This window comes from Streptomyces sp. H27-H1 (genome assembly GCF_026627445.1).
Classification (GTDB): Bacteria; Actinomycetota; Actinomycetes; order Streptomycetales; family Streptomycetaceae; genus Streptomyces.
The window spans coordinates 227,722-320,254 of the sequence record NZ_JAPNLJ010000004.1; the positions used below are offsets into that span (position 1 = coordinate 227,722).

Here is a 92,533-nt window from a genome sequence, read left to right on the forward strand (position 1 = left end):
CCGCCCCCGCCGTCGGGGCGCTGCTCGGCAGCCTGTTCTCCGGCTGGCAGGGCCGGATCCGCCGGCACGGGGTGGCGATCCTGCTCTCCGTCGCCGCGTGGGGGCTGGCCATCGCCGCGTTCGGGCTGACCCGCAACCTGTGGCTCGGGCTGTTCTTCCTGGCCCTGGCCGGGTGCGCCGACAGCGTCTCGATGGTGTTCCGCACCACCATGCTGCAGGCCGCGACCCCGGACGACATGCGGGGCCGCCTGCAGGGCGTCTTCATCGTGGTCGTCGCCGGCGGGCCCCGGCTCGGGGACTTCCTCGCCGGGGCCACCGCCGACCTCACCTCCCCGGCCGTCGCTATCACGGGCGGGGGGCTCGGCTGTGTGCTCGTACTGGTGCTGCTGGCCGCGCGGTGGCGGGGGTTCGCCCGGTACGACGCGCGATCGCCGCAGGCCTGAGGCGGGGTCGGGGCTGGGGCTGGGGCCGGGCCGGGGGCGCCGGGGGTTACGCCTCCACCGGCTCCCGGGTGCGGTCGCTGACCTCCCCGCCGGTGTTGGCGGTGCCGGCGGGCTCGAACATCAGGATCGCCGTCTCCCCGTCGGCCTGCGGGCAGTGCTCGACCCCGCGCGGGACCACGTAGATCTCCCCGGGGTTCAGTACGACGTCCCCGGCGTGCAGCCGGATCGTCAGCGTGCCGCTCACGACGAGGAAGAGCTCGTCGGTGTCCTCGTGGGTGTGCCAGATGAACTCGCCCTGGATCTTGGCGATCTTGACCTCGTAGTCGTTGACCCGGGCGATCCGGTGCGGGGCCCACTGCTCGGTGAAGCCGGCCAGCTTCTCCGCGATGTTCACCACGCCCGCCGTGCCGGTGCCCGGCGCGGTCCGGCTGTTCTCGTACGTGTTCTCCTGCGTGCTGGGTGTCGTCATAGGGGCAGGGTGCCGGTGCGCGCACCGGCCGGTCTTGTACGTTCCTGACATGGCCGCGATACGCCCGCGCAGTACGGTCTCCGCCTGGCAGCCGCCGGTACCGGGCATCGCCGAGGTGTTCCGCGCCCGGTTCACCGACCACGCCTACCCCGCCCACGTCCACGACACGTGGACGCTGATGATCCTCGACGGCGGCCGCGTCGACTTCGGGCTCGACCGAGAACGGCACGGAGTCGGCACCTCGGACACGGTGGTCCTCCTGCCGCCCGGCGTGACCCACGACGGGCGGACCGTCACGGAGGCGGGCTTCCGCAAACGCGTGCTGTACCTCGACGCCGCGGTGCTTCCTCAGTCGCTGACCGGGGCCGCCGTCGACGCCCCGCTGCTGCTCGACGCCGCCCTCCGCGACCGCGTCCACGGTCTGCACGGTGCGCTCGGCGCACCCGAGTTGCCGGCCGGCGCGGTCGAGCTGCTGGAGGCGCAGTCGCGGCTCGCCTTCGTCCAGGAGCGGCTGCGCGAGTGGCTGGAGGGACGCCAGGTGGTCGCGTACGGGGCTCCGGGCCCTGATACGGCCGTACGACTGCGCGAGCTCCTCGACGCCCGGGTCCTCGGCGGGATCACCCTGGAGGAGGCTTCCGCGCTTCTGGGACACGCCCATCCCACCCACCTGATCCGCAGCTTCCGGAAGGCGTTCGGGCTGCCTCCGCACGCCTACCTCACCGGTCTGCGGGTCGCGAAGGCGCGGCGGCTGCTGCTGGCGGGGATGCGGCCGGCCGAGGCCGCGCTGGCGGCGGGCTTCTACGACCAGGCGCACCTGACACGGCACTTCGGGCGGCACGTGGGGACCAGTCCGGCGCGATTCGCCCGATCCGGGCGGGTGTGAAGGGAAGTTGGCGGCTTCGTTGCCATTGCGTTGCCGGGCCCTCCGGATTTTTCCCTCGACAAGGCCCTCATCGACGGGAAGCCGGTCGGCGGGCTCTCCGGGCTCGCGGTGGACCGGGACGGCACGATCGCCGCGATCTCCGACAAGTCGGCCCTGTACAAGCTGAACGCGGGAGCTGCCGACACGGAGCTGGGGCCGCTAGTGCCGTGACCGGCGAACCTTCCCGGTCACGGCACTGGCACTGGTCGCTACGGCGTGTCCTTGGCGGGGGAGACGATGCCGCGGGCGACGCCGAGGGCGACCAGGTCCTGGGGGCGGACGCGCAGTTGGTCCGCCGTGGCCGGGGCCGACTCCGGGGGACGCTTGAGGATGGCCGCCGCCAATTCGGGGGCGATCACCGAGAAATAGCTGTCCGGGGTGACCCAGGTGTTGCCCGGCGCGGCCAGGGCGAGCGCGCCGCCCGAGCCGCCCTCGCCGATGAGGAGGGTGGTGACGGGGACCCCGGCCGAGGCGAGCGCCGCGAAGACGTCGGCGATGGCCGCGCCCGCGCCCGCGTGCTCGGCGGCTGCGTCGTTGGCCGCGCCAGGAGTGTCCACGAGGGTGAGCACCGGGATGCCGAGCCGGTCAGCGAGCCGGATCACACGGGCCGCCGTACGGTATCCGGCCGGGCGGGTGGCGGTGCCGCACTGGGCGGCGTAGGCCACGGCCCGGCCCTCGCGGAGCCCGAATCCGCACAGCATCCCGGGGTCGGTGCCGCCCGCCCGGTCCCCCGAGAGGGTGAGGCGCAGCTCGAAGTACGCGTCCAGGTACCGCCCCGCGCGCGGCCGGCCGGGGTCACGGGCCTGCCGGACGGCGTCCCATCCCGTCGGCGGCAGCGCTACGTCGGCCAGCGCGGCGGGAGGCTCGAGGGGCTCGGCGCAGCGGGGCGCGGCGAGCACCCGGAGCCAGGCCGCCAGCGTCGTGGGCAGCTGCGAGGCGGGCACGACGGCGTCCACGTGCCCGGCGGCGTACTGGGCCTCGGCGGTGTAGGCGGCCGGATCCGCGTCCGCCGGCCGTACCCGGGACCCGGCGAACCCGACCTGCGCCCCGGGCAGCGCGAGGATCACATCGGCCCCCGCCCCCAGGGTGGCCCAGCCGCCGCCCGTAGTGGGGTCGCGCAACACGGCGATCTGAGGGAGGCCGGCGGCGCGGGTCAGGGCGGACTGGCGTGCCACACGCTGCAGTTGGGTCAGCGCGAGCATGCCCTCCTGCATACGGGAGCCGCCCGTGGCGATGAGGGAGACCAGGGGGAGGCGGTGGGTGCGGGCGTGAGTGTAGGCCGCCTCCAGGCGGTCGCCGGTGCGGTGGCCGAGGGAACCGCCGAGGAAGCCGAACTCGAAGGCGATCAGGATGGCTTGGTGGCCGCCGATGAGGGCGGTGCCGGTGACCACGGACTCGTCCTCGCCGGTCCGCTGCGCGGCGCGGGCGCGGGAGTCGTCGTAGCCGGCCCAGCCCAGGGGGCCGTTCGGGGCGGAGTCCCCTGGCGGAGGCGGGAGTTCGGCGAAGCTGCCGGGGTCGGTGGCGGAGGCGATGGCGGCGCGGGCCGAGGGGCGGGTCGTCACGCCGCTACCCTAAGGCCCGGCGTTTGGGCTCCGCGTGGGGGTGGTGTCCCCTCCCCGCCCTTCCACCGTTCCCATGGCCGGCCCTGGCCCGGTCCTCAAACGCCGGACGGGCTGGGAGGGCCCTCGGGCTCCGCCCCGGACCCCGCGCCTCGAACTCCCTCAGCCACCGCTGGGACATACACCCCTGGCGGGGCTGGGTATGCCGCGGGACCACGCACGCTTGGCTTTCGAACTGCCGCAGCAACCTGTGTGGTCGTCTGCGGCAGCACTGGGGCCTGACCATGCACGTTTGTGCGGCACACCCGCTCGCCACGGCGCGCGCGTACGGGCCGGCGCCGGCCCAATCCAGCCCCGCCGGCGTTTGAGGCGATCCCCCCAGCCCCGCCTGGGGCCTCCCCGCGGGGGCTGGGGGAGTTGAGGCGGATCCGCAGCCCGGCCGACGGGGGTTACAGGGGGGCTTCCCAGGTCAGGGTGGTGCCTCGGGTGGCTGAGTCCGTGCGGCCGTCGTCGGAGACGGTGAGGCGGACTCGGGTGGGGATCGCGTCGACTTCAACTTCGATGGAGGTGACTTCCGAGCGGCGGTGCGCGGCGGCCAGTGCGCCGCGCAGGGCCGCGAGCAGGTCGCCCGCCACCGGATCCGGGAGCAGTGCGTCCACCGTGCCCGCGAAGTGGACCGACGGCTGGAAGCCCAGCAGGACCGCCGCCCCGCCGGTCTCCCGCAGGACCCGGCCCCGGAAGGTGGTCGGGGCGTCCGTCGGCGGCTGCTGGAGGGCGAAGATGGCCGTGCGGACCTCCTGGATGGTGGAGTCGAGCTCGTCCACGGCCCGGCTCAGTTCCTCGCCGATGGTGTCCCCGGTGGGTGCCTTGGAGGAGCGGCGCCGGGTGCTCTCCAGCATCATCTCCGTCGCGAACAGCCGCTGGACGACGAGGTCGTGGAGGTCGCGGGCGATACGGTCGCGGTCCTCGTAGACGGCCAGTTGCTCGCGGTCGTGCTGGGCGTCCGCCAGGACGAGGGCCAGCGCCGCCTGGGAGGCGAACTGCGAGGCCAGCAGCCGGTCGACCGCGTCGTACGGGGGGCCGCCGCGGACGCGCGGCAGGGCGAGCGTGCCGATCAGCTGGCCGCCGCTCTGGAGGGGCAGCATCATGCTGGGGCCGAAGCGCACCCGTACGTGCGTGGTCATGCGGGGGTCCGTCGCGGAGTCCTCTATGAAGACCGGCTCACCGCCCAGGAGTTGTTCCAGGACGGCCGAGCCCGGAGCGATGGCCGTGCCCAGCAGGTCTCCGGGGTCCCCGTGCGTGGAGGCGGCCACGATCTCCATGCCGCCTTCGGGGGTCGGCTGGAGGACGATCCCGGCAGCCGCGTCGGCGAGCAGCCTGGCCCGTTCGGCCACGCACATCAGCGCGTCCGCCGCGGGCCGGCCCGCCAGCAGGGCGGTGGTCACGGCGGCGGCGCCCTCGATCCAGCGCTCCCGACGGCGCGCGGTCTCGTACAGCCGGGCGTTGCCGATTGCTATTCCCGCCTGCGAGGCCAGGACGCGCAGCAGTGCGAGGTCGTCGTCCGTGAACGGGCCGCCGCCCTGTTTGTCGGTGAGGTAGAGGTTCCCGAAGATCTCCGTGTGGACCCGGATCGGGACGCCGAGGAAACCCGTCATCGGGGGGTGTCCCGGCGGGAAGCCCACCACCCGGGGGTCCTGTGTCAGGTCCTCCAGCACGAGCGGGCGCGGGTCGGTGATGAGGGCGCCGAACAGGCCGGAATGCCCGTCCGGCATCCGGCCGATCGCGGCCTTCTCGGCCTCGGTCATGCCGCAGGTGAACAGCCCGGTCAGCCGGACGCGCTCGGGGTCGACGACCCCGAGCGCTCCGTACCGCGCCGTGCACAGCTCGGTCGCCGAGTCCACGATGTGCTGGAGGGTGCTCCGCAGTTCGAGGTCGGAACCGACGTTGAGGACTGCCTCCAGGAGGACGGGCAGGCTCGCGACCTGGCGGGCGGCGATGCCTTCCCGGTCCCCGGGGGATACCGGGGAGGACTCGTCGTGGGTCATTCGGCCAGGGGGTTCAGAACCATGGGGGCGATCTTCCCTTCGAGCATCATGCCGAGGCCCAGTACCGCGCAGACGTCGGGTCGTTCCGCGATGGCCACGGGCATTCCGGTGGCGTCGCGGAGCATCTGGTCCAGGCCCGGCAGCAGGGCGCTGCCGCCCACCATCATGATCCCTCGGTCGGTCAGGTCGGCCACCAGGTCCGGCGGGCAGTCGCGCAGCACCTTGCCGATGCCGTCGAGTACGGCGGTCAACGGGGTGTGGATGGCGTCCCGGACGGCCGCGGTGTCCACGTGGACGGAGCGGGCGAGTCCGGTGGCCACGTCGCGGCCGTGGATGAGGGTGGAGGCCGGGCCTTCGGCGGTGATGCCGTTGCCGTGCAGGGCCAGTTGGAGCGGGCGGACGGCCTGGCTGGGCAGCATCAGCTCGTGGGCGTGGCGCAGGTGCTGGACGATGGCGTGGTCGATGGCCTCACCGCCTACCGGGATCCGCTGGGCGGTGACGATCGAGCCGAGGGAGAGGACGGCGACCTGGGTGGCGGCGGCCCCGCACACCATGATCATCGTCGCGGTCGGCTGTTCCACGGGCAGTCCGCAGCCGACGGCCGCCGCGATCAGGGTGTCGACGAGTTCGACGCGCCGGGCGCCGAGTCCGACCATCGTCTCCACCGCCGCGCGCTGGGCGAGCGGGTCGGCGTCGTGCGGGGTGCAGGCGGCGGCCCGCAGCCGGGGCTTGCGGCGCAGGGCGCGCCGCAGCTTTTCGCCGAGGAGGTGGCGCAGCATGCGCTGGGCCATCTCGATGTCCACGACGGTGCCGCCGGAGACGGGGCGTACGACCCGGATGTAGTCGGGCGTGCGGCCGGTCATCCGCTCGGCGAAGGTGCCGACGGCGATGAGTGCGCCGGTCCGCGTGTTCACGGCGGCGACGCTGGGCTCGTCCACGACCAGGCCGAGGCCTTTGACGTACACGCGGGTCCTGGCCGCTCCGAGGTCGACGGCCACGTGGCAGCGGCGCAACTGCTCAAGACTGACGGTCACGGCAGATCCTCCCGAGAGCGCTGACGCAAGAAGACCGGCGGATGCCGGCCACACTCCATATCTTCTCGGGTGAATTGACCATATTGCCCGATTTGATGCTCCGGGTGGGGGGTCCCGTGGGATACGGGAGGGTCACGAGGGGTGCCAGTGAGTGCTGCACGGGGGTGGAATTCTGCGACGCCAGGCGCGACCATGCCCGCACCGATCCTGCTACTCGTGCGTAACAAGGTAAAGGGGACTCGATGCTGACGGTCCGCCAGCGAATGCTCGCGATGCTGACGCTCTGCCTGGCCCTGCTCGTGGCGCCCGCACTCCCGGCCCAGGCCTCGGGCCCGCCTTCCGGCGCGCCTTCCGGCGTGACCTCCGGTCCGGTCCAGGCCCAGGCCTCCGGCCAGGCCGCCGCGCGCAATCCGGTGGTCTTCGTACACGGCTACAACGCCGACCCCGGCGTCTGGGGCTCCCTGCGCGAGGACCTGCGCGCCGACGGATACGCCGACTCCGAGCTCTTCTCCTTCGGCTACGACACCCACCAGTCGGTCAACGAGGTCCTCGCCGGACGGCTCGCCGGCTACGTGGACGAGGTCCGCCGGCAGACCGGCGCCGCCCGCGTGGACCTCGTGGCCCACTCCTTCGGCTCGCTCGTCAGCCGCTGGTACGTGAAGTTCGGCGGCGGCGGCGCCTACGTCGACCGCTGGGTCTCCCTCGCCGGCCCCAACCACGGCACCTCCACCGCCTGGGCCTGCGCCCTGTGGGACCAGGGCTGCCGAGACATGACCCCCGGCTCCTACGTGGTGAAGAACCTGAACTCCGGCGACGAGACCCCCGGCACGGTGCGGTACGCCACCTTCTGGTCCAACTGCGACGAGGTCATCAACCCCGACGACAGCGTCCCGCTCGCCGGGGCCGCCAACACCCCCGTCGGCTGCCTCAAGCACAACGACCTGCTCGGGGACGACCCCACCTCGGCGGGCGTACGGGCCTTCCTGCGGTCCTGATCAGGCCTCACCCGGCTGGGTCCGGCCCGATACGGCCCGGTCCGGCCGGGGCCGACCGGGGTCAGCCCGGTCCGGCCCCGATCAGGCCTGATCGGGTCGGGCTCCCAAAGGCGCGCCCGGGTCCGCCTCTGCGGAGACGGTGACCTCCTGGAGCAGGCCGTACGTGAACTCCGCGACGCAGGCCCGCCCCGACGCGGTGAACGCCAGCCGCCACCGCGTCGGCGCGGTGCCCTCCATCGGCCGGACCGGGGCGAAGGCCCGCGCCACCTCGTCGACCGTCGCCGACCAGGGCCGCAGATCCTGCGGCGACTCCAGTAAGGGACCGGGCGCGCCCGGGGCCCGGACCAGCCACTCGTTCCAGACGGACCCGTCCGGCGCGGCGAGCACCTCGAAACGCAGGCCGGGCCAGAGCGGCACGGGCCACAGCAGGGCCTCGCAGCTCAGATCGCCGATCGCGCGGGAGGAGACGGCCTCCGGCGGGCCGAGCACCGAGCGGTAGCGGGCCAGGGCGCCCCGGGAGCGCGCGGGGGATCTGACCATGGCCTGCCAGCGCTTGTTGGCCTCCCGCTGCTCCGCGAGGGTGGCGCCGAGCTGCCGACGGGCCTCCTCGGCGAGCCCCGGCTGGAAGTCCGCCATCCGGCGCAGCAGCACCAGTTGGAAGCCGGCCGGGCCGAGAGGGCCCGGGGTGAGCGGCGGTGTGCCCGGGGTCCTTGTCATGGACTCCACCCTTCCACACAAGATCCTCACGATCCCGGTATCCGGCCGTTGCACGCGAGCGCGTAGCCTGCGGGTCGCCATGGACTACTGCATCGCCTGCCGCAGGTACCTCAACGGCGCGCTGGCGTGCGCCGGATGCGGCACCCCGGCCGAGTACCTGATATCCGCCGCGCCCGCCGCGCCCGCCGCCGCTGCCTTCGGGAGCGATCCGACCGTGCTCGCCGACGTGTACGCCGACTCCCTCGTCGTGCTGTCCGGGGACCGGGGGCAGGGCCGCGCCGCCGGCCGCCGCCGCGCCGTGCACCGGCGCCGCCGCCGGACCGCGCTCACGGCCGGGCTCGGGCTGCTGCTCGCCGCCGGAGCCTCCCTGGGCCTGGCCCGGCTGGCGACCGACGGGGAACGCGCCGACCGGGCGGCGACGGTAGAGCTGACCGACGACGCGGGTCCCAGGGAGCCGGATCCGCTTCCCGGCCTGACGGGGGCTCCGGCCGCGCCGTCGGGGAAGGCTTCGGCGAAGGGGCCGGCCGCCCGCTCCGCGAAGGCCTCGGCCGGGGGTACGAAGCAGGGTGGGGCCGGCTCCGCCGCCGGGGGGGCCGGGGCCTCCGCCGCCGGGCCGTCGGCCCCGAGCTCCGGAGCGGCAGGGCCGTCGCGGAGCGCCGCCGGGGTGGGGGGTGGCGTGCTTCCCTTGCCCGTGCCTCCGGTCGCGCCGACGTCCCGAGGCGCCGCGACTCCCGGCGGGACCCCGACCTCGAAGGGGCCCAAGCCGAATCCGACACCCAAGCCGGCCCCGACCCCGAGCCCGGAGCCCACCCCGGAATGCTCGTTGTGGGACTGGCTGTGCTGGTGAGCGGGGAGCTCAGCCCAGCATCCGCCTGAGCAGGTCCCGTAGGACCGCGCGCTCGGCCGTGGAGAGACCGGCCAGCGGTTCCCGGGCGAAGTCCAGCGACTCGCGCAGCCGCTCGGCGGTCTGCAGGCCGTCCTCGGTGGGCGCGGCCAGCTTCACCCGGCGGTCGGCCGGGTCGGGGCGGCGCTCGACCAGCCCACGGGTCTCCAGCCGGTCCACGATGCCGGTGACGTTCGAGGGCTCGCACCGGAGCTTCAGCGCGATCTTGCGCATCGGCATCGGCTCCAGGGAGAGCAGGTTCAGTACCCGGGCCTGGGCGCCGGTGAGCTGGTGGCTGGAGGCCGCGTGCTCGTACTCCTGGTGGTAGCGGGCCACGACGTCGCCGATGAGCTCGACGACTTCGAGGGTCAGAGGATCTGCGCGACGACTGGGCATGGATCCAGGGTACCCATTTACTTGACAACATGAAATATCCAGGCGCATGGTTGTTTCACGTCCTGAAGCATTTTGCACTTCTCCCACCCATCCAGGAGTGACGCATGTCCAAGATCCCCGCCGTCAGCCGTGAGTGGCACCTCGTCCGCCGCCCGCAGGGCTGGCCCGTCGCCGAGGACTTCGCCCTGCGCGAGGTCCCCGTGAACGCCGAGCCCGCCGCCGGCCGGATTCTGGTGCGCAACCTCCACATGTCCGTGGACCCCTACATGCGCGGCCGGATGAACGACGTGAAGTCCTACATCCCGCCCTTCCAGCTCGACAAGCCCATGGACGGCGGTGCGGTCGGCGAGGTCGTGGCCTCGGCCGACGAGCGCTTCGCGGTCGGCGACCACGTGCTGCACGGCCTGGGCTGGCGCGAGTACGCGGAGCTGGACGCCAAGCACGCCACCCCGGTGGACGCCTCGCTCGCCCCCCTCTCCGCCTACCTCGGCGTCCTCGGCATGCCGGGCCTGACCGCCTACGCCGGGCTCTTCGAGGTCGCCTCCTTCAAGGAGGGCGACTCCGTCTTCGTCTCCGGCGCCGCCGGCGCGGTCGGCAGCCTCGTCGGCCAGTTCGCGAAGATCAAGGGCGCCTCCCGGGTGATCGGCTCCGCCGGCTCCGACGAGAAGGTGACTCTCCTCACGGAGAAGTACGGTTTCGACACCGCCTTCAACTACAAGAACGGCCCCGTCGGCCAGCAGCTGAAGGAGGCCGCGCCCGAGGGCATCGACGTCTACTTCGACAACGTCGGCGGGGACCACCTCGAGGCGGCCATCTCCTCCCTGAACGTCCACGGCCGGGCCACCCTGTGCGGGGCGATCGCCCAGTACAACGCCACCGAGCCCGTGCCCGGCCCGCGCAACCTGGCCCTCGTCATCGGCAAGCGGCTGCGCCTGCAGGGCGTGCTGGTCGGCGACCACGCGGGACTCCAGCCGCAGTTCGTCCAGGACGTGGCCGGCTGGCTGCGCTCCGGGCAGCTCGTCGCCGACGAGACGGTCGTGCGGGGAGTGGAGAACGCCACCGACGCCTTCCTCGGAATGCTCCGCGGCGAGAACACCGGAAAGATGATCGTTTCTTTCACCGGTTAGGCTCACTGCTACACCGCCGGGGCGCGTGGGCGCGAGTCCCGGCGATTTACCAGGAGGATTTCCTTACATGTCCATCCAGCAGTCCGACGTCGCGTACACCGCTGTTGCCACCGCCGAGAACGGCCGTGACGGTCGCGTCGCCACCAACGACGGTCGCCTCGACGTCGTCGTGAACCCGCCGAAGGAGCTCGGTGGCAGCGGCGAGGGCACCAACCCCGAGCAGCTGTTCGCCGCCGGCTACAGCGCCTGCTTCCAGGGTGCGCTCGGTGTCGTCGCCCGCAACGAGAACGCCGACATCTCCGGCTCCATCGTCACCGCCGAGGTCGGCATCGGCAAGAACGACGACGGCTTCGGCATCATCGTCAAGATCTCGGCCTCCATCCCGAACGTGGACGTCGCCACCGCCAAGGACCTCATCGAGAAGGCCCACCAGGTCTGCCCGTACTCCAAGGCGACCCGCGGCAACATCACCGTCGAGCTCGCGGTCTGATCCGGACCCCGCTCGACTGGTTCGTCCGGTCCGTCGAAGGCCGCACCCCGGCACCGGGGTGCGGCCTTCGTCATGCCCGGCGTCCCGGGCCCGGGAGCCCCGCCTAAACTGGAACCATGCGTGATCTTGCGGGGGGATTCGGCTATCTGCTGGCCGGACAGCGATGGGTACTGCGGCACGGACGGTGGCTGGGGTTCGGGCTGCTGCCCGGGCTCGTCTCCCTGGTGCTGTACGCCGGCGCGCTCATCGGCCTCGGCTTCGGCGCCGACGACCTGACCGCCTGGGCGACCCCCTTCGCCGACGGCTGGTCCTCCCCGTGGCTCGGGCTCTTCCGGGGCTTCCTGACCGCCCTGGTCTTCTGCCTCGGACTCTTCCTCGCGGTGATCACCTTCACCGCCGTGACGCTGCTCGTGGGCCAGCCCTTCTACGAGTCCCTCTCGGAGCAGGTCGACCGCACCGAGGGCGGCGAAGTCCCGGAGTCGGGGCTCACGCTCCCGCAGGAGCTGTGGATCTCCGCCCGGGACAGCCTGCGGATCCTCGGCCGGGTCCTGCTCTTCGGGATCCTGCTCTTCGGGCTCGGCTTCGTCCCGGTCATCGGGCAGACCGTGGTCCCGGTCGTCGGCTTCTGCGTCTCCGGCTTCTTCATCGCCCAGGAGCTCACCTCCGTCGCCCTGATGCGCCGCCGGGTGCAGCTCACCGAGCAGCTCGCGCTGCTGCGAGGCCGGCGGATGCTGGCCCTCGGCTTCGGGGTACCGCTCGTGCTGGCCTTCCTGGTGCCGTTCGTCGCCGTGTTCCTGATGCCGGGCGCGGTGGCCGGGGCGACGCTCATGGTCCGGGACCTGGTGGGCGAGGACACGGAGCAGGAGCAGGGGCGGGAACCGGGGCAGGAGCCGGGGGAGCCGAGGACCGGCCGGCCCGGACATGGCGGCCGGGGCGAAGGCGGCGCCGGGAGCTCGGGCAAGGCCCCGGCCGGCAGTTTCGGCCCACCGCCCACGTACTAGGAGGGCTCGACTCCGCGGGGCTCGGACCCACCCGGTTCAGCGCTTCAGCAGGGTGATCGCCCCGGCGGTGTCCTCGCCTCCGTGGGACGCCGGGTCGGCCGTCAGCCGCTCCCGCATCAGGTCCAGGTACGGGCTGATCAGCTCCGTGCTGACCCCCTGCTCCGCGGCCGTCCGCAGCAGGGTGGCGCTCGCCGTGACCTGCATGGCCAGGTTGGACTCGACGCCCGTGGTGAAGTCCCCCGAGACCAGCCGGTCGGCGGCGGCGCCCGCGAAGAAGCCCATCGCCCCCAGCCACTCGGCCAGCAGCGGAGCCAGGTCCTTCGGGGAGATGTCCTCGCCCTCGATCAGTGCGTAGGCGTGTGAGATCCCGGCGAAGAGTCCGGTCATCGCGCTCAGCAGGGCGACGTCGTGCAGGGCCGCGTGCCCGGGGTCCGTCCCGACGAAACGAACGGCCGCCGGGACCCCCAGAGTGCTGCGGTGCGCCTCGAAAAGGGCGGCGGAGCCACTGTAGAAGACGTACCCCCCGGCCTCCGGGACGCCGATCATCGAGGGGGTGGCCATGATCCCGCCGTCCAGGAAGCGGGCTCCGCGCTCCTCGGCCCACGTGGCCCGGGCGCGGCCGTCGGCGGGGGTGCCGGTGGTCAGGTCGACCAGGTCCTTGCCGGTGAGGTCCAGGCCCGCCAGGGCCGAGTCCACGCTGGAGTCGTCCAGCAGGCAGAGCACGACCAGGCCGTTCGCGGCCACTGCCTCGGCAGGGCTCGCGGCGACGACGGCGCCTTCGGCCACGAGGGCATAGGCCTTGGCGGGAGTGCGGTTCCAGACGGTGAGGGGGTGGCCCGCGGCGAGCCAGGTGCGGGCGAGGGCGGTGCCCATCGAGCCGAGTCCGAGGAGGGTGAGCGGGGTCTTCGTGCTGGTGTCGGTCATGCCGTTTAGCCTGGTGGCAGGCTGACACGTGCTCAAGTACGCACTTCGGAGTGGGTGGTTACCCCGAGGTGAGCGAACAGGTGGGGAGGGGTGTGCGATGGCGGTGACAGGGCGGCCGGGCGCGGATCACTGCGGGATCGCCGCGGCGATGTCCGTGATCGACGGCAAATGGAAGGTCTCGGTCCTGTGGGAGCTGGAGCAGCGCCCGCGCCGCTTCGGCGAACTGCGACGACTGGTCCCGGGGGTCTCGGAGAAGGTGCTCGCGGCCCAACTGCGCGAGCTGGAAACGGACGGCATCGTCCACCGCGAGGTCTACGACGAGGTCCCGCCGCGCGTCGAGTACTCGCTGACCACGCTGGGCCAGGACCTGAACGAGGCCCTGGCCCCCCTCGGCGCGTGGGGCGGCAAGCACCTGCTCCCCGAGGGGCCGGGGCGCCCCGGCTGAAGGCGCTGCGGACGTCCCCGCAGTACGTCACTCCGGGCGGGTACGGCACTCCGGGCGGCGGAACAGCGCCGTCCAGAGAAACTCCTCGCCGAAGGAACCGGAGGACGCGGGCTCGTCGTTCATCCGGCGCAGCTCGACCTCGGTGAGGCCGGCGAAGACCCACCGCAGTGACTCCGGGGTGTAGGCGAGACCGCCTTCGAGGCGGGCCCGGCCGTAGAAGTCCGCATCGGGCAGCTCGGAGCCCATCGCGCCCGAGGCGAAGCAGGTGAGGGCGAAGCGGCCGCCGGGCGCCAGGAGCCGCTCCAGCAGGGCCAGGTAGCTGACCCTGCGGTGCGGCGGCAGGTGGTGGAAGCAGCCCGAGTCGTAGATCAGGTCGTACGGGCCCACGAGCTCGGCGCCGGCCGCGCCGAAGGCGTCCCCGTGGTGGAAGCGGACCCGGGCCCCCGCGGCCCGGGCGCGCTCCTCGGCCCAGGCCAGGGCCGTCGGGGAGAGGTCGACGGCGTCCACCTCGAAGCCCCGCGAGGCGAGGTGCAGGGCGTTGCGGCCGGGACCGCAGCCCAGGTCGAGGGCGCGGCCTCCCTCGGGGATCAGACCGCGGTCCAGGCAGGAGACGAGGTTCTCGTCGGGCTTCGCCGTGAAGAACGGGACCGGTCGGTCGCGGTCCGCGTAGAAGCCGTCCCACCAGGAGGAGCCGCCGGTCGTCCAGCGGTCGGCCTCCGGTGCGAAAAGGCTGTCCATGAGGGCGAGTACGTCGTCGACACTGCGTATGTTCCGGTCCATCCGAACCCCTTTCGGCTGTCCCCGATTTTATCTCCGAACAGAGGAAAAGCCCAGGTCAGGGCGGGTGTTGAGGGTGGTTTCCGGGCCTTCTGGCGGCCTGTCCGGACCGGCCGGTCCCCGCCCCCGGCGGGTGGGGGAGCGGGGCGGCCACGGGCCCCGCCCAGGGCCGCCGCGAGCCCTTTCACGGCCGATCAGGGCTCTGTTTCCGTACGGGTTCCGTAGCCGTAGCCGTAGCCGTAGCCGTAGCCGGGCACTTCCTGTGCTCCTGAGCCGCGACGCCGAGTCCGCCGGCCCGGGCCTGACGGACGTGTGCCCGGACGTCCCGTCAGGCCCGGTTCCGCGCAGGGTTGTCCGCCGGCGCCTCGCCCATGGCCTCCGCCGCCACCTCCGCCACGGCGACCGACGGCGTGTGTGCGTCGGCCTCGGCCAGCAGGGTCCCGCCCGGAGCCCATACGGCCGCGCCCCCGCATCCGGTCCACGGCCCGGCGGGTCCGACGTGGTTGGCGAGGACCACGTACATCCCGTGGTCCCGGGCGGTCCCCGGGTGGATCGCCGCCCGCTCGCCGACGCCGTCACCCGTGCCGTAGAGGGAGCTCGCCAGGTGGACCCGGCAGCCGGCCGCGGCGCCCGTGCCGGGCACGTCCGCGAAGTGGTTGTCGTAGCAGATCCCCAGCGAGAAGCGGATCCCGCCGAGTTCGAAGCGGCCGGGTGCCGTCCCCGCCGCGAAGACCTCCTGCTCGTGCCGGTAGAGGTGCTGCTTGGCGTACGTGGTCACGTGTGCGCCGTCCGCGTCGTGGACCAGGGTCGCGATGACGGGCCGGGGGCCGTCCGCGCGCAGCGCGACGTTGACGGCGGTGGCGATCCCGGTGGAGCGGACGGGGTCCAGCCGGGGATCCTCGGCGTCGGCCAGCCAGAGTCCGGGGTCGGCGGCTATCGCGGACAGCTCGTAGCCGGTCAGCACGAGCTCCGGGAACACCACCAGCCCGGCGCCCTCCTCCCGGGCCCGCACGGCGAGGGCGGCCGCCCGTACGGCATTGGCGGACACGTCGGCGGGGGCGCAGCTCAACTGCGCGGCGGCGATCTTCACGAGGTTCAGCCTGCCAGCCCGCCGGCCGCCCGGACCAGGCCGTCCGCAACAGGCCGTCCGCAACAGGTATCCGGACCCGGCCTCGGGCGGTCAGGCGGTCAGGCCCGGGCCCCGGGCCCCCTGGATCAGGTCGAGGAAGGTACGGAAGGCGCCGGGCATGTCCACGGATTCCGGGGCGAGCAGCCACTGGTACTGGAGGCCGTCCATCACGGCGGCCAGCAGCGGGGCCGCCTGCTCGGGGGTGAGGCCCGAGGGGAGCCGGTCTCCGAACTCGGCGCGCAGGACCTCCGCCATCGAGCCGCGCACCTGCGCGTACCGCTCGGCGAAGAACTCCCGAGCCGGGTGGCCGTCGGTGACGCTCTCGCCGAGCAGCGCCGAGAAGGTCTGGACGATGCCCGGGCGCATGGCGTTGTACTCCACCAGGGAGGCCAGCAGGTCCGGACGCCAGGCGTCGGCCATCGCCCGGGCGCCGCCGCCGGTGTCCCAGCGGTCGCGCTCCTCCAGGACCGCGACCAGCAGCGCCTCCTTGGTCGGGAAGTAGTGCAGCAGTCCCTGCTGGGTCAGGCCCACGCGCTCCGCGACCGTGCTCAGGGCGGCGCCCCGGTAGCCGCGCTCGGCGATCACCTTGAGGGCCGCGCGGACGATCTCCACGCGCCGTTCCTCACTTCTCGTCCTGACCATCGCCCCGCCCCTTCCGTTCCGCACCTGCAAGCAGGACCGTACGGCATTGAAATGTCACGAACGGATCACAAACCCTACCGCTCTACAGGCAACGGGTCCACCATGGGGTCACGCACCGCACCGCGTACCCGCACCCAACGAGGAGGCATGGCCGTGACCGATGCCGATCAGGTCCGCAACGACGCCGTAGAGACGGCCCTGGGCAAGCTGGACCTCGACACCAAGGCCCGGCTCCTGGCCGGCCAGGACATGTGGTCCCTGCCCGCCGTCCCCGAGATCGGGCTGAAGTCCCTGGTCATGTCCGACGGCCCCATCGGTGTGCGCGGAGTGCGCTGGACCGCCGACGACCCGTCGATCGCCCTGCCCTCCCCGACCGCGCTCGCCGCCGCGTGGGACCCCGAGCTCGCCCGCCGGGCCGGCCGCCTCCTCGCCCAGGAGGCCCGCCGCAAGGGCGTCCACGTCCTCCTCGCACCCACCGTCAACCTGCACCGCTCCCCGCTCGGCGGCCGGCACTTCGAGTGCTACTCCGAGGACCCCTACCTCACCGGCGCGATCGGCAGCGGCTACGTGAACGGCGTCCAGGACGGCGGTGTCGGCACCACCGTCAAGCACTTCGTCGGCAACGACGCCGAGACCGACCGGTTCACCGTCAACAGCGTCATCGCCCCGCGCCCGCTGCGCGAGCTCTACCTGGCGCCCTTCGAGGCCATCGTCGCGGGCGCCCACCCGTGGGGCATCATGACCGCCTACAACGAGGTCAACGGCACGACCATGACCGAGCACCGGTACCTCGTCAACGAGGTCCTGCGCGGCGAATGGGGCTTCGACGGCTACAACGTCTCCGACTGGATGGCCGCCCGTTCCACCGCCGGCGACATCCTCGGCGGCATGGACGTGGCCATGCCCGGTCCCGTCACCGTCTACGGAGCGCCGCTCGCCGACGCCGTCCGCGCCGGCGAGGTCCCCGAGTCCGCCGTCGACGACGCCGTCCGCAACGTCCTGCGCCTCGCCGCCCGGGTCGGCATCCTGGAGGGCGCCCCCGCCGCGGTCGGCGAGGTCCCGGCTCCCATCGACGGCCAGGCGCTGGCCCGCGAGCTGGCCGCCCGCGGTTTCGTCCTCGTACGCAACGAGTCCGCCATCGAGGAGTCCGCGTTCGGGGAGTCCGCGTCCGGGGAGTCCGCGTCCGAGGGGAAGCGCGCACTGCCCCTCGACACCACCCCCGGCCGCACCGTCGCCCTCATCGGCGCCGCCGCCCGCGACGCCCGGGTCCTCGGCGGCGGCAGCGCCACCGTCTTCCCCGAGCGGATCGTCTCCCCGCTGGACGGACTGACCGCGGCCCTTCCCGAAGGCTCCCTGACCTTCGCGGTCGGCGCCGACCCCAGCGACGAACTGATCCCCGCCGACAAGGGCTTCGAGCTCCGCGCGATCTGCCGGGACGCCTCCGGAGCCGTCATCGGGACGGGATCGCTGCCCACCGGCCAGGTCCAGTGGATCGGCGACGACCTGCCCGAGGGCGTCGGCTACGAGACGATGGCGAGCATCGAGGTCACCGGTACGTTCGTGGCGCGCGACAGCGGCGAGCACGCCTTCGGCACCCGCGGACTCGGCGCCTTCACCCTCGCGCTGGGCGGCGAGGTCCGCTGGGAGGGTGTCCAGCCGATGGGCAGCGAGGCCGACCCGTTCGAGGCCTTCTTCGGCGCCCCCAACGAGCGGGCCCGCCTCACCCTCACCGAGGGCGAGGCCGTCGAGGTCTCACTGACCTACCAGGTCCCCGACATGACGACCCTGCCGCTCAAGGCGATCATGTTCTCCTTCCTCCACCTCGGCCCGCAGCGCTCCGCCGACGAGCTCATCGCCGAGGCCGTGGAGGCGGCGCGCGCCGCGGACACCGCCGTCGTGGTCGTCGCCACCACCGAGCGGGTGGAGTCCGAGGGCTTCGACCGCAAGGACCTCACGCTCCCGGGCCGGCAGAACGATCTGGTGCGCGCCGTCGCCGCCGTCAACCCGAACACCGTGGTCGTCGTCAACGCGGGCTCCCCGGTGGAGCTCCCGTGGCGGGAGGAGGTCGCCGCAGTCCTGCTGACCTGGTTCCCCGGGCAGGAGGGCGGGGCCGCGCTGGCCGACGTACTCCTCGGCGAGGCGGAGCCGGGCGGGCGGCTGCCCACCACCTGGCCCGCCGAGTTCGCCGACGCGCCGGTCACCGAGGTCGTACCCACCGAGGGGCGCCTGGAGTACCGCGAGGGGCTCTTCATCGGCTACCGGGCCTACGAGAAGCACGGGATCGCCCCGGCCTTCCCCTTCGGACACGGCCTCGGCTACACGGACTGGGCCTACGAGTCCCTGGAGGTCGCCCCCGGCCTGGCGACGGTCCGCGTCACCAACACCGGCGCCCGGCCGGGCCGCGAGACCGTACAGGTCTACCTGGCTCCCGTAGCGGACAGCGTCGAGCGTCCGGCGAGCTGGCTGGCCGGCTTCGCGAGCGTGACCGCCGGCCCCGGCGAGAGCGTCGACGTGGAGATCGTCCTGCCCGAGCGCGCTTTCGAGATCTGGGACCAGCCCTCCCGTTCCTGGCAGCGGATCGGCGGCAGCTACGAGGTCCGAGCGAGCCGTTCGCACGGCGACACCCGGCTTACGGCGGCTCTCGACCTGTAATGGCCTGAAATCACCCGTGCTGTGTCGATTGAAAGCCGTGGTGATCGCAAAAGCTGGACCGGGGGCGGGCCCTGACACCCGCCCCCGGTCCGATCCAATCCAGCTAGGGCGTCAACGCGGAGGCTCGGCGGAGGTCACCTGTCGGTGCGCCAGTTCCGCGAGCCGCGCCTGCCCGCCCTTGCCCGGATGGAACCAGTCCCAGCGGCTCAACTGCTCCGCCGAGAAGGGGTACTGGAACACCGCGCCGCCGTCGTACCGGCACAGCTCGTCCTTCGCACAGACCTCGCGCAGCGCCTCGTTGTACTCGACCACGCGCGCCCGGACCTTCTCCCGCCGGGCCGTCGCACCGGCGGCCGCCGAGGTCGGATCGGCGAGCATCGACTGACAGATGCCCAGCTTCCACACCTGCCGCACCATCGGGTCGTCCTTGCCCTGTTCCCACAGCCGCTGGAGGTCCGGGACGCTGGATACGTACACCTGCGAGGCGGGCGAGGCCGCCCTCAAGTCGGCCAGCGCCTTCTCGAATCCGGACCGGAAGGCGGCCACCGGAGTCATCGACGAAGCCGACGGCCGGCAGGCGTCGTTCGAGCCCACCATCACCGTGACCAGGCCGGGCTTGTGTTCGGCGGCCAGGGCCAGCTGCCCCGGCAGGTTCGCCATCCGGGATCCGGTCACCGCGTAGTTCCAGCTGCGCGCGGGCGCTTCGGCCTCGCCGAGCAGCCGGGCCGCCAGTGAGCGCACCTCGGGGTCGGCGCCGGTGGACCAGGAGGCCTCCGGACAGTCGGCCAGCACCGAACAGGCGTCGAAACCGCGCGTGATGGAGTCGCCCACCGCGGCGACCGAGGCCGGCGCGGTGTTCCACCGCGCGGCCGCCTGCGCCCCGCGTTCGCCCCCGGCCTTCGCCCCGTCCGCCGAACACCCCGTCAGCGCGCCCGCCGCGAAGAGCAGCAGGGCCAGCGCCGCACCCGCACCCGCACCCGCGGAGGTCCGACGCGCGCGGCGGCGTGGGGCGGTGGTGCGCATGCGGAAGGTCCCTCCTTCGTCGCCCCGCATCATTCGGGGGCGTCCTGCTGAGTGAATGCTCTGTGTTTTACGGCCCTCGGAGCGACCGTACGTCACACCATGACCCCCGGCGCACGGTAGCTTTTTCCCGTGGCGTTTCGGCCGCAAGTCCCGCAACGCAATGTCAAATAATTTCCGTTACATTACATCACGTCACATACTGTCCGTTTTCTGGAGTTTATTCCCGACCTCGTCCCACACTGGAGGTCCCGGTGACGACACGTGGAGTCCTGTACGTGCACTCCGCACCGCGCGCGCTCTGTCCGCACGTGGAATGGGCTGTTGCGGGGGTGCTCGGGGTGCGGGTGAACCTCGACTGGATCCGTCAGCCCGCCTCCCCGGGCACCTGGAGAGCCGAGTTCTCCTGGCAGGCCGAGGCCGGTACCGCCTCGAAACTCGCCTCCGCACTGCGCGGCTGGCACCTGCTCCGCTTCGAAGTGACCGCGGACCCCTGTCCGACCGCCGAGGGCGAGCGCTACAGCTCCACCCCGCAGCTGGGCATCTTCCACGCCGTCACCGGCATGCACGGCGACATCCTGATCCCCGAGGACCGGCTGCGCGCCGCCCTCGCCCGGTCCGCGCACGGTGAGACGGACCTGGAGGCGGAGATCGCCAAACTGCTCGGCAAACCCTGGGACGACGAGCTCGAGCCCTTCCGCTACGCGGGCGAGGGCGCCCCGGTCCGCTGGCTCCACCAGGTGGTCTGAGTACGGCCGAACGCAGAGGGCCCACCCGGATGATTCCGGGTGGGCCCTCTGCGTGAGCGGAACTCAGATGCTGCGGAACGCCAGGGTGACGTTGTGGCCACCGAAGCCGAAGGAGTTGTTGATCGCGGAGATCGGGCCCTCCGCCGGGAGCTTGCGGGGCTCGCCGCGCACGATGTCCGCGTCGATGTCGTCATCGATGTCGTCGAGGTTGATGGTCGGCGGGGCGAGGCGGTGGTACAGCGCCAGCACCGTGGCGACGCTCTCGATACCGCCGGCACCACCCAGGAGGTGACCGGTCATCGACTTCGTCGCCGAGATCGCGATGTGGTCGAGGTCGTCGCCCAGCACCTTGCGCAGGGCCTTCAGCTCGGCCGTGTCACCCTGCGGGGTGGACGTGGCGTGCGCGTTCAGGTGGACCAGCTCGGCCGGGTCGAGACCCGTGTTGTCGAGCAGGTTCTGCACGGCGGCCGCGACACCGCGGCCGGTGGGCTCCGGCTGCGCGATGTGGTGGCTGTCCGCGGACAGGCCCTGGCCCAGCACCTCGCAGTAGACCCGGGCGCCGCGCGCGGCGGCGTGCTCGGCGGACTCCAGGACCACGACGCCCGCGCCCTCGCCGAGGACGAAGCCGTCGCGGGCCTTGTCGTACGGGCGGGAGGCCGTCTCGGGGTTCTCGTTGTTCTTGGACATCGCCATCATGTTGGCGAACGCGGCGATCGGCAGCGGGTGGATGGCCGCCTCGGTGCCGCCGGCGACGACCACGTCGGCACGGCCGGTGCGGATCATCTCGACGGCGTAGCCGATGGCCTCGGCGCCCGACGCGCAGGCGCTGACCGGAGTGTGCACGCCCGCACGGGCGTTGATCTCCAGGCCGACGTTGGCGGACGGGCCGTTGGGCATGAGCATGGGGACGGTGTGCGGGGAGACCCGGCGCACGCCTTTTTCCTTCAGTACGTCGTACTGGTCGAGCAGGGTGGTCACGCCGCCGATGCCGGAGGCGATGACGGTGCCCAGGCGCTCGGGCGCGATGGCGGCATCCTCGCCCGCCGGGGCGGTGTAACCGGCGTCGGCCCACGCCTCACGGGCGGCGATGATCGCGAACTGGGCCGAGCGGTCCAGCTTGCGGGCCAGCGGCCGGGGGAGGACCTCACTGGGGTCCACGGCGGCCGTCGCGGCGATCCGGACCGGGAGTTCGGCGAAGCGCTCACCTTCGAGAGGCTTTACGCCGGAACGGCCGGCAAGCAGACCTTCCCAGGTCGAAGCGCTGTCGCCACCCAGCGGAGTGGTTGCGCCGATACCGGTGACGACCACGGTGCGATTGGTCGGGCTCACAGGAATTCTTTCTCCACGTTTCAGGGGGTGAATTGTCACGGCGCCACCGCGGGGTGGCGACAAACGCTCGTCAGGCTCAGGCCTGGTGCTTCAGGATGTAGCTCGCCGCGTCACCGACGGTCTTGAGACCCTTGACGTCCTCGTCCGGGATCTTCACCTCGAAGCGCTCTTCAGCGGCGACGACGACCTCGACCATGGACAGCGAGTCGACGTCCAGGTCGTCGGTGAAGGACTTCTCGAGCTGAACGTCCTCGTTCGGGATGCCGGCGATCTCGTTGACGATCTCCGCGAGACCTTCGACGATTTCTTCCTGGGTGAAGGCCATGTTGGCGCTCCTTCTATAGCTAGCTGGGTGTCGAACGGAGCCCGGGATGTGGATCCCGGGCCCTAGGGGAGGGTAACGACCGTCGCGGCGTAGACGAGTCCCGCCCCGAAGCCGATGACGAGCGCGGTGTCGCCGCTCTTCGCCGCTCCGGTCGCCAGGAGCCGCTCCATTGCGAGCGGGATCGAGGCGGCGGAGGTGTTGCCGGTGGTTTCGATGTCACGGGCGACCGTGACGTGCTCCGGCAGCTTCAGAGTCTTCACCATCGAGTCGATGATCCGCATGTTTGCCTGGTGCGGGATGAAGACGTCCAGGTCGTCAGCGGTGATCCCGGCTGCGTCGAGCGCCTGCTGGGCCACCTTGGCCATCTCGAAGACGGCCCAGCGGAAGACCGCCTGACCCTCCTGCGTAATGGCCGGGAACTTGTCGCCGCCGTCCTTGCCGAGGTACTCGTCCCACGGCACGGTCTGCTTGATGGTCTCCGACTTGTCGCCTTCCGAACCCCACACGGTGGGGCCGATGGCAGGCTCGTCCGAGGGTCCGACGACCACGGCGCCCGCACCGTCACCGAACAGGAAGGCCGTCGCGCGGTCCTCCAGGTCGGTCAGGTCCGAGAGCCGCTCCACGCCGATGACCAGAACGTATTCGGCCGAGCCCTCGACGACGAGCCCCTTGGCCAGGGTGAGGCCGTAGCCGAACCCGGCGCAGCCGGCGGAGATGTCGAAGGCGGCGGGCTTGCCCGCGCCGATGCGGTGCGCGATCTCGGTCGCCACGGCCGGGGTCTGCTTGAAGTGCGACACCGTCGAGACGATCACGGCGCCGATCTTCTCCGGAGCGATCCCGGCGTCGGCCAGGGCCTTGCCCGAGGCCTCCACCGACATCGCGGCGACGGTCTCCTCGGGTGAGGCCCAGTGCCGCGTCGCGATCCCGGAACGGGAGCGGATCCACTCGTCGGAGGAGTCGATGGTTTCGAGGATGACCTCGTTCGGCACCACGCGGATCGGACGGTAGCCGCCGACGCCGAGGATGCGGGCGTACGGGGAGCCCTTGGCAGGCTTGATCTTCGACATGCTGAGTGGGCTCCTTCTCTCAGACCGCGTGCTCGGACACGAGCGCCGCGGCCTTTTCGAGATCGTCCGGGGTCTTCAGGGCCACGCTCGGTACGCCCTTCAGCGCGCGCTTGGCCAGACCCGTCAGGGTGCCGCCGGGGGACAGCTCGACGATCCCGGTGACGCCCAGTGCGGCGAACGTCTCCATGCACAGGTCCCAGCGGACCGGGTTGGCCACCTGGCCCACCAGCCGGGCGACGACATCGGCGCCCGTGGTCACGACCTGACCGTCCTTGTTCGATACGTACTTCAGCGCCGGGTCGGCCGGGGAAAGGGCCGACGCGGCCTTCTCCAGACCGGCGACCGCCGGAGCCATGTGGTGCGTGTGGAAGGCGCCCGCGACCTTGAGGGCGACGACCTTCATGGATCCCTCGGGCTTCTCGGCCTCCAGGGCCGCGATCTGCTCCAGGGTTCCCGCGGCGACGATCTGGCCGGCGCCGTTGACGTTCGCCGGGGTCAGACCCAGCTTCTCCAGGTGTGCGATGACCACGTCCGGCTGCCCGCCGAGGATCGCGGCCATACCCGTCGCGGTGGTCGCCGCGGCCTCTGCCATGGCGAGACCCCGGGTACGCACGAGGGACAGCGCGTCCGTGTCGGACAGTACGCCGGCGTACGCGGCGGCGGTGATCTCGCCGACGCTGTGGCCCGCCACGGCGCCGAAGGCGGTGCGGCCGACCTGGGGGAGCGCGGTCAGCTCGGCAGCGGCGAGCAGTCCAGCGGCCACCAGCAGGGGCTGTGCGACGGCCGTGTCGCGGATTTCGTCCGCGTCGGCCTTCGTGCCGTAGTGGGCAAGGTCGAGCCCGATGGCGTCCGACCAGCCGGCGACGCGGTCAGCGGCGCCGGGCAGTTCGAGCCAGGGAGTCAGGAAGCCGGGCGTCTGTGCGCCTTGGCCGGGAGCGACGAGTACGAGCACCCTCACACTCTCTCTTGTGTTCGGCCCCCGCCGCCCGTGGGGACAGGGACGAAGAACCGTCGGGGTAATTGTTGATGTCCGACAAAAGCTTAGGACTGAGGATCGCTGTCGGCCAGACGTCCGAGGATCAGGGCGATCCGCAGAGTGAACGCGGAACGGACATCGGAGGGCGACCAGCCGGTGACGTCTGTCACACGTCGGAGCCGGTAGCGCACGGTGTTCGGGTGTACGAACAACATCCGAGCTGCGCCTTCGAGACTGCTCGCCTGCTCCAGATAGACACTCAGCGTCTCCAAAAGGGCAGAGCCGGCCTCTTCGAGCGGTCTGTAGATCTCCTCCACCAACTGCTCGCGTGCCGCAGGGTCCGAGGCGATCGCGCGTTCGGGCAGGAGATCGTCCGCGAGCACCGGCCGCGGAGCGTCCTGCCACGCCGTGCAGGCCTTGAGCCCGGCCGCGGCCGCCTGCGCCGATTTCGTGGCGTTCAACAGGTCCGGGACCACCGGTCCGGCGACCACCGCACCCGCGGCGAACGGCCCGATGAGCGACTTCGCCACCTGCATCGGATTGTCGCTGCCGCCCGCGATGACCACGAGCCGGTCGCCCAGCACACCCGTGAGCACCTGAAGCTTGTGGTGGCGGGCCGCCCGCCGGATCGCCTCGACCGTCAGCTCGCTGTCGCCCTCGGGAGCCGTGCCCAGCACGACGCACACGTACTCGGGGGAGTTCCAGCCGAGGGCCGCGGCCCGCGACAGCGCGCCCTCGTCCGCCTCTCCGGACAGCACCGCGTTGACCACCAGGGACTCCAGCCGGGCGTCCCACGCCCCCCGCGCCTCGGCGGCCTGGGCGTACACCTGGGCGGTCGCGAAGGCGATCTCCCGGGCGTACACGAGCAGTGCCTCGCGCAGGATCGACTCGTCGCCGGGCGCCGCGACCTCGTCGATCGCGGTCTCCATGACCTCGATCGTGGTGCGCACCATCTCGACGGTCTGGCGCAGGGTGATCGCCCGGGTCAGCTCGCGCGGAGCCGTCCCGAAGACATCGGTGGAGATCGCCTGCGGGGTCTCCGGATGCCGGAACCACTCGGTGAACGCCGCGATACCGGCCTGGGCGACCAGGCCGATCCAGGAGCGGTTCTCCGGCGGCATGGCCCGGTACCACGACAGCGTCTCGTCCATGCGCGCGATGGCGTTGGCGGCTAGCCGGCCGGAGGACTTCTCCAGTCGTCGCAGCGTCGCCGAGTGCGGATGGGGGGGAGCCGGATGTGTGGGGTGGACCGCGGGTGAATGCTCACGTTCGGGTTGGGGCACGGGACAAGACTGCCTTATCGGGACGGGTGCGCGGCGTCCGGTCCCACTCCGGGCCGCGCCCCGGGGCTACCGTGGCCCCCATGATTGATGTACGCCGAGGCTCCGACCGGTACGAGGGCGGCGGCCCTGACGGTGCCGGCGCCGGGATCACCACCCGGCACGCCTTCTCCTTCGGCTCGCACTACGACCCGGACAACCTGCGGTTCGGCCCGGTCCTGGCGTGCAACGAGGAGAGTCTCGCCCCCGGCGCCGGTTTCGACGAGCATCCCCACAGCCACACCGAGATCGTGACGTGGGTGGCCGAGGGCGAGCTCACCCACCGGGACGCCACGGGCGCCACCACCCTGGTGCGGCCCGGCGACCTGCAGCACCTCGGGGCCGCGTCCGGTACGCGGCACGTGGAGCGCAACGACGCGCCCGGGCCGCTGCGCTTCGTCCAGATGTGGCTCGAGCCCCTCGATCCGGCCGGGAAGCCCTCGTACACGCTGGTCAGGGGGATCGCGGAGAGTACGCCCTACGCGGTGCCCGCGGCCGGCGCCGTACTGCACGTACGGCGTCCGGGCGCGGGCGAGCGGGTCGCCGTACCGGCCGCCGGGCGGGTGTACCTGCACGTCGTACGGGGAGACCTGCGCCTGGACGGGCAGGAGCTCAGCGCGGGCGACTCGGCGCGGATCACCGGCGAGCCGGAGCTCGAGCTGGTCGCCGGGTCGCCGGCCGAGGTGCTGGTCTGGGAGTTCCAGTAGGCGCTGGCCCGGGGGCCTCAGCGGGTCCTGAGCTCGGCGAGCACCGCGTCGGTGAACGGGGGCCAGGCCTCCACGGCCCACGGCCCGAAGGCGCGGTCCGTCAGCGCCACGCAGGCGGCGCCGGCGTCCGGGTCCACCCACAGGAAGGTCCCGGCCTGCCCGAAGTGCCCGAAGGTGCGCGGTGAGGAACCGGTGCCCGTCCAGTGCGGGGCCTTCCCGTCACGGATCTCCAGGCCGAGCCCCCAGTCGTTGGGGGACTGGTGGCCGTAGCCGGGCAGGACGCCCTTGAGTCCGGGGTGGACCACGGAGGTGGCCTCGGCGACGGTACGGACGTCCAGCAGCCGGGGCTGCTGGAGCTCGGCGGCGAAGCGCAGGAGGTCGGAGACGGTGGAGACGCCGTCCTTGGCGGGAGAGCCCTCCAGGCTGCTCGACGCCATGCCCAGCGGCTCGAAGACCGCCTCGTACAGGTACGAGGCGAAGGGGATGCCGGTGGCCTTCGCGATGTGGTCGCCGAGCACCTCGAAACCGGCGTTCGAGTACAGCCGGCGCTGTCCGGGCGGGGCCGTCACCCGGTGCTCGTCGAAGGCCAGGCCGCTGGTGTGGGCGAGCAGGTGGCGCACCGTGGAGCCCTCGGGCCCGGCCGGCTCGTCCAGCTCGATCGCGCCCTCCTCGTAGGCGACGAGGGCGGCGTAGGCGGCGAGGGGCTTGGTGACGGAGGCCAGCGGGAAGCGGTGGTCCACCGGGCCGTGGGCGCCGAGCACCGTCCCGTCGGCGTGGACGACGGCCGCGGCGGCGGTCGGGACCGGCCAGTTCTCGATGATGCGCAGACTCTGCAAGCTCTCCATGCCGCGAGCGTACTTGCTTGGAGTGCACTCCAAGGATTTAGCGTGGAGCCATGAGCCTGACCCAGATGCAGACGCAAGTGCAGACGCAGAGGCGGTACACGATCAGCGAGGTCGAGGCCCGGACCGGACTGACCCAGCACACCTTGCGCTGGTACGAGCGGATCGGCCTGATGCCGCACGTGGACCGCTCCCACTCGGGTCAGCGGCGCTTCACCGACAAGGACCTCGACTGGCTGGCCTTCGTCGGCAAGTTGCGCACCACGGGGATGTCGGTGGCGGACATGGTCCGGTACGCCGAACTCGTCCGTGAGGGCCCGCAGACCGCCGGCGACCGGCGCGAACTGCTGGAGCGGACGCGGGACGAGGTACGGACGCGGATCGCGGAACTGACGGACGCGCTCGCCGTCCTGGACTACAAGATCGATACGTATGCGATGTGCGCCGACGTCGCGGAAAAGGCGGACCGGACATGAAGACCGAACAGATCAAGAAGGTCGAACTGGGCGAGGGCGGCCCGCTGGTGGGCGTCCAGGGGCTCGGCTGCATGGGGATGAGCGAGTTCTACGGGGACACGGACGAGGCGGCCGCCCGGCAGACGCTGGAGGCGGCGCTGGCCGCCGGGGTCACCCTCTACGACACCGCGGACGCCTACGGGCGGGGCGCCAACGAGGAGTTCCTCGCGCCGTTCGCGGCCGCGCACCGGGACCGGATCACCCTCGCCACGAAGTTCGCCATCGAGCGGACGGACGACCCGGCGTACCGGGGGATCCGCAACGACCGCGCCTACATCCGCCGGGCGGTGGAGGGCAGTCTGCGCAGGCTCGGCACCGAGGTGATCGACCTGTACTACATGCACCGGCGCGATCCGGCCGTGCCGTTCGCCGAGTCGGTGGGCGCGATGGCGGAGCTGGTGCGGGAGGGGAAGGTGCGTCACCTGGGGCTCAGCGAGGTCACCGGCGCGGAGCTGCGCGAGGCGCACGCGGTGCACCCGATCGCGGCGCTCCAGTCGGAGTGGTCGCTGTTCAGCCGGGACGTGGAGCTCAGCGCCGTGGGCGTCGCGGCGGAGCTGGGCGTGGCCGTCGCGGCGTACTCCCCGCTCGGGCGGGGCTTCCTGACCGGGGCGTTCGCGGACGCGTCGGCGGAGCTGACGCCCGGTGACTTCCGCCGGCACCAGCCCCGGTTCACGGGCGACAACGCGAAGGCGAACGCGGCGCTGCTGGCGCCGGTACGGGCGATCGCTGCGGCACGCGGGGCCACGCCCGGGCAGATCGCGCTGGCGTGGGTCCAGCAGCGGTCGGCGGTGCACGGCCTGACGGTCGTCCCGATCCCGGGCACCCGCAAGCCCTCCCGCCTCGCGGAGAACACGGCGGCGACCCGCATCACACTGACGGCAGAGGAACTGGCCCTACTGGACCCCCTGGCCGACCGGGTGGCGGGCGACCGCTACCCGGACATGAGCTCCACCGCGGCGGCACGGGAGGCGTAGCCCCCGCAGGGGCGGCCCGTCACCCCCCGGCCGCGAGCCGGTCCCGCAGCGCCGCGTACTCCGACTCGGTGAGCAGACCGACACCGTGCAGCTCACTCAGATGCTGCAGCCGATCGGCCGTCCGGGGCCCCGGAACGGCAGCGACCGGCATCCGCCCGCGCACTCCCACCAACACCGCCGCCGCGAACGGCAGCGACTCGTGCACGCTCCCGTGTCCCACCCCGAACACGGCCGAGGCCAGATCGTGGTCCGCCCGGGGATCACCCGCGGCGTTGCGGACCGACAGCCGAAGGTGTCCCCCCGGGCGCTCCGGCGAGTGCCAGGAGACGCCGGTCAGGTCGGCCACGGGATACCGCTGGTCGCCCGCCTTCCACTTGGTGCTCGTGGCTCCGGTCCGGGACCAGCGGAAGGTGACGGCCCCGCCGTCGAAGGAGAGCCGGGCGTCGGACGCCTTCAGGCCGGTGGGCGGCTCCGGGACGGAGACCAGGAAGCGTTCGGCCGGCCCGGGCGGCCCCAGCCGCTCGCGCAGGGCCTCTACGAAGGCCGCCGCCCGGTCGCCGCCGGCTCGCGGCAGCACCAGCCGGTACGGATCGCAGGCTTCCCTCAGCTGTCCCGCCGCGGCCTCCATCAGGGGGTCCGCGCCGTCCCGCGCCCGGGCGTGCAGGACCACGGTGTCCCGCCGTCCCACGGTCAGGCTCACCCCGGACAACGCTTCGAGGGGGATCCGCCGTTCTCCCAGGGCTTGCCAGAGCCTGGGTGTTCGCATCCCCCGTGCGAAGCGGATGATCACCGAGTTCGTGGTGTGGTCGAACTCCCAGATGGCATGGTTTCCGGCCAGTACGTCACCCATGTGGCACATCGTAAAGGGACGCACCCCCGTGCGTCCCCCCGCTGTGAGGTCCGATTTCGGGTCGGCCGGGTGGGTCAGGGACCGTCCGTCCGGGATGTTCCGCGTTGGCACGTGTCGTCCGGGGTGGCGCACACCGTGGAACCGAACGCACCGGTTCCGATTTTGGCGAAGTTGTCCAGAGATTCGGTTCCTGGCTCGAAGTAGCCGGTGTGGCTCTTGGCTCCGGCCGCCGAAAGGACCCGTGCACCGAACTCCGCGGAGACCGGATCCGCGCCGTGGCCGAGCCCCCCGAACTCCAGGTGCGGTACGTCGGCGATCCAGTCGCCGGAGTCCCGCATCGCCCACACCCGCGCCGAGGTGTCCAGCTCGGCGGCGGTACCGGCACGCATTCCGGGGCTGCCCGCCACCACGATGTCCGTGACCCGGTCCGGCAGTTCGTGCGCGGCCAGCCCGCACACCACCGACCCGTAGCTGTGGCAGAACAGCGCCACGCTCGCCCGCCCGGGCAGCCCGGAGGCCAGCGAGCGCAGCCTGACCGCGCCGTCCACGGCGAGCCGCCCGGTCGCCGCGTCCATGCCGACACCGGTCGGGGCGATGTAGCCGGCCCAGGCGATGACCGCGGTCCGGCCGCCCGGGGCGGCCGCCCGCTCGGCCCCGTACAGGGACTCCGCCATGCCGACGGGGGCGGTCAGGCGGCGCTCGGTGCGCTCGAAGGTGAGCGCGTCGGTGTCGACGCCGGGGACGATCACCGAGATCCGGCGGGCCTCGCCGAGGTCGCCGAAGACCTCGGCGACGAGGGCGCCGCCGGTGGGGTCGAAGGTGAGGATCTGCCGGCCGGGCTCGGCGAGGGACTCGAAGCGGTGGGCGCGCCGGGCGGCGGTGACCCGGTCGGCCGGGGCCAGCGTGACGTCGTGCGCGCGGGCCTCCTCGGACCGCGCGGCCTGCTGCAGGGCCATTCGGTTGGCCCGGTAGCGGACGGTGGGCGGCACACCGTCGAGATTGCCGACCACCAGGGGGTGGCCCTCGGCGAGCCGGGCGCGCTGGGCGCCGTCGAGGGCCGCGAAGAAACGTGCCACCGTCGCCGCCGGCGCAGCGGCGGCGGGCAGGGCCCGGCCGGCGAAGCTCGATCCGGCCCAGGAGGCGAAGGCCGCCTCGCGCGGGGACGCCTCGCCCGAGGGCCGGTAGACGGCGGTCCACCCCGTGGTCGTGAGCATCAGGAAGACCACCGCCAGCGCGAGCAGGGCGCGCAGGGCGGCCGGGCGCGCGGGGGCGTCGGGAGAGTGGGTGTGGAGGCCGGGCAGGTTCACTGCGCCCAGCCTAAAAGACCTCCACCGGTCGTTGCGCGCCGGGTGACCGGAGTCACCGCCGACCGTGGGACGCCTGTGGTTTCGTACGGGACCTCCGCGCGCGGGCGACCCTGCCCGTACGCGGTCCTCGCCCGGCCGGACCGGAACGGCGCCGCTCAGGCGGGGCGGCGCCAGTCGGCGGCCAGCGCCGGGCCGATCTGGTCGAGGTAGACCTCGGTCATCCGGCGGATCGCGGCCACGCTGGTGTCCTCGCCCTGCCCCCAGAGCCGGCCGGTGACGCGCATCACGCCCGTGAACGCGGCGACGGCCACCCGCGGCCGTGCGTCGGCGTCCACGTCCAGGCCCTCGCGCTCGGCGATCAGCCGGGCGGTCTGTTCCTCCAGCTCGGTGGAGCGGCGCAGGTGCACGGCGAGCAGGGCCGGGGTGGACTCGATCAGCCGGTAGCTGCGCATGTACAGGTCGAGGGGGACCAGTTCCGAGATGGCCTCGTCGATGGTGTCCCAGGCGTCCAGGACGGCCGAGCGCATCGCCTCGAAGGGGCCCTCGGCGGGCGGGCGGGAGCGCAGCGCCGCGACGAAGTGCGATTCGACCAGGTCCTGGACGGCGAAGGCGACCTCTTCCTTGTTGGCGAAGTACCGGAAGAAGGTGCGCTGGGAGACCTCAACGGCGTCGGTGATCTCGTCGACGGTCGTCTCCTCGTACCCCTGCGCGATGAAGAGGAGGAGGGCGGCGCGCAGGAGCGCGTCGCGCGTGCGCCGCTTCTTGCGCTCGCGCAGGCCGGCGCCCGGTGCGGGCGCGGGCCGCTGATCGGTCATCACGGCCGTCAGGGTACCTGTGACCGACCTGACAGTGACTGTCCCGCGAAGTGGTCTGTGAAGTGTCAGTCGCTGTCACTAGCCTGTTCGCATGACTAGTCAGACCACCGTCGACGGCGGGGACGCACTCTCGCTCTCCAAGGAACCGGGCCCCTCCCCGGTCCGTACGGGCCTTCGGGGCCATCCGTGGCTCACCCTCTTCGCCGTCGCGATCGGCGTCATGATGGTCACCCTCGACGGCACGATCGTCGCCGTCGCGAACCCGGCCATCCAAAAGGACCTCGGCGCCTCGCTCGCCGACGTCCAGTGGATCACCAACGGCTACCTGCTCGCCCTCGCGGTCTCCCTCATCACCGCGGGCAAGCTCGGCGACCGCTTCGGCCACCGCCAGACCTTCCTCATAGGCATCGCCGGCTTTGCCGTCTCCTCGGCGGCCATCGGCCTCTCCGACGGCGTCGAGTTCGTCATCGGCTTCCGCGTCGCGCAGGGCGTCTTCGGAGCACTGCTGATGCCCGCCGCGCTCGGCCTGCTGCGCGCGACGTTCCCGGCCGAGAAGCTCAACATGGCCATCGGCATCTGGGGCATGGTCATCGGCGCCTCGACCGCCGCCGGGCCGATCGTCGGCGGCCTGCTCGTCGAGAACGTCAGCTGGCAGTCCGTCTTCTTCATCAACGTGCCCGTCGGCATCCTCGCGCTCGCCTTCGGCCTGTTCATCCTGGTCGACCACCGGGCCGAGAACGCCCCCCGCTCCTTCGACCTGCTCGGCATCCTGCTGCTGTCGGCCGGGATGTTCTCGCTGATCTGGGCGCTGATCAAGGCCTCCGAATGGGGCTGGGGCGATACGAAGACCCTGGCCTTCCTCGGCGGGTCCGCGCTGTGCTTCGTGGCCTTCGCCGTCTGGGAGACCATCGTCTCCGAGCCGCTGATCCCGCTCGGGATGTTCCGCTCGCTACCGCTGTCCGCGGGCACGGTCCTGATGGTCCTGATGGCCTTCGCCTTCATGGGCGGGCTGTTCTTCGTCACCTTCTACCTGCAGAACGTCCACGGCATGAGCCCCGTCGACAGCGGCCTGCACCTGCTGCCGCTTACCGGCATGATGATCGTCGGATCGCCGCTGGCCGGCCTCGCCATCACCAAGGTCGGCCCGCGGCTGCCGCTCGTCGCGGGCATGGTCGCCACCGCCGCCGCCTGCTTCGGGATGGCCCGGCTGACCCCGGACACCTCCACCCTCACCATGTCGTTCTGGTTCGCCCTGATGGGCCTCGGGCTCGCGCCCGTCATGGTCGGAGCCACCGAGGTCATCGTCGGCAACGCCCCGCTGGAGCTCTCGGGCGTGGCCGGCGGACTCCAGCAGGCCGCCATGCAGGTCGGCGGCAGCCTGGGCACCGCCGTGCTCGGCGCGGTCATGGCCAGCAAGGTCGGCAGCGTCTTCGAGGACAACTGGGCCGGGGCCGGGCTGCCGCCGCTCACCCCGGAGCAGGCGGACCTCGCGGAGAAGGGGATCCAGGTCGGCATCGCCCCGATCCCGCCGGGCGCTGCGGAGCAGCTCGCGGGGACCATCACGAGGGTCGCGCAGGACACGTTCGTGTCAGGGATGAGCACCGCCTTCACCGTCGCGGGCGTGGTCGCGGTACTCGCCGCGGTCGTGGCGGGCTTCACGAAGCGCGGCGAGAACGCCGCCGCGGGGGCGGGCGCGGCCCACATCTAGGGCGCCCTGCCCGCGGGCGCCCTGGGCGTCAACTCCGAGGCCGTCACAGCCCCGTCCGGCGGTTCCGGCGGGGCTGTCGCCTATCAGGGTGGACCCGCTCGCGGCCCCTTCCGCCGGGACGTCCGCGCAGGTCAGCGTGGTGTCGACGGAGCTCCGGAAACGGTCCGGAGCCCGTTCGTCCACCAGGAGTTGACCCGTCATGCGTACGTGGAGCACCACTTGTTCCGGGCGCACCGCCGCCTCGGCCGTCGTTCTCACCGCCACCCTGCTGATCCCCGGCACCGCCGAATCCGCCCGTGCGGCGGGCCACGCCCCGGGCCGTACACCGGCGCAGGCCCAAGCGCATGGTCCGGCCCAGGCGAGGGTCCAGACACCGGTCCAGGCGCCGGTCCAGCCCCGGGGTCAGACCTCGGCCCGGGGCCAGACCTCGGCCCGGACCGACGCTCCGGCACCGGCGCGGGCCTCCGGGCGGACCCGGGGACGGGCCGCCGGGCCGCCGGCGCTCGGGGCCTGCGCCACCGGGCAGCTGTGCCTGTGGGCGAAGCCGGAGTTCAAGGGCGCCCGCACGACCCACGAGCTCAGCACCCTCGACATCAACAGCTGCACCGCCCTGCCCGCCGGGACCACCGCCCAGTCCCTCACGAACCGGACCGGCCGCCCGGTCACCACCTACCAGTCGGCCGAGTGCGCCGAGACGGGTGAGTTCCAGACCTACCCGGGCGACGGGGTGTGGCTGCCCCAGTCGCCCTACCAGGTCAGGGCGTTCAAGGTGTGGGAGCGCTGACGGCGCCCCCGCTCGCCGGAACGAACGCGTCCGCCGGAACGAATCCGCCCGGCAGAGCGGCTGCGCCCGTCCCGGCGGGAGCCGCTGCGCCGAGGCGGGCGACCTCGGCACGCAGCGCCCGTACCTCCGCCGCCAGTTCGGAGATCGCCGCCGTCTGGGCGCGGTCCGCCTGGTCGTCGCGTTCGAAGCGGGAGATGAACCAGGCCGCGATGTTGGCGGTCACCACACCCAGCAGTGCGATCCCGGACAGCATCAGCCCCACCGCCAGCAGCCGCCCGAGTCCGGTGGTGGGGGAGTGGTCCCCGTACCCGACCGTCGTCATCGTGGTCACCGACCACCACAGGGCGTCCCCGAGGGTCTTGATGTTGCCGTCGGGGGCGTCGCGCTCCACGCTCAGCACGGCGAGCGAGCCGAACATCAGCAGCCCGACCACCGCGCCCGCCACGTAGGTGGTCAGCCGGATCTGCGGGGCCATCCGGGCCCGCCGGCCGACGAGCATCAGGGTGGAGACCAGGCGCAGCAGCCGCAGAGGCTGGATCATCGGCAGCAGTACCGCCGCCAGGTCCATCCAGTGGGTCCGGACGAAGGCCCTCTTCGACTGCGCGAGGCCCAGCCGCACCAGATAGTCGCCCGCGAAGGCGCCCCACACCGCCCACTCGGCGAACTTGCAGGTGAGGTGGACGGCCGGTTTCGCGTCGGGCACGACGATGGGCACGGCGTAGGCGACGGCGAATCCCAGGGCGAGCACCAGCAGCGGAGTCTGCGTACGGCGCTCCCACTTCGCCTGGCGGGAGGGTTGCTTCATGCCGAGCATCGTAAGGAACGCATAAAGCGGAGCGGAACCCGCCCTGCGACGCGGGGCGGGGCCCGGCCGGCGCCGTGGCCGGACGGCAGTGGGCCGGGTCCGCCTCGGCGGCCCGGCCCACTGTCCTCACGTCACCCGCACGGCCCGCGGAGCGGTCAGGCGTCGCCGCCCGCCGCGCCCGGGTCGGCCGCCCGGACGTCCAGCAGCTGGTACCGGTCGATCGCCTGCTTCAGCGCCGACCGGTCGATCTTGCCCTGCTTGGCCAGCTCGGTCAGCACCGAGAGGACCACCGACTGCGCGTCGATGTGGAAGAAGCGCCGGGCCGCGCCCCGCGTGTCCGCGAAGCCGAAGCCGTCCGCGCCCAGCGAGGTGTACGCACCGGGCACCCAGCGCGAGATCTGGTCCGGGACGGCCCGCATCCAGTCGGAGACCGCCACGAACGGACCCTCCGCGCCGGACAGCTTGGTCGTCACGTACGGGACGCGCTGCTCCTCCTCCGGGTGGAGCAGGTTGTGCTCCTCCACGGCGACGGCCTCGCGGCGCAGCTCGTTCCATGAGGTCGCCGACCAGACGTCCGCCCGGACGTTCCACTCGGCGGCCAGGATCCGCTGGGCCTCCAGCGCCCACGGCACCGCCACGCCCGAGGCCATGATCTGGGCCCCGACGGATCCGGAGGTGCCCTCGGAGATCCGGTGGATACCGTGCAGGATGCCGTCCACGTCCACGCCGGCCGGCTCGGCCGGGTGCTGGATGGGCTCGTTGTAGACCGTCAGGTAGTAGAAGACGTCCTCGGCGTCGGGGCCGTACATCCGCCGCAGACCGTCCTTGACGATGTGCGCGATCTCGTACCCGTACGCCGGGTCGTACGCCACACAGCCCGGGTTGGTCGAGGCCAGCAGCTGCGAGTGGCCGTCGGCGTGCTGCAGGCCCTCACCCGTCAGGGTGGTCCGGCCGGCGGTCGCACCGAGGACGAAACCGCGCGCCAGCTGGTCGGCCATCTGCCAGAACTGGTCACCCGTGCGCTGGAAACCGAACATCGAGTAGAAGACGTAGACCGGGATCAGCGGCTCGCCGTGCGTCGCGTACGCCGAACCCGCGGCGATCAGCGAAGCCGTGCAGCCCGCCTCCGAGATGCCGTCGTGCAGCATCTGCCCGGTCGGGGACTCCTTGTACGCGAGGAGCAGGTCGCGGTCGACCGCCTCGTACTGCTGGCCCAGCGGGTTGTAGATCTTGGCGCTCGGGAAGAACGCGTCCATGCCGAAGGTGCGGTACTCGTCGGGGGCGATCAGCACGAAGCGCCGGCCGATCTCCTTGTCCCGCATGAGGTCCTTCAGGATGCGGACGAAGGCCATGGTGGTGGCGATCGACTGCTGGCCCGAGCCCTTCTTGGCGGCCGCGTACGTCGCGTCGCCCGGCAGCTGCAGCGGCTTCGCGCGCACCACGCGGGTCGGTACGTAGCCGCCGAGCGCGCTGCGGCGGTCGTGCATGTACTGGATCTCGGGGGAGTTGCGGCCCGGGTGGTAGTACGGCGGCGCGCCGTCCTCCAGCTGGGAGTCCGTGATCGGGATGTGCAGACGGTCGCGGAAACGCTTGAGGTCGTCGGCCGTCAGCTTCTTCATCTGGTGGGTCGCGTTGCGGCCCTCGAAGTTCGGGCCGAGGGTCCAGCCCTTGACCGTCTGCGCCAGGATCACCGTCGGCTGGCCCTTGTGGGCCTTGGCCGCCGCGTAGGCCGCGTAGACCTTCTTGTGGTCGTGGCCGCCGCGTCCCAGGTGCTGGATCTGCTGGTCGGTCATGTTCTCGACCATCGCGCGCAGCCGGTGGTCGCCGCCGAAGAAGTGGTCGCGGATGTACCCGCCGGACTCCGTGGCGTACGTCTGGAACTGGCCGTCCGGGGTGGTGTTCATCTTGTTGACCAGGATGCCGTCGCGGTCCTGCGCCAGCAGCGGGTCCCAGGAGCGGTCCCAGATCAGCTTGATGACGTTCCAGCCGGCGCCGCGGAACTGCGACTCCAGCTCCTGCATGATCTTGCCGTTGCCGCGGACCGGGCCGTCGAGGCGCTGCAGGTTGCAGTTGACGACGAAGGTCAAGTTGTCCAGGTTCTCGCGGGCGGCGATGGACAGCTGGCCGAGCGACTCGGGCTCGTCCATCTCGCCGTCGCCGAGATACGCCCAAACGTGTGACTTGGAGGTGTCCGCGATACCGCGGGCCTCCATGTACCGGTTCATCCGGGCCTGGTAGATCGCACCGAGCGGGCCGAGGCCCATCGAGACGGTCGGGAACTCCCAGAAGTCCGGCATGAGCCGCGGGTGCGGGTAGCTGGAGAGGCCGTACGGGGCCTTCGACTTCTCCTGGCGGAAGGCGTCGAGCTGCTGCTCGGAGAGCCGGTCCAGGAGGTAGGCGCGGGCGTAGATTCCGGGCGAGGCATGGCCCTGGAAGAAGATCTGGTCGCCGCCGTCGCCCTCGTCCTTGCCCCGGAAGAAGTGGTTGAAGCCCACGTCGTAGAGGGAGGCGGAGGAGGCGAACGTGGCGATGTGACCGCCGACGCCGATGCCCGGCCGCTGGGCGCGCGAGACCATGACGGCCGCGTTCCACCGGGTGGCGTTCAGGACCTTGCGCTCGATCTCCTCGTTGCCGGGGAAGAAGGGCTCGTCCTTGGTGGCGATCGTGTTGACGTAGTCCGTGGAGCGCATCTCGGGCACGGCCACGCGCTTCTCGCGGGCCCGCTCGATCAGCCGCAGCATCAGGTAGCGGGCGCGCTCACGGCCCCGCTCGTCGACGGCGGCGTCCAGGGAGTCGAGCCACTCCTGCGTCTCCTCCGGATCGAAGTCCGGGACCTGACTCGGGAGGCCACCAATGATGATCGGATTGCGATCGGATGCGGAAGCCACGCTGTTCCTTCGCTGTCGGGGGAGTCGTGCCTTGGGGTTCGCCGCCTCCCATGGTCTTACGCTCGGCAGAAATCGTCATCTTTACCGTTGGATAATCCCTGGAGGGTGGGGGGATTCCTGGCTGCGGCGACGACACTGACCAAACCGCAACCCTACGCCCAGGACGATCACCCCCTTCGCAAGGCCGTTCGTCCCTCAAACAGGTGCGAAAGTCCCGAGGCCGTGCCGAATGAGGTGGAATGGTGTGGGATGAGTCACCAGGGGTACATGCGGAAGGGCTGAAAGTTGCGGCGAGACGGCCGTAATCGTCACCGTTTCGACGGTCTCGGCGGCCGGGCACTTGCGCGATCCGCCGCGCCCGTGTGGACTACGCCCAATGCTGCGCGTACGCGCGCCGCCGAAGAACATTCACCGAACATGAGCAGGAGGCACCCCGTGAGCGCGACCGCGGACCACGCGGAGAACCTGGCCGCCAGGCTGGGTTTCCAGTCCGAACAGGTGGTCCAGGAGATCGGCTACGACGACGACGTCGATCAGGAATTCCGTGATGCCGTAGAGGGTCACGTCACCGAACTCGTCGATGAGGACTACGACGATGTCGCAGACGCGGTTCTGCTGTGGTTCCGGGAGGACGACGGCGATCTGACGGACGCCCTGGTCGATGCGACCGAGCTGGTCGAGGACGGCGCACTGATCCTGCTGGTGACCCCCAAGACCGGCAAGGACGGTTTCGTTGAGGCCAGCGACATCAGCGAGGCCGCCGAGACCGCCGGCCTCTCGCTGGCCAAGGGCCTCCCCGTCGGCAAGGAGTGGACCGCCACCAAGCTGGTGACTCCGAAGACGGCCAAGTCCAAGCGCTGAGCCGCGCCCCGCAGCCATGCGGATCCACACACCCCGCCCACCGGGAAGCCTCCCGGTGGGCGGGGTGTGTGCGTTTTCGCGGGCGGACAGGGGCCGGACGCGCGGTGGACCCATAAGCTGAGATCACCCGAACAGCCCAACGCAGGGACGCGGGACGAAGGGATGCGACAGATGGCCATCGAGGTCGGCAACAAGGCTCCGGACTTCGAGCTCAAGGACAACCACGGCAGGGTCGTGCGGCTCTCCGACTTCCGGGGGGAGAAGGCCGTCGTGCTGCTCTTCTACCCCTTCGCCTTCACAGGCGTCTGCACCGGCGAGCTCTGCGAGCTGCGCGACCAGCTGCCGCGCTTCCAGAACGACGACGTGCAGCTCCTCGCGGTGTCCAACGACTCCGTACCGACCCTGCGCGTCTTCGGCGAGCAGGAGGGGCTGGAGTACCCGCTGCTGTCGGACTTCTGGCCGCACGGGGAGGCCTCCCGCGCCTACGGGGTCTTCGACGAGGAGAAGGGCTGCGCGGTGCGCGGCACCTTCGTCATCGACCGGGACGGCATCGTGCGCTGGAGCGTCGTCAACGGACTGCCCGACGCACGTGACCTGAACGAGTACATCAAGGCCCTCGACAGCCTTTGATCCGGCCTGCGTGCCCGCGCCGCGGGCGCGTGGCACGATCGCCTCGAATAAGTCCGTACAGGCGGGAACCCGTCACTAGGATCAAAACGTTGATCCGGTGAGAACGCACGACGGGGCCCTGCCCCACACAAAACCTTATGGAGGACCCGTGGGAGTCAGCCTCAGCAAGGGCGGCAACGTCTCGCTGTCCAAGGCCGCGCCGAACCTGACGGCCGTCATCGTCGGTCTGGGCTGGGACGCTCGCACCACCACCGGTGTCGACTTCGACCTCGACGCCAGCGCGATCCTGACCAACGACCAGGGCAAGGTCGCCAGCGACGCGAACTTCGTCTTCTTCAACAACCTGAAGAGCCCCGACGGCTCGGTCGAGCACACCGGTGACAACACCACCGGTGAGGGCGAGGGCGACGACGAGGCGATCAAGGTCAACCTCGCCGGCGTGCCCGCCGAAGTCTCCAAGATCGTCTTCCCGGTCTCGATCTACGAGGCCGAGAGCCGCCAGCAGAGCTTCGGCCAGGTCCGCAACGCGTACATCCGCGTCGTGAACCAGGCCGACAACGCCGAGCTCGCCCGCTACGACCTGTCGGAGGACGCCTCGACGGAGACCGCCATGGTCTTCGGCGAGCTCTACCGCAACGGCGCCGAGTGGAAGTTCCGCGCCATCGGCCAGGGCTACGCCTCGGGCCTGCGCGGTATCGCGCAGGACTTCGGCGTGAACGTCTGAGCCTGCTCCGCCAGAGCAGTCGTTCCACCGTCCGGCGCCGTGCACTGTGTGTACGGCGCCGGACCGGCTTTACGGCCACACCGCCGCACCGCTACACCGCACACCGCCACCGTCGTCCGGGGAGGACCACAACATGGGCGTCACACTCGCCAAGGGGGGCAATGTCTCCCTCTCCAAAGCCGCGCCGAACCTCACCCGGGTTCTGATCGGCCTCGGATGGGACGCGCGCTCGACCACGGGCGCCGACTTCGACCTCGACGCCAGCGCTCTGCTGTGCAACAACGGCCGGGTGCTCGGGGACGAGTACTTCGTCTTCTACAACAACCTGAAGAGCCCCGACGGCTCCGTCGAACACACGGGGGACAATCTCACCGGCGAGGGTGAAGGCGACGACGAGTCGATCATCATCGACCTCAGCGAGGTCCCGGCCGGCGTGGACAAGATCGTCTTTCCCGTCTCGATCCACGAGGCCGAGGCCCGTCGGCAGAGCTTCGGCCAGGTCAGCAACGCTTTCATCCGTGTGGTGAACGAGGCGGACGGTCAGGAACTGGCCCGCTACGACCTCAGCGAGGACGCCTCCAGCGAGACCGCGATGATCTTCGGCGAGGTCTATCGGTACGGCGGCGAATGGAAGTTCCGTGCGGTGGGGCAGGGGTACGCGTCGGGGCTCCGCGGCATCGCTCTAGACTTCGGGGTCAACGTTTCGTAAAGCCGTACAACACGATGGGATGCCAGTGGTTCTGAAAACCTTCGGCTGGTCGTTCGCAGTCACTGCGCTCGGACTGGTCGCAGCGGTGCTCTACGGGGGGTGGGAGGCCTTCGGGGTCGTTGCGATCCTGACCATCCTTGAGATCTCGCTGTCCTTCGACAATGCGGTGGTCAACGCCGGAATCCTGAAGAAGATGAATGCCTTCTGGCAGAAGATCTTCCTCACCGTCGGTGTCCTCATCGCCGTGTTCGGCATGCGCTTGGTCTTCCCGATCGTGATCGTGGCGATCAGCGCCAAGATCGGGCCGATCGAAGCCGTCGACCTCGCCGTGTCCGACCAGGACATGTACAAGCAGCTCGTCACGGACGCCCACCCGTCCATCGCCGCCTTCGGTGGCATGTTCCTGCTGATGATCTTCCTCGACTTCGTTTTCGAGGACCGCGACATCAAGTGGCTCGCATGGCTGGAGCGTCCGCTCGCGAAGCTCGGCAAGATCGACATGCTGTCGGCGTGCATCGCGCTGATCGTCCTGGTCGTCACCTCGATGACCTTCGCCGTCCATGCCCACCAGCACGGCGGCGCTCACGTGGACAAGGCGCAGACGGTCCTGATCTCCGGCATCCTCGGCCTGATCACCTACATGATCGTCGGCGGCCTCTCCGGCTACTTCGAGAACAAGCTGGAGGAAGAGGAGGAGAACGAGCACGAGGCCGAGGAAGCGGCGAAGAAGAGCGGCAGCCCCGTCAAGGCCGTCGCCATGGCCGGCAAGGCCGCGTTCTTCATGTTCCTCTACCTCGAAGTCCTCGACGCCTCCTTCTCCTTCGACGGGGTCATCGGTGCCTTCGCCATCACCAGCGACATCGTGATCATGGCCCTCGGCCTCGGTATCGGTGCCATGTACGTCCGGTCGCTGACGGTCTACCTGGTCCGCCAGGGCACCCTCGACGACTACGTCTACCTGGAGCACGGCGCGCACTACGCCATCGGCGCGCTCGCCGTCATCCTGCTCGTCACCATCCAGTACGAGATCAACGAGGTCATCACCGGCCTCGTCGGCGTCGTGCTGATCGGATGGTCCTTCTGGTCCTCGGTGCGCCGTAACAAGCGTCTGGAACTGGAGGGTTCCGCCGCCGAGGCATGATCGCGGCGGTAATGCGGAACGCTCAAGTGCGGGGCGGTCCGGCGGTCCACGGACCTGCCGGACCGCCCCGTCCGCATGTCGGCAGGGGGCCACGTGCTCGAAGGGATCAGGGGGTTGTGGGGATGGGATTCTTCGACGGCATCAGGGGCAGCCGGGGCACGCAGTTCCAGTCGGGCAGTGCCTCGTCCAACGCGATCGAACTGACCAAACGCCGTCCGACGGTATCGCTCACCAAACAAGGGGCGGTGCACGGCAATCTGCGCGTGAACCTCTCGTGGCGGATGCGCACCTCGGACTTCGGCGGCCGTAGCGCCGGCCAGAGCGGGCAGCTCTTCCGGCATCCGTTCAAGCTGTTCAAGCCCGACATGGTGCAGGCGCACACCCAGGGCATGGTCAATGTCGACCTCGACATCGGCTGCCTCTACGAGCTGACCGACGGCACCCGGGGCGTCGTCCAGCCCCTGGGGAACCTGCACGGAGACATCAACAGTCCGCCGTACGTGAAACTCAGCGGCGACGACCGCTTCGGGGCGCCCTCCGGCGAGACCATCTTCGTCAATCTCGACCACGCCGAGGAGATCAAGCGGCTGCTGGTCTTCGTGTACATCTACGACCAGACCCCGGCCTTCGACCGGACGCACGCCCTGGTCACGCTCTACCCGATCACCGGGCCGCGCATAGAGATACCCCTGGAGGAACGCCACCCGCACGCCCGGTCCTGCGCGGTCGTCTCCCTGGAGAACGTCAAGGGAGAGCTGATCGTGCGGCGCGAGGTCACCTTCGTCTACGGGTTCCAGGCCGAGCTGGACCGCCTGTACGGGTGGGGCCTCCAGTGGGGCCGGGGCTACAAGACGAAGACATGACGGGAGACCTGGCGGGGCCGGGCAGCGGCCGGGCGGCTGCGGCGGGCCCCGCCGCTCACCGGCGGATGAACTGCGGCCCCTGCGCCGGCAGCCGGAATGACGGGTCCCCGGCCGGAGCCGGCACCGGGGCCTGCGCCACCGGCTGCGGGTAGCCGTAGGCGGGCTGGGCGTCCGGCGGGGCCTGGGTGGTCGGCTCCGGGGTCACCGCAGAGGCCGGCGGGGTCTGGTGGGGCTGGGCCTGTCCCGGTCCCTGGGGCTCGGGGGCGTTCTCGTCCACGGAGATCCCGTGGTCGGTGGCCAGGCCGACGAGCCCGTTGGAGTAGCCCTCGCCGAGCGCGCGGAACTTCCACCCGTCCCCGCGCCGGTACATCTCGCCGCAGATCAGCGCCGTCTCGGCGCCCGTCTCCGGCCGCACGTCGAAGTAGGCCAGGGGTTCGGAGCCGCCCGTCGCGGTGGCGTCGTAGAGCAGGATCCGCAGGTCGCTGACCCGCTCGAAGGGCACGTCCTCGGCGGAGGCGACGACGAGGATCCGGTCCACGGCCGGGGTGACGGCCCGCAGGTCCGCCTGTACGGCGTCGGTGATCCCGTCGCCGAGCTGCTTCTTACCGAGCCGCCAGACGGCCCCTGAGGGGTGCCGGGGCTGGTTGTAGAAGACGAAGTCCTCGTCCGAGCGCACTCGCCCGTCCGAGCCCACGAGCAGCGCGGAGGCGTCCACGTCGGGTACGTCGGGCCCCCCGGTCCAGCGCAGCACCGCGCGGACCGCCACGGCGGCCACGGGGATGTTGGAGCCCTTCTGCATCGCGTGCGTCATGCCGGTCATCCTGCCCTCCCGGGCGCGACCGGGACAATGCGGCCCCCCGTAGACCTTGTCCGGATCGCGAGACCTGGGCATGGTGCAAGAGGGTTACCTGGATTTCATGTGCTTGGGGAACTCTTGAATCAGATTCGTACGTACTATTACCGGCCATGCCAGATCGGCCGCCGAGGCAGTACGGGGGAAGCACATGCGTCACTTCGGGCACATCTCGCCCAGCGTCCGAAAGGACCTCTTCCACCAGGAGCCGGCCGAATTCACCGCCACCTCCCCCGCCGCCACGCTCGCGGCCGCACTGGGGGCCACGCTCTACAGCCCGGCGACGCGGCCCCAGCTCGCCCGTGACATCCGCAAGCAGGCCGCCCTGGGGGTCGTCTCCATGGTCCTCTGCCTGGAGGATTCCATCAGCGACGCCGATGTCGTGGGGGGCGAGGAGAACCTCGTCCGGCAGTTCGCCGCCCTCCACGAGGACCCGGCGGAGCTCCCGCTGCTCTTCATCCGCGTCCGGGAGCCCGAGCAGATTCCCGACCTCGTGCACCGGCTCGGCGGCTCGGCCGCGCGATTGGCCGGATTCGTACTGCCCAAGTTCAGCGAGAGCCGCGGCATGGCCTTCCTCGACGCCGTCGCGCAGGCGGAAGCCGCGAGCGGGCAGCCCAGGCTGTACGCGATGCCGGTCCTGGAGACCCCCGAGCTGCTCCACCTGGAGACCCGGGTCGAGACCCTCGCCGGGATCTCCCGCACGGTCAACAAGTACCGCGAGCGGGTCCTGGCCCTGCGCCTGGGCGTCACGGACTTCTGCTCCGCGTACGGGCTGCGCCGCACCCCCGACATGACCGCCTACGACGTGCAGATCGTCGCCGGGGTGATCGCCGACGTGGTCAACGTGCTCAGCCGCGCCGACGGCACCGGCTTCACCGTCACCGGGCCCGTGTGGGAGTACTTCCGCAGCCAGCAGCGCCTCTTCAAGCCGCAGCTGCGCCGCAGCCCCTTCCTGGAGGAGGGCGTCGAGGAGCTGCGCACCGCGCTGATCGAGCACGACCTGGACGGACTGCTGCGCGAGATCGAGCTCGACCGGGCCAACGGGCTGCTGGGCAAGACCTGCATCCACCCCGCCCACGTCACCCCGGTCCACGCGCTCTCGGTGGTGTCGCACGAGGAGTTCAGCGATGCTCAAGACATCCTGCGCCCCGAGCGCGGGGGCGGCGGAGTGATGCGTTCCGCCTACACGAACAAGATGAACGAGGTGAAGCCCCACCGGGCCTGGGCCGAGCGCACCATGCTGCGCGCCGAGGTCTTCGGTGTGGCGAAGGAGGAGGTCGGCTTCGTCGATCTCCTCACGGCCGGGCTCCAGGTGTGAGCCGGCCGTTGACTGCGAGGAAGGGCAAGAAGATCGAAGCGGTGTGGTCGGGAACGTGGGTCGCGGACCGGCTGGGCGTCGGCCTGCAGGACGGGACGGGGACCGGGACCGGCGGGCCGGCGCTCGAAGAGCTGCTCGGGCTGGCGCTGCGACGCAACCCCAAGCGGGCGCACCTGCTCGTCTCGCAGGTGCTGGGCAAGCACGTCCCGCAGTCCCCGGCGGCCGTGTACGCCGCCGGGTACGGGCTCGGTGAGCGGGTCCGGGAGCTGCTGGGCGAGGCGCAGGCGGCCTCGGCCGTGGTCCTCGGGTACGCGGAGACCGCGACCGGGCTGGGCCACTGCGTGGCCGACGGCCTGGGCCGCGCCCCGTACCTGCACTCCACCCGCCGTCCGGTGACCGGCGTGGAGCCCGCGGGCGGCTTCGAGGAGGCGCACTCGCACGCCACCTCGCACCTGCTGCTGCCCGAGGACCCGAAGCTGTTGGCGGGCTCGGGCCCGCTGGTCCTCGTGGACGACGAGTTCTCCACCGGCAACACCGTCCTGAACACCATCGCCGACCTGCACGCCCGCCACCCGCGCGGCCACTACGTGGTCGTCGCCCTCGTGGACATGCGCTCCCCGGCCGACCGCGACCGCCTGACGGCCTTCGCCGCCGAGCTGGGGGCCCGCGTCGACCTGATCGCCCTGGCCTCGGGCACCGTCTCCCTCCCCGAGGGAGTGCTGGCGAAGGGACAGGCCCTGGTCGAGGAGTACGAGGCCAAGGCAGCGGCCGGACAGCCCGAGGCGGGGCGAATACAGGCGGCCGACGGGCAGGCCGTCACGCGCGTGGAGCTGCACTGGCCGGCCGGGATACCCGACGGCGGCCGCCACGGCTTCACCCCGGCGCACCGCGAAGCGCTGAACGCGGCACTGCCCGCCCTGGCCGGCCGGCTCGCGGCCGCACTCGCCGCCGTACCCGCGCCCGCCGCAGCACCCGCCCGGGTCCTCGTACTCGGCAACGAGGAGCTGATGTACGCCCCGCTGCGCCTCGCGCAGGCCCTGGAGGCGTCCGGCGCGGCGGCCGAGGTCCGCTTCTCCACCACCACCCGCTCGCCGGTGCTCGCCGTCGACGACCCCGGCTACGCGATCCGCACCCGGCTCGTCTTCCCCGCCCACGACGACCCGGCCGACGGGCCCGCGGACCGGTACGCGTACAACGTCTCCAGCACAGCGGGCGCCGGCTTCGACGCCGTGGTCGCCGTCGTGGACTCGGCCGGGGACACCGCCGCGCTGCACGCACCGGACGGGCTCCTCGCGCAGCTGGCCCCGCACACCGGCCGGGTCCTGCTGGCCGTCCTGCCGTCCTACACGCCCGGGCACGCGGCTCCGTACACGCCCGGGCGCGCGCCCGTGGACACCGAGCACGTGCCCGCGTACACATCCGACCGGCAGGAGCCGATCATGACCGAGCCCCTGCGCGAACCTCTGCGCGGGCCCGCCTTCTCCTCCTACGCCGCCGAGGACGTCGGCTGGCTGCTCCAGGACCTCTCCGACATCGAGCTGGAGGCTCCGACCGAGGAGCGCGAGGAGGCCATCCAGGCGGGCGGCGCGCACTACGCGGAATCGCTGCCGGTGGAGTACCAGCCGTCCCCGGAGTACCAGCAGCTCTACCAGAGCGCGCTGACCGCCTCCGCCGCCCGGATGGCCCGCGCCGTCGGCACCGTCACCGAGACGGTCCTCGCCGAACGGTCCCCCTCGCCCGTCCTGGTCTCCCTGGCCCGCGCCGGCACCCCCGTGGGTGTGCTGATGCGGCGCTGGGCGCAGCTCCGTCACGGCCTGGACCTGCCGCACTACGCCGTCTCCATCGTGCGCGGCCGCGGCATCGACGCCAACGCGCTGCGCTGGCTGGCCGCCCACCACGATCCCGCCGATGTCGTCTTCGTCGACGGCTGGACCGGCAAGGGGGCGATCTCGCGCGAACTGCGCGAGGCCCTGGGCGAGTTCGAGGGCTTCAACCCGGAGATCGTGGTCCTCGCCGACCCCGGCTCGTGCGTGGAGACCTACGGCACGCGCGAGGACTTCCTGATCCCCTCCGCCTGTCTCAATTCCACTGTGTCCGGGCTGGTCTCGCGTACGGTGCTCAGGTCCGACCTGGTCGGGCCCGCAGACTTCCACGGCGCGAAGTTCTACCGCGAGCTCGCCGGGGCCGATGTCTCCCGCGCGTTCGTCGACACCGTCTCCGCACACTTCGAGGAGGTGGCCGAGGCCGTGGACGCCGAGGTCAAGGAGCTCCTCGCCGCGGATCGCACACCGACCTGGGTGGGCTGGCGGGCGGTGGAGCGGATCAGCGAGGAGTACGGCATCCACGATGTGAACCTGGTGAAGCCCGGAGTCGGCGAGACGACTCGGGTGCTGCTGCGCCGGGTGCCGTGGAAGATCCTCGCGCAGCGCGGCGCCGGCGCCGACCTCGACCACGTACGACTCCTCGCGGAGCAGCGGGGGGTGCCGGTCGAAGAGGTCGACGGCCTGCCCTACACCTGCGTAGGACTCATCCATCCCCGATTCACGCGCGGTGCCACGGGCGCCGACGGAAAGGCTGTGTCCACCAAGTGACCGTCCTAGTAGCCAGTGACCTCGACCGCACGCTCATCTACTCCTCGGCCGCGCTCGCCCTGACCATGCCCGACCCGGTGGCCCCGCGACTGCTGTGCGTGGAGGTGCACGAGAGCAAGCCGCTGTCGTACATGACCGAGACGGCGGCGGGGCTGCTGGCGGAACTGTCCGCCGACCCGCGTGCGGTGTTCGTGCCGACCACCACCCGCACGCGCAAGCAGTACCAGCGCATCCGCTTCCCCGGGCGGCCCGCCAAGTACGCGATCTGCGCCAACGGAGGCCAACTGCTGGTGGACGGGGTCCCGGACCGGGACTGGCGCCGCCAGGTCGCGGCCCGGCTCGCCGCGGAATCCGCTCCGCTGGAGGAGATGAACGCGCACCTGATGTCCGTGGCCGACCCGCAGTGGCTGCGCAAGGCGCGGGTGGCGGAGGACCTGTTCGCGTACCTGGTCGTGGAACGGGCACTGGTCCCCGCGGAGTGGATCAAGGCGCTGACGGAATGGGCCGAGGCGCGCGGCTGGACGGTCTCGCTGCAGGGCCGGAAGATCTACGCCGTCCCGCGTCCGCTGACCAAGAGCGCGGCGATGCACGAGGTGGCCCGGCGTACGGAGGCCACCACCACGCTCGCCGCCGGGGACTCACTGCTCGACGCGGACCTGCTGCTCGCGGCGGACGCGGGCTGGCGGCCGGGCCACGGGGAGCTGGCCGACGCCGACTGGACGGCGCCGCACGTCACGGCGCTGACGCAGGCGGGCGTGCTGGCGGGCGAGGAGATCGTGCGGTCGTTCACCCGCGAAGTAGCGCGACTGGGCACACCCTCCACCTGATCATGGGCACACTGGGCCCATGACCAAGGGCAACAGCACCAAGATCACAGACGAGCTCTACCGGTACATGCTCGCGCACAACCCCCCGCTGGACGAGGTCCAGCGGGGGCTGGTGGCGACCACGTACGAGGTGTTCCCGGCCGTGTCCGGGATGCAGTCGGCGGAGGAACAGGGGCCGCTGCTGGCCTTCCTGGTCCGGCTGACCGGCGCGCGGCACATCGTGGAGGTCGGCACCTTCACCGGCTTCTCCTCCCTGTCGATGGCGCAGGCCATGCCGGCGGACGGACGCCTCATCGCGTGCGACGTCTCGGAGGAGTGGACCGCGTACGCGCGCGAAGCCTGGGCGAAGGCCGGGGTCGCGGACCGCATCGACCTGCGGATCGCGCCCGCGCTCCAGACGCTGCGCGCGATGCCGGCCGAGCCGCACATCGACCTGGCGTACGTGGACGCGGACAAGCAGAGCCAGATCGCCTACTGGGAGGAGCTCGTGCCGCGGCTGCGCCCCGGCGGGCTGCTCGTCACGGACAACACGCTGTACCACGGCGCGGTGCTGGACCCGTCGGCGACCGGTGCGGCGGCGGGGGTCCAGGCCTACAACGACCACGTCGCCGCGGACCCCCGCATGGAGTCGGTGATGCTGGCGATCTCCGACGGCATCACCCTCTCCCGCAAGCGCTAGCCGCAGCCACCCCCACCACAGCAGCCTCCGCCGCCCATCGGTGCGGCGGGGGCTGCGGAGGTTCCGCCGACGGCTACGGCGGAGAGCAGCCTGACGGTGTCGGCGTGACCGGCGGGGCAGTCGGCGGGGGCGGAGGACTCGGCCATGGGCCGGCTGACCTCGAAGGTGTCTTCGCAGGTCCGGCAGCGGTACTCGTAACGGGGCATGCGGTACAGGCTACGCAGTGCGGGCCGCTCCCCGGAATCCCCGAGAGGGTGTGGCCCCGGGCCCTGCCCGCGCCCGCGGGCCCACGCGCGGCGCCGTCGCCTGGGGCTCCGCCCCCGGACCCCGGTGGAACGGGCGAAGGGAGGGTAAGGGGCGAGCCCCGCGCAGCGGTGTACCCGGCTCCGCCGGGGTCAGGGGGCCGGTGTGGTGGCGGACGCCGGGGGAAGGCCCAGCTCCGCCCGTGTCGGAGCGCCCTCCCAGTCGCCCGGCGAGGCGACCGCGAAGGCGCCGGCCGTCACCGCCCGGTCCAGCCGCCCGGCCGTGGTCAGTCCGTCGAGCAGCCCCGACAGATACCCCGCGACGAACGCATCGCCCGCACCCACCGCGCCGACGGCATCGACGGCATCGACGGCACGCGCGGGTGCGTGGACCGCCGAGCCGTCCTCCGCGTAGGCAGTCGCCCCGGCCGCGCCGAGCTTGACCACCACTTCGCCGACCCCGAGCGCCGTCAGTTCCCCGGCCTGGCCGGCCGGGTCGGCCGGCCCGCCCGGTGGCAGGCACAGCGGGAGTTCGCCGTCCGAGGCGATGAGGACGTCCACCGACGGCGCCCACTCACGGAGCACCGCCGCCGCCTCCTCCCCGTCCCACAGCCCGGCCCGGAAGCTGACGTCCAGGCAGACCAGCGCCGAGTGCTCGGCCGCGAGCCGCAGGGCTACGGCCGCCGCAGAGCGGGCCGAGCGGGAGAGGGCCGGGGTGATCCCGGTCAGGTGCAGGACCGTCGGCCGGGCCGCGGTGAAGGCGCGCTCCACGGAGCAGGCCTTGAGCCGCGAACCCGCCGATCCCGCCCGGGAGCGGACCCGCCCGAGCTCCGGGGGCCTCGGCTCCGCGAGCATCAGCCCGGTCGGGGCCCCGCCGTCGTCGAGGGAGGCCCCGCTGACGTCGACACCCTCGGCGCGCAGGGTCCGTAGGACCAGCTCACCGGCTTCGTCCTCGCCGACCGCACCCGCCCAGTGGACCGAGTGGCCGAGCCTGGCCAGCCCGATCGCGACGTTCGACTCGGCGCCCGCGACGGAAACCTCCACGGTCCCGCCCTGCCGCAGCGGGCCGCCGCGCAGGGCGACCATCGTCTCCCCGAAGGTGAAGACGTCCGGCCCGGGCCCGGTCATGCGCAGACCGCCCTGAACTCCGCGGCCCGGCGACGCAGCGCGAACAGGTCGCCACCGTCGGCCGCGTCACCGATCAGCGGTGCGCCGACGCCGACGGCGACCGCGCCCGAGGACAGGAACTCGGCCGCGCTGGCCGAGTCCAGTCCGCCGGCCGGCACGAACGGCAGGTCGGGGAAGGGGGTGCGCAGCGCCCGCAGGTACGCCGGTCCGCCGATCGAGCCCGGGAACAGCTTGAGCGCGACTGCCCCCGCCGCGTCGGCTGCGATGACCTCGGTCGGGGTGATGACCCCGGCCAGTACCGGCAGCCCCTGCCGGACCGATTCGTCCACTCCGGCGCCGAGCCCCGGGGTGACCATCAAGTTGGCTCCGGCCTCGGCGGCCCGCTGGGCGTCCTCGGCGGTGAGGACCGCGCCGGCCCCGAGCCACGCCTCGTCGCCGAGCTCCTTGCGGGCCCGGCCGATGACCTCCAGCGCGCCGGCCCCGCTGAGGGAGACCTCGATGAGCGGGACGCCCTCTTCGACGAGGGTCATGACGGTACGGAAGGACGCTTCCACGTCCCTTCCGCGGACGATGGCGACGAGCCGCTCTTGTCGCAGCGCTGCGCCGAACTCCATGGGAATGCCTGCCTTCTGATGTGCGGGGGGTGGGGGAGGGGTGCCGGGTGGTGGTGGGGGCTCACCGCTCGGCGAAGGAGCCGTCGTCGTGGCGCCACTCAAGGTCGCGCCACGCTCGGCCGTTCTTGTCGGCTGCGCGGACGGCAGCCTCGATGTCGATGTCGATGTCGACGCCGGAGCCCGGCCGCCGCTCGGTACGGACGAACATCCGGCGCGGTGGCGCCTCGGACGTCTCGATGCGGGGGCTTCACGGCGGTCGGTGTCATTTCATGGGGGGGCAGCGGGACTCGGTCTGCGGGCCGGCGGTCTGCGGGGTCTACGCGTGGTCGCGCTTCGCCACGTCGAGTAGGTCGAGCACGGCCGTGTACGCCCCGTCCGGGTCCCCGGCCCGGACCTGGTCGACCACGGCCCGATGGATCGCGTAAGGATGCTCGGCCTCTCCCAGGTGCACCGTGCGGTCGCGTTCCACGAGGGCCGGGATGATCACCCGGTACATCTGCGTGAAGAACAGGTTGTGCGAGGCGGTCAGCAGCGCCAGATGGAACGAGGCGTCCGCCCGGACGTGCAGCACCGGGTCGGAGCCGCTCGCCGCCATCGCGGTCAGCGCCGCATCCAGCGCGGCGAGGTCCTGCGCGGTGGCCCGTACGGCGGCGAGCGCGGCCGCGGCCGGTTCGATCGAGCGGCGCAGCTCCAGGAGGTCCGAGAAGAAGCGGTCGGACGCGCCGGCCGCCAGCTTCCAGCGCAGGACGTCGGCGTCGAGGAGGTTCCAGTCGGTGCGCGGGCGCACGAAGGTGCCGCGCTTTTGACGGGCGTCCAGCAGGCCCTTGGCCATGAGCACCTTGACGGCCTCGCGGAGCACCGTCTGACTGACGTCGAGCTCCTCCATGAGGCGGGGCAGGTCGAGCGTGGAACCCGCGTCGTAACTCCCGTCGAAGATCCTGCGGGCCAGCTCTTCCACCGCCGCCTTGTGGACTCCGCGGCCGACGTAGGCGGCCTCGCTGCTGCTGATCATCCCGGTTTCCCTCGCCGTTCTGGGGCTTTAATGCCTATTTTGCCCCCCGGCATGGCAAAGAATTGCACAAGTAATCGTTAATTAGCAATTATTGCGACGGGTAGCCGGAGTGTTGGATTCCGGATCTGGTGGTGGCGGCGGCTGACCAGGCCGAGCGCGTCAACGCATAGGCCCGGCCGGCTCCCGCACCGGACGGACCCCGCGTCGGTCTGCCGCCTACACCGGCCTGCCCACGGGCCTCCCGCTCGTACGGGCCCGGTGCTCCCGAGACGCCTGCTCGGGGTGGCGTGCGCGCCAGTACGGGTTGTCGTGCGGCAGGGCGCTGCCCACCCGCCCGTACATCCCGAACCACATCAGCATCACGCCGACCACGAAGCTGAACAGCACGTTGGGGATGTGGAAGGCCAGGAAGTTCATCTGAGTGTCGAGCAGTGCGAGGTTCACGAACCCGCTCGCGATGAACAGCAGTCCCAGCACGATGTTGAGCGTCGAGGCGAAGCTGCCGCCGATCACCATCCCGGCGAACAGCAGCAGTCCGAAGCAGATCGACAGGACGCTCAGCGCGCCGTTGGTGTTGAGCGCGAGCACCGTGTCCCCGCCGGTGTCGAAGAATCCGATCCGGTCGATGAGCCCCAGGATCCCGAAGAGCACCAGCAGCAGCCCGGTCAGGCCGGCGCCGACCCGGTAGACCTGGCTGAGCTTGTGATCGGTGGGCAGGTGCTCGTCGAGCTGCGCGTTGACGGGACGCATGACGCGGTTCAGTACCGCGGGGAAGGACGGCCCGGGCGTGGGTGGTGGCCCGTACGGCTCGTGGGCCACGTACGGCGCGTAGTGCTCATGCGGCTCGTGGCATCCGTAGAGCGCGTGCGGCGAGTACGACTCGTGCGGTGCGGGCGACACGAGTGGTACGGGCGGTACGGGCGACGGGGGCGGCGCGGGAGGCGCCTGGGACCGGCGAGAGGCCCGGGACCAGCGAGGTCCGTGGGGCCAGTGGTGTGTGGGGGAAGCTTGGGCGGCCATGGCGCCCTCCTCTGCTCCGTTCCTGGCCCCTCCAGCATCCGCTGGTGCCCACCATCGGACAACCCCGGCCGGTGGCGGCCGGGCCGCGGCTCAGGCGTGGCCGCGCTCGGTCCGGATGTCCGACACCACCCGCTGCACGCCCGACCGCACGGCCTCCGTCTCCTGGAGGAAGGCCCAGTAGTCGGGATGGCGGTCCTCCAGGGCGGCCAGCGCCCGGGTCACCCGGGCCACCGCCTCGTCCAGCGGACGCGCGTGCCGGTCCTCGGGGACCGTACGGCCCTCCATCGCCAGCCGCTGCGCGTCCCGGATCGCGAACCGCGTCCGCTGCACCTCCGCCTGCGGGTCCCGCGCCACCGCCTCCAGCCGGGTCAGCCGGTCCTGCGCCGCCGACACCGCCTCGTCGGTGGCGTCCAGCGAAGTCCGCACCGCCTCCACCAGGGCCGTCACATCGGCCCAGCGCTGCTGGTCGCGCGCCCGGCCGGCCTCCGCGAGCCGCTCCTCCGCCTGCGCGACGTCCCGTACCGCCTGCTCCGGCACCTGCTGGAGGTCCTGCCAGCAGGCCGCGCTGAAGCGCCGGCGCAGCTCGCTGAGGACCGGATCCACCCGGTCCGCCCGGTTGCGCAGCGCCTGCGCCCGGGTCCGCAGGCTCACCAGCCGCCGGTCGATCTCCGCGGCCCGCTCCGGGAGCCGCGCCGCCTCGGCCCGTATCGCCTCGGCGTCACGCAGGATCCGGTCGGCGCGCTGGACGGTCTCCTGCACCCCGTGCTGCGCGGCGCCCTGGTTCAGCTTGGTCAGCTCCGGCCCCAGCGCGGCCAGCCGGGCGGCGAGGTCGTCGGCCCGGATCCCCTTGCCGCGTACGTCGTCCAGCGCCGTGCTCGCCGCGAGCAGCGCGGCCCTGGCCCGCTCCCGGGCGGGCGCCACCCGGGCCAGCTGGGTCTCGGCCCGGTCCAACAGCGGCTGCAGGCCCTGAGCGAACCGGTCGAGTTCGCCCTTGACCCGCACCAGCTCGTCCTTGGCCCGCGTCAGCTCCTCGCGGGCCCGCGTCGCGGCGGACGCCTCCAACTCCACCCGATCGAGATCGTGCGCGTCGACGGCGTCGATGTAGACATGGCTGACCTGGTCGATCCGCTGCCCGAGCGCGACGAACCCCTCACTCGCCCGGCGCGCCTCCGGCGAGCCGTCAGCGGCCGCGATCGTCTCGATGGAGATCCGCAGATCCCGCTGAGCGGTGTCCAGCTCGTAGAACGCCGCCGCGGCGGCATCCTTCGCCGCCTGCGCATCCGCCCGCCGACTCTCGTCCCGCCCGCCACCGAACCACCGCCGGGGTGCCGTCGTCACAGTCGCCTCTCCCGTACCCGGTCCGCAATTCCCCTGCCCCGGCCCATTCTCCCTCACGGGAACGGGTTTGCGTGGGGACTACGCCCTGCATGTAGGCTGTCCACTCATCCACGGGTGCGTAGCTCAGGGGTAGAGCGCTGCTCTTACAAAGCAGATGTCGGCGGTTCGAAACCGTCCGCGCCCACAGTGAGAAGACCCCCCGCCGTTCACGGCGGGGGGTCTTCTGTGTCCACATCCTGACCGACATCGGCGGCGACCACCGTCAGGGACGACCTGTCGGCGCCAGAGCGGCTGGAGCAGTCGCAGGCTGTTTGGCCCGTTGTGGGTCCGCTGCCTGTCAAGTCACGTGATGAGGGGACATGACGTGTCCTGCGAGCCGAGGGCTTACTGGGATCTCCCACTTCCCCACTGAAGGAGAATCCCATGGCCCGTATTTCCCGGAAGCACCGTCTGACGATGTTCGCCCTTTCGGCCACCTTCGTCGGAGGAGGCGCGTTGCTGCCCACCAGCGCATTCGCCGCCCCGGCTACGCCGCATCCCGGCGATCTGGCCGCAAGCGCAGCCACCCGTGCCGAGACGAACTTTGTTAATGAGAGCAAAGGCGGGTGGGGCGGGTGGGGCGAGCAGGATGGAGTGGGCAAACGAACGAACGGACACAAAAACAATAAGAAGCGCGGCAACCAGCCTCGGGACGTGGAGAACATGCCCGGCTGTAAATTCGTCAGTGGCAAGGTGTACTGCGAGGTCAAACCTGACCCGAAGCCTGCCGAGCCGAAGCCTGAGATCGAGGTTCGGCCCGGCCGGGTGATTCCCGGCCCGGGTCCGTTCGTGGACCCCGCGACCGGCGCGGACACACGGGGGAAGGCGCCGAAGTGAGCAACCTGACCGGACACCAATAGGTCCGCGACTCGAGAGACCCCCGCCGTTCACGGCGAGGGGTCTTCTTGTATTGCTCGGAAAGGGCGCCGGGTCGGCCGGGAGCGGGATAGTGGGGGTATGTGCCGATCCATTAAGACGCTGCGTCCGCCCGTGATTCCGGAGAAGGCGACCGAGGAGGAGATTCGGGCCGCCGCCTTGCAGTACGTGCGGAAGGTGTCCGGGTTCCGGGCGCCCGCCGCGCACAACCAGGAGGTCTTCGCGGCTGCCGTCGATGCTGTCGCGGAGGCGACCCGGGAGTTGCTGGAGGGGCTTCAGGTCAGGGGGGCGGGGGCGGCCGGGTAGGGGCGGTCAAGCGGCTGCCGGGACGGCGTCCTCTTCCGGGGGGACCACCGCGACCGGGCAGTTGGTGTGGAGCAGTACCGCGTTGGTGACGGAGCCCAGGCGCGGGAGAGGGGGGCTTGCGATGCCGGCCGATGACGAGCAGGTCCGCGGCCTGGGAGGCGGCGACCAGGTGGCCGGCCGCGTCGCCGGGCGCCGACAGCTGCTCGATCTCCACCTCCGGAAACCGCCGGGGCGTACGGGCGCAGGTGCGCCGAGGCCAGGGCTGCGACCTGGTGCGCGTTGGCGGTCTCCTCGGGCGCGGCGGTGCCGATGGCGTCGACGGCTGTGAAGGTCCGGCCGGGCCAGGCGTGTGCGACGACGACCTGGAGCCGGGCCCCGCGCCGGGCCGCCTCGCGGAAATGGTGCTTTCGTCGGGGGCCGCGCTGTTGAGACCGAGTACGACCTGCCCGTACGGGTCGCGCAGGGCTGGCTCGGCGCGCGGCATGGCCACCACGGGGCATGCGGCCCGGCCGGCGCAGGCGATGCCGTTCGAGCCGAGGAGGAGGCCGGCGAAGCCGCCGCGGCCGCGCGATCCGAGAACCGTCAGCTGGGCGTCCTCCCCCAGGCCGGGCAGTACCTGGTCGGGGGCTCCAGGGTACGAGGCGTACTCGATCGGGGGGAGCCCGGCGCGGCCGTGGAGTGCCTCGCGCACCCGGACCAGTACGGGGTCGCGAGGCACTCCACGGCCGCGCCGATGGTGTTCACGTAGAGGCGGGCGTGCACGATGCGCAGCGGGGCCCCGGCCATCAGGGTTTGGGAAATGGCCCACTCCAGGGCCCGGTTGCCGTTCGCGGAACCGTCGACGGCGACGATCACGGGGCGCGGGCTCTGGTCCATGGCGGGCTCCTCGGGGGCTGCGGTGCGGACTCAGCCTTGCGGGAGCGGCGCCGGTCGGGAGTGGGGAAAGTCCCGAACGGGGGCGGGACCATTGGCCACTCCCGTGGCGGGGAGGGGCGTACTAGTTCCGTTCGGGGTCGGTTGGGTTCGGGGTCGGTCGGGGCTTGGGTTGGCTGGGGGTTCGGGTCGGCTCAGGAGGCGTGGCCCGTGCGGCGGCGCAGGAACCAGGCGCCCGCGCCCAGCGCGCTCGCGACGAGCGCGCCTCCGACGGCGATCTCGACCGGGCTCACGGAGTCGACGCTGCCACCGAGTCCACCACGGGCGCCCCCCGGGGTGATGTTCAGAGCGACGGTGACGCGCTCGCCGCCGGGGCCGCCGCACTCGAAGGTGACGGGATGAGAGCCGGCGCTGATGGTCCTCGAGGTGGTGGCGGAGCCGAACAGGTTGGTGGCCTCGGCGTTGCCGGGGGTCAGCCATACGTCGCCGAAGGCACGGGACGTGGCCTTGCCAGTGCGAGTGCCGCAGCCGGTGACGTTGAGGCTGACCCGGCCCCCGGGGGCGACGTTGGTCGGGGAGACGCTGCCGGAGGGCTGGGCCTGGGCGAGGGTTGGTGGAGCGGCCGCGGTGAAGGCGACGGTCGCGGCGGCGACGGCCAGCAGGCGGGGCAGCGGACGGTACCGGCGGGGGCTGTGCGGGGTGGCGGACATGGAGAGGACTCCTCGGGCTCCGGGAACGACGCGGCGCGGATTCGGGTGCGCACCGTCCTCTGGACGCTAGGAGCCCGGCGCTGCCGCGGCGATCGCTGCCGGGTGAACGGGTGAGCGACTGCTCCGCTCGGGGGAGGCCGGACCAGGACCGTGACCCGGACCGGGGCGGGACGGGGAGTGGCTCCGGGCCGGGACGGGGAGCCCGGGGAGGCTTCTCGGGGTTGGGACGGCGCCGGAGCCCTGCGCTATCGGTCGCTGGTCCGGCTGCCGGAGTCGTTGTCGCCGTCGCCGTCGGAACGGGGGGCCGGTCGCGACACGGGCCGCGGGGACCGGAGCGGGGCCAAGCAGGGGCCGGTCGGGGGCGTGGGACCGGGCGCCGGAGGGGGCCGTCGCGGGGCGTGGGGCCCGGACCGGAGCGGCAGGCGCAGGATGGGGGACCCGGGCGGAGTGGGGTCCGGCCTTGGGATGGGGCGGCCGGGTGTGGGGGTGGTGTCAGGTGGTGGGGGATGGCGTGGGGCGGCGGACTACGAAGGCTGCCAGGGCGCCGGCGGCGAAGAGGGCGATCAGGGAGATCGCGGTGCCGAGCCAGGTGGTGCCCAGCCACTGGGTGCCGAAGTAGCCGAGGGCGATGCTGTAGCCGGCCCAGGCGATGGCGGCCAGGACCGACCAGGGCAGGAACTCCCTGACCTTGCGGTGGGTTTTGCCCGCGCCGAGGGAGACCACCGAACGGCCGGCCGGGGCGAAGCGGGCGATCACGACCAGGGCGCCGCCGCCGCGCGCGAGGGCGGTGCCGAGTCGCTCGTGGGCCCGGGTGAGCCGGCGGGAACGGGCGATGGCCCGGTCGAGCCGGGCCCCGCCCCGCCGCGCCAGCCGGTACGCGGCCATGTCGCCCAGTACCGAGGCGGTGACGGCCGTGACCAGCAGCGCCAGGATGTCCGGCACCTGAGCCTGCATGGGCACCGGTCCGGCAGCGCCGGTCGCCGCCGCGGCGGCGGCTGCCGCGGTGATCACCAGTACCCCGCTCGGCAGCACCGGCAGGAACACGTCGAGCAGGATGGACAGCGCCACGAGGGCGTAGATCCATGGGCTCGAAGTCAGCGAGCCCAGAGTCTCAAGCAAAACGGGACTCCCCAGTCCGGTTGACGTGCCTCGGCGTGAGGCGCCGCGACGTCGCGGGGAGCGGCAGGGGCGGCTGACAGCGGGACAGCGTACGCCGGACGTCCACGGACCGGACGCCCGGGGCCGTGCTCCGGCGCGACGGCTTCGCCCCTCCGTGCGTCAGTTCGGAGGCGTGAGGTCGCGGTCCAGGACCGTCACCAGGCGGGGTCCCTTGCGGGCCTGGTCCAGGCGCAGCCGCGCGGAGCGCCCCGACAGTGCGAGCGTCATGAGCTGATTGCCGAACCACGGGCCGCCCGTACGCCGCCAGCTCAGGGGAGGCCGGCCCGTCCGGCCGTGCCGGGAGAAGGCCCGGCCCAGCCACCGGCCCGCCCGCGACCAGCCCAGCCGGAAGCCCCATTTCACGGCCGTGTGGATGGAGTTGTGCACCGGGGAGCACGTCAGCTGGAACACCTGTGCCGTGCTCGGTATTCGGGGCTCCGCGATGTACGCGTGGTGCACGTCTCCGGATAGCACGCACACCGTCGCCGGCGCCCGAGGGCCCGTACCGACCTCCTCGATCAGGTCGCTGAGCGCCGCGAACGAGGCCGGGAACGCCGCCCAGTGCTCCAGATCGCTCCGCCGCCGCAGGTCCTCCCCGATCCGGGCCCACCTCGGGCCCCGCTCCCCCCGGCACAGCGCGGCATTCCACACCTCCGCGTCGTGCACCAGCGGCGGCATCAGCCACGGCAGTGACGAGCCGATGAGGAGGTGGTCATAACCTCCGTGCCCGGCGAGGGCGTTGTCGCGGAGCCACTGCTGCTCCGACGGGTCGAGCATGGCCCGCCCGTCCTCATCGAGCACCCGGGCGGCCCGGGTGTCCACTATCAGCAGCCGGGTCCGGCCGAAGTCGCGGCGGTAGCTCCAGCGGACCGCGGCCGCGTCGGCGTCCGCGGAGGCGGCGAAGTCCCGTAGCGCGTCGGTGCCGTCGGGGGTCGCCCGGACCGCTCCGTACACGGGATCGGCCGCCAGCTCGGCGGGGGAGAGGTTGCCGAGGTGCTGGTACACCCAGTACGACATCAGGCCGCTGAGGATCCGCTCCTGCCACCACGGCGTGGCGCGCATCTCCGCCAGCCAGGCGGCGCTGGTGTTCCAGTCGTCGATGACGTCGTGGTCGTCGAATATGTGCAGGCTCGGAACGGTGGAGAGGAGCCAGCGGATCTCCGGGTCGAGCCAGGATTCGTAGTAGAGCCGGGTGTACTCCTCGTAGTCCGCTACCTGGGCGCCGGGGGCCTCGCGGAGGTCCCGCCGGGCCGCGAGCCACCGGCGGGTGGAGCGGGAGAGCTGGTCCGCGTACACTTGGTCGCCGAGGAGGAGCAGGACGTCGGGCCGCTCCGCTTCCGGGTCGGTGGCCAGCTGGGCGGCGAGGGTGTCGAGCGCGTCGGGGCCGTGCGGTCCGCGCTTGTCGGCCGGCGGGGCGGCCTGGCGGCAGGAGCCGAAGGTGAGGCGGAGGCCGGGAGCGGTCGCGGAGCCAGGCCTTCCCACGGGCGGAGTGGTGATGGTGCTCGGGGGGAACGGGTCGTCGGGCAGCGGCCAGACATGGAGGCCGTCGAGGAGCACCTCGTAGGCCGTGGTGGAGTTCGGCGTGAGGCCGGTGACGGGGATCAGGGCGTAGTGGTGGCCGGCTATCTGGAAGGTGTGGACGCTGCCGCCGGAGCCGTCGGCGCAGCGGACCTCGGCGGTGCACGGGCGGTCCGCCTCGACCCAAATCGTGGCGGAGTCGCCCGCGGCCCAGTCGACGTGGCGCAGCAGCGGTCCCAGGCGCAAGGCCCCCATGTAACTCCCCCTCCTTCGTCCGGCATTGCCGTTCGATCACGGTACGACGGGGAGGGGGTGGTCCACCTCCCCCTGGCGGGGGAAAGATCCTTGGCCAGGGTGGGGTGGGTCCGGGCCCGGGTACGGGCCCGGTGCGGGTGTCAGCAGGCGTTGAGGATGTTGACCAGTGCCGTCTTCTCCGTCGAGTCCATGCTCAGGGCCCAGTACTGCTTCACCCCGACCCACATGCGCGCGTAGGTGCAGCGGTAGGCCGTGCGCGGCGGCAGCCACTTGCCGGGGTCGAGGTCGCCCTTCGCCTGGTTGACGTTGTCGGTGACCGCGATGAGCTGGGGCCGGGTGAGGTCGTTGGCGAACTGCTGGCGCTTTGTGGTGGTCCAGGAGTTGGCGCCGGAACGCCAGGCCTCGGCGAGGGGGACGACGTGGTCGATGTCGAGGTCGGAGGCGGCCGTCCAGGTGGCGCCGTCGTACTCGGAGTACCAACTGCCGCTGACGGCAGCGCAGGCGGAGTCCTGGACCACGCCCGAACCGTCGCGCTTGAGGACGGTCTCGCGGGTGTTGCAGGTCCCGGAGACGGTGCTCCAGTGGGGGAAGAGGTCGCGGCTGTAACCGCTGGTGGAGCCTTCGGTCTTCGGGGTGACGGTGGTGAGGTAGGAGCGGGCGGCCGCGGCACTGATGGGCGTGGGAGGGGCGGCCGCGGCGGTGGGGGCGGCGAGGAGGGTGGCCAGGGAAGCCGCCGCGAGTATGGAGGCGAGCGAGCCGAGTCGACGCGCGTAGAGCGAGGGTATGAAGGGCATCAGGGGCTCCTGAGGGTGAGCGGGAACGGGACGGGTGTGCTGTGGGGCGTGGCCATGCTGGCCGCGGGGGGTTTCGTGGAGGTGGGCGTGAGGTGTCAGTTTGAAGGCATGAGCATGTCATGGCGAGGTGGATGACGGCCTTGGGGTGGGCGAGTTGGGATTCGGCGGCTACCGGCTACCGGCTACCGACTGCGGGATCGGGAACGGGAACGCCGGCAGGCATGGCAACGGCGCCGCACCCGGTCGTTCCGGGGGCGGCGCCGTGATCTGGCTTCAGAGGCCGGTCGTGAAGGGGTTGTTGTGGACCGAGTTGGAGCTGTAAGTGGTCCGGTCCTTGCGCAACTGTGCGGTTCGCTCCAGCTCGATCCGGACTCCGTCCGCCGTCTCCGAGTGGCGGCGCCTTTCCCGGCGCATCACCTTGACGACGGCGTACAGCCCTGCGAGTCCCATCAGCAGGAAGAGGATGATCAGTTCGGTCATGAGTTTCCCCCCGTGGTCAGCTCTCGGCCCGCGCCTTCCGATGACCCGGTGATCCCGTGATCCGGTGCGCCGCGGTCGAACGTACCGTCCATTGTCAGACCTGACTGTAAGGCTGCGGCCATGGAGACGACGATGCAATTGACCATCGACTGCGCCGACCCGCGGGTGATGGTGACGTTCTGGACGGAGGCGCTGGGGTACGTGCCGGAGCCGGCGCCGGAGGGGCATGCGACCTGGCGTGCGTACTGGGCGGGCATGGGGGTGCCCGAAGAGGAGCTGCCCGAAGGGGTGGGGGAGTTGCCGGAGTCGATCGTGGATCCGTCCGGGCGGGGACCCCGGGTGTGGTTCCAGCAGGTTCCCGAGCCCAAGGCCGGCAAGAACCGGGTGCACCTGGACCTGAAGGTCAGTGGTGGACGCGGTGTTCCGATGGAGCTCCGGACGCGGCGCGTCGACGGCACGGTGGAACGGCTCACCGGCGCGGGGGCGACGGTGTTGCGGGTGCTGGACGAGCTGGAGACGCACTACGCGGTGGTGCTGCAGGACCCGGAGGGAAACGAGTTCTGCGTCGCTTGAGTCAGGAGGTGGGGGCTTGATCAGGTCTGGCCCGGCCCGACATCCGGGTCTGGCTCAGCCGGGTTTTGGAGGACCGCCTGGGACAAGCAGCCTGGGTAAGGCTCGGCCCAGGCGGGTGTGGCTGGCTGGCTCGCTCGGGTCCGCCTGGACCCGGCCACGGGCTGACGCCCGGATTTGGCCTCCCGGGTCCAGCTCGCCTCGGTCGGGCCGTACGAGGAAGGCCGCCTGAGTCAGGCTCGCGCGGGTCGGGTTCGCCTGTGTTTGGTCCGACTGGGTCTGCGCCGCATGGGGATGGGGTCGGCTCGCCCGGACCCGGCTTGCCCGGGTCAAGGGCCGCCTTACGCCCGCGTCGGGCCCAGCTGAGTCCGGCCTGTCTGGGCCAGGGCGTCCCGCCAGGCTCACCCGGCCCGGTCCGCCTGACCCGGGCCTCGTCCGGTCTGGGTCCGTGAGGCCCGGGTCCGTCCGGGCCTCGTCCGGTCTGGGTCCGTGAGGCCCGGGTCCGTCCGGGCCTCGTCCGGTGGGTCAGGCTGCCCGGAGCGTGAGGGTGATGGAGCCGTCGGGGGAGGTGGCGACGTCGACGGCGGTCAGGTCCAGGACGTGGGCCGTGGGGCGGTGGGCGGCGGCGCGGGGGCCGACGCCGATGACCCGCATGCCCGCGGCCTGGCCCGCGGCGATGCCGGCGGCCGAGTCCTCGAAGACGATGCAGTCGGCCGGGTCCACGCCGAGGGCGGCGGCGCCCATCAGGAAGCCCTCGGGGTGCGGCTTGCTGGCCTGCACGGACTCGGCGGTGACCCGGACCTCGGGCATCGGCAGGGCGGCGGCCGTCATCCGGGCCGTGGCGAGGGCCGCGTCGGCGGAGGTGACCAGAGCGTGCGGGAGGGCGCTGAGGGCGGCCATGAAGGCGGGAGCTCCGCCGATCGGGACGACGCCCTCGGTGTCGGCGGTCTCACGGGCGAGCATCACCGCGTTCTCGGCGAGGTTCTCTTCCATCGGGCGGTCCGGGAGGAGGATCGCCATCGTGGCGTAGCCCTGGCGGCCGTGGACCACCTTGAGGGCCTTCTCCGGGTCCAGACCGTGGGCGACGGCCCAGTCGTGCCAGCAGCGCTCGACCACCGCGTCCGAGTTGACGATCGTGCCATCCATGTCCAGGAGCAGGGCCTTGGCGGTCAGGATGGTGGTGGCGGTGGTGGTGGTGGTGCTGGCCGGCATGGGGAGGAACTCCAGACAGGACGGGAAAAAGAACAAGTGGTTCCGTCCACCGGTCAGGGAGTGAGGACGGAACCACTTTGTTCCTGAACCATACAAAACAAAGGGGGGTCCTCGCCACCCGATCCCGTGTGTTCTATCCCTCCAAGGCGCGACGGGTCGCCGGACCGTAGACGCCCCACGGGTCCTCGTCGATGCCGTTGTACGCCTGGAACGTCGAGACCGCCGACTCCGTACGGCTGCCGTACCGGCCATCGAACTTGCCGTGGTAAATGCCCTGGGCTGCCAACAGGCGCTGGAGCTTCTCCACCTCGGAACCCGAGTCCCCGTACTGGAGTGTCGGACCCTGTGCGGGGGGCCGAGTGGACGGTGCCGCGGAGCGGCTCGGGGTGGGTGACGGGGAGGCCGAGCGGGTCGACGAGCGGCTCGGGGTCGGGGTCGGGGTCGGGGAGGGTGAGGGAGACGGCGACGCGGACCGGGAAGGGCTCGAGGACCGGGAGGGCGACGGGGTCGGGGCGGCGCTCTCGGCGGACCGTGACGGGGCGACCTGGGTCAGGCTGATCACGGGGGAGGAGGGCTTCGCGTCGAGGAGCGCGGTCTCGGGGGCGTCGGAGCCGGAGAAGGCCGTCAGCGCTAGGGCGGCCGCGCCGATGACCGCCAGGGAGGCGGCGGCGATGAGGAGGATGCGTATGCGGCGCCGCGGGGGTGCGGACGAGTACGCCCCGTCGCCACCCTCCGTACCGTGCGCCCCGACCGCGCGGGCCTCGTGTGACCCGTACGGGCCGTAGGCACCGGGCATCGCGTAGGGCTCGTGCGCCGGGACGGGTCGCAGCTGCATCGTTTCTTCGGGCAGGGACGCCACGGGTATCCCGTACGCGGGAGTCTGCGCCCCGGTGTCCGCCGGGCCGGGGCGCGCGGTGGCGCCGGCCGGGCCAGGGTGCGACGGGGGGCCCACCGGGCCGGTGTGCGGCGCAGCGGTGCTCGCCGTGTCGGGGCGCGTGGCGCCGTCCGAGGGGCCGGGGGGCGTGGCGGTGTCCGGCCGGGCGGGGTGGGGTGGGGTGGTGGGGTTGGGGAGTGTGACGTACGGGCGGACGCGCAAGGGCTGGAAGCCCCGGGCGCAGCCGCAGGCCTCCGCCGGTGCGTCGCATTCTGGACAGTGCTCAGTGCTCACTCGAATCCCTCCCCTGGTCGCTGCCTGCGATTATGCAGACCCTCGGTAACCCGCCCAACCCGTCCGACAGGCCATAACGGGACACACCGCTCAGGATGGAGGAGTCGATCAGGCCTGAGGAGGAGCCGATGGTTCAGGACGTGACCACGGAGCCCGACCCGCGGAAGTCCGGCCCCAGTGCCGAACACGCTTCGCGCGAGGTGCTCGTATCCATCGGCGCGCTCCTGTTGGGGCTGCTCATCGCCGCGCTCGACCAGACGATCGTGTCGACGGCCCTGCCGACGATCGTCAGCGAACTCGGTGGGATGGCGCACCTGTCCTGGGTGGTCACCGCCTACATGCTCGCCTCCACGGCCGCCACACCGCTGTGGGGGAAGCTCGGGGACCAGTACGGGCGCAAGAAGCTCTTCCAGTACGCCATCGTGCTCTTCCTGATCGGCTCCGCCCTGTGCGGCCTCGCGCAGAACATGCCGCAGCTCATCGGCTTCCGCGCGCTGCAAGGTCTCGGCGGCGGCGGCCTGATGGTGCTGTCGATGGCGATCGTCGGCGATATCGTCCCGCCGCGCGAACGCGGCAAGTACCAGGGCCTCTTCGGAGCGGTCTTCGGAGCGACCAGTGTGCTGGGCCCGCTGCTGGGCGGACTGTTCGTGGACCACCTGTCGTGGCGCTGGGTCTTCTACATCAACCTCCCCATCGGTCTCGTCGCACTCGTCGTCATCGCCGCGAGCCTGCACATCCCGGTGCGTTCCGAGAAGCACACCATCGACTACCTCGGCACCTTCCTCATCGCCTCCGTCGCGACCTGCCTGGTGCTCGTGGCCTCCCTCGGCGGGACCTGGGGCTGGAGCTCCCCGGAGATCATCGGGCTCGCCGTGCTGGGCGCCGTGCTGCTGGTCGGCTTCATCCTCATCGAGCGGCGGGCGGCGGAGCCCGTGCTCCCGCTCAAGCTGTTCCGGGTCAGGACCTTCACCCTCTGCTCGCTGATCAGCTTCGTCGTGGGCTTCGCGATGTTCGGCGCGATGGTCTACCTGCCGACCTTCCTGCAGGTGGTCCAGGGCGTCTCGCCGACCATGTCGGGCGTCCACATGCTGCCGATGGTGCTCGGCATGCTGATCACCTCCACCGGCTCCGGCCAGATCGTCAGCCGCACCGGGCGCTGGAAGGTCTTCCCGATCGCGGGCACGGCCGTGACCGCCATCGGGCTGCTGCTCCTGCACCAGCTGGAGCGCGCCAGCTCGACCTGGGAGATGAGCGTCTACTTCTTCGTCTTCGGCGCCGGCCTCGGACTGGTCATGCAGGTGCTGGTCCTGGTGGTGCAGAACTCGGTCGGCTACGCCGATCTCGGTGTCGCCACCTCCGGTGCCACCTTCTTCCGCTCCATCGGCGCCTCCTTCGGCGTCGCCATCTTCGGCACGATCTTCACCAACCGGCTCGACGACAAACTGGCCGCCGCGCTGACGGGCGTCCCACTGCCCCCGGGCGTGGACGCGGGACGGCTGGAGGCCGACCCGCGCGCCATCGGGGCCCTGCCCGCCGAGCTGCGCCCGCGGGTGCTCGACGCCTACTCCACCGCCATCACCGACGTGTTCCTCTACGCCGCGCCCGTGGTGCTGGTGGCCTTCGTCGTGGCCTGGTTCCTCAAGGAGGACAAGCTGCGCGGCTCGGTGACGGCGCCCGACGTCAGCGAGACCCTCGCCTCCAACCCCGTCCAGCGGTCCTCCCGTGAAGAGGTCGCCCGCGCGCTGACGGCACTCGGTACCCTCCAGGGCCGCAAGCACGTCTACGAGAAGATCACCGCGAAGGCCGGCTACGACCTGCTGCCCGCCGCCAGCTGGATGCTGCTGCGGATCAACAAGTACGGCTCCGTCGAACCGGCGGCGCTCGCCGAGGGGACCATCGTGCCGCTGAAGGCCGTCACGGACGCGGCCTGCCAGATCGAAGGTCGCGGGCTCGCCGTCCGCGACGGGCTGGCCCTGGTCCTGACGGAGAAGGGCCGGGAGAGCGCGCTGAAGCTGTCCGCAGCGCGGGAGGACTCGCTCGCCGAACTGCTCGGCGACTGGTGGGGCCCGGACAGGCCGACCGACCTGTCCGAGCTGGTCGCGGAGATCAACGAGGAGCTCTGCGGATCCGACTCGGAGGAGCCGTACGAGGCCCTGCCGCGCCGGGACCACTCCGCCAGGTGACCACCCCGGCCCAGGGCCCGGGGGTCCCAGGGCCCGGGCGTCCCAGGCCCGGGGGTCAGACCAGGCGCTTCTCGAACCAGTGCTCGGCGTAGGGACCGGCGCTGTACGCGGGTATCTCCCCGTACCCGTGGCGCGCGTACAACGCCCTGGCCTCAACCAGGTCGGACCGGGTATCCAGCCGGACCCGCTCCGCGCCAAGCGCCCGGCCCGCCTCCTCCAGGGCCCGGAGCAGGGCCGCCCCGCCGCCCGTACCTCGGGCGCGCGGGTCCACGTACACCCGGGTGAGTTCGGCGGTCACGGGGTCCAGGAGGCGTATCCCTCCGCACGAGAGGGGCCGGCCGTCGAGTCTGCCGACCACGAACCGGCCCGTCGGCGCCGTGAGCTCGTCGTCCGGGAAGTCCAGGAGGCCCTGGTCGATCTCGGCCTCGGTGACGGACCGCCGCCAGTACCGGCCGGCGACCTCCGCGTAGTACGCGCGGCGCAGCAGCGTGGCGTCCGGGTTGGTGAAGGGCTCCGCGGTGACCTGCCATGTACGGGCAGAGGCCGAGGTCGCAGCCGAGGCCGGCGTAATGGTCGGCGTAGCGGCCGACGTAGCGGCCGACGTAGCGGTCGTGTCGGTGGTCGGGGCAGTGGCGGTGGGGTTCTCTCTGCTGGTCATGACGTCATTGTGGAGCCGTGCCCAGCCGCCCCGCGTTGGAATATCCACAGGCCCGGGCCGATGATAGGAAAAAGGGCAAACCGTACACATGGAGGGCGTGACGTCATGTCGGAGCATCCAGACTGTGCCCTGATCCGCCGCGGCTACGAGGCCTTCGGCCGGGGCGACATGGAGAAGCTGAGCACGATGATGACGGCCGACGTCATCCAGCACATGCCCGGGAGCGGGCCCCTCTCAGGGCACCACAAGGGCCGGGAAGCCGTCTTCGACCTCTACCGCCGCCTCGGTGAGGAGTCCAACGGCACATTCCAGGTGCATCTGGACAAGCTGCTTGCCGACGGCCGCGGCCACGTCATGAGTTTCCACACAGCGCGCGCCGACCGCGGCGACCGCGGGATCGAGATCCACGAGGGCATCTTCTTCACGATCGTCGCCGGAAAGATCAGCGACCTCGACGTCTGCACCGAGGACATCGACGAAAGCGACGCCTTCTGGGCCTGACGCCTGACGCCTGACGGCTGGTGACGGTCGAAGGAGAAGCAGAGCGGAGAAGAAGGAAGAGAAAAAGAGCGAAGAAAAGAGGCCCGGAGCCGCAGCTCCGGGCCCCTCCGCCGCTCAGACCTGCTTCGGCGCCGCCTGCTGCACGACCTCGAACGACCACACCGACGAGCCCGTGGCAGCCGGCTTCGGCCGCCCCGCACCGCCTTCGCCGCCCCCCGGGCCGCCAGGGGCACCCGCTCCGCCCGCTGCGCCACCCTGGTGGGCCGCCTTCATGGGCCCCTCCATCCACGCCTGGAAGTCCTGCTCGGAACGCCACCGCGTGTACACGAGATACTGGTCCGTGCCCTCGACGGGCCGCAGCAGTTCGAACCATTCGAAGCCGTCCGAGCTCTCCACGGAGCCGGCCCGGGAGGCGAACCGCTGCTCCAGAACCTCGCGCTGTTCGTCCGGGACGGTGAGGGCGTTGATCTTCACGATGCTCATGCCCGCCATCCTAGGTATCGCGCGGGGGATATCGTCGTCCGGGTAAATGAAGCACGCGGTATGGAACGTGGTACGAAACGCGGCAGCCAGGCGAAGTCAGGGTTGCAGTCAACAGGGCGGGAGGCCGGCGAGGCGTGGCTAACGCGGCGGAGCACAGTGGTGCGAACGGACATGCCGGGGTCATAGGCGGTAGCGGCGGTGGCCGGCTGGAGGCGGCACGCCTCATGCTGTGGGCGCTGGCAGGGCTGCTGGCGGTCAGGCAGGTTACGGTCGTGCTGCGCGTGCCACCCGGCGAGTGGCTCAGCGGCTTCCACCTCCCGGGCAGCCTGCCGGGCTCGCTCTACACCAACGGCCAGTTCACCGGGACCCCCTTCGCGGGGCTGGTCCTCAAGCCGCTCCTCGGCCTCGCCGCGCCCTCCCTGGAGGTGGCCTGGACCTGCGTGACCCTGCTGGTCGTCGCCGCCATCGGGCTGGTGGCCGCGCGCGGCCTGCCCGACCCCGTGCCGCGGCGCACCGCGCTGCTCGCCGCCCCCGTGCTGGTCGCGCTGATGATGGTCTCGCTGCCCGTCCGCGAGGCCGCCCTGCCCGGCCAGACCGCCGTACTGCCGGTGCTGCTGGTGCTGCTGGCCGTGTTCCGGGTCCCGGGCGAACGCCCCTCCGGGTTCCTGATCGGCCTCGCCGCGGCCCTCCAGCCCGCGCTGCTGCTCTTCGCCCCGCTGCTGTGGCTGTCCGGACGCCGGGCCACCGCCCGCTCCGCCGCCCTCACCTTCGCCGGTGCCACCGCCCTGTCCTGGGCGGCCCTGCCCAGCGACTCGTGGACGTACTGGGTCCAGCACCTGGCCGGCACCGGCCTCGGCGGCGCACCCGACGGCCTCGCCAACCAGTCCGTGCACGGCGCGCTGCTGCGCCTGGGCGTCTCCGGCCCCGGCGAGGTCCTGCTCTACGCCGCCCTCGCGGCCCCGATCGTCTGGATCGGCCTGCGCCGCGCCGTCCGCTACGCCCGTGACGGACAGGTGCTGCTCGCCGTCGCGATCACCGGCTGCGTGGCCGTAGCCGTGTCCCCGACCGGCTGGCGCCACCAGCTGCTGTGGGTGCTGCTCGCGGTCGCCGGCAAGGTCGGCAAGAGGGCCGCGGACCGGCCGGTGTGGCCGGTCGCCGTGGTGCTGGCCATGACCCTGCCGAGCGCCGTGCTGCTGCCCAACCTGGTCGCACTGGCCCCCGTACGGGACAACGTGCTGCTGCTCGCGGCCCTCGCGGCGGCCTGCGCAGTGCCGTTCCTGCCGCGTTCCTCCCCGTACTGGCGCGAGCCGGTCCCCACCGCCTACGGGCGGCCCGCGCCCGCGCGCTGGGCCCGGGTACCGCTGCTGCCGTTCTGGCGGCGGGTGCTGTCGCGCCCGAACCTGTTGCTGGAACTGCTGCTGATACGGGTCGGGTACTCGCTGTACTCGCACATCCGGGCCGCCGCGCCCACCAGCCGCACCCTCGCGGAGGGCAACGGCAGCCAGATCCACGGGATCGAGAAGGCGCTCGGCATCGACATCGAGCACGCCGTGAACCACGCCGTCGTGAACGTGCCCTGGCTGGAGGCGTTCTTCAACTTTTACTACACCTCCTTCCACTTCGTGGTCCCGCTGGCGATCCTGGCCGTCCTGTACTGGCGCAGCCCCAAGGACTACCGCTGGGCCCGCGCCTCCCTGGGCCTGGCCACGGTCCTCGCGCTCATAGGTTTCTGGCTCTACCCGCTGGCGCCGCCGCGGCTGATGCCCGGCATGGGATTCATCGACACCGTGCACGGCGCGCAGGACCTGGCGAACCCGAGCTACGGGGCCATGACCGCGATCTCCAACCAGTACGCGGCGATGCCCTCGCTGCACTTCGGCTGGTCGCTGTGGTGCGGCATCGTGATCGTCACGCTCGCGCCGAAGGGCTGGCAGAAGCTGCTGGGCGCACTGCACCCGACGGTCACGGTGTGCGCGATCGTCGCCACCGCCAACCACTGGGTGCTCGACGCGGTCGGTGGTGCGCTCGTCGTCACGGCCGGCTTCGGGCTCGTCTACGTACTCTCGGGCCCCCGGGGCGCCGTGCAGGCGACCGGGGCCGCCGTGCCTCGGCCCAGGCGGCCCGAGCGGATCTCGGCGGGGCCCGCGGAGCGGACGAGCGCCTGAGGGCTTGCAGCCCTCGGCTGCGCGAAGGGGTGCCGGGGCGGTGTAGCAGCCCGCCCCGGCACCCCTTCGCGATGGATCGCCGCGTTCTGTCAGGATCCGCCCGTGGGGCGGCTTGCGCCACTCGGGTGAGGCCGGGGCCCTTGGCGTGGCCCGGCTCGGCACCCCCCTGGTTCCTGGCGGGACTGGCCGTGTGCCGGGTGCGGGTTCGTTGTGGCCGGTCGCGCGGTTCCTCGCGCGCCTAGTCGGTCGGCGCGCAGTTTCTCGCGTTTCCAGTGGGGACGAGGTTGGCGACTACGAGGGCTATGGCCGCTCGGGCCGTGTCCGCTTCGCCCAGGACGGTGGTCTGGCGGGGGCCGCGTACGCGGAAGCGGCCATCCGGCAGGGGCTCCACGGCCGGTGCGGTCACGGCGAAGGGATGCCCGTCGGAGGCGCTGAACCACAGGGTGAAGTGGCTGGTGTACGGGTACAGCCGGCGCAGTTCCGGTTCCTGGCGGGCGGCCTCGATGAGGGCTAGGACGCCTTGGCTCATGGGCTCGGATCCGCCGCCGAGATCGACCATCCGCTGCCACGTGGTGGGCAGCCGCTGCCAGCGTCTCGCGCTGGGGTCCTCAAGGTTCATCCGGGCAGTCTGGGGTCCGGCCTGCCGCCTAGGCAATGATCCGGAAGGCGGCGAGACGGTAACGACCGGCCGGTAACAACCAGGGGTCGGCAGGTGGGCCCGAGGGACGGCAGGGGCCGGGCGTGGGAGGTGGGGCCCCTGCCGTCCTGGATAGCGGGTCAGCCGTGGCTGACCCGCAGCTCCTTGATTCCGTTCAGCCAGGCCGCGCGCAGCCGGCGCGGAGCCTCGCCGGCGAGGTGCAGGTCGGGCAGGGCGTCGGCGAGGGCGTTGAAGATGAGGTCGATCTCCATGATGGCCAGGGACTTGCCGAGGCAGAAGTGCGGGCCGCCGCCGCCGAAGCCCAGGTGCGGGTTCGGGTCGCGGGTGATGTCGAAGGCCTCGGGGTTCTCGAAGACCTCGGGGTCGTGGTTGGCGGAGGAGTAGAACATCCCCACCCGGTCGCCCGCCTTGATCTTCTGCCCGCCCAGTTCGGTGTCCTGGGTGGCGGTGCGCTGGAAGGACACCACGGGGGTGGCCCAGCGGACGATCTCCTCGGCCGCCGTCGAGGGCCTGGTCGCCTTGTAAAGTTCCCACTGCTCGGGGTGGGTGAGGAAGGCGTGCATGCCGTGGCTGATGGCGTTGCGGGTGGTCTCGTTGCCCGCGACCGCGAGCAGCAGTACGAAGAAGCCGAACTCGTCGGAGCCCAGGTTGCCCTGGCCCTCGGCCGCCACCAGCTGCGTGACGATGTCCTTGGCCGGACACTCCTTGCGGGCCGCCGACAGGTTCATCGCGTAACCGATGAGCTCCGCCGCGGCGTTGCCGCCGACCTCGGCGGTGATCGCGTATTCCGGGTCGTCGTACGCGATCATCTTGTTCGACCAGTCGAAGATCCGGGACCGGTCCTCCTGCGGTACGCCGATCAGCTCGGCGATGGCCTGCAGCGGGAGCTCGCACGCCACTTGGGTCACGAAGTCGAAGCTGCCGTCGGCCGAGGTCCGGGCGGCCTCCGCGACGATCTTGCGGGCCCGGTCGCGCAGGGCGTCCTCCAGCCCGCGGATGGCCCGCGGGGTGAAGCCCCGCTGCACGATCTGGCGTACGCGGGTGTGTTCCGGCGGATCCATGTTCAACATGATCAGTCGCTGGGCATCTATGGCCTCGCGCTGGATGTGCTCGTTGAAGCGGATGATCGCCGTGTTCGTGGTGGAGGAGAACAACTCGGGGTGCGTGGAGATGTACTTGACGTCCGCGTGCCGGGTGACGGCCCAGTACCCCTCGTCGTCGAACCCCGTGATGCCCCGCTGCTGCGGGCACCACCACACGGGCGCGGTCTGCCGCAACTGCGCGAACTCGGGGTGGGGGACCCGGTCCTGGAGGACGTCGGGGTCCGTGGCGTCGAAGCCTTCGGGCAGCGCGGGGCAGGTCATCGGGCGACTCCAAAGTCTGACGGCCCATCAGAAGATGGCTTGAAGGTAGTAACGAGTTCTAGAAGTGACAAGGGGCCCCGCGCCAACTGTTGCGTGTGGAATCCGTTTGACGTGCTCCTCGGCATGAAATCCGGGGGTTCCTGCCACGGCCGGGTGGCCGTCTGGGCGGCTTCCTGCTTCTTCACGCTGCGCCGGGACTGTCGTCCTGGTCTTACCCGCGCTCCGCGAGGCGTTTAGCCTGTCCGCCCGTCCGGCGGCCAGGGTGTTCTTCGCGGCGTTGTCGTCACGGTCGTGCACGGCCCCACATGCTGCGCATGTCCAGGTGCGGACGTGGAGGGGTTTGGGGCCGTCCTTGACCCCGCAGGCCGAGCAGACCTGCGAGGTCGGTTCGAACCGGCCGATCTCCCGAAGTGCCGGCCGTGCTTGGCGGCCTTGTACTCCAGCATGTCCACGAACGCGGACCAGCCCGCGTCGTGGACGGACTTGGCCAGGCGGGTCCGTGCCAGTCCTGATACCGCGAGGTCTTCCACGTACACCGCTTGGTTGTCGCGGATGATCCGTGTCGACGTCTTGTGATGCCAGTCCCTGCGCCGGTCGGCCACCCTGGCATGCTGCCGGGCCACCTTGATCCGGGCCTTGGCCCGGTTCTTCGACCCCTTCACCTTCCGGGAAAGGTCCCTCTGCAGACGCTTGAGCTTCCGCTCCGCCCGCCGAAGAAAACGCGGCGAGCTGATGCGGGTGCCGTCGGAGAGGGCGGCGAAGACAGACAGTCCCAGATCGATACCGACCTCCGAGTTCAGCTCGGGCAGGAGCTCGGGGGCGGTGTCCACGACGAAACTCGCGAAGTACCGGCCGGCCGAATCCTTGATCACGGTCAGGGAAGTAGGTGCGGCCGGCAGCGGCCTCGACCACGTCACCTTCAGATCCCCCACCTTGGCCACATACAGCCTGCCGTTCGCCCGGAGGGTGAAGGCATTGGTGTTCAAGCGGATGGACTGCCGGGTGTCCTTCTCCGACTTGAACCGTGGCGGCGCCACCTTCCGGCCCTTGCGCTTGCCTGTGGCTGAGTCGAAGAAGTTCTTGAACGCGGCATCCAGGTCCCGCAGTGACTGCTGAAGGACAACCGCCGACACCTCAGCGAGCCAAGAACGCTCTTCGGTCCGCTTGGCCTCAGTGATCCGCAGCCGCGACAGGTCGGCCGACTTCACGTACGGCAACCCCGCCGCCTGCGCTTCCCTCCGGTCGTGCAGACAGTCGTTCCACACCGCACGCGCACACCCGAACGCCTTCGCCGGCGCACGACACTGAGAGGCGTTCGGATACACGCGGTAGTTGTAGCGGAGCTGCATGCGGGCGACCGTACGGGAGTTGGCTGCAGCGCTCTACGTGGCGACTATCGGCGTTTCGGGCGTGCGGGTCGGCTACGTACGCCTACTCGCTCGCTGCGGCCAGATAGCGGCAGGCCGTATCCAGCCTGTGATCAGGGCAGCCCCTGAGGCGTATTTTCGCCCCCGACTACGGGAGATCCTCAGTAAGCCGCGTGCAAGACCCTTGCGTACCGGGTCTTCTGGTCATAAGACTGCGGGGAGAACTAGAACGCGTACTAGTTCGGGTGGGGCGCCGGGACGGCCCATCCGGCAGCTGGAGCGCGCTAGCCGATGCGCGCTGTGCGCTACGCAGGAGCAGGAGAGGACGAGCTCATGGCCGCGGAACCCGTCATCGTCGAAGCCGTACGCACCCCGATCGGCAAGCGCGGGGGCGCGCTCGCCAATCTTCACCCCGCCTACCTTCTCGGCGAGACCTACCGCGAACTCCTCGCACGCACCGGTATCCAGCCCGACTGCGTGGAGCAGATCGTGGGCGGTACCGTCACCCACGCCGGCGAGCAGTCGATGAACCCGGCCCGCAACGCCTGGCTGGCCATGGGCCTCCCGTACGAGACCGCCGCCACCACCGTGGACTGTCAGTGCGGCAGCTCCCAGCAGGCCAACCACATGGTCGCCAACATGATCTCCGGCGGTGTCATGGACATCGGTATCGCCTGCGGGGTCGAGGCCATGACCCGCGTCCCGCTCGGCTCCGGCTCCAAGCACGGTCCGGGCAAGCCCTTCCCGGACGAGTGGAACGTCGACCTCCCGAACCAGTTCGAGGCCGCCGAGCGCATCGCCCGCCACCGGGGTCTGACCCGCGAGGACGTGGACCGCCTCGGCGTCCTGTCCCAGGAGCGGGCCGCGGCCGCGTGGGCCGAGGAACGCTTCAAGCGCGAGACCTTCGCCGTGCAGGTGCCCACCACCGAAGCGGAGCAGGCCGCGGGCCAGGGCATGTGGCGGCTGGTCGACCGGGACGAGGGCCTGCGCGACACCTCCATGGAGGGCCTCGCCCGGCTCAAGCCGGTCATGCCGACGGCCGTGCACACCGCCGGGAACTCCTCGCAGATATCCGACGGCGCCGCCGCCGTGATGTGGGCCTCGCGCAAGATGGCCCGTGCGCTCAAGCTGCGGCCGCGCGCCCGGATCGTCGCCCAGACGCTGGTCGGCTCCGACCCGCACTTCCACCTGGACGGGCCGATCGACGCGACGCGCGCCGTGCTGGGCAAGGCCGGCATGTCCCTCAAGGACATCGACCTCGTCGAGATCAACGAGGCCTTCGCCTCCGTCGTCCTCAGCTGGGCCCAGGTCTTCGACCAGGACCTGGAGAAGGTCAACGTCAACGGCGGCGGCATCGCGCTCGGCCACCCCGTCGGCGCGACCGGGGCCCGCCTGATCACCACCGCCCTCCACGAGCTGGAGCGCCGCGACAAGGAGTTCGCGCTGATCACCATGTGCGCGGGTGGCGCGCTGGCGACGGGCACCATCATCCAGCGGCTGTAGTAGCGGCCGCGACTGGGCCTCGGCTGTGGCTGTGGCCTTGGCTTCAGCCGCGAGTGTCGCGGATCCGGCAGTCGCGCATCCGGCGGCCGCGGTACCCGCCGCGCCGCCCTCGGACCCTGTGGGATGGGATCGCGAAGGCCCCGGTGGCCGGACCTGGGGAGGTCGGCCGCCGGGGCCTTCGCATGCGCGCACCGAGCCCTGCGAGAGGGTGGCGGGCGCCTTCCTGCCTGTCTGCCGCCACTGGTCGGCTTAGTACCAGTGGTGGGACTGCCAGAAGTCCCAGGCGCCGACGGGGCTGCCGTAGCGGGAGTTCATGTAGTCCAGGCCCCACTTGATCTGGGTGGCCGGGTTGGTCTTCCAGTCCGAGCCGGCCGAGGACATCTTCGAGGCCGGCAGGGCCTGGACCAGGCCGTACGCGCCGGAGGAGGCGTTCGTGGCGTTGGGGTTCCAGCCGCTCTCGCGGGAAACGATGTTGTTGAACGCCGCGAACTGGGCCGGGTCCTTGATCATCTGCTGCGCGACCGCCTTGGCGTTCATCGGGGCGGCCTGCGCGGGAACCGCGGCAAGCATGGAGCCGGCGACGCCCAGGGCGAGGACGGTACCCGCGAGGGCCTTCTTGGAAGCGGCGAAGCGGCGGATGACGGTGTTGGACACGGACTGGCCTTTCGGAGGGGACAGGGCGGTCGCAGGCATGCCGAAGACATGCGTGAGCCACTCACGCGGAGGAGAGGGGTTCGTCGGCGGGGATGGAGACCGGGGACGAACCCGGGGGGCTCTCCGTCCGCCTTGCGACTCATCCAGTTCTACGGGGGTTCGCAGCGCCTGGCAACGACCCCTCTTACTAGTGGTCCTCGCAGGCGGGGCGGAACGGCCCCCCTCCGCCCCTGTGGGCATCACTGCAGGTGGGAGGCGGTTCGTGGGGGTGGATAAGGGACTTTTAAGGACTACTATCCCGCTTCGTATGTGACCAAGGTCCTGTGGGGCGGGTCACCGCCAGGAGGCCCGGATCTCACCCTCCGTGCCCACCCGTACCCCTTTCGGGGGAAGGCTAGCGGGCGGATCCGGCCCCGGATCGAAGGCCACGGGAGCGTCGAAGGCAGCTTTCCGTGTCGCCCGCCGCAGCGCCTTCAGCAGGGTCGCGCCGAGCGTGAGGGTCAGTACGACGGTCAGCGCGGCCCGGCCCAGGTCCCAGCCCACCGAGGTCGCCAGACAGTACGAGAGGAAGCGGGCCAGATTCGCGGGCACCGGGTCCCCGGGGTGGAAGGAGATGCCCTGCCCCATGCCCTGCAGGATCACCCAGCCCTGCAGGTTCATGATCGTGCCGTACGCGAAGGAGCCGAGGAACCCGTACAGCGCGAGCATCGCCAGCTCGGCCCGCCCACGGATCCGGTCCGGCCCAGGCAACAGCCCGGCACCCAGCGAGAACCAGCCCATGGCCAGCATCTGGAACGGCATCCACGGCCCCACACCACCCGTGAGCAGGGCCGACGCGAACATCGTGACCGCGCCCAGGACGAAACCGAAGCCCGGCCCCAGGACCCGGCCGCTCAGCACCATCAGAAAGAACATGGGCTCCAGGCCGCCCGTACCGGCGCCGAGGGGGCGCAGCGCGGCCCCGACCGCGGCCAGTACGCCGAGCATCGCGACGGCCTTGGCGTCCATGCCGTCGTCGGCGATGGTCGCGACGACCACGCCCACGAGCAGGGGGAGCAGGGCGGCGAAGAGCCAGGGGGCGTCATGGGAGTGCGCGAAACCGGACTGGCGGTCGGCGAGGAGCGGCCAGCCGAAGGCGGCGAGACCGATGAGGCTGACGAGGACCAGGGCGGCGGCGGCGCGGGGGCCGATGCGCAGGGGGCGGGAACGGGGGAGGGAGACGGGGGCCCGGTTGGGGGCCGGAGCGGGGGTGCTCATGAGTCCACCCCGGCCGAGAGGGCCGCCGCGACCTGGGAGACCGTGAGCCAGTGGCCCGGGGCCAGGATCTTGGCCACCTGGGGCGCGAAGGCGGGGGAGGAGACGACGACCTCGGCGGTCGGGCCGTCCGCTACGACCTCGCCGCCCGCCAGGATCACCACGCGGTGGGCCAGCTCGGCGGCGAGCTCCACGTCGTGCGTGGCCAGGACGATGGCGTGCCCGTCGGCGGCGAGCCCGCGCAGGATCTCCACCAGACGGGCCTTGGCGGCGTAGTCCAGACCGCGGGTCGGCTCGTCGAGGAGCAGCAGGGCCGGGCGGCCGGTCAGGACCAGTGCCAGGGCCAGGGCCAGACGCTGCCCCTCGGACAGGTCGCGCGGGTGGGTGTCGTCGGGGACATCGGGGAGCAGGGCGGCGACGAGGGCACGGCAGGTACCCGGCGCCTGGCCGGCGTCGTGGTCGGCGGCGGCGCACTCGGCCGCGACGGTGTCGGCGTAGAGGAGATCGCGGGGCTCCTGGGGGACCAGGCCGACCCGGGTCACCATTTCGGGGGGCGGCGTCCGGTGGGGGATGCGGCCGCTGACCGTCACCTGGCCGGTGGTGGGCTCCAGGGTGCCGATGAGGGTGGCGAGGAGGGTCGACTTTCCGGCGCCGTTGCGGCCCATCAGGGCGATGGTCTCGCCCTTCGACACGGTGAGGTTGATCCCGCGGAGGACTTCGGCGCGGCCGCGACGGAGGGAGAGGCCTTTGACCGTGGCCGGTCGGTCCCGGTCCGTGGTGGGGGTGGAGGCGGGGGCGGTGAATGCCGACCGGTCGCGCCGGAGCAGGCGGGCGAGGCGGCCGGGGCGGGGGTGGCGGGGGCCGGTGCCGGGGCCCTGCGGGCGGCCGTCCCCTACCCACCCTTCGCCCGTTCCCCGGGGCTGCGCCCCGGACCCCGGTGGGGGCTGCGCCCCGGAACCGGCCTCGGCGCGGGCCGTCACGGCGGGTTGCGCCTCGGACCCGGCTTCGGCCTGCGGCGTCACGGCGGGCTGCGCCCCGGCGGCAGGGTCGGGCTGGGCCCCGGTGCCCGCCGGAGGCTGCGCCGCAGGCTCGGTCCGGGGCTGCGGCCTCGGGTTCGGCGGCTCGGGGGTGGAGAGGGAGAGGAGGCGGTCGCGGAGGGGGGTGGAGCGGCGGCGGGCGTCGCGGATGGAGAGGGGGAGGGGGGACCAGGCGGCCAAGCGGCCCAGGGCCACCACCGGGGGGTGGACCGGGGACACGGCCATGATCGAGGACGGGGAGCCCAGGACGGCGGGTGCGCCCGGGGAGGGGAGGAGCAGGACCTGGTCGGCGTACTGGACCACCCGCTCCAGGCGGTGCTCGGCCATCAGGACGGTCGTGCCCAGGTCGTGGACCAGGCGTTGCAGGACGGCCAGTACCTCCTCCGCCGCCGCCGGGTCCAGCGCGGACGTCGGCTCGTCCAGGACCAGCACCTTCGGGTGCGGGGTCAGGACCGAACCGATCGCCACCCGCTGCTGCTGGCCTCCGGAAAGGGTGGCGATGGGGCGGTCGCGGAGGTCGTTCAGGCCGAGGAGGTCGAGGGTCTCCTCGACGCGGCGGCGCATGACGGAGGGTGCCAGGCCCAGGGATTCCATGCCGTAGGCGAGCTCGTCCTCGACGACGTCGGTCACGAAGTGGGCCAGCGGGTCCTGGCCGACCGTGCCGACCACGTCCGCGAGCTCCCGCGGCTTGTGCGTACGGGTGTCCCGGCCGGCGACCGTGACCCGGCCCTTGAGGGTGCCCCCGGTGAAATGCGGGACCAGGCCCGAGACCGCCCCGAGGAGGGTGGACTTGCCGACGCCGGAGGGGCCGACCAGCAGGGTCAGCTCGCCTTCCGGGAGCGTGAAGTCGGCATGGGCGAGGGAAGGAGCTGCCGCGCCCTCGTACGTCACCGATACGTCGTCGAAACGGATCACGGGGATACGTCGCCTCCTTCGGCGGTGAGGGTGAGGGGGAGGTCGGTACGGGGCGGGGCCGGTGCGGGGGCCACGAACGCCGGCAGCAGGCCGATCAGGATCGCCGCCGCCGGCCAGAGCGGGAGGGTGGGGACCACGAGGGGGACCACCCCGGGCCGCAGGCCCTCCGGGTCCAGGGACGCGGCCCGGATCAGCAGCGCCGCGACCGCCGCGCCCGACCCGGCGACGAGCCAGGCCCGCAGGCCCCACCGGTCCGGCCGGTAGCGGGTCCGGATCGACCGGCGGCCGCCCAGGCGGAGCCCGGCCAGGGCCAGCAGCAGGGAGAGGAGGAGGAGCGCGAGACCGTACTCGGCGCCCTCCGCCGCCAGCAGCCCGTACGTACCCGCGCACATGCCCAGCAGCCCGCCGAGGGTCAGCACGTTGGTGGTGTGGCGGACGGCGGCCGGGACCTGCGCCGTGCGGCCGTAGCCGCGGGCGTCCATGGAGGCGGCGATGGCCACCGAACGTTCGAGCGCGCCCTCCAGCACCGGCAGGCCGATCTGGAGGACGGCCCGCACCCCGCCGGTGGGTCGGCCGCGCAGGCGCCGGGCCGTACGCAGGCGGACCACGTCGGCGACCATGTTGGGCGCGAAGGTCATCGCGACGACCACGGCGACGCCGACCTCGTACAGGGCCGCGGGCAGGGACTTCAGCAGCCGCGCCGGGTTCGCGAGGGCGTTGGCGGCGCCGACGCAGATGAGGAGCGTGGCCAGCTTCGCGCCGTCGTAGAAGGCGAAGACCAGCTGCTCGGCGGTGACCCGGCCACCGAGCCGGATGCCTTGCGCCCAGGCCGGGAGCGGGACCTCGGGGAGGGTGAAGAGGGTGTGCGCGCCGGGAATGGGCGAGCCGAGGAGCATGGAGAAGAAGAGGCGTAGGCCGATGACGAAGAGGCCGAGCTTGACGAAGGCCCCGTAGGAACGGGCCCAGGGGGCGTCGGTACGGCGGGCCGCGACCACGTAGCCGGCGACGCCGACGATCAGGCCGAGGAGGAGGGGGTTGGTGGTGCGGGAGGCGGCGGCGGCGAGCCCGAGGGCCCAGAGCCACCAGGCACCCGCGTGCAGGGCGTTGCCACGCGTGGCCTCGGGGGCCTGCCAGATTTTTTTGTACGTCGGCACGCGCGGGGTGCCGGTTACCCGGTCGGGGGCGTTCGGCCCGGCCGGGGTGGGGACGTCGCCTGCGGGGCCGTGGGGCGTGCGCCCGGCCTGCGGCCGGGCCGGGTTCCCACCCGCACCACTCGTGCGGGTGGGCGGGCGGGTGCGGGTGGCCCTGGTGGGTGGCAGGCCGCCGTCGGCGCCCGCCCCGCCGTCCTCCTCGGGGCCGTCCGTCATCGGATGCGGCGGCGGGACTGCCAGAAAGCGGCTGCGCCCAGGGCGGCCACCGCTGCGATGCCTGCGAGGAGGCCCGCCGACGGGCCGCCGCCGGAGTCGCCGGACGTGGCGCCGGACGCTTCGGCGGACGTGGCGGCGGGCTTGTCCGGGGCGGTGGTGGTGGCGGGGTCCGCGACGGGTTCGCCGCAGCCCCGCTTCGGGTAGCCGGAGACCGCGCACAGCAGTGCCGCGCTGTTGTAGCGCAGCGGCTTGGCCACTTCCGCCAGTGCCTCGGCCGCCGTGGCGTCCGGGCCGACCTGCGCGCATGCCGTACGCGGAGCATCCTGTGGCGGGGTGTCGCCCGCCTGGGCCTCGGCGGGCGTGCCGAAGTCGATGACCAGGGCGATCCGCTTCTTGCCCGCCACCGGGGCGGTGGCCGAGCAGATGGCCGTGAAGTCGGCCTCCGCGCGCGGCGGGGCGGCCTGAGCGGCCGCGTCCTTGCTCACCACGAAGTGGAAGCCCTGCACGGAGCCGTCCGCCGGACGCAGCGAGGAGGGGCCCTGGGTGGCGTACGCCCACGTGCCGCCGGCCCCGTCCCAGAACGACCAGTAGCGGTAGGTCGAGGCCAGGGCGGGTGACGCGGCCAGCAGGGTCATGGCCAGGGTCAGGACGATGCCGCTGACGAGGGCCGGCAGCGACAGGCGGCGCCCGCGCATCAGAGCTGGTTCTTCTTCCGGCGGCCGCTCAGCACGATGCCGATGCCCATACCGGCCGCCGCGCCAGCCAGGATCATCCACCAGACGTTGTTGCCGCCGGATTCCTTCTGCTTCTTCTCCGCCGCCGGCTTCTCCTGCTGCGGCGCCGGACCCGTCGCGTTCAGCGCCGCCACCAGGTCGGTGCCGCCGAAGGCCTTCGGGTCGGTGCCCGTCGCGTGCGCGGCCAGGATCAGGGTGCCGAGGCCGGCCGGGTTGCCCTTGGACCACTCGGCGGAGTTGTTCTTCAGCCACTCCAGGGCGCCCGCAGCGGACTGCTTGTGCCCGGCCGCGGCCAGGGCGATGACCGCGTCGGCGGTGTTGCCGGTGTCCGGGGTCGGCTGGTCGGCGCCCGCCGTGATGGCGGTGAGGTGGCCGTCCTTCTTCAGGACGTCCGCCAGGTACCCGGCGCCGCCCTGAGCCGCCGCCACCGGATCACCGGCGGTCGCCGGGCAGGTGAGCGGGGCCGCGGGGGTGTCCGTGGAGGAAGAGGGGGAGACGACCGGGCCCGTACCGAGTCCGGCCAGGACGACGGCGGCCGTCGCGTCGGCGCTGGCGGACAGCTTGCCGCCGGCCGGCTGGAACGCGAAGGCGCCCCGGTCGGCGGCCGGCTCGGCCGAGCAGCCCAGCTGGAAGGTGAGGAGGGCCTCGTACGGAGACTTGCCCGCCTTCGACTTGACCTCGGCCGGCTTCTCGCCGGCCGCCTCCAGGGCCCGGATGACGAGGGCGGTCGAGTTGGCGTCCGAACCGCCGTCCATGGCGCCGCCGGGGTTGTTGCTCCAGCCGCCGTCCTCGTTCTGTACGGACTTCAGCCAGCCGACCGTCTTCTTCACGGTCTCGGCGTGGCCGCCGACCGCGGCCAGTGCCTGCACGGCGACCGAGGTGGCGTTCGAGTCGATGAACGCCGAGGCGTCGCAGGCCTTGGCCGTGTCGGGGCGGAAGGCGGGGAAGGAGCCGTCGGCGCACTGCTGGCCGACCAGCCAGTCCACGGCCTGCTGCGCGGGCTTCACGCCCACGGTGTGCTGGGCGAGCAGCGCGAACGACTGCCGCCACACCCCGTCGTACGCCGGGTCGTTCTTGCCGAAGAGCCCGGAGGGGATCACGGGTGCCGGGGACGGCGTGGCGACATCGGCGAGGGCCACGGGGGCCGCGCCCACGCAGAGCACGGCGGAGACGGCGAGCGTGGCTGCGCTACGGCGGACGTTCATGGCGGGGCGGGTGCCTCTCGTGCTGGGGACCCGGAGGCAGGCAGCACAGCAGTGGAGGCTGGCACCGGGCTCCGGCTCCGTTTACCTCGACGGTGCCGGCCGCCGGAGGACCCGGCGGCACGAGCCGCGCACCTCCGGTACGGGGCATTCCGGCTCCCCGCCCCGATGCTGCCGGGGTGGGTCACGGTTGCGGGTCAGCGCCGGATTCGCACCGGCTTCCCCCCGTACGGAAGTGTGGACGACGCCCATACTGTACCGGCCCGTAGCCCCGGTGCCTGGTGGTGCCACCTGCCGGCGCCCCTTACCGAGGCCCGCTCGAGGAGCCCGATCCCCTCCCGGGTTCCCGTACCCAGCCGTCTTGCGCAGCCCCCTCCCGCGCTCGCCGTCCGTATCAAACGGCGCGGTACGTCACGGGGTCGCTGCCCGGCACCGCCTCCGCGCGGCCCTGCTTCACGAGGCGTCGCAGGTGGGCTTCCGCTTCGGAGACGGCGATGTTGCGGGAGCCGTACGGGATCTGCTCCCAGGGCCGGTTCCACTCCATCTGCACCGCCAGCGCCCACGGTGTCAGCGGCTCGGCGAGCAGTTCCCACAACCCGGTCAGCCGCTCCTCGTGGTGGTCCAGGAGCTCCCGTACGCGGGCCGGCGCATCGGTGAAGGCGTGCTGGTGGGCCGGGAGCACCTCGGCCGGTCCGAGGCGGCCGATGCGTTCGAGGGAGTCGAGGTAGTCGCCGAGGGGGTCGGTGACCTGTTCGGAGGACGGGTCCTCGTAGAGGCCGATGTGCGGGGAGATCCCGGGCAGCAGGTGGTCCCCGGAGAAGAGGCGGCCGTTGCCGGGCAGGTCCGCCGGATGCTTCTCCTCCAGGTGCAGGCAGACGTGGCCGGGGGTGTGCCCCGGGGTCCAGACGGCCCGCAGCTTGCGGCCGGCCAGCGGCAGCAGCTCGGCGGGGACGATCTCCCGGTCGGGGACGGCGGCCCGGAGTCCGGGCAGGGTCCGCATGCGGCCGTCGGCGCGGGCGGCGCGCAGCGGGGCGATGTGTTCCTCGGGGGCTCCGGCGGTGGCCAGCTTCTCGCTCATGTAGTCGTACCAGACACCGGGTTCGGAGGCCCGGGTCCGTACGACGACCTCGGTGTCGGCCGCGTGCATGGCGATCCAGGCGCCGGAGGCCTCGCGGACCTGGCCGGACAGGCCGTGGTGGTCGGGGTGGTGGTGGGTGATGACCACGCCGTGCACGTCGGCGATGCCGATGGAGAGGGCGCCGAGGCCTGCGACGAGGGTGTCCCAGGACGCGGGGTCGTCCCAGCCGGTGTCGATGAGGACCGGGCCGCGGTCGGTGTCGAGTACGTGGACGAGGGTGTGTCCGAGCGGGTTGTCGGGGATGGGGACCTTGATGCCCCACACGCCGCCGCCGTGATCGGTGACGTGAGGTGTCACGTCCGGGGTGTCCTCTGCCATGAGGGGCTCCGCTCTAACGAGAACAGGTCCAGCAACAGCACGTCCAACAGGAACGTGTTGCAATAGTCGCCCAAGTCGACCACTTTCACAGCTTCCTGACTAGTCGTTGGATCTTCAAGGTGTCGCGGGAGGCGTCAGGGGAGGCTGCGGCGGAGGTGGTGGCGGAGGTGGCGAGGGGGCGGTTCGGTCAGGGTCGTGGACTCCTAGAACTAGAACTGGTATCAGTTCTGGAACGCCAAGCCGCAGGAGGCATCAGCCATGACCGAGCTCGTGGAACACGGAAAACTGTTCATCGGCGGTGAGTGGACGGATCCGCTGGGCTCCGACAGGATCAAGGTCGTCTCGCCCCACACCGGGCAGGTCATCGGCAGCGTCCCGCACGCCTCGAAGGCGGATGTGGACCGGGCCGTCGCCGTGGCCCGCAAGGCCTTCGACGAGGGCCCGTGGCCGCGCACCACGCTCGAAGAGCGGATCGCGGTGGTCACCAAAATCAAGGACGCCATAGCCGTCCGACACGAGGAGATCGCCCGCTCGATCAGCTCCCAGAACGGGTCCCCGTACTCGTGGAGCATCCTCGCCCAGGCCCTCGGCCCGATGATGGTCTACGACGCCGCGATCACCGTGGCACGCGACTACCCGTACGAGGAGTACCGCCAGGGCGCCCTCGGCCCGATCCTCGTACGGCGCGAGGCGGTCGGCGTCGTCGCCGCCGTCATCCCGTGGAACGTCCCGCAGTTCGTGGCCGCCGCCAAGCTGGCACCCGCGCTGCTCACCGGCTGCACGGTGATCCTCAAGCCGTCCCCGGAAGCGGTCCTCGACTCCTACATCCTCGCCGACATCGCCCGCGAGGCCGGCCTGCCCGAGGGCGTGCTGTCGATCCTCCCCGCAGACCGCGAGGTCAGCGAATACCTCGTCGGCCACCCGGACGTGGACAAGGTCGCCTTCACCGGCTCCGTCCCGGCCGGCCGCCGGGTCATGGAGGTCGCCTCGAAGAACCTCACCCGCGTCACCCTCGAGCTCGGCGGCAAATCCGCCGCCGTCATCCTCCCGGACGCCGACCTGGACACCGCCATCGCCGGCATCGTCCCCGCGGCCTGGATGAACAACGGCCAGGCGTGCGTGGCCCAGACCCGCGTCCTCGCCCCGCGCAGCCGCTACGAGGAGATCGCCGAGGCGCTCGCCGCCGCGGCCTCGGCACTGGTCGTAGGCGACCCGATGGACCCCGCGACGCAGCTCGGCCCGCTGGTGGCCAGGCGGCAGCAGCAGCGCTCGCTCGACTTCATCCGGATCGGCCAGGAGGAGGGCGCCAAGATCCTGTCCGGCGGCGGCCGCCCGGCCGGCCAAGGCCTCGACCAGGGCTGGTACGTGGAGCCGACCCTCTTCGGTGACGTCGACAACTCGATGCGGATCGCCCGCGAGGAGATCTTCGGCCCGGTCGTCTGCCTGATCCCGTACGGGGACGAGGCGGAAGCGGTACGCGTGGCCAACGACTCGGAGTTCGGACTCAGCGGCAGCGTCTGGACCGGCGACGTGGAACACGGCATCGACTTCGCGCGACAGGTGCGGACCGGCACCTTCAACGTGAACACCTTCAGCCTGGACATGCTCGGGCCGTTCGGCGGCTACAAGAACAGCGGCGTCGGGCGGGAGTTCGGCCCGGAGGGGCTGAGCGAGTACCTGGAGCACAAGATGATCCACCTCCCGGCAGGGTACGTACCCCCCGCGGCCGGTGCGTGATGGGCGACAGATGGCACGTCGAGGTGGACCGTGGGGTCTGCATCGGCTCGGGAATGTGCGTGAACCACGCCCCGGAGGGCTTCACCCTCGACTCGGCCCGCCAGTCGCATCCGCGGGCGGCGGAAACGGACGCGAACGAGCCGGTCCTCACGGCGGCGGAGGGATGCCCGGTGGAGGCGATCTCGATCGCACTGCTGGGCACGCGTGAGGCGGTGTTCCCTCCGGAGGAGTAGGGGAGTAGGGGAGTAGGGGAGTAGGGAGTGGGATGGGGGTGCGGGGTAGGGAGTGGTTCCGCGCCAGTGAGGCAGCCGTCGGGGAGTGTCGCAGCGCGACCGTCCCCGGCGGCTGTGCCGTGTCGCTGCGGGGGTGGGGGTTGGGCTTGTGCTGCGGGTGGGTGGTGGCTTTGAGGGGTGCGGTGGGCGTCCCTCCAGTCCAGCGTCCTTTCGGTGTGGGCCGGTCGGTCAAGGGCGCTCCTTCGTCGCGTCGCTTCGCGATGGCCTTCGGCCACCCTTGACCGACCGGCCCACACCGAAACGCCACAAGACTTCCGGGATCCCCCCCCGGGGAATGGCCGGGGGGAGGAATGGGGAGGGGCGGGCGGACTGGACAGGCCCATGCCCCTTCCCCCCGGTCAGCCTGACGACGGACGGTCGGGACCGACCCGTGAGCCGGAATGGACGCCCGGGGCGGTCAGGGCATCCAGGGACGGGCGGTCGCACACCCTTTCCGCGCCTTCGGCCGCCAATACGCGTGCGAGGACGACCACAAGGACCTCAGGGCCGGTGGGCGCGACAGATCGCTACGCCCTCCCACTCGGCTTGGCGACCGACCACCGCCCGTGGCGGGACATACGGGCCGCACACGGCTGGTTGCCCTCCCGGCCGGCTTAGCGGCTACCGGCCGCCGTCTGTGGCCGGTCATGCGCGCTGTGGATGATTCGGGGAGTGGTTGAGGTCGCATAGCAGTGGTCGCGGGCTTGTCGAACAGGGGTTTTTGGCTGGCCAGTTGGAGGACTGGATGTGTCTACGCCGGGGGCCTGACCAGGTTCGCTGTCAGTGCCTTGTGCCATTATTCGGACGCGTCGCGGGGGGAGTGGGCCGCGGTTTTTCGATTGCCAGGGGGTTGGGGATGGGCGCGGGTACGGAGCCGGACGGGTCGTCCAGGTCTGACGAGGAGTGGGAGCGGTTCCTGCGGGAGTCGGTGGCGGGTGCCGGCAACGCGCCCAAGGAGCCGTCGGCGCGTGCCCGTGACGTGGCGAAGCGGCTGGGCGCGGAGCCCCACCGTGGTCCGGAGGCCTGGCGCAGCTATACGCCCGCGCAGCCGAAGCGGCGCACGGGCTGGTACGTGGCCGGGCTGCTGGCCTCGCTGGTCCTCCTGCTGGTGGCGCTCGCGCCGGAGCGGATACTGGACCTGTTCACCAGCGGAGACTCCGACTCTCCGTTGGCGGCAGAGACCGCCCGCCCGACCCAGGCACCTCCGGCGGAAGTGGCTCAACGCCCCACCAAAGAAGAGCCGTTCCGCGGTTCGCCGGCGGCGGGCTGGGCGAACGAAGCGGCGGGGATCACCGTGCCGAAGGCCGGTGCTGTCGGCTGGATGAGTGAGACCGAGGTCGAGCGGGCTCTCGCCCTCAGCCGGGACTTCCTCGTCGCGTCCGGCCTGGACCGTGGGGTGCTGCAGGGCGAGCGCCCCGAGAAGGCGATCGCACTGATCAACCCGCACCAGAAGGACGTCCAAGACCTTCTGAAAACCGCATTCCAAGCCCCGAGCGCGGAGAACGACCCGCTCCTCCTCTTCAGCCGCTTCCAGCCCTCCCACGCCCACTTGGTCGGCGACGTCGTGAAGACCCGGGGCCTGCTCATCTACCGCGAGGGTAAGAACGGCGCACTCGAGGTGACCGCCGACGTCACCTTCGTCTACCCGGTCACCCGCGCGGCCGACAACGACGAGATCGTGCGCACGATCGTCCGACGCGAGCTGGTACTGAGCTGGGACGATCCAGCCAAGGTGCGCACCGAGCCGGGCACGTTCTCGATCGTCTCGTACAAATACAACATGACCAACGGCGGCTGCGGCACCTCCACGGGCTACCTCACGCCGCCCTTCGGCACGGACCGCCGGACGGACGATGCCGGCACGAAGACCGACCCGTACGACCGCAGCACATCGGTAGGCCTGGGGGAGTCCTCCGTAGACGGGTGCGGGACAGCGACAAGGTCCTAGCCCCCTGGCTTGGTCCGAGCGCCCCTTCGCGTCAAACGGACCGGTCTGATCGCCGCCATGCGACCGTAGCCACTTCCCGGACCTTGTGTGGTGCGTATGTCCAGCCACGTGCAGCCGGCAGCCGCTAAGCCGAGTGGGAGTGTGTAGCGATCTGTCGCGCCCACCGGCCCTGAGGTCTTTGTGGTCGTCCTCGCACGCGTGTTGGCGGTGGAAGGCGCGGGGAGAGTGTGCGGCCGCCCGTCCCTGGATGCTCTGACTGCCCCGCGCATCCATTCGGTCCGACAGGGCGGTCCCGATCGTCCGTGGTCAGGCTGGCCGGCGGGAAGGGGCATGGGCTCCTCCAGTCCGCCCGCCCCTCCCCACTCCTCCTCCCGGCCATTCCCCGGGAACCCCCCGGTACTCGTCAAAGCCGCCGAACCCGCAGCTCAGGGCCCTTTGGCCCTGCTCCGACCGTTCAATCCCGGCTTACCGAAACAGGCCCACCCCGCCCCGGTTTCACGTGATGGAACGTGCCCCAACGCGTGGATGATGACCAACGGTTCCTGGGAGCTGCTGCTGATCAACGTGGTGTCGCGCGCCCACAGCCACCCACAGCCAACCCATCCCCGGCCCGGTATCCCCGCCCCGCCATCCCACCCCCACCGACGGCGGAATCAGGCCTTCTCGCGGGCCGCCGCCACCGTCGCCGACGGCGCCGTCAGGTCGATCAGGCGGCAGACCGTTTCGATGTCGATCTTGACCTGGGCGATCGATGCCCGGCCCGACAGCCATGTGATCAGTGCCGAGTGCCAGGTGTGCTCGATCACCCGGACCGCCGAGAGCTGTTCCGCGGTAGGCGGGGCGTCCAGGCCCATCGCGTCCAGGATGATCGCGGTGGTCAGGCGGGAGACCGTGTCGACCTCGGGGCTCACGCTGCGGTCCGCGAAGGTGAGGGCACGGACCATCGCGTCCGCCAGGTGCGGCTCGCGTTGCAGGGCGCGGAAGGCGCGCATCAGGGTCTCCGCGACCCGGGCCGCGGGCTCGTCGCCGGCCGGCGGGCGTTTGCGGAGCGTTCCGTGCATGTGCTGGAGCTGGTCCTGCATGGTCGCGACGAGCAGGTGCACCTTGGAGGGGAAGTAGCGGTACAGCGTGCCCAGGGCCACGCTGGAGGACTCCGCCACCTCCCGCATCTGCACCGCGTCGAAGCCGCCCCGGCTCGCCAGCTGCGCGCTGGCGTGCAGGATCCGCCTGCGGCGCGCCTCCTGGCGTTCCGTCAGGGGCGGAGACGCCGGTGTGGTGACGGCTGGGGTTCCGGCCTTCGCTTCCGCTGTCATCTGTCCCGTTCCAAGGCGTTCCAAGGCGATCATGTCTGTGCAGAGGTTGTCGCAGGTGGTTGTCGCAGGCGGCTGTCGCAGGAGGCTGTCGCGGGGCTGCCGCGCGCCCAGCATGGCAGGCGCCCGAGCCGTGGCGCGAATCACCTGCCACCCCTCTTACGGTGTGGTTTCCGGCCGGTAGATTCAATGCTCTTCAGCGGATCAAGTCTGAAACTTGTTCTACATTATGCGAGCGGTTACGCTCCGGCGAAAGTGCAGGGAGAAGGGGGCCGAGAGTGACCGCAGAGGCCATGGTGACGAGCCCTTTCACGGGTCCGGCCGCCGACGACAGCCGCCCGTTGCGGATCGCACTCCTCACCTATAAGGGGAACCCGTTCTGCGGTGGCCAGGGCGTCTACGTCCGTCACCTCGCGCGCGAGCTCGTGAAGCTGGGCCACTCCGTCGAGGTCATCGGCGCGCAGCCCTACCCGGTGCTCGACACCGACGCACTCACCGGCGCCGGCGCCACCCTCACCGAGCTCCCCAGCCTGGACCTCTACCGCAGCCCCGATCCGTTCCGCACGCCCCGGCGCAGCGAGTACCGCGACTGGATCGACGCCGTCGAGGTCGCCACCATGTGGACCGGTGGATTCCCCGAGCCGATGACCTTCTCGCTCCGCGCCCGCCGCCATCTCGCGTCCCGCGCAGGCGAGTTCGACGTCATCCACGACAACCAGACCCTCGGCTACGGGCTGCTCGCGGACCTCGGCGCACCGCTGGTCACCACCATCCACCACCCCATCACCGTCGACCGCAAGCTGGACCTGGCCGCCGCCAAGGACCGCAGGAAGCGTGCTTCCGTGCGGCGTTGGTACGGGTTCACGCGCATGCAGGGCCGGGTGGCCCGGCGGCTGCATGCGGTGCTCACCGTCTCCGGCTCCTCCAAGAAGGAGATCGCCGAGCACCTCGGTGTCCAGGACGAGCGCATCCACGTCGTCCACATCGGCGCCGACACCGACCTCTGGTCGCCCGACGCCTCCGTGGCCGAGGTGCCCGGGCGGATCGTGACCACGTCGAGCGCCGACGTCCCGCTCAAGGGGCTCGTGCACCTCGTCGAGGCGCTCGCGAAGCTCCGTACCGAACAGCCCGACGCGCACCTCGTAGTCGTCGGCAAGCGCGCCGAACGTGGCCCGGTCGCCCGGGCGATCGAGACGTACGGGCTCCAGGACGCCGTCCGCTTCGTCAAGGGCATCACCGACACCGAACTCGTCGATCTCGTCCGCAGCGCCCAGATCGCCTGCGTGCCCTCGCTGTACGAGGGCTTCTCGCTCCCGGCCGCCGAGGCCATGGCCACCGGCACCCCGCTGGTCGCCACCACCGGCGGTGCGATTCCCGAGGTCACCGGCCCCGATGGGGAGACCTGCCTCGCCGTGCTGCCCGGCGACGCGGGCGCGCTGGCCGCAGCGCTGGGCCGGTTGCTGGGCGATCCCGAACTGCGCGCCCGGCTCGGTGCCGCCGGCCGCGAGCGGGTGCTGTCCCGCTTCACCTGGGCCAAGGCCGCCGAGGGCACCGTCGTCCACTACCGCGCCGCCATCGAGCGGGCGGCCGCGGCGGCTCCGAAGGCCCGTACCGCCCGGTGACTTCCCCCTTCCGTCCGAAGCAGTTCCCTTCCCACCCCCGCGACCGCGAAGGCAGGACCACGTGCTGACCGTCGATTTCTCCCGGTTCCCGCTCGCCGCAGGCGACCGTGTGCTCGACCTGGGCTGCGGCGCAGGCCGCCACGCCTTCGAGTGCTACCGGAGAGGCGCCCAGGTGGTCGCCCTCGACCGCAACGGCGAGGAGATCCGCGAGGTCGCCAAGTGGTTCGCCGCGATGAAGGAGGCCGGTGAGGCCCCGGCCGGCGCCACCGCCACCGCCATGGAGGGCGACGCCCTCGCGCTGCCCTTCCCCGACGACTCCTTCGACGTCGTCATCATCTCCGAGGTGATGGAGCACATCCCCGACGACAAGGGCGTCCTCGCCGAGATGGTCCGCGTCCTGAAGCCCGGCGGGCGCATCGCCATCACCGTGCCGCGCTACGGCCCCGAGAAGATCTGCTGGGCGCTGTCCGACGCCTACCACGAGGTCGAGGGCGGCCACATCCGCATCTACAAGGCGCAGGAGCTCCTCGGCAAGATGGAGTCCGCGGGCCTCAAACCGTACGGCACCCACCACGCGCACGGCCTGCACTCGCCGTACTGGTGGCTCAAGTGCGCCTTCGGCGTCGACAACGACCAGGCGCTGCCCGTCAAGGCGTACCACAAGCTCCTGGTCTGGGACATCATGAAGAAGCCGCTGGCCACGCGGCTCGCGGAGCAGGCCCTGAACCCGGTCATCGGCAAGAGCTTCGTCGCGTACGCCACCAAGCCGCACCTGCCCGTGGGCGCCGCGCAGTGACCTCTCCCGGGCGCACCGCGCCCGAACACCTGGTCCTGGACGGCGTACTGACCGCCGATCAGGCTGCCGTCACCGTCGCCGGGATCCTCGCCGCGCAGCGCGCGGACGGGGCGATACCGTGGTTCCGCGGGCACCACCTCGATCCGTGGGACCACACCGAGGCCGCCATGGCGCTCGACGCGGCCGGAGAGCACGAGGCCGCGGAGCGGGCCTACGACTGGCTGGTCCGCCACCAGAACGACGACGGCTCCTGGTACGCGGCGTACACCGACCGCGAGGACGGGGTCGACACCCGCGAACCGCAGGACGCGAGCCGCGAGACCAACTTCGTCGCCTACCTCGCCGTCGGCGTCTGGCACCACCACCTGTCCACCGGGGACGAGGCCTTCCTCGACCGGATGTGGCCCGCCGTGTACGCGGCCGTCGAGTTCGTCCTGGGGCTCCAGCAGCCGGGCGGCGAGATCGGCTGGAAGCGCGAGCCGTCCGGCGAGGCCGTCCCGGACGCGTTGCTCACCGGGTCCTCCTCCATCCACCAGGCGCTGCGCTGCGCGCTGGCCATCGCCGATTACCGGGGCGACGCACAGCCGGACTGGGAACTGGCGGCGGGAGCCCTCGGGCACGCGATACGCCGGCACCCGGAGCGGTTCCTGGACAAGTCCCACTACTCCATGGACTGGTACTACCCGGTCCTGGGCGGGGCGCTGACCGGCGCGGAGGCGAAGGCCCGGCTCGAGGAGCGGTGGGAGGAGTTCGTCGTCCCGGACCTCGGCGTACGGTGCGTGCTGCCGAACCCGTGGGTGACCGGCGGGGAGTCCTGCGAACTGGCGCTCGCGCTGTGGGCGACGGGGGAGTCGGACCGGGCCCTGGAGGTGCTGCGCTCGATCGGCCACCTGCGGGCCGACAACGGCATGTACTGGACCGGGTACGTCTTCGACGACGGGGCGGTCTGGCCCGTGGAGCAGACCACCTGGACGGCGGGTTCGCTGCTGCTGGCGGTGGCCGCCCTGGGCGGCGACGAGGCCACCGGCATCGTCTTCGGCGGGCTGGGCCTGCCGGCCGGCCTCGAGCCGGACTGCTGCGGCTAGTGATCTGGTTTTGAGGTCTTGGCTCGCCTCGTGAGTCGTGTTCTGTTTCAGGTTTTGGGGTTCGCCTGACGTGGCTGGTCCTGGGTCGCTCTCCTGGATGGATGGGTGACACCAGGCTGGCGC

89 protein-coding genes, 1 tRNA gene, 2 pseudogenes and 1 riboswitch (1 of these 93 cut by a window edge) are annotated in these 92,533 nt (G+C 71.8%); of the genes and pseudogenes, 40 read left to right on the forward strand and 52 right to left on the reverse strand.

Translation table 11 applies throughout. The features are described from left to right. On the forward strand, window positions 1–443 hold the final stretch of the coding sequence (locus tag OTB20_RS05885; protein WP_267815520.1) for an MFS transporter. The gene continues 829 nt to the left of window position 1, outside the view; only the last 443 of its 1,272 coding nucleotides appear in the window; its start codon lies off the left edge, out of view; it ends in the stop codon at window positions 441–443. 46 nt (window positions 444–489) lie between these two features. Here OTB20_RS05885 and OTB20_RS05890 read toward each other — a convergent pair whose 3' ends face one another. Further along, the gene (locus tag OTB20_RS05890) at window positions 490–912 is read right to left on the reverse strand and encodes a cupin domain-containing protein (protein WP_267815521.1); all 423 of its coding nucleotides are present in this window, start codon (window positions 910–912) and stop codon (window positions 490–492) included. Between the two features lie 49 nt (window positions 913–961). Between OTB20_RS05890 and OTB20_RS05895 the strand changes: the two genes are divergently transcribed. Further along, window positions 962–1,795 carry a helix-turn-helix domain-containing protein gene (locus tag OTB20_RS05895; protein WP_267815522.1) on the forward strand — a complete coding sequence of 278 codons (834 nt, stop codon included), beginning with the start codon at window positions 962–964 and terminating at the stop codon, window positions 1,793–1,795. A gap of 30 nt (window positions 1,796–1,825) precedes the next feature. After that, window positions 1,826–2,005 (forward strand): hypothetical protein, encoded by a 180-nt coding sequence (locus OTB20_RS05900; protein WP_267815523.1) that lies wholly within the window; start codon window positions 1,826–1,828, stop codon window positions 2,003–2,005. Window positions 2,006–2,043: 38 nt separating this feature from the next. On the opposite strand, the gene OTB20_RS05905 is transcribed toward OTB20_RS05900, so the two are convergent. The 3 genes from OTB20_RS05905 to OTB20_RS05915 form a co-directional block, all read right to left on the reverse strand. After that, window positions 2,044–3,396, reverse strand: coding sequence for a carboxyl transferase domain-containing protein (locus OTB20_RS05905; RefSeq protein ID WP_267815525.1), 1,353 nt, complete (start codon window positions 3,394–3,396; stop codon window positions 2,044–2,046). A 446-nt stretch (window positions 3,397–3,842) separates the two neighbouring features. Beyond that, window positions 3,843–5,438 carry a GAF domain-containing protein gene (locus OTB20_RS05910; protein WP_267815526.1) on the reverse strand — a complete coding sequence of 532 codons (1,596 nt, stop codon included), beginning with the start codon at window positions 5,436–5,438 and terminating at the stop codon, window positions 3,843–3,845. Next, entirely contained in the window at window positions 5,435–6,472 is a 1,038-nt protein-coding gene (locus OTB20_RS05915) for a rod shape-determining protein (RefSeq protein ID WP_267754802.1), read from the reverse strand. Before OTB20_RS05915 ends, OTB20_RS05910 begins: the two co-directional genes overlap by 4 nt. A 242-nt stretch (window positions 6,473–6,714) precedes the next feature. On the opposite strand from OTB20_RS05915, the gene OTB20_RS05920 reads away from it, so the two are divergent. Next, window positions 6,715–7,467, forward strand: coding sequence for an esterase/lipase family protein (locus OTB20_RS05920; RefSeq protein ID WP_267815527.1), 753 nt, complete (start codon window positions 6,715–6,717; stop codon window positions 7,465–7,467). An 81-nt stretch (window positions 7,468–7,548) separates the two neighbouring features. Here OTB20_RS05920 and OTB20_RS05925 read toward each other — a convergent pair whose 3' ends face one another. Continuing rightward, window positions 7,549–8,184 carry a hypothetical protein gene (locus OTB20_RS05925; RefSeq protein ID WP_267815528.1) on the reverse strand — a complete coding sequence of 212 codons (636 nt, stop codon included), beginning with the start codon at window positions 8,182–8,184 and terminating at the stop codon, window positions 7,549–7,551. A 79-nt stretch (window positions 8,185–8,263) separates the two neighbouring features. Here OTB20_RS05925 and OTB20_RS05930 point away from each other — a divergent pair, with 79 nt between their 5' ends. After that, on the forward strand, window positions 8,264–9,031 hold the full coding sequence (locus tag OTB20_RS05930; protein ID WP_267815529.1) for an SCO2400 family protein: 768 nt from the start codon (window positions 8,264–8,266) through the stop codon (window positions 9,029–9,031). A 9-nt stretch (window positions 9,032–9,040) separates the two neighbouring features. On the opposite strand, the gene OTB20_RS05935 is transcribed toward OTB20_RS05930, so the two are convergent. Continuing rightward, window positions 9,041–9,463 (reverse strand): MarR family winged helix-turn-helix transcriptional regulator, encoded by a 423-nt coding sequence (locus OTB20_RS05935; protein ID WP_267754813.1) that lies wholly within the window; start codon window positions 9,461–9,463, stop codon window positions 9,041–9,043. A gap of 104 nt (window positions 9,464–9,567) precedes the next feature. Here OTB20_RS05935 and OTB20_RS05940 point away from each other — a divergent pair, with 104 nt between their 5' ends. The 3 genes from OTB20_RS05940 (at window position 9,568) to OTB20_RS05950 (ending at window position 12,081) form a co-directional block, all read left to right on the forward strand. Next, window positions 9,568–10,590, forward strand: a complete 1,023-nt coding sequence (locus OTB20_RS05940) for an NADP-dependent oxidoreductase (protein ID WP_267754815.1) — start codon at window positions 9,568–9,570, stop codon at window positions 10,588–10,590. Window positions 10,591–10,657: 67 nt separating this feature from the next. Beyond that, window positions 10,658–11,080, forward strand: coding sequence for an organic hydroperoxide resistance protein (locus OTB20_RS05945; protein ID WP_267754816.1), 423 nt, complete (start codon window positions 10,658–10,660; stop codon window positions 11,078–11,080). A gap of 116 nt (window positions 11,081–11,196) precedes the next feature. Continuing rightward, window positions 11,197–12,081, forward strand: a complete 885-nt coding sequence (locus tag OTB20_RS05950; protein WP_267815530.1) for an EI24 domain-containing protein — start codon at window positions 11,197–11,199, stop codon at window positions 12,079–12,081. 36 nt (window positions 12,082–12,117) lie between these two features. Here OTB20_RS05950 and OTB20_RS05955 read toward each other — a convergent pair whose 3' ends face one another. Continuing rightward, the gene (locus tag OTB20_RS05955; protein WP_267815531.1) at window positions 12,118–13,005 is read right to left on the reverse strand and encodes an NAD(P)-dependent oxidoreductase; all 888 of its coding nucleotides are present in this window, start codon (window positions 13,003–13,005) and stop codon (window positions 12,118–12,120) included. 97 nt (window positions 13,006–13,102) lie between these two features. Between OTB20_RS05955 and OTB20_RS05960 the strand changes: the two genes are divergently transcribed. Then, complete coding sequence (locus OTB20_RS05960; RefSeq protein ID WP_267815532.1) at window positions 13,103–13,450, forward strand: winged helix-turn-helix transcriptional regulator; 348 nt, start codon at window positions 13,103–13,105, stop codon at window positions 13,448–13,450. 27 nt (window positions 13,451–13,477) lie between these two features. Here OTB20_RS05960 and OTB20_RS05965 read toward each other — a convergent pair whose 3' ends face one another. The 3 genes from OTB20_RS05965 to OTB20_RS05975 all read right to left on the reverse strand — a co-directional run bounded on the left by OTB20_RS05965 (window position 13,478) and on the right by OTB20_RS05975 (window position 15,998). Continuing rightward, window positions 13,478–14,230 carry a class I SAM-dependent methyltransferase gene (locus OTB20_RS05965; RefSeq protein WP_267815533.1) on the reverse strand — a complete coding sequence of 251 codons (753 nt, stop codon included), beginning with the start codon at window positions 14,228–14,230 and terminating at the stop codon, window positions 13,478–13,480. 325 nt (window positions 14,231–14,555) lie between these two features. Continuing rightward, a complete protein-coding gene (locus OTB20_RS05970) occupies window positions 14,556–15,317 on the reverse strand; it encodes a carbon-nitrogen hydrolase family protein (protein WP_267815534.1) in 762 nt (253 codons plus the stop codon). Window positions 15,318–15,407: 90 nt separating this feature from the next. Continuing rightward, window positions 15,408–15,998: a TetR/AcrR family transcriptional regulator gene (locus tag OTB20_RS05975; RefSeq protein WP_267815535.1), complete on the reverse strand. Its 591-nt coding sequence runs from the start codon at window positions 15,996–15,998 to the stop codon at window positions 15,408–15,410. Between the two features lie 147 nt (window positions 15,999–16,145). Between OTB20_RS05975 and OTB20_RS05980 the strand changes: the two genes are divergently transcribed. Continuing rightward, a complete protein-coding gene (locus OTB20_RS05980; RefSeq protein WP_267815536.1) occupies window positions 16,146–18,650 on the forward strand; it encodes a beta-glucosidase family protein in 2,505 nt (834 codons plus the stop codon). Between the two features lie 111 nt (window positions 18,651–18,761). Here OTB20_RS05980 and OTB20_RS05985 read toward each other — a convergent pair whose 3' ends face one another. Further along, window positions 18,762–19,673 (reverse strand): SGNH/GDSL hydrolase family protein, encoded by a 912-nt coding sequence (locus tag OTB20_RS05985; protein WP_267815537.1) that lies wholly within the window; start codon window positions 19,671–19,673, stop codon window positions 18,762–18,764. Between the two features lie 251 nt (window positions 19,674–19,924). Here OTB20_RS05985 and OTB20_RS05990 point away from each other — a divergent pair, with 251 nt between their 5' ends. Continuing rightward, a complete protein-coding gene (locus OTB20_RS05990; protein WP_267815538.1) occupies window positions 19,925–20,419 on the forward strand; it encodes a DUF3145 domain-containing protein in 495 nt (164 codons plus the stop codon). 63 nt (window positions 20,420–20,482) lie between these two features. On the opposite strand, the gene fabF is transcribed toward OTB20_RS05990, so the two are convergent. The 5 genes from fabF to OTB20_RS06015 form a co-directional block, all read right to left on the reverse strand. Continuing rightward, window positions 20,483–21,748, reverse strand: a complete 1,266-nt coding sequence (gene fabF, locus OTB20_RS05995) for a beta-ketoacyl-ACP synthase II (protein WP_267754837.1) — start codon at window positions 21,746–21,748, stop codon at window positions 20,483–20,485. 76 nt (window positions 21,749–21,824) lie between these two features. Then, window positions 21,825–22,073, reverse strand: a complete 249-nt coding sequence (locus OTB20_RS06000; RefSeq protein ID WP_267815539.1) for an acyl carrier protein — start codon at window positions 22,071–22,073, stop codon at window positions 21,825–21,827. A gap of 62 nt (window positions 22,074–22,135) precedes the next feature. After that, on the reverse strand, window positions 22,136–23,140 hold the full coding sequence (locus OTB20_RS06005) for a ketoacyl-ACP synthase III (RefSeq protein WP_267815540.1): 1,005 nt from the start codon (window positions 23,138–23,140) through the stop codon (window positions 22,136–22,138). Window positions 23,141–23,159: 19 nt separating this feature from the next. Next, window positions 23,160–24,092: an ACP S-malonyltransferase gene (locus OTB20_RS06010; RefSeq protein ID WP_267815541.1), complete on the reverse strand. Its 933-nt coding sequence runs from the start codon at window positions 24,090–24,092 to the stop codon at window positions 23,160–23,162. 89 nt (window positions 24,093–24,181) lie between these two features. Beyond that, window positions 24,182–25,399: a PucR family transcriptional regulator gene (locus tag OTB20_RS06015; RefSeq protein ID WP_267815542.1), complete on the reverse strand. Its 1,218-nt coding sequence runs from the start codon at window positions 25,397–25,399 to the stop codon at window positions 24,182–24,184. Between the two features lie 80 nt (window positions 25,400–25,479). On the opposite strand from OTB20_RS06015, the gene OTB20_RS06020 reads away from it, so the two are divergent. Next, on the forward strand, window positions 25,480–26,142 hold the full coding sequence (locus OTB20_RS06020; RefSeq protein WP_267815543.1) for a pirin family protein: 663 nt from the start codon (window positions 25,480–25,482) through the stop codon (window positions 26,140–26,142). 17 nt (window positions 26,143–26,159) lie between these two features. Here OTB20_RS06020 and OTB20_RS06025 read toward each other — a convergent pair whose 3' ends face one another. Beyond that, window positions 26,160–26,978, reverse strand: a complete 819-nt coding sequence (locus OTB20_RS06025) for a serine hydrolase domain-containing protein (protein WP_267815604.1) — start codon at window positions 26,976–26,978, stop codon at window positions 26,160–26,162. A gap of 59 nt (window positions 26,979–27,037) precedes the next feature. On the opposite strand from OTB20_RS06025, the gene OTB20_RS06030 reads away from it, so the two are divergent. Then, the gene (locus OTB20_RS06030) at window positions 27,038–27,460 is read left to right on the forward strand and encodes a MerR family transcriptional regulator (RefSeq protein ID WP_267815544.1); all 423 of its coding nucleotides are present in this window, start codon (window positions 27,038–27,040) and stop codon (window positions 27,458–27,460) included. Next, a complete protein-coding gene (locus OTB20_RS06035) occupies window positions 27,457–28,473 on the forward strand; it encodes an aldo/keto reductase (protein WP_267815545.1) in 1,017 nt (338 codons plus the stop codon). Before OTB20_RS06030 ends, OTB20_RS06035 begins: the two co-directional genes overlap by 4 nt. Before the next feature lie 19 nt (window positions 28,474–28,492). Here the strand turns inward: OTB20_RS06035 and OTB20_RS06040 are convergent, their stop codons facing one another. The 3 genes from OTB20_RS06040 to OTB20_RS06050 all read right to left on the reverse strand — a co-directional run bounded on the left by OTB20_RS06040 (window position 28,493) and on the right by OTB20_RS06050 (window position 31,445). Continuing rightward, the gene (locus tag OTB20_RS06040) at window positions 28,493–29,323 is read right to left on the reverse strand and encodes a DUF4429 domain-containing protein (protein WP_267815546.1); all 831 of its coding nucleotides are present in this window, start codon (window positions 29,321–29,323) and stop codon (window positions 28,493–28,495) included. 74 nt (window positions 29,324–29,397) lie between these two features. Further along, entirely contained in the window at window positions 29,398–30,537 is a 1,140-nt protein-coding gene (locus tag OTB20_RS06045) for an alpha/beta hydrolase (protein ID WP_324290341.1), read from the reverse strand. A gap of 248 nt (window positions 30,538–30,785) precedes the next feature. Beyond that, window positions 30,786–31,445: a TetR family transcriptional regulator gene (locus OTB20_RS06050; RefSeq protein ID WP_267815605.1), complete on the reverse strand. Its 660-nt coding sequence runs from the start codon at window positions 31,443–31,445 to the stop codon at window positions 30,786–30,788. Window positions 31,446–31,536: 91 nt separating this feature from the next. Between OTB20_RS06050 and OTB20_RS06055 the strand changes: the two genes are divergently transcribed. Together OTB20_RS06055 and OTB20_RS06060 are read left to right on the forward strand one after the other, a co-directional pair. After that, complete coding sequence (locus tag OTB20_RS06055; protein ID WP_267815548.1) at window positions 31,537–33,153, forward strand: MFS transporter; 1,617 nt, start codon at window positions 31,537–31,539, stop codon at window positions 33,151–33,153. A gap of 475 nt (window positions 33,154–33,628) precedes the next feature. Next, a pseudogene (locus OTB20_RS06060) lies at window positions 33,629–33,937 on the forward strand (peptidase inhibitor family I36 protein); the annotation flags it as partial. Here OTB20_RS06060 and OTB20_RS06065 read toward each other — a convergent pair. Further along, the gene (locus OTB20_RS06065; protein ID WP_267815549.1) at window positions 33,918–34,742 is read right to left on the reverse strand and encodes a potassium channel family protein; all 825 of its coding nucleotides are present in this window, start codon (window positions 34,740–34,742) and stop codon (window positions 33,918–33,920) included. The pseudogene OTB20_RS06060 and the gene OTB20_RS06065 overlap by 20 nt on opposite strands. Before the next feature lie 155 nt (window positions 34,743–34,897). Then, window positions 34,898–37,630, reverse strand: coding sequence for a pyruvate dehydrogenase (acetyl-transferring), homodimeric type (aceE, locus tag OTB20_RS06070; protein WP_267815550.1), 2,733 nt, complete (start codon window positions 37,628–37,630; stop codon window positions 34,898–34,900). Between the two features lie 435 nt (window positions 37,631–38,065). Between aceE and OTB20_RS06075 the strand changes: the two genes are divergently transcribed. From OTB20_RS06075 to OTB20_RS06100, 6 genes are all read left to right on the forward strand, one after another. Beyond that, entirely contained in the window at window positions 38,066–38,491 is a 426-nt protein-coding gene (locus tag OTB20_RS06075; protein ID WP_267754861.1) for a DUF3052 domain-containing protein, read from the forward strand. Window positions 38,492–38,662: 171 nt separating this feature from the next. Continuing rightward, complete coding sequence (locus OTB20_RS06080; RefSeq protein WP_267815551.1) at window positions 38,663–39,121, forward strand: peroxiredoxin; 459 nt, start codon at window positions 38,663–38,665, stop codon at window positions 39,119–39,121. A gap of 148 nt (window positions 39,122–39,269) precedes the next feature. After that, entirely contained in the window at window positions 39,270–39,845 is a 576-nt protein-coding gene (locus OTB20_RS06085; RefSeq protein ID WP_267815552.1) for a TerD family protein, read from the forward strand. Between the two features lie 133 nt (window positions 39,846–39,978). Then, window positions 39,979–40,554 (forward strand): TerD family protein, encoded by a 576-nt coding sequence (locus OTB20_RS06090; protein ID WP_267754868.1) that lies wholly within the window; start codon window positions 39,979–39,981, stop codon window positions 40,552–40,554. Window positions 40,555–40,579: 25 nt separating this feature from the next. Continuing rightward, on the forward strand, window positions 40,580–41,695 hold the full coding sequence (locus tag OTB20_RS06095) for a DUF475 domain-containing protein (protein ID WP_267815606.1): 1,116 nt from the start codon (window positions 40,580–40,582) through the stop codon (window positions 41,693–41,695). A 122-nt stretch (window positions 41,696–41,817) separates the two neighbouring features. Next, window positions 41,818–42,558 (forward strand): TerD family protein, encoded by a 741-nt coding sequence (locus OTB20_RS06100; protein WP_267754869.1) that lies wholly within the window; start codon window positions 41,818–41,820, stop codon window positions 42,556–42,558. A 55-nt stretch (window positions 42,559–42,613) separates the two neighbouring features. Here OTB20_RS06100 and OTB20_RS06105 read toward each other — a convergent pair whose 3' ends face one another. After that, entirely contained in the window at window positions 42,614–43,369 is a 756-nt protein-coding gene (locus OTB20_RS06105) for a TerD family protein (protein WP_267815607.1), read from the reverse strand. 193 nt (window positions 43,370–43,562) lie between these two features. On the opposite strand from OTB20_RS06105, the gene OTB20_RS06110 reads away from it, so the two are divergent. The 4 genes from OTB20_RS06110 to OTB20_RS06125 are packed head-to-tail and all read left to right on the forward strand — an operon-like array spanning window position 43,563 to window position 48,826. Next, window positions 43,563–44,729 (forward strand): HpcH/HpaI aldolase/citrate lyase family protein, encoded by a 1,167-nt coding sequence (locus OTB20_RS06110; protein WP_267815553.1) that lies wholly within the window; start codon window positions 43,563–43,565, stop codon window positions 44,727–44,729. Between the two features lie 8 nt (window positions 44,730–44,737). After that, window positions 44,738–47,320: a phosphoribosyltransferase gene (locus OTB20_RS06115; RefSeq protein ID WP_267815554.1), complete on the forward strand. Its 2,583-nt coding sequence runs from the start codon at window positions 44,738–44,740 to the stop codon at window positions 47,318–47,320. Next, entirely contained in the window at window positions 47,317–48,147 is an 831-nt protein-coding gene (locus tag OTB20_RS06120; protein WP_267815555.1) for an HAD family hydrolase, read from the forward strand. The genes OTB20_RS06115 and OTB20_RS06120 overlap by 4 nt, the downstream gene beginning before the upstream one ends. 19 nt (window positions 48,148–48,166) lie before the next feature. Beyond that, entirely contained in the window at window positions 48,167–48,826 is a 660-nt protein-coding gene (locus OTB20_RS06125; RefSeq protein WP_267815556.1) for an O-methyltransferase, read from the forward strand. Here the strand turns inward: OTB20_RS06125 and OTB20_RS06130 are convergent. The 7 genes from OTB20_RS06130 to OTB20_RS06160 all read right to left on the reverse strand — a co-directional run bounded on the left by OTB20_RS06130 (window position 48,823) and on the right by OTB20_RS06160 (window position 54,180). After that, window positions 48,823–49,032, reverse strand: coding sequence for an FmdB family zinc ribbon protein (locus OTB20_RS06130; protein ID WP_267754878.1), 210 nt, complete (start codon window positions 49,030–49,032; stop codon window positions 48,823–48,825). The two genes, OTB20_RS06125 and OTB20_RS06130, sit on opposite strands and share 4 nt — an antisense overlap. A 189-nt stretch (window positions 49,033–49,221) precedes the next feature. Continuing rightward, complete coding sequence (locus tag OTB20_RS06135) at window positions 49,222–50,196, reverse strand: sugar kinase (protein WP_267815557.1); 975 nt, start codon at window positions 50,194–50,196, stop codon at window positions 49,222–49,224. Next, window positions 50,193–50,810: a bifunctional 4-hydroxy-2-oxoglutarate aldolase/2-dehydro-3-deoxy-phosphogluconate aldolase gene (locus OTB20_RS06140; RefSeq protein WP_267815558.1), complete on the reverse strand. Its 618-nt coding sequence runs from the start codon at window positions 50,808–50,810 to the stop codon at window positions 50,193–50,195. The genes OTB20_RS06135 and OTB20_RS06140 overlap by 4 nt, the downstream gene beginning before the upstream one ends. Window positions 50,811–50,871: 61 nt before the next feature. Continuing rightward, window positions 50,872–51,018 carry a hypothetical protein gene (locus OTB20_RS06145; RefSeq protein ID WP_267815611.1) on the reverse strand — a complete coding sequence of 49 codons (147 nt, stop codon included), beginning with the start codon at window positions 51,016–51,018 and terminating at the stop codon, window positions 50,872–50,874. A 108-nt stretch (window positions 51,019–51,126) separates the two neighbouring features. Beyond that, a complete protein-coding gene (locus OTB20_RS06150; RefSeq protein WP_267815559.1) occupies window positions 51,127–51,822 on the reverse strand; it encodes a FadR/GntR family transcriptional regulator in 696 nt (231 codons plus the stop codon). Window positions 51,823–52,038: 216 nt separating this feature from the next. Further along, complete coding sequence (locus OTB20_RS06155) at window positions 52,039–52,572, reverse strand: DUF4383 domain-containing protein (RefSeq protein WP_267815608.1); 534 nt, start codon at window positions 52,570–52,572, stop codon at window positions 52,039–52,041. Between the two features lie 360 nt (window positions 52,573–52,932). Continuing rightward, complete coding sequence (locus OTB20_RS06160) at window positions 52,933–54,180, reverse strand: hypothetical protein (protein ID WP_267815560.1); 1,248 nt, start codon at window positions 54,178–54,180, stop codon at window positions 52,933–52,935. A gap of 112 nt (window positions 54,181–54,292) precedes the next feature. Here OTB20_RS06160 and OTB20_RS06165 point away from each other — a divergent pair. The 3 genes from OTB20_RS06165 to OTB20_RS06175 all read left to right on the forward strand — a co-directional run bounded on the left by OTB20_RS06165 (window position 54,293) and on the right by OTB20_RS06175 (window position 55,401). Beyond that, window positions 54,293–54,364, forward strand: a tRNA-Val gene (locus tag OTB20_RS06165). Window positions 54,365–54,603: 239 nt separating this feature from the next. Further along, window positions 54,604–55,056, forward strand: coding sequence for a hypothetical protein (locus OTB20_RS06170; RefSeq protein WP_267815561.1), 453 nt, complete (start codon window positions 54,604–54,606; stop codon window positions 55,054–55,056). 120 nt (window positions 55,057–55,176) lie between these two features. Continuing rightward, window positions 55,177–55,401, forward strand: a complete 225-nt coding sequence (locus tag OTB20_RS06175; RefSeq protein WP_267815562.1) for a DUF2277 domain-containing protein — start codon at window positions 55,177–55,179, stop codon at window positions 55,399–55,401. Here OTB20_RS06175 and OTB20_RS06180 read toward each other — a convergent pair. The 7 genes from OTB20_RS06180 to OTB20_RS06205 all read right to left on the reverse strand — a co-directional run bounded on the left by OTB20_RS06180 (window position 55,376) and on the right by OTB20_RS06205 (window position 61,189). Next, the gene (locus OTB20_RS06180; protein WP_324290338.1) at window positions 55,376–56,092 is read right to left on the reverse strand and encodes a universal stress protein; all 717 of its coding nucleotides are present in this window, start codon (window positions 56,090–56,092) and stop codon (window positions 55,376–55,378) included. The two genes, OTB20_RS06175 and OTB20_RS06180, sit on opposite strands and share 26 nt — an antisense overlap. Beyond that, window positions 55,984–56,277 (reverse strand): universal stress protein, encoded by a 294-nt coding sequence (locus OTB20_RS42395; protein ID WP_324290339.1) that lies wholly within the window; start codon window positions 56,275–56,277, stop codon window positions 55,984–55,986. The genes OTB20_RS06180 and OTB20_RS42395 overlap by 109 nt, the downstream gene beginning before the upstream one ends. Before the next feature lie 191 nt (window positions 56,278–56,468). Further along, entirely contained in the window at window positions 56,469–56,984 is a 516-nt protein-coding gene (locus OTB20_RS06185; protein WP_267815563.1) for a hypothetical protein, read from the reverse strand. Between the two features lie 492 nt (window positions 56,985–57,476). Further along, complete coding sequence (locus OTB20_RS06190; RefSeq protein WP_267815564.1) at window positions 57,477–58,103, reverse strand: DedA family protein; 627 nt, start codon at window positions 58,101–58,103, stop codon at window positions 57,477–57,479. A 159-nt stretch (window positions 58,104–58,262) separates the two neighbouring features. Then, window positions 58,263–59,915 carry an alkaline phosphatase D family protein gene (locus OTB20_RS06195; protein WP_267815565.1) on the reverse strand — a complete coding sequence of 551 codons (1,653 nt, stop codon included), beginning with the start codon at window positions 59,913–59,915 and terminating at the stop codon, window positions 58,263–58,265. A gap of 140 nt (window positions 59,916–60,055) precedes the next feature. Beyond that, a complete protein-coding gene (locus tag OTB20_RS06200; RefSeq protein ID WP_420716336.1) occupies window positions 60,056–60,700 on the reverse strand; it encodes an HNH endonuclease family protein in 645 nt (214 codons plus the stop codon). A gap of 282 nt (window positions 60,701–60,982) precedes the next feature. Then, window positions 60,983–61,189, reverse strand: coding sequence for a hypothetical protein (locus OTB20_RS06205; protein ID WP_267815567.1), 207 nt, complete (start codon window positions 61,187–61,189; stop codon window positions 60,983–60,985). A gap of 120 nt (window positions 61,190–61,309) precedes the next feature. Between OTB20_RS06205 and OTB20_RS06210 the strand changes: the two genes are divergently transcribed. Beyond that, window positions 61,310–61,762, forward strand: coding sequence for a VOC family protein (locus OTB20_RS06210; RefSeq protein ID WP_267815568.1), 453 nt, complete (start codon window positions 61,310–61,312; stop codon window positions 61,760–61,762). Window positions 61,763–62,284: 522 nt separating this feature from the next. On the opposite strand, the gene OTB20_RS06215 is transcribed toward OTB20_RS06210, so the two are convergent. Both OTB20_RS06215 and OTB20_RS06220 read right to left on the reverse strand, forming a co-directional pair. Continuing rightward, window positions 62,285–62,971: an HAD-IA family hydrolase gene (locus OTB20_RS06215; RefSeq protein WP_267815569.1), complete on the reverse strand. Its 687-nt coding sequence runs from the start codon at window positions 62,969–62,971 to the stop codon at window positions 62,285–62,287. A gap of 133 nt (window positions 62,972–63,104) precedes the next feature. Next, window positions 63,105–64,139, reverse strand: coding sequence for a peptidoglycan-binding domain-containing protein (locus OTB20_RS06220; RefSeq protein WP_267815570.1), 1,035 nt, complete (start codon window positions 64,137–64,139; stop codon window positions 63,105–63,107). Between the two features lie 128 nt (window positions 64,140–64,267). On the opposite strand from OTB20_RS06220, the gene OTB20_RS06225 reads away from it, so the two are divergent. Beyond that, on the forward strand, window positions 64,268–66,322 hold the full coding sequence (locus OTB20_RS06225; protein WP_267815571.1) for an MDR family MFS transporter: 2,055 nt from the start codon (window positions 64,268–64,270) through the stop codon (window positions 66,320–66,322). Between the two features lie 55 nt (window positions 66,323–66,377). Here the strand turns inward: OTB20_RS06225 and OTB20_RS06230 are convergent, their stop codons facing one another. Next, entirely contained in the window at window positions 66,378–66,893 is a 516-nt protein-coding gene (locus OTB20_RS06230; RefSeq protein ID WP_420716337.1) for a GNAT family N-acetyltransferase, read from the reverse strand. A 192-nt stretch (window positions 66,894–67,085) separates the two neighbouring features. On the opposite strand from OTB20_RS06230, the gene OTB20_RS06235 reads away from it, so the two are divergent. Beyond that, window positions 67,086–67,481, forward strand: coding sequence for a nuclear transport factor 2 family protein (locus OTB20_RS06235; RefSeq protein ID WP_267815572.1), 396 nt, complete (start codon window positions 67,086–67,088; stop codon window positions 67,479–67,481). A gap of 114 nt (window positions 67,482–67,595) precedes the next feature. Here OTB20_RS06235 and OTB20_RS06240 read toward each other — a convergent pair whose 3' ends face one another. Next, entirely contained in the window at window positions 67,596–67,964 is a 369-nt protein-coding gene (locus OTB20_RS06240) for an antibiotic biosynthesis monooxygenase family protein (RefSeq protein ID WP_267815573.1), read from the reverse strand. A gap of 224 nt (window positions 67,965–68,188) precedes the next feature. Here OTB20_RS06240 and OTB20_RS06245 point away from each other — a divergent pair, with 224 nt between their 5' ends. Continuing rightward, a complete protein-coding gene (locus OTB20_RS06245) occupies window positions 68,189–70,129 on the forward strand; it encodes a bifunctional glycosyltransferase 87/phosphatase PAP2 family protein (protein WP_267815610.1) in 1,941 nt (646 codons plus the stop codon). Window positions 70,130–70,367: 238 nt separating this feature from the next. On the opposite strand, the gene OTB20_RS06250 is transcribed toward OTB20_RS06245, so the two are convergent. The 3 genes and pseudogenes from OTB20_RS06250 to OTB20_RS06260 form a co-directional block, all read right to left on the reverse strand. Beyond that, window positions 70,368–70,748 carry a DUF6193 family natural product biosynthesis protein gene (locus OTB20_RS06250; protein ID WP_267815574.1) on the reverse strand — a complete coding sequence of 127 codons (381 nt, stop codon included), beginning with the start codon at window positions 70,746–70,748 and terminating at the stop codon, window positions 70,368–70,370. Between the two features lie 158 nt (window positions 70,749–70,906). Next, the gene (locus OTB20_RS06255; protein ID WP_267815575.1) at window positions 70,907–72,151 is read right to left on the reverse strand and encodes a cytochrome P450; all 1,245 of its coding nucleotides are present in this window, start codon (window positions 72,149–72,151) and stop codon (window positions 70,907–70,909) included. Between the two features lie 27 nt (window positions 72,152–72,178). Then, window positions 72,179–73,500, reverse strand: a pseudogene (locus tag OTB20_RS06260) (RNA-guided endonuclease InsQ/TnpB family protein). Between the two features lie 351 nt (window positions 73,501–73,851). On the opposite strand from OTB20_RS06260, the gene OTB20_RS06265 reads away from it, so the two are divergent. After that, window positions 73,852–75,021, forward strand: a complete 1,170-nt coding sequence (locus OTB20_RS06265) for a steroid 3-ketoacyl-CoA thiolase (RefSeq protein ID WP_267754915.1) — start codon at window positions 73,852–73,854, stop codon at window positions 75,019–75,021. 249 nt (window positions 75,022–75,270) lie between these two features. On the opposite strand, the gene OTB20_RS06270 is transcribed toward OTB20_RS06265, so the two are convergent. From OTB20_RS06270 to OTB20_RS06300, 7 genes are all read right to left on the reverse strand, one after another. After that, window positions 75,271–75,675 carry a transglycosylase SLT domain-containing protein gene (locus tag OTB20_RS06270; RefSeq protein ID WP_420716332.1) on the reverse strand — a complete coding sequence of 135 codons (405 nt, stop codon included), beginning with the start codon at window positions 75,673–75,675 and terminating at the stop codon, window positions 75,271–75,273. A gap of 333 nt (window positions 75,676–76,008) precedes the next feature. Further along, window positions 76,009–76,932 carry an ECF transporter S component gene (locus OTB20_RS06275; protein ID WP_267815577.1) on the reverse strand — a complete coding sequence of 308 codons (924 nt, stop codon included), beginning with the start codon at window positions 76,930–76,932 and terminating at the stop codon, window positions 76,009–76,011. Further along, window positions 76,929–78,881 carry an ABC transporter ATP-binding protein gene (locus OTB20_RS06280; RefSeq protein ID WP_267815578.1) on the reverse strand — a complete coding sequence of 651 codons (1,953 nt, stop codon included), beginning with the start codon at window positions 78,879–78,881 and terminating at the stop codon, window positions 76,929–76,931. The genes OTB20_RS06275 and OTB20_RS06280 overlap by 4 nt, the downstream gene beginning before the upstream one ends. After that, window positions 78,878–80,248 carry an energy-coupling factor transporter transmembrane component T gene (locus tag OTB20_RS06285; protein ID WP_267815579.1) on the reverse strand — a complete coding sequence of 457 codons (1,371 nt, stop codon included), beginning with the start codon at window positions 80,246–80,248 and terminating at the stop codon, window positions 78,878–78,880. The genes OTB20_RS06280 and OTB20_RS06285 overlap by 4 nt, the downstream gene beginning before the upstream one ends. Continuing rightward, window positions 80,245–80,943, reverse strand: a complete 699-nt coding sequence (locus OTB20_RS06290; protein ID WP_267815580.1) for an SCO2322 family protein — start codon at window positions 80,941–80,943, stop codon at window positions 80,245–80,247. Before OTB20_RS06290 ends, OTB20_RS06285 begins: the two co-directional genes overlap by 4 nt. Then, window positions 80,943–82,187, reverse strand: a complete 1,245-nt coding sequence (locus OTB20_RS06295; RefSeq protein ID WP_267815581.1) for a prenyltransferase/squalene oxidase repeat-containing protein — start codon at window positions 82,185–82,187, stop codon at window positions 80,943–80,945. Before OTB20_RS06295 ends, OTB20_RS06290 begins: the two co-directional genes overlap by 1 nt. A 142-nt stretch (window positions 82,188–82,329) precedes the next feature. Beyond that, window positions 82,330–82,409: riboswitch (cobalamin riboswitch) on the reverse strand. Window positions 82,410–82,578: 169 nt separating this feature from the next. Next, entirely contained in the window at window positions 82,579–83,640 is a 1,062-nt protein-coding gene (locus tag OTB20_RS06300) for an MBL fold metallo-hydrolase (protein WP_267815582.1), read from the reverse strand. A 258-nt stretch (window positions 83,641–83,898) separates the two neighbouring features. Between OTB20_RS06300 and OTB20_RS06305 the strand changes: the two genes are divergently transcribed. From OTB20_RS06305 to OTB20_RS06315, 3 genes are all read left to right on the forward strand, one after another. Next, a complete protein-coding gene (locus OTB20_RS06305) occupies window positions 83,899–85,377 on the forward strand; it encodes an aldehyde dehydrogenase (protein ID WP_267815583.1) in 1,479 nt (492 codons plus the stop codon). Next, window positions 85,377–85,610: a ferredoxin gene (locus tag OTB20_RS06310; RefSeq protein WP_267815584.1), complete on the forward strand. Its 234-nt coding sequence runs from the start codon at window positions 85,377–85,379 to the stop codon at window positions 85,608–85,610. The genes OTB20_RS06305 and OTB20_RS06310 overlap by 1 nt, the downstream gene beginning before the upstream one ends. Before the next feature lie 895 nt (window positions 85,611–86,505). Then, window positions 86,506–87,597, forward strand: a complete 1,092-nt coding sequence (locus OTB20_RS06315) for a hypothetical protein (RefSeq protein ID WP_267815585.1) — start codon at window positions 86,506–86,508, stop codon at window positions 87,595–87,597. Window positions 87,598–88,250: 653 nt separating this feature from the next. Here the strand turns inward: OTB20_RS06315 and OTB20_RS06320 are convergent. After that, window positions 88,251–88,910, reverse strand: a complete 660-nt coding sequence (locus OTB20_RS06320; RefSeq protein WP_267815586.1) for a TetR family transcriptional regulator — start codon at window positions 88,908–88,910, stop codon at window positions 88,251–88,253. A 275-nt stretch (window positions 88,911–89,185) separates the two neighbouring features. Here OTB20_RS06320 and OTB20_RS06325 point away from each other — a divergent pair, with 275 nt between their 5' ends. From OTB20_RS06325 to OTB20_RS06335, 3 genes are all read left to right on the forward strand, one after another. Beyond that, window positions 89,186–90,529, forward strand: coding sequence for a glycosyltransferase family 4 protein (locus OTB20_RS06325; protein ID WP_267815587.1), 1,344 nt, complete (start codon window positions 89,186–89,188; stop codon window positions 90,527–90,529). Window positions 90,530–90,590: 61 nt separating this feature from the next. Continuing rightward, window positions 90,591–91,325 (forward strand): class I SAM-dependent methyltransferase, encoded by a 735-nt coding sequence (locus tag OTB20_RS06330; RefSeq protein ID WP_267760789.1) that lies wholly within the window; start codon window positions 90,591–90,593, stop codon window positions 91,323–91,325. Continuing rightward, a complete protein-coding gene (locus OTB20_RS06335; RefSeq protein WP_267815588.1) occupies window positions 91,322–92,410 on the forward strand; it encodes a prenyltransferase in 1,089 nt (362 codons plus the stop codon). Before OTB20_RS06330 ends, OTB20_RS06335 begins: the two co-directional genes overlap by 4 nt. Window positions 92,411–92,533 lie beyond the last annotated feature (123 nt).

Bases quoted from the DNA above. Each gene is read 5' to 3' on its own strand.
- OTB20_RS06195 (WP_267815565.1), bottom strand. From the start codon at position 59,915: ATGGGGGCCTTGCGCCTGGGACCGCTGCTGCGCCACGTCGACTGGGCC.
- OTB20_RS06135 (WP_267815557.1), bottom strand. From the start codon at position 50,196: ATGACCGGGCCCGGGCCGGACGTCTTCACCTTCGGGGAGACGATGGTC.
- OTB20_RS05940 (WP_267754815.1), top strand. From the start codon at position 9,568: ATGTCCAAGATCCCCGCCGTCAGCCGTGAGTGGCACCTCGTCCGCCGC.
- OTB20_RS06155 (WP_267815608.1), bottom strand. From the start codon at position 52,572: ATGCGTCCCGTCAACGCGCAGCTCGACGAGCACCTGCCCACCGATCAC.
- OTB20_RS06300 (WP_267815582.1), bottom strand. From the start codon at position 83,640: ATGGCAGAGGACACCCCGGACGTGACACCTCACGTCACCGATCACGGC.
- OTB20_RS06175 (WP_267815562.1), top strand. From the start codon at position 55,177: ATGTGCCGATCCATTAAGACGCTGCGTCCGCCCGTGATTCCGGAGAAG.
- OTB20_RS06225 (WP_267815571.1), top strand. From the start codon at position 64,268: ATGGTTCAGGACGTGACCACGGAGCCCGACCCGCGGAAGTCCGGCCCC.
- OTB20_RS06105 (WP_267815607.1), bottom strand. From the start codon at position 43,369: ATGACGCACGCGATGCAGAAGGGCTCCAACATCCCCGTGGCCGCCGTG.
- OTB20_RS06145 (WP_267815611.1), bottom strand. From the start codon at position 51,018: ATGTTCGTCCGTACCGAGCGGCGGCCGGGCTCCGGCGTCGACATCGAC.
- OTB20_RS06000 (WP_267815539.1), bottom strand. From the start codon at position 22,073: ATGGCCTTCACCCAGGAAGAAATCGTCGAAGGTCTCGCGGAGATCGTC.
- OTB20_RS05960 (WP_267815532.1), top strand. From the start codon at position 13,103: ATGGCGGTGACAGGGCGGCCGGGCGCGGATCACTGCGGGATCGCCGCG.
- OTB20_RS06205 (WP_267815567.1), bottom strand. From the start codon at position 61,189: ATGACCGAACTGATCATCCTCTTCCTGCTGATGGGACTCGCAGGGCTG.
- OTB20_RS06040 (WP_267815546.1), bottom strand. From the start codon at position 29,323: ATGGGTGACGTACTGGCCGGAAACCATGCCATCTGGGAGTTCGACCAC.
- OTB20_RS06210 (WP_267815568.1), top strand. From the start codon at position 61,310: ATGGAGACGACGATGCAATTGACCATCGACTGCGCCGACCCGCGGGTG.
- OTB20_RS05890 (WP_267815521.1), bottom strand. From the start codon at position 912: ATGACGACACCCAGCACGCAGGAGAACACGTACGAGAACAGCCGGACC.
- OTB20_RS05980 (WP_267815536.1), top strand. From the start codon at position 16,146: ATGGCCGTGACCGATGCCGATCAGGTCCGCAACGACGCCGTAGAGACG.
- OTB20_RS05925 (WP_267815528.1), bottom strand. From the start codon at position 8,184: ATGACAAGGACCCCGGGCACACCGCCGCTCACCCCGGGCCCTCTCGGC.
- OTB20_RS06045 (WP_324290341.1), bottom strand. From the start codon at position 30,537: ATGCTCACGACCACGGGGTGGACCGCCGTCTACCGGCCCTCGGGCGAG.
- OTB20_RS06255 (WP_267815575.1), bottom strand. From the start codon at position 72,151: ATGACCTGCCCCGCGCTGCCCGAAGGCTTCGACGCCACGGACCCCGAC.
- OTB20_RS05930 (WP_267815529.1), top strand. From the start codon at position 8,264: ATGGACTACTGCATCGCCTGCCGCAGGTACCTCAACGGCGCGCTGGCG.
- OTB20_RS06215 (WP_267815569.1), bottom strand. From the start codon at position 62,971: ATGCCGGCCAGCACCACCACCACCACCGCCACCACCATCCTGACCGCC.
- OTB20_RS42395 (WP_324290339.1), bottom strand. From the start codon at position 56,277: ATGGACCAGAGCCCGCGCCCCGTGATCGTCGCCGTCGACGGTTCCGCG.
- OTB20_RS06185 (WP_267815563.1), bottom strand. From the start codon at position 56,984: ATGTCCGCCACCCCGCACAGCCCCCGCCGGTACCGTCCGCTGCCCCGC.
- OTB20_RS05935 (WP_267754813.1), bottom strand. From the start codon at position 9,463: ATGCCCAGTCGTCGCGCAGATCCTCTGACCCTCGAAGTCGTCGAGCTC.
- OTB20_RS06030 (WP_267815544.1), top strand. From the start codon at position 27,038: ATGAGCCTGACCCAGATGCAGACGCAAGTGCAGACGCAGAGGCGGTAC.
- OTB20_RS06305 (WP_267815583.1), top strand. From the start codon at position 83,899: ATGACCGAGCTCGTGGAACACGGAAAACTGTTCATCGGCGGTGAGTGG.
- OTB20_RS06055 (WP_267815548.1), top strand. From the start codon at position 31,537: ATGACTAGTCAGACCACCGTCGACGGCGGGGACGCACTCTCGCTCTCC.
- OTB20_RS06125 (WP_267815556.1), top strand. From the start codon at position 48,167: ATGACCAAGGGCAACAGCACCAAGATCACAGACGAGCTCTACCGGTAC.
- OTB20_RS06310 (WP_267815584.1), top strand. From the start codon at position 85,377: ATGGGCGACAGATGGCACGTCGAGGTGGACCGTGGGGTCTGCATCGGC.
- OTB20_RS05985 (WP_267815537.1), bottom strand. From the start codon at position 19,673: ATGCGCACCACCGCCCCACGCCGCCGCGCGCGTCGGACCTCCGCGGGT.
- OTB20_RS06295 (WP_267815581.1), bottom strand. From the start codon at position 82,187: ATGAACGTCCGCCGTAGCGCAGCCACGCTCGCCGTCTCCGCCGTGCTC.
- OTB20_RS06245 (WP_267815610.1), top strand. From the start codon at position 68,189: ATGCTGTGGGCGCTGGCAGGGCTGCTGGCGGTCAGGCAGGTTACGGTC.
- OTB20_RS05945 (WP_267754816.1), top strand. From the start codon at position 10,658: ATGTCCATCCAGCAGTCCGACGTCGCGTACACCGCTGTTGCCACCGCC.
- OTB20_RS06265 (WP_267754915.1), top strand. From the start codon at position 73,852: ATGGCCGCGGAACCCGTCATCGTCGAAGCCGTACGCACCCCGATCGGC.
- OTB20_RS06005 (WP_267815540.1), bottom strand. From the start codon at position 23,140: ATGTCGAAGATCAAGCCTGCCAAGGGCTCCCCGTACGCCCGCATCCTC.
- OTB20_RS05920 (WP_267815527.1), top strand. From the start codon at position 6,715: ATGCTGACGGTCCGCCAGCGAATGCTCGCGATGCTGACGCTCTGCCTG.
- OTB20_RS05950 (WP_267815530.1), top strand. From the start codon at position 11,197: ATGCGTGATCTTGCGGGGGGATTCGGCTATCTGCTGGCCGGACAGCGA.
- OTB20_RS06090 (WP_267754868.1), top strand. From the start codon at position 39,979: ATGGGCGTCACACTCGCCAAGGGGGGCAATGTCTCCCTCTCCAAAGCC.
- OTB20_RS06240 (WP_267815573.1), bottom strand. From the start codon at position 67,964: ATGAGCATCGTGAAGATCAACGCCCTCACCGTCCCGGACGAACAGCGC.
- OTB20_RS06275 (WP_267815577.1), bottom strand. From the start codon at position 76,932: ATGAGCACCCCCGCTCCGGCCCCCAACCGGGCCCCCGTCTCCCTCCCC.
- OTB20_RS05910 (WP_267815526.1), bottom strand. From the start codon at position 5,438: ATGACCCACGACGAGTCCTCCCCGGTATCCCCCGGGGACCGGGAAGGC.
- OTB20_RS06140 (WP_267815558.1), bottom strand. From the start codon at position 50,810: ATGGAGTTCGGCGCAGCGCTGCGACAAGAGCGGCTCGTCGCCATCGTC.
- OTB20_RS06065 (WP_267815549.1), bottom strand. From the start codon at position 34,742: ATGAAGCAACCCTCCCGCCAGGCGAAGTGGGAGCGCCGTACGCAGACT.
- OTB20_RS06050 (WP_267815605.1), bottom strand. From the start codon at position 31,445: ATGACCGATCAGCGGCCCGCGCCCGCACCGGGCGCCGGCCTGCGCGAG.
- OTB20_RS06150 (WP_267815559.1), bottom strand. From the start codon at position 51,822: ATGATCAGCAGCAGCGAGGCCGCCTACGTCGGCCGCGGAGTCCACAAG.
- OTB20_RS06285 (WP_267815579.1), bottom strand. From the start codon at position 80,248: ATGACGGACGGCCCCGAGGAGGACGGCGGGGCGGGCGCCGACGGCGGC.
- OTB20_RS05975 (WP_267815535.1), bottom strand. From the start codon at position 15,998: ATGGTCAGGACGAGAAGTGAGGAACGGCGCGTGGAGATCGTCCGCGCG.
- OTB20_RS06080 (WP_267815551.1), top strand. From the start codon at position 38,663: ATGGCCATCGAGGTCGGCAACAAGGCTCCGGACTTCGAGCTCAAGGAC.
- OTB20_RS06035 (WP_267815545.1), top strand. From the start codon at position 27,457: ATGAAGACCGAACAGATCAAGAAGGTCGAACTGGGCGAGGGCGGCCCG.
- OTB20_RS06250 (WP_267815574.1), bottom strand. From the start codon at position 70,748: ATGAACCTTGAGGACCCCAGCGCGAGACGCTGGCAGCGGCTGCCCACC.
- OTB20_RS06020 (WP_267815543.1), top strand. From the start codon at position 25,480: ATGATTGATGTACGCCGAGGCTCCGACCGGTACGAGGGCGGCGGCCCT.
- OTB20_RS06170 (WP_267815561.1), top strand. From the start codon at position 54,604: ATGGCCCGTATTTCCCGGAAGCACCGTCTGACGATGTTCGCCCTTTCG.
- OTB20_RS06320 (WP_267815586.1), bottom strand. From the start codon at position 88,910: ATGACAGCGGAAGCGAAGGCCGGAACCCCAGCCGTCACCACACCGGCG.
- OTB20_RS05965 (WP_267815533.1), bottom strand. From the start codon at position 14,230: ATGGACCGGAACATACGCAGTGTCGACGACGTACTCGCCCTCATGGAC.
- OTB20_RS05955 (WP_267815531.1), bottom strand. From the start codon at position 13,005: ATGACCGACACCAGCACGAAGACCCCGCTCACCCTCCTCGGACTCGGC.
- OTB20_RS06100 (WP_267754869.1), top strand. From the start codon at position 41,818: ATGGGATTCTTCGACGGCATCAGGGGCAGCCGGGGCACGCAGTTCCAG.
- OTB20_RS06315 (WP_267815585.1), top strand. From the start codon at position 86,506: ATGGGCGCGGGTACGGAGCCGGACGGGTCGTCCAGGTCTGACGAGGAG.
- OTB20_RS06130 (WP_267754878.1), bottom strand. From the start codon at position 49,032: ATGCCCCGTTACGAGTACCGCTGCCGGACCTGCGAAGACACCTTCGAG.
- OTB20_RS06235 (WP_267815572.1), top strand. From the start codon at position 67,086: ATGTCGGAGCATCCAGACTGTGCCCTGATCCGCCGCGGCTACGAGGCC.
- OTB20_RS06290 (WP_267815580.1), bottom strand. From the start codon at position 80,943: ATGCGCGGGCGCCGCCTGTCGCTGCCGGCCCTCGTCAGCGGCATCGTC.
- OTB20_RS05895 (WP_267815522.1), top strand. From the start codon at position 962: ATGGCCGCGATACGCCCGCGCAGTACGGTCTCCGCCTGGCAGCCGCCG.
- OTB20_RS06110 (WP_267815553.1), top strand. From the start codon at position 43,563: ATGCGTCACTTCGGGCACATCTCGCCCAGCGTCCGAAAGGACCTCTTC.